Source organism: Niallia sp. FSL W8-1348 (assembly GCF_038006745.1).
In the GTDB taxonomy this organism is placed as follows: domain Bacteria; phylum Bacillota; class Bacilli; order Bacillales; family Cytobacillaceae; genus Niallia; species Niallia alba.
This window is the reverse complement of sequence record NZ_JBBOVV010000003.1, coordinates 230,687-346,029: the sequence shown is the minus strand read 5'-3', so window position 1 is coordinate 346,029 and position 115,343 is coordinate 230,687. Positions and strand designations below refer to the sequence as shown.

The 115,343-nt window shown below is 35.5% G+C and carries 103 protein-coding genes, 2 tRNA genes, 2 pseudogenes, 1 riboswitch and 4 other annotated features (2 of these 112 running past the window's edge); of the genes and pseudogenes, 93 read left to right on the top strand and 14 right to left on the bottom strand.

Going from position 1 to position 115,343, the window contains the following annotated elements; translation table 11 throughout:
* From coaE to NST60_RS24380, 11 genes are all read left to right on the top strand, one after another.
* A protein-coding gene (coaE, locus tag NST60_RS24430; RefSeq protein WP_016201811.1) for a dephospho-CoA kinase crosses the window boundary here: on the top strand, positions 1-248 show its end. Its footprint begins 358 nt before the window's first position; the window shows 248 of its 606 coding nt (coding positions 359-606); its start codon lies off the left edge, out of view; its stop codon occupies positions 246-248.
* A gap of 262 nt (positions 249-510) precedes the next feature.
* Entirely contained in the window at positions 511-966 is a 456-nt protein-coding gene (nrdR, locus tag NST60_RS24425; RefSeq protein WP_016201810.1) for a transcriptional regulator NrdR, read from the top strand.
* 105 nt (positions 967-1,071) lie between these two features.
* Positions 1,072-2,478: a replication initiation and membrane attachment family protein gene (locus NST60_RS24420; RefSeq protein ID WP_016201809.1), complete on the top strand. Its 1,407-nt coding sequence runs from the start codon at positions 1,072-1,074 to the stop codon at positions 2,476-2,478.
* Positions 2,479-2,499: 21 nt separating this feature from the next.
* On the top strand, positions 2,500-3,429 hold the full coding sequence (gene dnaI, locus NST60_RS24415; protein ID WP_101730659.1) for a primosomal protein DnaI: 930 nt from the start codon (positions 2,500-2,502) through the stop codon (positions 3,427-3,429).
* An 885-nt stretch (positions 3,430-4,314) separates the two neighbouring features.
* A complete protein-coding gene (locus tag NST60_RS24410) occupies positions 4,315-5,157 on the top strand; it encodes a putative sporulation protein YtxC (RefSeq protein WP_016201806.1) in 843 nt (280 codons plus the stop codon).
* Between the two features lie 387 nt (positions 5,158-5,544).
* Positions 5,545-7,482, top strand: a complete 1,938-nt coding sequence (thrS, locus tag NST60_RS24405) for a threonine--tRNA ligase (RefSeq protein WP_224427496.1) — start codon at positions 5,545-5,547, stop codon at positions 7,480-7,482.
* A 389-nt stretch (positions 7,483-7,871) separates the two neighbouring features.
* Positions 7,872-8,009 (top strand) — a sequence feature (ribosomal protein L20 leader region).
* A 150-nt stretch (positions 8,010-8,159) separates the two neighbouring features.
* Positions 8,160-8,663: a translation initiation factor IF-3 gene (infC, locus tag NST60_RS24400; protein ID WP_016201804.1), complete on the top strand. Its 504-nt coding sequence runs from the start codon at positions 8,160-8,162 to the stop codon at positions 8,661-8,663.
* 15 nt (positions 8,664-8,678) lie between these two features.
* Positions 8,679-8,879: a 50S ribosomal protein L35 gene (gene rpmI, locus NST60_RS24395; protein WP_016201803.1), complete on the top strand. Its 201-nt coding sequence runs from the start codon at positions 8,679-8,681 to the stop codon at positions 8,877-8,879.
* Between the two features lie 26 nt (positions 8,880-8,905).
* Complete coding sequence (rplT, locus tag NST60_RS24390; RefSeq protein WP_016201802.1) at positions 8,906-9,262, top strand: 50S ribosomal protein L20; 357 nt, start codon at positions 8,906-8,908, stop codon at positions 9,260-9,262.
* A gap of 67 nt (positions 9,263-9,329) precedes the next feature.
* Positions 9,330-9,596 (top strand): DUF1294 domain-containing protein, encoded by a 267-nt coding sequence (locus tag NST60_RS24385; RefSeq protein WP_016201801.1) that lies wholly within the window; start codon positions 9,330-9,332, stop codon positions 9,594-9,596.
* 68 nt (positions 9,597-9,664) lie between these two features.
* Positions 9,665-10,240 carry a TVP38/TMEM64 family protein gene (locus NST60_RS24380; protein WP_101730662.1) on the top strand — a complete coding sequence of 192 codons (576 nt, stop codon included), beginning with the start codon at positions 9,665-9,667 and terminating at the stop codon, positions 10,238-10,240.
* 64 nt (positions 10,241-10,304) lie between these two features.
* On the opposite strand, the gene NST60_RS24375 is transcribed toward NST60_RS24380, so the two are convergent.
* A complete protein-coding gene (locus NST60_RS24375; protein ID WP_169188949.1) occupies positions 10,305-10,658 on the bottom strand; it encodes a sigma-w pathway protein ysdB in 354 nt (117 codons plus the stop codon).
* 272 nt (positions 10,659-10,930) lie between these two features.
* Between NST60_RS24375 and NST60_RS24370 the strand changes: the two genes are divergently transcribed.
* The gene (locus NST60_RS24370) at positions 10,931-12,016 is read left to right on the top strand and encodes a M42 family metallopeptidase (RefSeq protein ID WP_169188948.1); all 1,086 of its coding nucleotides are present in this window, start codon (positions 10,931-10,933) and stop codon (positions 12,014-12,016) included.
* Between the two features lie 399 nt (positions 12,017-12,415).
* On the opposite strand, the gene NST60_RS24365 is transcribed toward NST60_RS24370, so the two are convergent.
* Complete coding sequence (locus NST60_RS24365) at positions 12,416-13,540, bottom strand: AI-2E family transporter (protein WP_016201795.1); 1,125 nt, start codon at positions 13,538-13,540, stop codon at positions 12,416-12,418.
* Positions 13,541-13,999: 459 nt separating this feature from the next.
* Positions 14,000-15,160 (bottom strand): ROK family protein, encoded by a 1,161-nt coding sequence (locus NST60_RS24360; protein ID WP_169188947.1) that lies wholly within the window; start codon positions 15,158-15,160, stop codon positions 14,000-14,002.
* 281 nt (positions 15,161-15,441) lie between these two features.
* Between NST60_RS24360 and xylA the strand changes: the two genes are divergently transcribed.
* On the top strand, positions 15,442-16,749 hold the full coding sequence (xylA, locus tag NST60_RS24355) for a xylose isomerase (RefSeq protein ID WP_101730666.1): 1,308 nt from the start codon (positions 15,442-15,444) through the stop codon (positions 16,747-16,749).
* Between the two features lie 220 nt (positions 16,750-16,969).
* Positions 16,970-18,469, top strand: coding sequence for a xylulokinase (gene xylB, locus NST60_RS24350; protein ID WP_169188946.1), 1,500 nt, complete (start codon positions 16,970-16,972; stop codon positions 18,467-18,469).
* 38 nt (positions 18,470-18,507) lie between these two features.
* On the opposite strand, the gene sspI is transcribed toward xylB, so the two are convergent.
* A complete protein-coding gene (sspI, locus tag NST60_RS24345; RefSeq protein WP_101730668.1) occupies positions 18,508-18,714 on the bottom strand; it encodes a small acid-soluble spore protein SspI in 207 nt (68 codons plus the stop codon).
* Between the two features lie 259 nt (positions 18,715-18,973).
* Here sspI and NST60_RS24340 point away from each other — a divergent pair, with 259 nt between their 5' ends.
* From NST60_RS24340 to NST60_RS24265, 16 genes are all read left to right on the top strand, one after another.
* Positions 18,974-19,720, top strand: coding sequence for a TrmH family RNA methyltransferase (locus tag NST60_RS24340; protein WP_169188945.1), 747 nt, complete (start codon positions 18,974-18,976; stop codon positions 19,718-19,720).
* Positions 19,721-19,899: 179 nt separating this feature from the next.
* Positions 19,900-20,146, top strand: a binding site (T-box leader).
* A 63-nt stretch (positions 20,147-20,209) separates the two neighbouring features.
* A complete protein-coding gene (gene pheS / locus NST60_RS24335; protein WP_341100619.1) occupies positions 20,210-21,250 on the top strand; it encodes a phenylalanine--tRNA ligase subunit alpha in 1,041 nt (346 codons plus the stop codon).
* Positions 21,251-21,269: 19 nt separating this feature from the next.
* The gene (gene pheT, locus NST60_RS24330; RefSeq protein WP_101730671.1) at positions 21,270-23,684 is read left to right on the top strand and encodes a phenylalanine--tRNA ligase subunit beta; all 2,415 of its coding nucleotides are present in this window, start codon (positions 21,270-21,272) and stop codon (positions 23,682-23,684) included.
* Between the two features lie 504 nt (positions 23,685-24,188).
* Complete coding sequence (locus tag NST60_RS24325; RefSeq protein ID WP_341097941.1) at positions 24,189-25,526, top strand: ISLre2 family transposase; 1,338 nt, start codon at positions 24,189-24,191, stop codon at positions 25,524-25,526.
* A 198-nt stretch (positions 25,527-25,724) separates the two neighbouring features.
* Positions 25,725-25,988 carry a cell division protein ZapA gene (gene zapA / locus NST60_RS24320; RefSeq protein ID WP_016201787.1) on the top strand — a complete coding sequence of 88 codons (264 nt, stop codon included), beginning with the start codon at positions 25,725-25,727 and terminating at the stop codon, positions 25,986-25,988.
* 8 nt (positions 25,989-25,996) lie between these two features.
* Positions 25,997-26,539 carry a CvpA family protein gene (locus NST60_RS24315; RefSeq protein ID WP_016201786.1) on the top strand — a complete coding sequence of 181 codons (543 nt, stop codon included), beginning with the start codon at positions 25,997-25,999 and terminating at the stop codon, positions 26,537-26,539.
* A 158-nt stretch (positions 26,540-26,697) separates the two neighbouring features.
* Positions 26,698-28,410, top strand: coding sequence for a DNA polymerase/3'-5' exonuclease PolX (polX, locus tag NST60_RS24310; protein WP_212119204.1), 1,713 nt, complete (start codon positions 26,698-26,700; stop codon positions 28,408-28,410).
* Between the two features lie 61 nt (positions 28,411-28,471).
* Complete coding sequence (locus NST60_RS24305; RefSeq protein ID WP_341100617.1) at positions 28,472-30,823, top strand: endonuclease MutS2; 2,352 nt, start codon at positions 28,472-28,474, stop codon at positions 30,821-30,823.
* A 34-nt stretch (positions 30,824-30,857) separates the two neighbouring features.
* Positions 30,858-31,265: a DUF350 domain-containing protein gene (locus NST60_RS24300; RefSeq protein ID WP_016201782.1), complete on the top strand. Its 408-nt coding sequence runs from the start codon at positions 30,858-30,860 to the stop codon at positions 31,263-31,265.
* 180 nt (positions 31,266-31,445) lie between these two features.
* Complete coding sequence (locus NST60_RS24295) at positions 31,446-33,128, top strand: long-chain-fatty-acid--CoA ligase (protein WP_254415499.1); 1,683 nt, start codon at positions 31,446-31,448, stop codon at positions 33,126-33,128.
* A complete protein-coding gene (locus NST60_RS24290; RefSeq protein WP_169188940.1) occupies positions 33,121-33,873 on the top strand; it encodes an electron transfer flavoprotein subunit beta/FixA family protein in 753 nt (250 codons plus the stop codon). Before NST60_RS24295 ends, NST60_RS24290 begins: the two co-directional genes overlap by 8 nt.
* 21 nt (positions 33,874-33,894) lie before the next feature.
* Positions 33,895-34,872: an electron transfer flavoprotein subunit alpha/FixB family protein gene (locus tag NST60_RS24285; protein ID WP_169188939.1), complete on the top strand. Its 978-nt coding sequence runs from the start codon at positions 33,895-33,897 to the stop codon at positions 34,870-34,872.
* 125 nt (positions 34,873-34,997) lie between these two features.
* The gene (trxA, locus tag NST60_RS24280) at positions 34,998-35,312 is read left to right on the top strand and encodes a thioredoxin (RefSeq protein ID WP_016201778.1); all 315 of its coding nucleotides are present in this window, start codon (positions 34,998-35,000) and stop codon (positions 35,310-35,312) included.
* Positions 35,313-35,680: 368 nt separating this feature from the next.
* A complete protein-coding gene (gene uvrC / locus NST60_RS24275; protein ID WP_101730678.1) occupies positions 35,681-37,453 on the top strand; it encodes an excinuclease ABC subunit UvrC in 1,773 nt (590 codons plus the stop codon).
* A 61-nt stretch (positions 37,454-37,514) separates the two neighbouring features.
* Positions 37,515-37,697, top strand: a riboswitch (Lysine riboswitch).
* A gap of 183 nt (positions 37,698-37,880) precedes the next feature.
* On the top strand, positions 37,881-39,110 hold the full coding sequence (locus NST60_RS24270) for an aspartate kinase (RefSeq protein WP_016201776.1): 1,230 nt from the start codon (positions 37,881-37,883) through the stop codon (positions 39,108-39,110).
* A 209-nt stretch (positions 39,111-39,319) separates the two neighbouring features.
* Positions 39,320-41,335 carry a methyl-accepting chemotaxis protein gene (locus NST60_RS24265; protein WP_341100612.1) on the top strand — a complete coding sequence of 672 codons (2,016 nt, stop codon included), beginning with the start codon at positions 39,320-39,322 and terminating at the stop codon, positions 41,333-41,335.
* 63 nt (positions 41,336-41,398) lie between these two features.
* On the opposite strand, the gene NST60_RS24260 is transcribed toward NST60_RS24265, so the two are convergent.
* Positions 41,399-41,860, bottom strand: a complete 462-nt coding sequence (locus tag NST60_RS24260; protein WP_169188937.1) for a YslB family protein — start codon at positions 41,858-41,860, stop codon at positions 41,399-41,401.
* A 567-nt stretch (positions 41,861-42,427) separates the two neighbouring features.
* Here NST60_RS24260 and NST60_RS24255 point away from each other — a divergent pair.
* The 3 genes from NST60_RS24255 to sdhB are packed head-to-tail and all read left to right on the top strand — an operon-like array spanning position 42,428 to position 45,607.
* A complete protein-coding gene (locus tag NST60_RS24255; RefSeq protein WP_016201772.1) occupies positions 42,428-43,036 on the top strand; it encodes a succinate dehydrogenase cytochrome b558 subunit in 609 nt (202 codons plus the stop codon).
* Positions 43,037-43,083: 47 nt separating this feature from the next.
* Positions 43,084-44,847 (top strand): succinate dehydrogenase flavoprotein subunit, encoded by a 1,764-nt coding sequence (gene sdhA / locus NST60_RS24250; protein ID WP_016201771.1) that lies wholly within the window; start codon positions 43,084-43,086, stop codon positions 44,845-44,847.
* Between the two features lies 1 nt (position 44,848).
* Positions 44,849-45,607 carry a succinate dehydrogenase iron-sulfur subunit gene (gene sdhB / locus NST60_RS24245; RefSeq protein WP_016201770.1) on the top strand — a complete coding sequence of 253 codons (759 nt, stop codon included), beginning with the start codon at positions 44,849-44,851 and terminating at the stop codon, positions 45,605-45,607.
* A gap of 35 nt (positions 45,608-45,642) precedes the next feature.
* Here the strand turns inward: sdhB and NST60_RS24240 are convergent, their stop codons facing one another.
* The gene (locus NST60_RS24240; RefSeq protein ID WP_101730682.1) at positions 45,643-46,791 is read right to left on the bottom strand and encodes a hypothetical protein; all 1,149 of its coding nucleotides are present in this window, start codon (positions 46,789-46,791) and stop codon (positions 45,643-45,645) included.
* Between the two features lie 355 nt (positions 46,792-47,146).
* Between NST60_RS24240 and gerE (NST60_RS24235) the strand changes: the two genes are divergently transcribed.
* The 8 genes from gerE (NST60_RS24235) to NST60_RS24200 all read left to right on the top strand — a co-directional run bounded on the left by gerE (NST60_RS24235) (position 47,147) and on the right by NST60_RS24200 (position 51,675).
* Positions 47,147-47,371: a spore germination transcription factor GerE gene (gene gerE / locus NST60_RS24235; RefSeq protein WP_016201768.1), complete on the top strand. Its 225-nt coding sequence runs from the start codon at positions 47,147-47,149 to the stop codon at positions 47,369-47,371.
* A gap of 285 nt (positions 47,372-47,656) precedes the next feature.
* The gene (locus tag NST60_RS24230; RefSeq protein ID WP_224427767.1) at positions 47,657-47,797 is read left to right on the top strand and encodes a hypothetical protein; all 141 of its coding nucleotides are present in this window, start codon (positions 47,657-47,659) and stop codon (positions 47,795-47,797) included.
* A 16-nt stretch (positions 47,798-47,813) separates the two neighbouring features.
* Complete coding sequence (locus tag NST60_RS24225) at positions 47,814-47,975, top strand: PTS ascorbate transporter subunit IIC (protein ID WP_101730683.1); 162 nt, start codon at positions 47,814-47,816, stop codon at positions 47,973-47,975.
* Positions 47,976-47,979: 4 nt separating this feature from the next.
* Positions 47,980-48,192 carry a hypothetical protein gene (locus NST60_RS24220; RefSeq protein ID WP_101730684.1) on the top strand — a complete coding sequence of 71 codons (213 nt, stop codon included), beginning with the start codon at positions 47,980-47,982 and terminating at the stop codon, positions 48,190-48,192.
* 60 nt (positions 48,193-48,252) lie between these two features.
* Positions 48,253-48,435, top strand: a complete 183-nt coding sequence (locus tag NST60_RS24215; protein WP_101730685.1) for a hypothetical protein — start codon at positions 48,253-48,255, stop codon at positions 48,433-48,435.
* A 72-nt stretch (positions 48,436-48,507) separates the two neighbouring features.
* A complete protein-coding gene (locus tag NST60_RS24210) occupies positions 48,508-49,725 on the top strand; it encodes a hypothetical protein (RefSeq protein ID WP_224427765.1) in 1,218 nt (405 codons plus the stop codon).
* Positions 49,726-49,751: 26 nt separating this feature from the next.
* Positions 49,752-51,542 (top strand): hypothetical protein, encoded by a 1,791-nt coding sequence (locus NST60_RS24205; protein ID WP_101730687.1) that lies wholly within the window; start codon positions 49,752-49,754, stop codon positions 51,540-51,542.
* 4 nt (positions 51,543-51,546) lie between these two features.
* Complete coding sequence (locus NST60_RS24200) at positions 51,547-51,675, top strand: hypothetical protein (RefSeq protein WP_341100606.1); 129 nt, start codon at positions 51,547-51,549, stop codon at positions 51,673-51,675.
* A gap of 124 nt (positions 51,676-51,799) precedes the next feature.
* On the opposite strand, the gene NST60_RS24195 is transcribed toward NST60_RS24200, so the two are convergent.
* On the bottom strand, positions 51,800-53,137 hold the full coding sequence (locus tag NST60_RS24195; protein ID WP_169187606.1) for an ISLre2 family transposase: 1,338 nt from the start codon (positions 53,135-53,137) through the stop codon (positions 51,800-51,802).
* A gap of 238 nt (positions 53,138-53,375) precedes the next feature.
* On the opposite strand from NST60_RS24195, the gene NST60_RS24190 reads away from it, so the two are divergent.
* The 12 genes and pseudogenes from NST60_RS24190 (at position 53,376) to NST60_RS26890 (ending at position 58,195) form a co-directional block, all read left to right on the top strand.
* Complete coding sequence (locus NST60_RS24190; protein WP_101730688.1) at positions 53,376-53,825, top strand: hypothetical protein; 450 nt, start codon at positions 53,376-53,378, stop codon at positions 53,823-53,825.
* Complete coding sequence (locus tag NST60_RS24185) at positions 53,826-54,107, top strand: hypothetical protein (protein WP_101730689.1); 282 nt, start codon at positions 53,826-53,828, stop codon at positions 54,105-54,107.
* Positions 54,101-54,241, top strand: coding sequence for a hypothetical protein (locus tag NST60_RS24180; protein ID WP_224427769.1), 141 nt, complete (start codon positions 54,101-54,103; stop codon positions 54,239-54,241). The genes NST60_RS24185 and NST60_RS24180 overlap by 7 nt, the downstream gene beginning before the upstream one ends.
* On the top strand, positions 54,238-54,621 hold the full coding sequence (locus NST60_RS24175; protein WP_101730690.1) for a hypothetical protein: 384 nt from the start codon (positions 54,238-54,240) through the stop codon (positions 54,619-54,621). The genes NST60_RS24180 and NST60_RS24175 overlap by 4 nt, the downstream gene beginning before the upstream one ends.
* Positions 54,622-54,632: 11 nt before the next feature.
* On the top strand, positions 54,633-54,806 hold the full coding sequence (locus NST60_RS24170; protein WP_224427763.1) for a hypothetical protein: 174 nt from the start codon (positions 54,633-54,635) through the stop codon (positions 54,804-54,806).
* A 40-nt stretch (positions 54,807-54,846) separates the two neighbouring features.
* Entirely contained in the window at positions 54,847-55,188 is a 342-nt protein-coding gene (locus NST60_RS24165; RefSeq protein ID WP_101730691.1) for a hypothetical protein, read from the top strand.
* Positions 55,188-55,817 carry a zonular occludens toxin domain-containing protein gene (locus NST60_RS24160; protein ID WP_101730692.1) on the top strand — a complete coding sequence of 210 codons (630 nt, stop codon included), beginning with the start codon at positions 55,188-55,190 and terminating at the stop codon, positions 55,815-55,817. The genes NST60_RS24165 and NST60_RS24160 overlap by 1 nt, the downstream gene beginning before the upstream one ends.
* Entirely contained in the window at positions 55,814-56,170 is a 357-nt protein-coding gene (locus NST60_RS24155) for a hypothetical protein (protein ID WP_101730693.1), read from the top strand. Before NST60_RS24160 ends, NST60_RS24155 begins: the two co-directional genes overlap by 4 nt.
* Positions 56,167-56,826: a lytic transglycosylase domain-containing protein gene (locus tag NST60_RS24150; protein ID WP_224427762.1), complete on the top strand. Its 660-nt coding sequence runs from the start codon at positions 56,167-56,169 to the stop codon at positions 56,824-56,826. The genes NST60_RS24155 and NST60_RS24150 overlap by 4 nt, the downstream gene beginning before the upstream one ends.
* Before the next feature lie 10 nt (positions 56,827-56,836).
* The gene (locus tag NST60_RS24145) at positions 56,837-57,244 is read left to right on the top strand and encodes a hypothetical protein (protein WP_101730694.1); all 408 of its coding nucleotides are present in this window, start codon (positions 56,837-56,839) and stop codon (positions 57,242-57,244) included.
* Positions 57,234-57,485, top strand: coding sequence for a hypothetical protein (locus NST60_RS24140; protein ID WP_101730695.1), 252 nt, complete (start codon positions 57,234-57,236; stop codon positions 57,483-57,485). The genes NST60_RS24145 and NST60_RS24140 overlap by 11 nt, the downstream gene beginning before the upstream one ends.
* A 149-nt stretch (positions 57,486-57,634) precedes the next feature.
* A pseudogene (locus NST60_RS26890) lies at positions 57,635-58,195 on the top strand (recombinase family protein).
* A gap of 64 nt (positions 58,196-58,259) precedes the next feature.
* On the opposite strand, the gene NST60_RS24130 reads toward NST60_RS26890, so the two are convergent.
* The gene (locus NST60_RS24130) at positions 58,260-59,243 is read right to left on the bottom strand and encodes a hypothetical protein (protein ID WP_101730696.1); all 984 of its coding nucleotides are present in this window, start codon (positions 59,241-59,243) and stop codon (positions 58,260-58,262) included.
* Between the two features lie 148 nt (positions 59,244-59,391).
* On the opposite strand from NST60_RS24130, the gene NST60_RS24125 reads away from it, so the two are divergent.
* The 11 genes and pseudogenes from NST60_RS24125 (at position 59,392) to NST60_RS24075 (ending at position 66,557) form a co-directional block, all read left to right on the top strand.
* Positions 59,392-59,700, top strand: a complete 309-nt coding sequence (locus tag NST60_RS24125; protein ID WP_101730697.1) for a hypothetical protein — start codon at positions 59,392-59,394, stop codon at positions 59,698-59,700.
* Between the two features lie 30 nt (positions 59,701-59,730).
* On the top strand, positions 59,731-60,342 hold the full coding sequence (locus NST60_RS24120) for a recombinase family protein (RefSeq protein ID WP_328823029.1): 612 nt from the start codon (positions 59,731-59,733) through the stop codon (positions 60,340-60,342).
* Complete coding sequence (locus NST60_RS24115) at positions 60,312-61,211, top strand: recombinase family protein (RefSeq protein WP_318010491.1); 900 nt, start codon at positions 60,312-60,314, stop codon at positions 61,209-61,211. The genes NST60_RS24120 and NST60_RS24115 overlap by 31 nt, the downstream gene beginning before the upstream one ends.
* Before the next feature lie 27 nt (positions 61,212-61,238).
* Positions 61,239-61,325, top strand: a pseudogene (gene gerE, locus NST60_RS24110) (spore germination transcription factor GerE); the annotation flags it as partial.
* A 283-nt stretch (positions 61,326-61,608) separates the two neighbouring features.
* Complete coding sequence (locus tag NST60_RS24105; protein ID WP_016201767.1) at positions 61,609-62,067, top strand: MarR family winged helix-turn-helix transcriptional regulator; 459 nt, start codon at positions 61,609-61,611, stop codon at positions 62,065-62,067.
* Between the two features lie 9 nt (positions 62,068-62,076).
* The gene (gene racE, locus NST60_RS24100; protein ID WP_101730699.1) at positions 62,077-62,874 is read left to right on the top strand and encodes a glutamate racemase; all 798 of its coding nucleotides are present in this window, start codon (positions 62,077-62,079) and stop codon (positions 62,872-62,874) included.
* Between the two features lie 392 nt (positions 62,875-63,266).
* The gene (locus NST60_RS24095; protein ID WP_101730700.1) at positions 63,267-64,334 is read left to right on the top strand and encodes a GerMN domain-containing protein; all 1,068 of its coding nucleotides are present in this window, start codon (positions 63,267-63,269) and stop codon (positions 64,332-64,334) included.
* Between the two features lie 656 nt (positions 64,335-64,990).
* Positions 64,991-65,596 carry an XTP/dITP diphosphatase gene (locus NST60_RS24090; protein ID WP_016201764.1) on the top strand — a complete coding sequence of 202 codons (606 nt, stop codon included), beginning with the start codon at positions 64,991-64,993 and terminating at the stop codon, positions 65,594-65,596.
* 6 nt (positions 65,597-65,602) lie between these two features.
* Positions 65,603-66,112, top strand: coding sequence for a metallophosphoesterase family protein (locus NST60_RS24085; protein WP_169188934.1), 510 nt, complete (start codon positions 65,603-65,605; stop codon positions 66,110-66,112).
* Positions 66,113-66,243: 131 nt separating this feature from the next.
* Positions 66,244-66,317 (top strand) — tRNA-Arg (locus tag NST60_RS24080).
* Positions 66,318-66,483: 166 nt separating this feature from the next.
* Positions 66,484-66,557, top strand: a tRNA-Arg gene (locus NST60_RS24075).
* A gap of 41 nt (positions 66,558-66,598) precedes the next feature.
* Here the strand turns inward: NST60_RS24075 and NST60_RS24070 are convergent.
* Positions 66,599-66,997, bottom strand: coding sequence for a general stress protein (locus NST60_RS24070; protein ID WP_224427553.1), 399 nt, complete (start codon positions 66,995-66,997; stop codon positions 66,599-66,601).
* Positions 66,998-67,501: 504 nt separating this feature from the next.
* On the opposite strand from NST60_RS24070, the gene NST60_RS24065 reads away from it, so the two are divergent.
* The 15 genes from NST60_RS24065 (at position 67,502) to yihA (ending at position 88,759) form a co-directional block, all read left to right on the top strand.
* Entirely contained in the window at positions 67,502-67,693 is a 192-nt protein-coding gene (locus NST60_RS24065) for a YolD-like family protein (protein WP_016201761.1), read from the top strand.
* Positions 67,694-68,250: 557 nt separating this feature from the next.
* Positions 68,251-68,502 (top strand) — a binding site (T-box leader).
* 116 nt (positions 68,503-68,618) lie between these two features.
* Positions 68,619-70,334, top strand: coding sequence for an acetolactate synthase large subunit (gene ilvB / locus NST60_RS24060; RefSeq protein WP_016201760.1), 1,716 nt, complete (start codon positions 68,619-68,621; stop codon positions 70,332-70,334).
* Positions 70,331-70,849, top strand: coding sequence for an acetolactate synthase small subunit (ilvN, locus tag NST60_RS24055; RefSeq protein WP_016201759.1), 519 nt, complete (start codon positions 70,331-70,333; stop codon positions 70,847-70,849). The genes ilvB and ilvN overlap by 4 nt, the downstream gene beginning before the upstream one ends.
* 230 nt (positions 70,850-71,079) lie before the next feature.
* Positions 71,080-72,102, top strand: coding sequence for a ketol-acid reductoisomerase (gene ilvC, locus NST60_RS24050; protein ID WP_016201758.1), 1,023 nt, complete (start codon positions 71,080-71,082; stop codon positions 72,100-72,102).
* On the top strand, positions 72,089-73,624 hold the full coding sequence (locus NST60_RS24045) for a 2-isopropylmalate synthase (RefSeq protein ID WP_169188932.1): 1,536 nt from the start codon (positions 72,089-72,091) through the stop codon (positions 73,622-73,624). Before ilvC ends, NST60_RS24045 begins: the two co-directional genes overlap by 14 nt.
* Positions 73,625-73,668: 44 nt before the next feature.
* Entirely contained in the window at positions 73,669-74,766 is a 1,098-nt protein-coding gene (leuB, locus tag NST60_RS24040) for a 3-isopropylmalate dehydrogenase (protein WP_016201756.1), read from the top strand.
* A gap of 389 nt (positions 74,767-75,155) precedes the next feature.
* Positions 75,156-76,568, top strand: coding sequence for a 3-isopropylmalate dehydratase large subunit (gene leuC / locus NST60_RS24035; protein WP_016201755.1), 1,413 nt, complete (start codon positions 75,156-75,158; stop codon positions 76,566-76,568).
* 14 nt (positions 76,569-76,582) lie between these two features.
* Positions 76,583-77,173 carry a 3-isopropylmalate dehydratase small subunit gene (gene leuD, locus NST60_RS24030; protein WP_016201754.1) on the top strand — a complete coding sequence of 197 codons (591 nt, stop codon included), beginning with the start codon at positions 76,583-76,585 and terminating at the stop codon, positions 77,171-77,173.
* A 158-nt stretch (positions 77,174-77,331) separates the two neighbouring features.
* A complete protein-coding gene (locus NST60_RS24025; protein WP_101730706.1) occupies positions 77,332-78,354 on the top strand; it encodes a tetratricopeptide repeat protein in 1,023 nt (340 codons plus the stop codon).
* A 215-nt stretch (positions 78,355-78,569) separates the two neighbouring features.
* A complete protein-coding gene (tig, locus tag NST60_RS24020) occupies positions 78,570-79,856 on the top strand; it encodes a trigger factor (RefSeq protein WP_341100586.1) in 1,287 nt (428 codons plus the stop codon).
* A 366-nt stretch (positions 79,857-80,222) separates the two neighbouring features.
* Positions 80,223-81,488, top strand: coding sequence for an ATP-dependent protease ATP-binding subunit ClpX (gene clpX / locus NST60_RS24015; protein WP_016201751.1), 1,266 nt, complete (start codon positions 80,223-80,225; stop codon positions 81,486-81,488).
* Between the two features lie 456 nt (positions 81,489-81,944).
* A complete protein-coding gene (gene lonB / locus NST60_RS24010) occupies positions 81,945-83,618 on the top strand; it encodes an ATP-dependent protease LonB (protein ID WP_101730708.1) in 1,674 nt (557 codons plus the stop codon).
* 386 nt (positions 83,619-84,004) lie between these two features.
* Positions 84,005-85,342 carry an ISLre2 family transposase gene (locus tag NST60_RS24005; protein WP_100525934.1) on the top strand — a complete coding sequence of 446 codons (1,338 nt, stop codon included), beginning with the start codon at positions 84,005-84,007 and terminating at the stop codon, positions 85,340-85,342.
* A gap of 505 nt (positions 85,343-85,847) precedes the next feature.
* Positions 85,848-88,175 (top strand): endopeptidase La, encoded by a 2,328-nt coding sequence (lon, locus tag NST60_RS24000; protein ID WP_101730709.1) that lies wholly within the window; start codon positions 85,848-85,850, stop codon positions 88,173-88,175.
* Positions 88,172-88,759: a ribosome biogenesis GTP-binding protein YihA/YsxC gene (yihA, locus tag NST60_RS23995; RefSeq protein WP_016201748.1), complete on the top strand. Its 588-nt coding sequence runs from the start codon at positions 88,172-88,174 to the stop codon at positions 88,757-88,759. Before lon ends, yihA begins: the two co-directional genes overlap by 4 nt.
* Positions 88,760-88,901: 142 nt before the next feature.
* On the opposite strand, the gene NST60_RS23990 is transcribed toward yihA, so the two are convergent.
* Positions 88,902-89,390: a LiaI-LiaF-like domain-containing protein gene (locus tag NST60_RS23990; RefSeq protein ID WP_016201747.1), complete on the bottom strand. Its 489-nt coding sequence runs from the start codon at positions 89,388-89,390 to the stop codon at positions 88,902-88,904.
* A gap of 366 nt (positions 89,391-89,756) precedes the next feature.
* On the opposite strand from NST60_RS23990, the gene hemA reads away from it, so the two are divergent.
* From hemA to NST60_RS23950, 8 genes are all read left to right on the top strand, one after another.
* Positions 89,757-91,106 carry a glutamyl-tRNA reductase gene (gene hemA, locus NST60_RS23985; protein ID WP_341100582.1) on the top strand — a complete coding sequence of 450 codons (1,350 nt, stop codon included), beginning with the start codon at positions 89,757-89,759 and terminating at the stop codon, positions 91,104-91,106.
* A gap of 207 nt (positions 91,107-91,313) precedes the next feature.
* Positions 91,314-92,138, top strand: a complete 825-nt coding sequence (locus NST60_RS23980; protein ID WP_101730710.1) for a cytochrome C assembly family protein — start codon at positions 91,314-91,316, stop codon at positions 92,136-92,138.
* A gap of 37 nt (positions 92,139-92,175) precedes the next feature.
* A complete protein-coding gene (gene hemC / locus NST60_RS23975) occupies positions 92,176-93,111 on the top strand; it encodes a hydroxymethylbilane synthase (RefSeq protein WP_016201743.1) in 936 nt (311 codons plus the stop codon).
* Positions 93,104-93,877: a uroporphyrinogen-III synthase gene (locus NST60_RS23970; protein WP_101730711.1), complete on the top strand. Its 774-nt coding sequence runs from the start codon at positions 93,104-93,106 to the stop codon at positions 93,875-93,877. Before hemC ends, NST60_RS23970 begins: the two co-directional genes overlap by 8 nt.
* A gap of 171 nt (positions 93,878-94,048) precedes the next feature.
* On the top strand, positions 94,049-95,023 hold the full coding sequence (hemB, locus tag NST60_RS23965; RefSeq protein WP_016201741.1) for a porphobilinogen synthase: 975 nt from the start codon (positions 94,049-94,051) through the stop codon (positions 95,021-95,023).
* 14 nt (positions 95,024-95,037) lie between these two features.
* A complete protein-coding gene (gene hemL / locus NST60_RS23960; RefSeq protein WP_101730713.1) occupies positions 95,038-96,327 on the top strand; it encodes a glutamate-1-semialdehyde 2,1-aminomutase in 1,290 nt (429 codons plus the stop codon).
* 272 nt (positions 96,328-96,599) lie between these two features.
* Complete coding sequence (locus NST60_RS23955; protein ID WP_341100578.1) at positions 96,600-97,343, top strand: ABC transporter ATP-binding protein; 744 nt, start codon at positions 96,600-96,602, stop codon at positions 97,341-97,343.
* Positions 97,340-98,080, top strand: coding sequence for an ABC transporter permease subunit (locus NST60_RS23950; RefSeq protein WP_101730715.1), 741 nt, complete (start codon positions 97,340-97,342; stop codon positions 98,078-98,080). The genes NST60_RS23955 and NST60_RS23950 overlap by 4 nt, the downstream gene beginning before the upstream one ends.
* A gap of 548 nt (positions 98,081-98,628) precedes the next feature.
* Here the strand turns inward: NST60_RS23950 and NST60_RS23945 are convergent.
* Positions 98,629-99,591 (bottom strand): ABC transporter substrate-binding protein, encoded by a 963-nt coding sequence (locus NST60_RS23945; RefSeq protein ID WP_016201737.1) that lies wholly within the window; start codon positions 99,589-99,591, stop codon positions 98,629-98,631.
* Positions 99,592-99,602: 11 nt separating this feature from the next.
* The gene (locus NST60_RS23940; protein ID WP_328019630.1) at positions 99,603-100,352 is read right to left on the bottom strand and encodes a polysaccharide deacetylase family protein; all 750 of its coding nucleotides are present in this window, start codon (positions 100,350-100,352) and stop codon (positions 99,603-99,605) included.
* A 420-nt stretch (positions 100,353-100,772) separates the two neighbouring features.
* Here NST60_RS23940 and spoVID point away from each other — a divergent pair, with 420 nt between their 5' ends.
* From spoVID to NST60_RS23910, 6 genes are all read left to right on the top strand, one after another.
* A complete protein-coding gene (spoVID, locus tag NST60_RS23935) occupies positions 100,773-101,963 on the top strand; it encodes a stage VI sporulation protein D (protein WP_341100575.1) in 1,191 nt (396 codons plus the stop codon).
* A gap of 203 nt (positions 101,964-102,166) precedes the next feature.
* A complete protein-coding gene (gene ysxE / locus NST60_RS23930) occupies positions 102,167-103,255 on the top strand; it encodes a spore coat protein YsxE (RefSeq protein WP_016201734.1) in 1,089 nt (362 codons plus the stop codon).
* A 165-nt stretch (positions 103,256-103,420) separates the two neighbouring features.
* Positions 103,421-103,652, top strand: a binding site (T-box leader).
* 64 nt (positions 103,653-103,716) lie between these two features.
* On the top strand, positions 103,717-106,362 hold the full coding sequence (locus tag NST60_RS23925) for a valine--tRNA ligase (RefSeq protein WP_328019628.1): 2,646 nt from the start codon (positions 103,717-103,719) through the stop codon (positions 106,360-106,362).
* Positions 106,363-106,618: 256 nt separating this feature from the next.
* A complete protein-coding gene (locus NST60_RS23920; protein ID WP_341100570.1) occupies positions 106,619-107,920 on the top strand; it encodes a bifunctional folylpolyglutamate synthase/dihydrofolate synthase in 1,302 nt (433 codons plus the stop codon).
* Positions 107,921-108,113: 193 nt separating this feature from the next.
* Positions 108,114-109,829 (top strand): sensor domain-containing diguanylate cyclase, encoded by a 1,716-nt coding sequence (locus tag NST60_RS23915; protein ID WP_101730720.1) that lies wholly within the window; start codon positions 108,114-108,116, stop codon positions 109,827-109,829.
* Between the two features lie 184 nt (positions 109,830-110,013).
* The gene (locus tag NST60_RS23910) at positions 110,014-112,866 is read left to right on the top strand and encodes a vWA domain-containing protein (RefSeq protein ID WP_341100568.1); all 2,853 of its coding nucleotides are present in this window, start codon (positions 110,014-110,016) and stop codon (positions 112,864-112,866) included.
* Positions 112,867-112,969: 103 nt separating this feature from the next.
* On the opposite strand, the gene NST60_RS23905 is transcribed toward NST60_RS23910, so the two are convergent.
* A complete protein-coding gene (locus NST60_RS23905) occupies positions 112,970-115,018 on the bottom strand; it encodes a hypothetical protein (RefSeq protein WP_016201727.1) in 2,049 nt (682 codons plus the stop codon).
* Between the two features lie 14 nt (positions 115,019-115,032).
* Positions 115,033-115,343 carry the 3' portion of a PilW family protein gene (locus NST60_RS23900; RefSeq protein WP_016201726.1) on the bottom strand. Its footprint extends 271 nt past the window's final position, so the window shows 311 of its 582 coding nt (coding positions 272-582); its start codon lies beyond the right edge, outside the window — the gene reads right to left on this strand; its stop codon occupies positions 115,033-115,035.

The window sequence follows — 115,343 nt, the reverse complement described above, 5'->3', positions numbered from 1 at the left end:
AAAATAAATTAAATCAAACGGTGGATCGAACGATTTTAGTATATGTAGATCAAAATGTTCAAATTAATCGATTAATGAAAAGAAATGATTTAAGCTATGAGCAGGCTGTTAAACGAATAAACGCGCAAATGCCATTACGAGAGAAACTTCTTCTTGCTGATGAAGTAATTAATAATAATGGATCTATGGAAGATTCTATCAACCAAGCGAAGAGGATTTTGGAAAAATGGCAGGTTTTCCCTACCTGAAAATAAGGTTTGTCCCACACTTAACGGACAGTATGGCTTGGGTCTCAAGCATATGAGAATTCGAGGAAGAAAGGTGGGAGATCAACTGTTCGTAAAGATCCGAATGGTTCAACTAACCATCAGGGGGATGAAGGTAGCTCCCACTGATGGAAGTTTCACTTTATAGAAGAGAATTTGATATAATTACTTGTACAAGCCTTTATTTTTATATAATATGAAGATAAGTATATACATGGAACAATGAATTCGGAGCTGATATGAAATGAGATGTCCTACCTGTCAACATAATAACACCCGCGTTCTTGATTCACGACCAGTTGATGAGTATAAATCGATTCGCAGAAGAAGAGAATGTGAAGCTTGCGGTAATCGATTTACCACTTTTGAAAAAGTAGAAGAGATTCCTTTAATTGTAGTGAAGAAAGAAGGGACGCGTGAAGAATTTAGCAGGGATAAAATATTGCGTGGTTTAATAAGAGCGTGTGAGAAGAGACCAGTTGCTTTGAAACAATTGGAAGAAATAACCGCTGAAGTAGAAAAAGAACTTCGAAGTAACGTTGCTTCAGAAATAAAGAGTGAAATTATTGGAGAAATGGTAATGGATCGCTTGGCGAAAATTGATGAAGTAGCATATGTGCGTTTTGCATCCGTTTATCGTCAGTTTAAAGATATAAATGTATTTATTGACGAATTAAAGGAATTAATAAAAAAAGACTAAAAGACACATGGAAATGATAACTAAGGGAGCTAAAGATTTCTTTGGCTCTTTTTTGCCTTTTATCTCCTTTTGATGGAAATAGAATGTATGAAAGGAAGAATTAATATGTCTCAGCATTGGCAAGACCTACTTCCGGTCGACAGATATCGAGTAACGGTGAATGGGCTGTTAAGCGATTATGATCGAAAGACAATCACCTTCTTATATCAACCTTTAATTGGGACAAAATGTTTAGCTTTATATATGACCTTATGGGCTGAAGTCGAAGAAAATCGTTTATGGTCCATGACAAATACACATCATAGTTTAATGAATTTCATGAGTTGCGGTTTAAATGATATATATGAAGCAAGACTAAAGCTTGAAGGAATTGGTCTATTAAAAACTTATTTAAAGAAAGAGGATGGAAATAGAGCTTTTATCTATGAATTGCAGCCTCCTTTATCACCAGCACAGTATTTTCTAGATGGGATGTTAAATGTTTATTTATATAGAAAAGTTGGAAAAGCTCAGTATAGCAGATTGAAAAGATTCTTTTCCGATGAAAAAATTTCTGATTCTAGTTATCAACCAATAACAAAAGCTTTTCAAGATGTTTTTATGTCTGATCATGGAAGTGCAGTTCGGGCGATGCATGAATTAGATGAAGAAGATACTATTGATCAAACTTATATTGGAAAAGAAGAGCAAACTGGTATTCAAATTACTAAAGATGATTTTGACTTTGAGCTGCTGTATGCAGGGATTCATGATTCCTTATTATCGAAAAAGGCTTTTACGAAAAAAGTAAAGGAAGCGATACTAAATCTCTCTTTTATCTATGGAATTGATCCAATTCAAATGAAGAATATCGTAATTAGTGCGATTAATCATCAGGACGAAATTGATGTGGAAGAATTGAGAATAGCTGCACGCGATTGGTATCAATTTCAACATAATGACTTGCTGCCAATGTTAGTTGATCGAAAACAACCGCAAAAGGATCATTCATCAACAGATGCTCCAAAATCGAAAGAAGAAGAATTGATATATTATTTGGATCACACTTCTCCCCGCGAAGTATTGAAAGATATATCTGGGGGAGCGGAACCTTCTAAGACAGACTTGCAAATTATAGAGGAAATTATGTTTTCGCAAAAACTGTTGCCTGGCGTCATTAATGTTCTGATTCAATATGTTATGCTGAAAACAGATATGAAATTGACAAAAGGCTATATCGAAAAAATCGCTGGTCAATGGGTTAGAAAAAATATCCGTACTGTTAAAGATGCAATGGACCTTGCGAAAAAAGAGCATAAGCAATATATGGAATGGGCTCAAGGTAAAAAAAATCCACAGCCAAAGGCAAACCGCAAAGCAATTCGGACGGAAAAGATTCCAGAATGGTTTGGACAAGATCAGGATAACGAAGAAAAGATAAAAACAACTGATAAGACTTCTGCAAAGAATACGAGCGATAAAGAGTTGGAGCAAAAAAAGAAAGAGCTGGAAGAGCGTATAAAAAAATTATAAAATCAGGTGGTGAATGAAACGGTGGAAAGAATTAATGATACATTAAAGAAATTTGGTGCAGGTAATAATTTTCAGGAAAGGTACCGTGCTATGAAACAAGAAGTACTTGCCCATCCTGATGTAAGAGCTTTTTTAAGAGAGCATGAGGATGAGCTTACTTCTAATGCTGTTGATGTGGGAATGATGAAGCTGTATGAATATGCCAATCAAAGCAAGGGTTGTGATAAGTGCTCCAGTCTTCAGGGCTGTGTGAATATGATGCAAGGATACCATCCTAACCTTGTTATAATAAGAGGGAATATTGAGATTCAATATGAACGATGCCCGCGCAAGGTTTCGGAGGACAATCAGAAGAAAAAGGAAAAGCTAATTAAAAGCTTATATGTACCGAAGGATATTCTTGAAGCTTCCTTCAATACAATTGATCTTGATGGAGAGAGAATGGAAGCGGTAGAAGCGGCTATTCGATTTGTAGAGGAATATAAACCAGGCCAAAGGCATAAAGGGATATATTTTTATGGGGAATTTGGTGTAGGAAAATCGTATATTTTAGGAGCAATTGCTAATAAACTTTCTCAAAAGCAAATTTCTTCCATGATTGTATATGTTCCTGAATTATTTAGAGAAATGAAGAGTTCGATTGCTGATAGTACGTTAAATGATAAAATTGAAAGCATAAAAAGAGAACCTATTTTAATGTTAGATGATATTGGTGCAGAAACAATGTCTAGCTGGATTCGTGATGAGGTCCTTGGACCAATATTGCAGTTTAGAATGCTAGAGAATTTACCTACTTTATTTACATCCAATTTTGATTTTAGCGGCTTAGAGCATCATCTCACCTATTCTCAAAGAGGAGAAGAGGAAAAGATGAAGGCGATGAGAGTGATGGAAAGAATTCGCTATTTATCTACACCAATTCGTGTAAAAGGAAAAAATAAACGACTATGACGATTTCATTTTTAGTAAGGAGAAGGGCAAGTTGACGGAAATTTCGAATGCTGAAAAATTATTAGTAAAACGATATAATCAATTTCTTTTGTTTGTATCTATAACCATATTATTGTTGTTAATCCCCTTTTTTCTATCCTTTTATAGCCCAGGGATTTATAAAATAATCCTGGCATTATTGGTATTTGGACTGACTTATACCTATATTACAAAAAATAGAAGATTACTTGCATATGTAAGAAGCCGATGTGAAAAACGATCTATCTCGTTTCAGACATTGTATACCTGGTACATTATTTTGTATGCCTTTGTATTAGGTGTCCTCTTATTCTTTCTATAATTTAAATTTGATATAGTGATTTGAGGTTGGGACATAACTAAATTGATATTCTGTAAAGACGAACAATTTCTCATTTAGCTAGTAGATAGCGGCTGCTTTCACACACTTTTTACAAGAGGAAATATAATTAGTTGGGAAAACAGAGCAGCCGGAATATACGAAGACGCCACGGGGATTAGCGAGACAGTCTGAGACCCTGCAGGCTGTAAGCAGACCGCGGCTCAGCGCGAGCCCCACGGAAAGCGAAGTGTATTCCGGCTGCGGGGAAACGCACTAACCTTCATGGAGACTTCCTTTAAAAAACAAATAAAAAACCGAACAATTATACGAACTTTCATTAGCATCTTCGTATAATTGTTCAGATTATGTTGGCTGGAATACTTTTGTCCCAGCCTTATTTGTAATTCTCAAAATTTGACCTAATTCTTTTCTACTGTATTTTTTAATAAACATAATCCAAAGCACTTTACATTTTTCATAGTCTATTTTCTACCTATCCCCCATATATATGAAATCGAGGACTTCTTTATAAAGGGGGGATACGGTTGATTGAAATTCAATTTCACGATCAAAAAGATGCTATGAGATTTTTGCGCATTTTAAATAAACAGGTGAAATTTGTTGAGTCGGTTGAGAAAATGGACGACGTCAATAATTGGATAGTTGTTAAAACCGATGGAAGCAGTACAGCAGTAAAGAAATGCTTAACCGCTTTTATCTTGCATATAAAAACAGATGATTGGGCAAGAGAAATACTACAAAATCGTTATTTCTATTTGGATGAACTAGAACAGCGGAGCATATTAGAAATACTTCACAGTTTAATAGAAGAAGAACGGGAAGGACTTACAAGCTTAACAAAAGATATCAATATAAAAACATGTCTTCTAGAGAGTTTGGATAACTTTATGGTGGAAATGCATAAAGAATTTTCGTTTGATTCCTTTGTAACCTTTCGATTAAAGGCTTTTTTTGAAAAGCTAATAAAATACATAGAATTATCGATTGATGAGTACAAAATGGAACAAGAATATCAGGTTTTTATTCATACATTGCGAAATTCCCTTTCCAAAAAGGCTGCAAAAGTGAATCATATCCATGTAGTAATCGACTTAGAAATACAATTTTTTGATACAGAATATCGAGAAATACCTCAGCAAGAGCTTATGATGTTGTATGACCAAAGAAATTTAGCTTCTTCCCATTATATCGACCCATATTCCCTTGGCCCATTGCTTGCGCTTGCTCCGAAAACAATTTTTCTATATACAGAGGATAGAGAATTGCCGATTGTACGAACGATTTTAAATATATTTGAAGAGCGAGTACAACTTCTTGATAAGGAACACTTTTTTCTAAGGATAAATAAACAGACAGAAATGAAATAAGATTCCCATTAATCCCCTTGATTTTATGCGGAGAAAAGCATATAATAACGTACATAAATTAACTATAACTTATACATGTAATGATAAGGACAATGGTTTTCTTGTACGGTTCAAAGAGAGGGAAGGATGCTGGGAACTTCCTAACACGATAAGATTACTTACCACCTTTAAACTTCAGTCAGGAACAGGAAATACTAAGTAATGACTGGCGGTATCAGCAGCCGTTATCTGTTTAAACTAAAGCTAGACAAATGAATTGTTTGGGAATTAGGGTGGAACCACGTGTTTTTAATTTAAAACTCGTCCCTTCGTATAGGGACGGGTTTTTTTGCGTTTTTTAATCGGTTCTTATCTTACATGCATGGCAAAAATAAAGGAGGAAGTTTCATGTCAGAATTAATTAACATTACATTTCCAGACGGAGCGGTAAAGGAGTTTCCGGGAGGAACTACAACAGAAGATATTGCAGGTTCTATTAGCCCAGGTCTAAGAAAAAAAGCACTAGCAGGGAAAATTAATGGTTCTTTATATGATTTGAAAAGACCTATTTTAGAAGATGCATCTTTTGAAATCATTACACCAGATAGTCCAGAGGCATTAGAAATTTTGCGTCATAGCTCTGCTCACTTAATGGCACAAGCAATTAAAAGAATTTATGGAAACGTAAAGCTAGGTGTAGGTCCAGTTATTGAAAATGGGTTTTACTATGATATTGACTTAGAGCAATCATTAACACCAGAAGATTTACCAGCTATTGAAAAAGAAATGAAAAAAATCATCAATGAAAATCTTGAGATTGTCCGTAAAGAAGTAAGCCGCGCGGAAGCGATTGAGCTCTTTAAAGAAATGGATGATGAATACAAACTGGAGTTAATTGATGCAATCCCTGAAGAGGAAACAGTAACATTATATCAACAAGGGGAATTCATTGATCTTTGCCGTGGAGTTCACGTACCATCTACTGGAAAACTAAAAGAGTTTAAATTGCTAAACATTGCTGGTGCATACTGGAGAGGGAATAGCGATAATAAAATGCTTCAGCGTATATACGGAACAGCATTCTTTAAGAAAAATGAGCTAGAAGAGCATTTACGCTTTTTAGAAGAGGCGAAAGAAAGAGATCATCGTAAGATTGGTAAAGAATTAGATTTATTTATGACTTCTCAAAAAGTGGGACAAGGTTTGCCTCTATGGCTTCCAAAAGGTGCAACAATTAGACGTATCGTGGAACGGTATATTGTAGATAAAGAAGAAAGATTAGGCTATAACCATGTTTATACACCAATCATGGGAAGCGTGGATTTATACAAAACATCTGGTCACTGGGATCACTATCAAGAGGATATGTTTCCTGTTATGGAAATGGATAATGAACAATTAGTTCTTCGTCCGATGAACTGTCCACACCATATGGTTGTTTATAAAAACGACATTCATAGCTATCGTGAACTGCCAATTCGTATCGCTGAGCTAGGCACAATGCATCGTTATGAAATGTCTGGTGCATTATCAGGATTACAGCGTGTGCGTGGAATGACTCTAAATGACGCGCATATCTTTGTAAGACCTGATCAAATCAAAGATGAATTCAAGCGTGTTGTAAACTTAGTATTAGAAGTATATAAAGATTTTAACATTACAGATTACTCGTTCCGTTTATCTTATCGTGATCCAGCGGATACAGAGAAATATTTTGATGATGATGAAATGTGGAATAAAGCACAAAGCATGCTGAAAGAGGCAATGGATGATCTAGGACTAGATTACTTTGAAGCAGAAGGAGAAGCGGCATTCTACGGTCCGAAATTGGATGTACAAGTAAAAACAGCTTTAGGCAAAGATGAAACACTGTCTACAGTTCAATTAGACTTCCTTCTTCCTGAACGCTTTGACTTAACATATGTAGGAGAAGATGGGAAACAACATCGTCCAGTAGTTATTCATAGAGGTGTGGTTTCAACAATGGAACGCTTCATTGCATTCCTGATTGAAGAATACAAAGGCGCATTTCCAACTTGGTTATCACCAGTTCAAGTACAAGTGATCCCGGTATCACCTTCCGTTCACTTTGACTATGCCAAAGAAGTGCAAGAAAACTTACAAAGACACGGTTTCCGCGTAGAACTTGATGAACGTGACGAAAAAATAGGCTACAAAATCCGTGAGGCACAAATGAAAAAAATCCCTTACATGTTAGTAGTGGGAGACAAAGAAGTAGAAGATAAAGCCGTAAACGTCCGCAAATACGGAGAACAAAAATCAGAAACAGTCTCTTATGTCGACTTCTTAGAGAAACTAACACAAGAAGTAAAAAAAACGAACTAAGTTAGAAATTAATTTTTATGACATAAATTGAAATTAAGGATTTTGAGTTGATTGGAGCGGATATTCTGTACTTTTGTGGGAAGTAGAGGAGAACAGGCTTCCTTCCCGCGTAAAGCAAGTGTCTGAAGTGGGAATTAACGAGTTTCATAAATAGGCGAACCATTTTTTAGAACACAATGTATTAAAAGAAAAATGATCAAAGTACTGTCGTTTTTAAGGATTGGAAGCCTACTTTTCGTTCTATATTCCTAGCTTTTCAGAAATTATGCACAAAAGGTATTGCATTGAATCAATTATTTTGATAAAATTTTTCTCGTTGTGATATTTCTTTCGTTGACTTACAGATATCATTTGTGATATAGTTACTAAGGTAAATTGAATACGAGTTTGAGGAAAAGAAGAAGCACCCGCTTCTCACCTGATTGACACAGATTCCAAGTAGTTAACAGGTATTACGTAAAACATTTTAGGTCTTACTATGTTATCGTAAGTGTGGGTGAATTGTTCATCCACACTTTTTTATTTGGATGATAAAGATTACAAAGCCTACGATGTCAACTTGGGAGTCAAGTGTCAATTAGTATCTAAACTAGATAAGGTGACCTAGGTTAGATTATTCTTGACCCGAACGTTGTATTCGTCATTAACCTTGGAGGTGTTTAACTATTAGCAAAGATATGATTTTAAATGAAGGCATTCGTGCTAGAGAAGTTCGTCTTATTGACCAAAATGGAGAACAGCTTGGGATTAAAACGAAATTTGAAGCTCTTGAAATTGCAACACGTGTAAATCTTGATGTCGTTCTTGTTGCTCCAAACGCAAAACCACCAGTAGCTCGTATTATGGACTACGGTAAATACAAGTTTGAACAACAAAAGAAAGAAAAAGAAGCACGTAAAAATCAAAAAATCATTAATATTAAAGAGGTTCGCCTTAGTCCAACTATAGATGAGCATGACTTTAATACAAAGCTTCGTAATGCTATTAAGTTCCTAGAAAAAGGCGATAAAGTAAAAGCATCCATTCGTTTTAAAGGACGTGCTATTACACATAAGGAAATCGGTCAACGCGTACTTGTTCGTTTTGCAGAAGCTTGTGCCGAAGTTGCCACTGTGGAATCACATCCAAAAATGGACGGTCGAAGCATGTTCATGACCTTAGCGCCTAAAAACGACAAGTAAGAGGAGGAATACCAAATGCCAAAAATGAAAACTCACCGCGGAGCTGCTAAACGTTTCAAAAAGACAGGCTCTGGTAAATTAAAACGCTCAAAAGCTTATACTAGTCACTTATTTGCTAACAAATCTACTAAACAAAAACGTAAACTTCGCAAAGCTGGATTAGTATCTAAAGGCGATTTCAAACGCATTCGTCATTTATTAGACAACATTAAGTAATTTTTTCAATATAGGAGGGAAATAATATGCCACGTGTTAAAGGCGGTACAGTTACACGCAAACGTCGTAAAAAAGTTCTTAAATTAGCTAAAGGTTATTATGGTTCAAAACATACATTATACAAAGTTGCAAACCAACAAGTAATGAAATCATTAATGTATGCTTACAGAGATCGTCGTCAAAAGAAACGTGATTTCCGTAAATTATGGATTACTCGTATCAACGCAGCTGCTCGTATCAACGGTCTTTCTTATAGCCGTTTAATGCACGGATTAAAAGTTGCTGGTATCGAAGTAAACCGCAAAATGCTTGCTGAACTTGCTGTAAGTGATGAAAAAGCATTTGCTGAATTAGCAACAGTTGCAAAACAAAACTTAAAATAATTATTTTAAAAAAGAAGGTAGCCGATACCTTCTTTTTTTCTATATTTTTGCGAAAAGGGGAGAAAGTGTGATTACATACCTATTAATCTATTTAGTAGTAATTAATATACTCGGCTATTCATTAATGATGATCGATAAAAAAAGGGCGATAAAACATCAGTATCGGATAAGCGAACGTACACTGTGGATTACAGCGATTCTTTTTGGTGCCCTTGGTTTATTCATTGGCATGAAAAACTTCCGTCATAAAACTAAGCATGCTTTATTTAAGTATGGTTTACCTATCTTATCAGTACTAGAATTAGGGATTGTACTTTATGTACTAAATGTTTAGGCATATTCTCTTGTCTTTTCTTATACACTTTAATAACAGCATGATTCTTTAGGGCAGAAGGTGATAAGATGGAAGAGCAGTTATCAGTCCTGTTTGTTATGGTAGAAGTTGGTGGTATTTTAGCACCGATTATATTTATTCTATTCCATACACTACGGCAATTTTTATTTATTCCTCCCATACTAGTCTGTATTGCGGGAGGGGTTCTATTTGGAGTGACGCTAGGTACCATCTATTCTGTTATTGGCTTAACAATCAATTGTCTCTTATTCTATGCAGTTATTCACCGTTTGCCAAAAACACATCGGAAACTATCTACTCTAAAAAAAAGATGGTTTGGGGAATATCGTAATTTGACTCTGGGGCAAATTACTGTATTACGGTTAATTCCAGTATTTCATTATCATTTATTAAATTTTTGCTTGTTGGAAAAAAGGAAAAGTTTAAAAGAATTTGGAAAAAGTTCGTTTATAAGCAATATCCCATTAGCGTTTTTTTATACTATTTTTGGTCAGTTCATTAGCCAGTTTTCGATGACGATGGTAGTTATAATTATGTTTGCTTTGGCCGTACTCGTTTATATTTTACGGGAAAAAATAACAGTAATAAAATGGAGAGAATTTTTTAAAGAAGCCCCGGAGTAAAATAATGGAATAGTGGTAGAAAATAAACATAGAGTCTTGCTCAAAAGCAAGACTCTACGTGTTTTTATACCTCTTTAAATCGTGTCCATTCAATTCTAGCCTTTGGATATATAGACAATAGTGACTGTTCTATATAGGTTTTGTCTTGTTTTGACAACTTTGTATTATATGGATTAGCGGGGAATAGTAAGATGTGATCAACCTCTTTTGCTGTAGCGTATTTTTCCCCTTCCAGCAAATGTCCTTTATAGGTTAGTAAGAGGTTCATTCTAATATTATCCTTATTATCAAACAAATAAAATGTTCCACGCTTTTGCGCGAATGCTAGTCTTCGCTGTGGATTTGTTAGGAATGAAGCGAATCGAAACAACCCGTAAAAAAGAAAAGCGAGTAGAACAAATAACAAAAGCCATTTCATAAAAGAGCCTCCAGTAACTTAATTTTTCAGGATTAACTAATAGAATACGATGGAGTTGAAAAAAGGTTTCACTTTTTGAGAAAAAATATTTAAATAAATAGAAACAAAGAATTGATACATAATATAAGTAAGGGATTCTTTACTATACCCGTATGCATAGGAAGTTAGCCTACTTTGGTGAAAGATACACTTTGGTAGTATCTAATACTTTGTACTATAATTATTTTCTAGTATAATAATGAAGAAGTTATTTTATTAAGGGAGTCGAAGTAATGGTAAAATTAGATGAAACATTAACGATGCTGAAAGATCTTACTGATGCAAAAGGCATACCAGGAAATGAAAAAGAACCAAGAGAAGTAATGAAAAAGTACATAGCAGAATATGCAGATGAAGTAACTACAGATAATTTAGGAAGTTTAATTGCCAAGAAAGTTGGGCAAGAAAATGGGCCGAAAATAATGGTTGCAGGTCATCTTGATGAAGTTGGATTTATGATAACTCGTATTGATGATAAAGGCTTTTTATATTTTCAAACAGTTGGTGGCTGGTGGTCTCAAGTGATGCTTGCTCAACGAGTAACGATTGTTACAAGTAAAGGCGAAATTACTGGGATTACAGGTTCAAAACCGCCACATGTATTAAGTCCTGAAGCAAGAAAGAAACCAATAGACATTAAAGATATTTTTATTGATATCGGTGCATCTTCTAAAGAAGAAGCAATGGAATGGGGTGTAAAACCAGGCGATATGGTTGTTCCATACTTCGAATTCACAGTGATGAATAATGAGAAAATGCTTCTTGCGAAGGCTTGGGATAACCGTATTGGCTGTGCCATCGCAATTGATATATTAAAGAATTTACAAGGCAGCAATCATCCTAATATTGTTTATGGTGTTGGAACTGTTCAAGAAGAGGTTGGTCTTCGCGGCGCAAAAACAGCGGCGAACTACATTGAGCCGGATATTGGTTTCGGAGTAGACGTTGGTATTGCAGGAGATACACCAGGAGTGACAGAAAAAGAAGCGCTAAGTAAGATGGGCAAAGGTCCACAAATTATCTTATATGATGCTTCTATGGTTGCTCATAAAGGATTGCGTGATCTTGTTACAGATACTGCGGACGAGTTAAACATTCCTTATCAATTTGATAGCGTGCCAGGAGGGGGAACAGACTCCGGTTCGATTCATTTAACACATAAAGGTGTTCCATCGTTATCAATTACCATTGCAACACGTTATATTCACTCACACGCTGCAATGCTTCATCGTGACGACTATGAAAATGCGGTAAAATTAATTGTAGAAGTTATTAAGAAATTAGATCGTGAAACAGTAGATGGATTAACATTTTCATAGGATTATTTTAAGGGGAGTTTGATTTTTTAATCGAACTCCCTTTTTACTCTTAATTGGCATTAATAGGACACAAGAAAAAGCCCAAATACACTGATTTGGGCTTCCAGACTGTAGACAAATCCCTAAATTTTAGAAATAGAGGTGTGTATATAGTATATTTATTAGTCTCTTTGAATAGGATGTTGCTTTCCGCTTCAGGGGTTCGCTTTCCGTGGGGCTCGCGCTGAGCCGCTTCGGCCTTTGGCCTGCAGGGTCTCAGCTTCCTCGCTAATCCCACAGGAGTCTCCCCCCTTCCACTCCAAGCAACGCATGAAAATTCCATTTAAGTTTCTAAAAATCTTTTTGTCGACAAACTGAAAACCCAAATACACTGATTTGGGCTTCTGTAATATTGCTATATTAAATTTTAGAATCATTTATAGGAGGAATTTGTGTATTTAAAATGGCCGCTTTCCGTGCTTTAAGTAAGCGATTTATATTAATGACAATCGTTTTGATAGCAGCGTATGTTGGTACAGCAAGAATCATTCCTAAAATGCCTGCTAAATTTCCTGCCACTAATAAAAGGATAATGATTGTTGCTGGATGAGTATCCAATCTTTTTCCAAGAATTAATGGTGATAAAATATTCCCTTCAATTTGTTGAGCGATGGTAATAACGATAATAACAAGCAACGCTTGTGTTGGTGAGGTGAAAAGGGCAATGATAACAGCCGGCGCTCCACCAATTAATGGCCCAACATATGGAATGATATTTGTAACAGCAACAACTAAAGCCATTACAAGTGCATAATCAAGGCCGATAATCCAATAACCAATTAAAGATAAGGTTCCCACAAACAGTGCCACAATAACTTGTCCTTGAATATAGGCAGCGATTGTTTCGCTTGTATCTTTAATGATTTTTAAGCCTTCTTTTCGATAAGAAGATGGAAAGAATTTCGATAAGGCCTCTGGAAATTTACTACCATCTTTAAAGCAATAGAAAAGCAAAAATGGTACTGTCACAATCGTTATCGTGATATTTGTCATGGTACTAATGATTGAGCCAATTCCATTTGTTATATTGCTTGGAATCGTTTGAGCATATGCTTTTAAGTTTTCCGTAATATCCTCTATTTTTACATATTCTTGGTTCATAATCCATTTGTACTGTTTTGTATCATTTAAGTATTGGAAATATTTAACTGCATCATCTGCATATTTGGGAATATTGCTGAACAATTCACTGACCTGCTTACTAATCATCGGCACAATACTACCAATAGCTAAAATAATAATTCCGATCACGCCAACATAAAGAATAATAATGGCGAGTGTTTTAGGAATTTTATTTTTTTGCAAAAATTTAACGATTGGATTAAGCAAAAAGTATAAGAAACCAGTAATGATAATTGGCACAAAAAGGGTGGAGAACAATACGGCAACTGGCTTAAATAAGAATGAAATTTTGGTGCATAGATAAATAATCGCAGCAATGATGAGAATCTGCAGTAACCAATAATGAAATTTCTTCTTTGTCAAAATTTTTCACCTTTTTCATATTTTGTATAGCAAGTATAGCATACTCATTCTATTTCCTGTAAAGATTGTGATCATTATTCATAAACATTATACCATTCTTTAAATTTATCCCACTCTTAACGGACAGTAAGACTCCCCCCACTGATGGAAGTTTCACTTAATACTCCTATTAACGAGATGAGAGAGAGAAAAGTTTCATTAAATTTAAAAATAGCGAAGAGAAAAAAGAATGATGCAATCCCCATCTTTTTTATAAGGACTGTGCCATTCTTTTTATTTGGCTATTTTCGTAAAGTTTGTTGCGATTACCCGCAGCAGGAATACACTTCGCTTTCCGTGGGGCCCACGCTAATCTCGTCGCGTCTTCGTGTATTCCGGCTGCTCCATTTTTCCAACTAATTTTTTTCCTATTTAAAAAACAACAATCCTTTAGAAAACAACCTTTTATTTAAACAAAAGTTATTCCGCATTCATAATTTTTAAATGGGAAATATTTAAGAAATTACGAATGTTTAGCGCGGTAGCACCGAATAAAGATGCTTTAGAACCAAGACTTGAATTTTCAATGATAATATCTTTATTAAAGGAACTTTCCAAGTTATCACTAATTAATGAAAGTATTTCAGGAATTCTCCGAATGACAGAACTATTCATAAATATAACCTTGGGTGCAAAAAAGGTCATAATATTGTTTATTCCCTTTGAGAGGTTGTAGCAATGTTGTTGAACAATCTCTAGTACGATCGAATCATGAGCGTAATAGAGTTCAGCCAATAAATCTGGAGTAACATCGGATAACTGTTTTCTGTCTTTAAGTTGTTCAAGGAGTACTTTATCGGAACAATATTGTTCTAGACAGCCTTTATTTCCACAGGGACAACTTTTGCCGTTTGGATACAGAATGGAATGTCCAACTTCACCAGCTCTACCGTCTAAACCTGTGAACAATTGACCATCAATAATAATTCCTGCGCCAATCCCGCTGTGAATACTTAAACTAATTAGGTTATTAAATTCCGTTGAAAAAGTAGACTCTCCTATTGCTGTTAAATTTGCTTCGTTTTCAATATGAATAGGATAAGGATACAGTTTCGTCAATTCTTCATAAAGTTCTATTTTGTCTAAATCATAATAGGGTGTAAATAAGATATTGTTGTCGTTGACAATACCATGAATGGCAATGCCAATTCCGATAATACCATACGTTGTCAGATTGCTTATTTTCTCATATTTATCAATAATACTAGCAATATGGGAAAGGACATTCTCTTTTGTGATAAATGTACCTCTTTCTTTATTATAGAAAACCACTTCTCCGTCTAAATAAGTAACCATTGTTGAAATGAAGTCATAGCCAAGCTCGATGGCAATCGACAGACCTGCTTTATTATTTAATTGTAGAAGAATAGGTTTTCTTCCACCAGAATGGCTACTTGCTCCGATTCCGATTTCTTCAATAAGTTTATCCTCGAGTAACTTCTTTGTTATATCAGAAACGGTTGCTTTATTTAAACCAATATTGGATGAGAGGCTCGCTCGAGAAATCGGGGCATGTTGAACAATTTGCTCCATTACAAGAGAAGCATTTTGTTCTCTAATTACATATTTATCTGTGACCATTATTTTCCTCCAAACTGATTAATCACCTTTTAACGATGTTCATATTGTTAGGTTACCATACTAATTAAAATACTTCTATCTAATTTCCAAATAAAATTGTAAAAAAGCTATTGTAAGCGCTTGACAAAAAACTCTGTTGGATTTATGATTAATTCAGTTAGTATGTTGAACTAACAAATTAAATGTGGTTTAATAGATTAGTAGAGAAATGGAATTGCTACTTAGAAAAAAGTAAGTTAAAAATGAAAAATATCTTTTATAACAATTAGGAGGGAATTAGAATGGAATTTTTTCCAATGATTAAAAAAGTAAAATATGAAGGAACAAAAACAGAAAATATTTTTGCGTATCGTCACTACAATCCAGAGGAAGTAGTATTAGGAAAAACAATGAAAGAACATTTACGATTCAGCATGGCATGGTGGCATACATTAACACAAGATGGATCCGATCCATTCGGGGCAGCTACAAATGTTCGTAACTGGTTTGGCGAAACGCCAATGGAAACAGCAAAAAATCGAGTAGAAGCTGGCTTTGAATTAATGGAAAAAATGGGCTTTGAATTCTTTTGCTTCCATGATGTAGATATTGCTCCAGAAGGTGAAACTCTTCAAGAGTTCTTAAACAACTTAGATGTAATTACAGATTTAATTAAAGAAAAAATGGATCAAACAGGCATTAAATTACTATGGAATACAGCAAATATGTTTACAAACCCTCGTTTTGTACATGGTGCAGCTTCTTCATCTAATGCAGAAGTGTTCGCATATGCTGCAGCACAAGTGAAAAAAGGATTGGAAATTAGCAAAAAGCTTGGCGGCAAAAATTATGTATTCTGGGGTGGCCGTGAAGGATATGAGTCTCTACTAAATACGGACTTACAATTAGAACAAGATAATATGGCTCGTCTTTTCCATATGGCTGTTGAATATGCAAAAGAATTAAATCATGAAGTTCAATTCTTAATTGAGCCAAAACCAATGGAACCATCAAAACACCAATATGATTTTGATGCAGCTACTACAATGGCATTCTTACAAAAATACGATCTTGATAAATACTTTAAGTTAAACTTAGAAGCAAACCACGCTACATTGGCAGGACATACTTTTGAACATGAAATGGCAGTAGCAAGAAGCTATAATGCACTTGGATCTCTAGATGCAAACCAGGGGGATATAATGCTTGGATGGGATACAGATGAGTTCCCAACTAACATCTATGATACAACTCTAGCAATGTATCAAGTGCTAGAAAATGATGGAATTGCTCCTGGTGGTATCAACTTTGATGCAAAAGTACGCCGTTCTTCATTCTCAATGGAAGATTTAATTCTTGCACATATCGCTGGTATGGATACTTTTGCACGCGGTTTAAAATCAGCGGCAAAATTAAAAGAAGATGGATTCTTCGATAAAGAGATTGAACGCAGATATAAAAGCTATACAACTGGTATCGGTAAATCAATTGTAGAAGGAAAAGAAAACTTAAAAACATTAGCAGAGTATGCATTACAGCATGATCAAATTGAAAACGAACCAAATCATCTAGAATTCTTAAAATCTCGTTTAAACGATTATTTAGTTTAATAGAATATAAAAAATGGCAGTTTTCTAAAACAATAAAAAAATAAAAAGGTAACACCAATAAAGGGGTGTCTCAGGTAGAAGGAGCTGGCATCACAAGTATATTCATTAGTAGTAGCTTATTAAGACAAATCTACTAGATATACATGTTGAAGTCTGAATCTCTAAGTGAGACATCCCTTTGTTCCTTGTTTTCACTCTACTTATGAAAGGAGCAATTAACATGTCATATGTAATTGGAATTGATTTAGGGACTAGTTCATTAAAAGGCTTACTAGTGGATAAAGAAGGAAATGTGCTTATAACAAAAAGCTCTGAATACGAGCTTTTAACTCCACAGCCAAAGTTTAGTGAGCAAAATCCTAATGTTTGGATTGAAGCATTAGATATTGTGCTAAAAGAAATTATTGAAGCGTTTCCAGAAGCAGCGTCCAAGACGGAAGGGATTAGCTTTTCTGGACAGATGCATAGCTTAGTTTTATTAGATGAAAATGGAGCACCGCTAAGAAACGCCATTTTGTGGAATGATGTAAGAACAAGTAAGCAATGTCAAAATATAATGGATAAAGCAGGACAGGAAGTTATTCACATCACGAAGAATAAAGCGTTAGAAGGTTTTACTTTGCCTAAACTGCTATGGGTAAAAGAAAATGAACCGACTATATGGGAACATGCTAAGCACTTCCTATTACCTAAAGATTATTTAGGTTTCTATTTAACCGGCAATAAGCAAATGGAGTATTCAGATGCTGCAGGAACATTATTACTAAATGTAGAAGAAAAGGTTTGGAGCGAATCAATTGCTGAATTATTTGAGCTACCGCTATCCATTTTCCCTAAGCTTGTAGAGTCCTCTGAGCAGATAGGCATAATCAAAAAAGAGCTTGCAGAGAAGTTTGGGTTTACAACCGACATTGCTGTTTTTTCAGGTGGTGCTGATAACGCCTGTGCAGCAGTAGGCGCAGGGATCGTAGAAGAAGGGATGGGATTAGCTAGTATCGGGACATCTGGTGTATTCCTTTCTTATGAACCAGATGGACAACAAGATTACGAAGGAAAAGTTCATTATTTCAATCATGCGATAAAGAACAGTTTTTATTCTATGGGTGTAACATTATCTGCTGGATATAGTTTAAACTGGTTTAAAAATACATTTGCCGCAGATAAAAGCTATGACCAGCTTCTTTCTAATATGGATAATGTAGCAATTGGTTCGGATGGTTTATTGTTTACTCCTTATATTATGGGAGAAAGAACACCATATACAGATAGCCAAATTAGAGGAAGCTTTATCGGAATGGATACAAGACATACATTAGATAATTTTGCCCGCGCTGTTGTAGAAGGAATCACTTTTTCGTTGAATGATAGTAAGATTCTTATGGAGGAAAATGCGAATAAGCAGTTTACTCGTATTGTCTCTGTAGGGGGAGGAGCGAAAAATAGTGATTGGCTCCAAATACAAGCTGACGTTTTTAATGCACCAGTGGTTAATTTGACAGTGGAACAAGGACCAGGATTAGGAGCAGCTATGATTGCAGCAGTTGGATTAAGCTGGTTTCCAACGATGAATGAATGTGTAGATAAATTTGTCCACTATAAAGAAGAGTTTTTACCAAATCCTGAAAATGTAAAGAAATATAAAAAGGTATATGAGATTTATAAAGGAGTATATGCTGCAACAAAAGAAACTACCCATAAACTCCATGCACTAAATGACTAATTTAACCTAAAAAGAAGGAGATCTCTCCTTCTTTTTAATCATTTTAAACCATTTTCTAATGTTTGCAGCATTTCTGTTTTATCCTCTTCCGATGAATTCTTCCAAATTACTTCAAATAAAACGCCTAAGCCAGGCAACATTTTTTCTTCCCCATTTTGGATAGCATCCACGATTGTATCCTTTAATTCATCCTGAGAATTGCCAGCTACATTATGGATGATCGCATTTCGTAAATTTAAATTCATAAAATAAGCACCCTTCTTTCCATTATTATCTCTCAACGTCAGCTCTAAGAATTTGTAAATGATATAGATAGACGTTTTTGAAGAACATATCTATTTTTTATCATTTCACCAATGACGTTTATTATGTATTTTATTTACGATATAATAAAGGAATATGAAAAAAATTTAAACTTAGGCTGCTAAAATTAGTAACAAACTATACAAACATCCTAAATGAAAGAATATGAGAACAGATAGTGATTATGAAGGAGAATAGTAAGTGAAGCACATACTTTCAGTGAAAAATCCACAAGTTAAAGAATGGAAGAAAAGGTTAACGAAAAAAGAAAGAGAGAAGACAGGAACGTTCTTGGTAGAAGGTTTCCACTTAGTGGAAGAGGCTTTTAAAGCAGAGGCTATTATCGATTTAATTATTTCAGAAGAAATTGATGTTCCTTCTTGGGATTATGGAGATATACCAATAACGATTGTAACGAAAGAAATTATTAAGGAATTATCGGATACGGAAACGCCACAAGGAATTTTTGCTTTATGCAGACAACTTGATTATCCAGAAATCCTGTCTACAGCCCAAACCTTTATTGCGATTGATCAAGTACAAGACCCTGGTAACATGGGAACCATTATCCGAACAGCAGATGCAGCAGGGGTGGATGCTGTTATAATTGGAGAAGGGACAGTAGATATTTACAACCCGAAAGTAGTCCGATCAGGGCAAGGCAGCCATTTTCACCTGCCTATTGTAAAAACAAATTTGTCTGCCTTTATTGATGCTTTAAAAGAAAGACATATTCCTGTTTATGGAACAGCCCTTGAAAATGGTAGAAACTATCGAGAAATAGAAAAGACAGATACTTTTTGTTTAATCTTGGGCAATGAGGGTAGTGGTGTAAGCAAACAAGTATTAAGCAAGACAGATACTAATTTGTATATACCAATCCATGGAAAAAGCGAATCCCTAAACGTCGCTGTTGCAGCAGGAATTTTAATGTATTATTTTAAATAGACTGATTTCTAACGGTACGCATTTATTGAGTTGGAAGCAGCATTTGAAAATAAAATAATGTGGGGCGGAAGAGGCACTCGTTCGACTCTTATGGGAAATGCGAGAAAGTCTGAGTTCAAACTAAAAAGGCATTTGAAAACTGAATAGATATATATTATAATTAAAACCAAATTACATGAATAAAGACATTGATGGAGAAAAGTAATAGATGATTTTTAATGTAGGAAGAAAATGCCGTAGACTGAAAGCATTTTTATTAAAAGCATTTATGAAGTTCACCTCCTGAGTCGGCATCGGGACCATTTTTCTTTTAGAAAGGTGTAAAGATGTACCGGTATAGACTACCGTTATCCAAATGAAGTGAACTTGTTTTATATACATACAAGTTAATTAGGGTGGTACCGCGACAATAACCTCGTCCCTTTTTTGGGGATGGGGTTTTTTTATGCCAATTTTCATGCGAAAACAATATATTAAGGAGGAAATGTAATGGAAGATAAATTAAAAGAACTGCAAGCTGAAGCGCTAACACGCATTGAAAACAGTAATGATATGAAAGAATTAAATGAAATTCGTATTGCATACTTAGGTAAAAAAGGTCCGATCACAGAAGTGTTAAAAGGGATGGGCAAACTATCTGCAGAAGAAAGACCAAAAATGGGTGCGTTAGTGAATGTAATTCGTGATGAAATTACTCATCACATTGAAGCAAAACAAAAAGCATTAGAAGAAGCAATTGTCCATGAAAAAATTGCTTCTGAGACAATTGATATTACATTACCTGGACGTCCAGTCGCTGTGGGGAATCACCATCCACTTACAAGAGTAGTGGAAGAAATTGAAGATCTCTTTATTGGTATGGGTTATACCATTGAAGAAGGACCAGAGGTAGAAAATGATTACTATAATTTTGAAGCCTTGAATCTTCCTAAAGATCACCCAGCTAGGGATATGCAGGATTCATTTTATATTACAGAAGAAACATTGCTTAGAACACAAACTTCCCCAATGCAAGCAAGAACGTTAGAGAAGCATAAAGGGAAAGGTCCAGTCAAAATTATTTGTCCTGGTAAAGTATATCGTCGTGATAATGATGATGCGACTCATTCCCACCAATTTATGCAGATTGAAGGGCTTGTAGTAGACGAAAACATTCGTATGAGCGATTTAATTGGGACACTTGAAGTTTTTGCGAAGAAAATGTTTGGAGAAGAAAGAGAAATCCGCTTACGTCCAAGCTTTTTCCCATTTACTGAGCCTTCCGTTGAGGTAGATATTTCTTGTTTCATCTGTAAAGGTGCAGGATGTAGTGTGTGTAAAAAAACAGGGTGGATCGAAATCTTAGGAGCCGGAATGGTTCATCCAAATGTATTGGAAATGTCCGGATTTGACTCGAAAAAATATTCTGGGTTTGCTTTTGGAATGGGTCCTGAGCGAATTGCTATGTTGAAATATGGAATTGATGATATCCGTCATTTCTATACAAATGATGTGCGTTTCTTAAAACAATTTTCAGTACCGGAATATTAATAGGGGTGGAGGAGAAAAAATGTTAGTATCCTATAATTGGTTAAATGAATATGTAGATTTAAATGGCATTAGTCCTGATGAATTAGCAGAAAAAATTACAAAGAGCGGTATCGAAGTAGAAGGTGTCGAGATTCTCGATGAAGGTATTAAAAATGTAGTCATTGGTTATGTTGTGGAGCGTGAGCAACATCCAAATGCAGACAAATTGAATAAATGTTTAGTAGATGTTGGAGAGGGCGATCCAATACAAATTATCTGTGGTGCTCCCAATGTAGATAAGGGCCAAAAAGTTGCTGTTGCAAAAGTAGGAGCAGTTCTTCCAGGCAACTTCAAAATAAAAAAAGCAAAGCTTCGTGGAGAAGAATCAAACGGAATGATTTGTTCCTTGCAAGAGCTTGGCATCGAAGGCAAGATGGTTGCCAAAGATTATGCACAAGGTATTTTTGTCTTCCCTAATGATGTTGAAGTTGGAAAGAATGCGTTAGAATATTTACAACGAAATGATGCAGTTTTAGAACTTGGCCTAACACCTAACCGTGCAGATTGCTTAAGCATGCTTGGTGTAGCTTATGAAGTAGCGGCAATTTTAGAAAAAGAAGTAAAATTACCTGATACGAAATATCCAACTATTAATGAGAAAGCATCTGATTATATTAAAGTTTCTGTTGAAGAGAATGCAGCTACGCCATTATATACAGCAAGAGTAATTAAAAAGGTTAAAATCGCTCCATCTCCATTATGGATGCAAGGAAAATTAATGGCAGCAGGAATTCGTCCACATAACAATGTGGTAGATATTACGAACTATATTTTATTAGAATATGGTCAACCGTTGCATGCTTTTGATTATGATAAAATTGGTTCAAAAGAAATTCTAGTAAGAAGAGCACAAAGTGGAGAAAAGATTACGACGCTTGACGAAACAGAAAGAACATTATCAGTGGATAATCTACTTATTACGAATGGAAAAGAAGGAATTGCAGTTGCGGGAGTAATGGGTGGCGCAAATTCTGAAGTACAGTCTGATACGACAACTGTTTTATTAGAATCTGCTTATTTTGACAGTAAAGTAATTCGCAGATCATCAAAAGTAATTGGTTTAAGAAGTGAAGCAAGTGCAAGATATGAAAAAGGTATTGATCCAAATCGAGTACGACAAGCGGCAGATAGAGCTTGCCAATTATTACATTTATATGCAGGCGGAGAAGTGCTTGAAGGGGAAGTAGCAGTTGATACATTAACTGCTGAACCAAAAGTAGTTTCGATTACGCTAGAAAAAATTAATCAAACATTAGGAACCTCTTTAGAGACGAATGGAGTAACAGCTATTTTTGATAGTCTTCAATTTACAACACAAGTGGAAGGCGATACATTCACAATAACTGTTCCGACAAGAAGAAATGATATTGTTATCGAGGCAGATCTAATAGAAGAGGTTGCACGTCTTTTTGGTTATGATAACTTACCGAAAACATTGCCAATTGGCGCAGCTACACCAGGTGCTTTAACTGCTTATCAGAAAAAGCGTCGTATGGCACGTAGATATTTAGAATCCGCTGGGTTATATCAAGCAATTACGTATTCTTTAACAAATGAAGCAAAAGTGCATAGTTTTGCTTTAGAGAAAAGAAATCCAATTAAACTTGCGATGCCTATGAGTGAAGAACGTGCGTTATTACGTCAAAGTATTGTACCACAGCTATTAGAAGTGCTTAAATATAATGCAGCAAGACAAAATGAAAATATAGCTGTTTATGAAACAGGTGTTGTTTTCTTAGCGAATGGAGAACAAGAGCTTCCAGAGGAAAGAGAACATTTAGCTGGTGCTGTTACAGGTATTTGGAGCACTCACCAATGGCAAGGAGAAAAGAAAACAGTTGATTTCTTCGTTGTAAAAGGTGTATTGGAAGGTTTGTTCCAAAAATTAGGCATTCTTGAGCAAATTACGTTCACTAGAGCGGAATTGGAAGGTATGCATCCAGGAAGAACAGCCGAAATAGTCCTTAATGGAGAGGCAATTGGGTTTGTCGGTCAAGTTCATCCACAAATGCAAAAGGATTTAGATTTAAAAGAAACATATTGTTTTGAACTAGACTTGATTAAATTATTCGCTGTAGAAGTAGAAGCATTACATTATACTTCTATTCCTCGTTTCCCATATGTAACAAGAGATATCGCACTCGTTGTTGATAAACAAATTTTAGCGGGCAACCTTCAAGACATTATTATTGAAGCTGGTGGGAAATTGTTGAAAGATGTGCAAGTGTTTGATTTATATGAGGGAGAAAAAATGGAAGAAGGGAAAAAGTCAATTGCTTTCTCTTTGACGTATTTTGACCCAGAACAAACATTAACTGATGAAATGATCAGTAAAGCCCATGAAAAAGTGCTTGAAGCAGTGAAAGAAAAAGCTGGTGCTTCGTTAAGAGGCTAATGAATAGGAAAAACATCTCGGAGTGATACGCTGAGATGTTTTTTTATTGGCTGTTTTCTAAAGGATTGTTGTTTATTCAATGGGAAAAAAGAATTAGTTGGAAAAATGGAGCAGCCGGAATACACGAAGACTCCTGTGGGATTAGCGAGATTGTCTGAGACCCCGGAGGCGAAGCTGAGGAGGCTCAGCGCGAGCCCACGGAAAGCGAAGTGTATTCCGGCTGCGGGTAATCGCAACAAACTTTACGAAAACAGCCTTTTTATTTGATGATATCAGTAAATATTTCCCGTTATCGCAAGTCTTACAAGAGAATCTATTCGTATGAGTAAAATGTTTGTGGGAGAATAAATATCCTTTTTGTCTAGTTGGGGGACTCGTCCCCCAACTAGACAAAAAGGCCACCAAGCGAAAGCGCGGTAGCTGGAAAAAATTAAGTATTAAAAAAGAGAGCTTCCTTTTGTAAAGTAGAGTTTGACTAGAAAACTACGAAAAGGAGAGGCTCTCATGAATCAATGTAACATAAAAATGCCATCATTAAAAGAATTGGAAAAAACTTTATTTCGAACACTACAAATGACGTTTCAAGAAATCCTTGTTCAAACGTTAGAAAATTGGGATCAAGAGATTGCCAAGCAACGAGACAAAAGAAGATTTGCTTTACGTGATAAACGAGAAATACGATTAGATACAGCGTTTGGAGCTGTGGAGCTGAAGCGTAATTATTATTTTGATCGTGTGACTAAAAAATATATTTGTCTATTAGATCACTATATACAGTTTCAGGGGAATAAGGGATTTAGTCCGCTACTAGAAGAATGGGGGCTAGAACTAGCGACAAATGGCTCCTCCTATCGAAAGGCGGTGGAAACGTTCGAACAATTTTTAGGCTATTCGGCGATGAGCCACGAAGCATTACGGCAACATCTTCTTCAAACAAGCGTACTTCCCGCTAAGGAAAAACGCCCTTTTCAAAAGGTATTGTTTGTAGAAGTAGATGGATTATATGTGAAGAGTCAAGAAAAGAAAAAGCGTGGATGGGAGTTGAAATTCGCCGCTGTACACGAGGGATGGAAAGAAAACGGAAAGCGAATCAGGCTCCGAAATAAAAGGCATTTTCTTTATGAAGGAAAAGAACCCTTTTGGGAAGCCTTTGAAACGTTCTTACAGAATCATTATGCGTATGATCCTACCCAAACCTTGCTTATTATTAATGGTGATGGAGCAGGCTGGATAACGGCATGTCGGGAGTATTTTCGGGAACGCGCCTTTTTCACCATGGACCGTTTTCATGTCGCTCGTTCGATGAAGCAACTAATGAAGAGCCATCCTCGATACCGCTACATGAAAAGAGCGTTAAGAAACTACCAGGTAGAAACATTACTTCTAGAGTTGAATAGCGCAGTAGGAACAATGGATACACCAGAAAAAGAAGAAAAACTAGAGCATTTCCTTGCCTTTTTAACGCATCATCAGGAAACCATAAAAGATTACCGTAGTTGGTTACAGGAAAAAGGTGTGGACACGACAGCGTATCGTCCAATGGGAAGTGCAGAGGCGATGATGAATCAATTAGCCAAACGATTAAAGAATGGAAGAGCATGGAGCAAAAAAGGGGTCATGAGCATGGCGCGCTTGTGGATTGGATTGAAGGATGACCTATCCATCCAAACGATATATGGGAAATGGGAAAAAGCCACGGAAAAATCAAAGAAAGAGCATCGAGCGAAAAGAAAAATACCCACAAAATTAGTAACAGAAACCGTGCGTCAGAACATGCCATACTTAAATCAAGCGATTGGAAAACCCGTTCACTTTGCCTTACAGGGATTAAAAGGTTTTTAAAAAATGAGAGAATCAACAGTTGGAAGAACAAAACCAATTGGAAAGCGGATACAAACTTAGAGGTTTTACTTTATAAAAAAGGGAGCTAAAAAAACTCCCACAAAAACTTGACTCAATCAATCTATTCGAATGACTTCCCTAGCAAGAATAGTTCATGATATGATAGAAACTAGGATTCTTTAGAATGGAGGCATGGGCGTGTCAAATACCCCTAAAAATCGAACAAATGTTGATATATACGGAACACCATATACAATAATAGGGAAAGAACCTTCTAGCCATGTTAGATTGGTTGCCTCCATAGTTGATGAAAAAATGCGTGAAATTCATGTTAAGAATCCCTCACTTGATTTGAATAAACTTGCCGTCCTTACTGCGGTTAATATAGTAAACGACTATATAAATCTAGAGGATCGTGTGAAAGAATTGGAAGAAGAATTAAAAAGAAGAGAAAAGGACTGACCATGTTCATGTTAGACATTATTTTAGTTATATTGCTGCTTTTTGGTCTTCTTAGAGGACTGAAAAGAGGATTTATTATGCAAGTCATACACTTAACAGGTTTTATAGTTGCGTTTATAGTTGCTAATAAATACTATATTCCCTTATCGCAAAAATTAACACTGTGGATTCCGTATCCAAATGCAGGAGAAAGTAGTTTTCTACATTCCCTTATTCAAACAGCAAATATAGAAGAAGTTTTTTATAGAGGCTTCTCCTTTATTGTGATATTTTTTGTTGTGAAAATTATTTGGCAAATTCTTGGTAGTATGATAGACTTTGTTGCTAGTATACCAATCTTAAAGCAGTTAAATACATGGGCTGGTGCTGTATTAGGATTTGTTGAAACATATTTGCTATTATTCCTTCTATTATATATTTCTATTTTAATCCCGGTTGGTTTTATGCAAACTCAATTAAATGAATCCTCTGTTGCAGCATGGATGATAGAAAATACTCCATATTTTTCTGAGAAAATAAAAGATTTATGGTTTGATTATATGGCTTCATAGAAAAGAGGGAACTCTTCTAGCTTTATATGTAGCTAGAAGAGTTTTTTAGTATGCTTTTCACAATACTACTTGATTATAGAATTCTTACAGTTCATGGTATGATAAGTAGGTAGGATTAAAAGAGGAATGTTTATTTTACGTATGTGGGTGATGAAACGATGATTACAAATAAAGAGATTATTCGACTATTAGAACAAATAGCGATATATATGGAGCTTAAGGGAGAAAATCCTTTTAAAATTTCTGCCTTTCGAAAAGCTGCTAATACAATTGAAACAAGTGAAGAGAGTTTAACCGAACTAGAAGATTTAACGGAGCTGCCTGGAATAGGTAAAGGGACAGCGGCAGTTATCGAGGAATACATAAAAGAAGGAAAATCCACGGTTTTACAAGAGTTAAAAGACGAAGTTCCAAAAGGGTTAATACCTTTGCTGCAGCTGCCAGGTCTCGGTGGGAAAAAGATAGCAAGATTATATAAAGAGTTATCTGTTGAAAATGCCGATGATTTAAAAAATGCATGTTTAAAAGGGGAAGTACAAGCATTAAAAGGATTTGGAAAAAAGACAGAAGAAAAAATTATGGAGGCACTCCAAAATGTTGGAACGAGACCGGAGCGATTACCAATTGCATTTATGATTCCGATAGCAGTCTCGATTGAGGAACATCTCGCAAAAATGGAAGGCGTTGTCCAATATTCTAGAGCTGGAAGCTTAAGAAGAGTGCGGGAAACTATTAAAGATTTAGATTTTATTATAGCAACAGACAAGCCTAATCGGGTGAAAGAGCAGTTGCTTCAGCTTCCGTCCATTAAAGAAGTTATTGGGGCAGGCTCAACAAAAGTAAGTGTCATTCTAGGATTGGATTATGATGTCTCCATTGACTTTCGATTAGTGAAGCCAAAGGAATTTGCAACAACACTGCATCATTTCACAGGATCAAAGGAACATAATGTGCGAATGAGACAACTAGCAAAGGAACGTGGAGAAAAAATAAGTGAGTACGGTGTCGAGAATAATGAAACAGGCGAAGTAGAAACGTTTGAGACAGAGGAAGCGTTCTATCATTATTTCGGACTGCCATTTATTCCCCCTGAGATTAGAGAAGATGGCAAAGAAGTAGAAAGCTATTCAGAAGATAGCAAGCTTATTTCCTTGGAAGATATTAAAGGGGATTTGCATATGCATACGACAGCAAGTGATGGTGCCCATACATTAGAGGAAATGATAGAAGCCAATCGTAAATTAGGCTATCAATATATGGCCATTACAGATCATTCTCAATATTTAAAGGTTGCAAACGGATTAACCCCAGACAGAGTAAGAAAGCAAATAAAAGAAATTAAAAGGTTGAACGCTAAATATGAGGATATAACTATTTTAGCTGGTGCTGAAATGGATATTTTGCCAGATGGCACTTTAGATTATGATGAGGACTTATTGAAAGAACTAGACATCGTAATTGCATCTATTCATTCTGCTTTTTCACAATCCAAAGATAAGATTATGAATCGATTAAAAGCTGCAATGGAAAACAAGTATGTTGATATTATTGCTCATCCAACGGGAAGAAAAATTGGAAAAAGAGATGGTTATGATGTCGATATGGAAATGCTCATTCAATTAGCGAAAGAAACGAATACAGTTCTAGAACTGAATAGTAATCCTAACCGCTTAGATTTAAATGCAACATATGTCAAAATGGCACAAGATGCTGGAGTGAAGATTGTTATTAATACAGATGCACATTATAAACATGAGCTTCACAATATGGCAATGGGCGTATCTACAGCAAAAAAAGGTTGGATAAAAAAATCAACCGTATTAAATGCAATGTCAAAAGAAGAATTATTAGCCTTCTTATATAAAGGCTAATCAGTTTGTCGACAAAAATATTATTAAATCCGTAAAATGGGATAGCAAAGGAGATTACTCCATGCAGGATAGAGTATTAAAAACATTAGAATTTGATAAAATTAAAGCTCGATTAATTGAGCATGTGTCCTCTTCATTAGGAAGGGATAAAGTTGAGGGGTTAGTCCCATCTACTGATTATAGCGAAGTAGTAAGATGGCAAGATGAAACAGATGAAGCAGCTAAGGTGTATCGTATGCGTGGATCGATTCCTCTTGATGGAATCTATGATATCCGTGCCCATGTGAAAAGATCCTCTATTGGCGGTATGCTTAGTCCATCAGAATTAACGCAAATTTCCAGCACAGTCCATGCAAGTAGACAAATGAAACGTTTTACTGAAGAATTTCATGAAGAAGAGGCTGTCCCGATTCTTTTCACTTTAACAGATAGTATCATCGTACTTGCTGAATTAGAAGAAGAAATAAAGATGGCTATTGATGAACAAGGTGCTGTAATGGATAGTGCAAGTGATGCACTTAGAACATTAAGAAATCAGCTGCGCAGAAATGAAGCAAAGGTGCGAGAGAAATTAGAAAGCATGATTCGTTCCTCCAATGCTCAAAAAATGCTTTCTGATAGCATTATTACGATAAGAAATGATCGCTATGTAATCCCTGTTAAACAAGAATATCGAGGCAACTATGGTGGGATTGTTCATGATCAAAGTGCTTCTGGGCAAACTTTATTTATTGAACCGCAATCTGTTGTTACATTAAATAATGAACTGCAAGCGATTCGTGTCAAAGAACAACAAGAGATTGATCGTATTTTAACACAGTTGACTGCACTTGTTGCTCAATATGAAGAAGAATTATTGCATATTGTCAACGTATTAGCAGATATCGATTTTATGTTTGCAAAAGCAAAATATGCGCATCGTTTAAAAGCGTCAAAGCCGAAAATTAATAATGAAGGCAAGATTGTTCTTCTTAAAGCAAAACATCCATTAATCCCGCCTGAAGTAGTAGTGGCAAATGATATTGTTCTAGGGGATACGTATACATCTATTGTTATCACAGGACCAAATACAGGTGGTAAAACAGTAACGCTAAAAACAGTAGGACTTTGTACGCTAATGGCACAAGCCGGTCTGCAGATTCCAGTATTAGACGGTTCGGAAATGGGTGTATTTAAATCCGTCTATGCAGATATTGGAGACGAGCAGTCGATTGAACAATCTTTGAGTACTTTTTCCTCTCACATGGTTAATATCGTAAGTATTCTCGAAAAAGTGGATCATGAGAGTCTTGTTTTATTTGATGAATTAGGGGCGGGTACAGACCCTCAAGAAGGAGCTGCACTTGCTATCTCCATTCTGGATGAAGTAAATAATAGAGGGGCAAGAGTCATCGCAACTACTCATTATCCAGAGTTAAAAGCATATGGGTACAATCGACATGGAGTAGTAAATGCAAGTGTCGAATTTGATATTGAAACATTAAGTCCAACCTATCGATTACTTATTGGAGTACCTGGCAGAAGTAATGCCTTTGAAATTAGTAAACGACTAGGTTTAAAAGAAGACGTCATTAACGCTGCTCGTTCTCATGTAAGTGAAGACAGCAATAAGATTGAGAATATGATTGCCTCCCTAGAGGAAAGCCGTAAGCAGGCAGAACGGGAGCATGAAGATGCGAAAGATCTGTTAAAACAAGCTGAAATGCTTCATCGTGATTTACAGAAGCAAGTAATGGAGTATTACGAGAAGAAAGAAACACTACAAGAGAAAGCCAAAAGGGAAGCAAAAGAAATTATCGAAAATGCTAAAAAAGAAGCAGAAGTTGTTATTGGCGATTTACGAAAAATGCAGCTGGAAAAACGCGTGGAAATAAAAGAGCATGAACTAATTGATGCAAGAAAACGATTAGAGGATGCAACACCAGAAATAGAAATGAAAAAACAACAAGTAGTATCCAATAGGAACCATGTATATCAACCTGGTGATGAAGTGAAGGTTCTAACCTTTAATCAAAAGGGACAATTATTAGAAAAGGTTTCCAATAAAGAATGGCAAGTACAAATTGGTATTATGAAAATGAAGGTAAAAGAAAAGGATCTTGAGTTCATTAAAGCACCTAAAGTAGTTGAAACCAAACCTTTAACGACGATAAAGGGAAAAGACTATCATGTTAGTTTGGAATTAGATTTACGTGGCGAAAGATTTGAAAATGCACTTTCGAGAGTTGAAAAATATATCGATGACAGCCTGCTTGCTGGCTACCCTCGTGTATCAATTATTCATGGAAAAGGAACAGGAGCACTTCGTTCAGGAGTTCAGGAATATTTGAAAAATCACAGGGCAGTAAAGAATATCCGTTTTGGGGAAGCTGGAGAAGGCGGAAGCGGTGTAACAGTTGTAGAATTTAAATAATGTTTTTTTAGAAATCTAGCAGAGGAGAAACCATATGAATCAATTTTGGGGAAATGAGTATGTAAAAACAGCAGGGGATTATAGTGTCGTAATTTTAAGTCTTGTTGTATTTTTGGCTATTTTTGAACTTGTAACCAAATATAATAATTGGGATGAAATAAAAAATGGCAATCTAGCAGTTGCGATGGCTACAGGGGGCAAAATGTTTGGAATCATGAATGTATTTAGGCATTCAATTATGCATAATGATTCTTTATTGACAATGATTATCTGGGGTGTATATGGTTTTGGATTATTGTTAATCGGCTATTTCATCTTTGAATTTTTAACACCAAAATTTAAAATTGATGAAGAAATTAAAAATGATAATCGCGCTGTAGGGTTTATCTCGATGATTATTTCTGTTGGTTTATCTTTTGTAGTTGGCGCAGGTATTTCTTAATAGCAATAAGTATATTAGAAAGGGCTATCACTTAGTGATGGTTCTTTTTTGGCTTATCATTAGATTGGCATAACGCATATTTTTTCAATTATGCTGAAAGTAGGCTTATACATAATCCAATGAATAGATTCCTCCATATAATAAGCTAGTACAACAATAGAATTAAATGGAGGAATTGTGTTGGAAACTGAGAAAAGATGGTTAAAACTTTATCCTGACCAAATTGCCAAAAATGTCTACTATCGAGCAGATACTCTCCCACAATTATTAAAATACGCAGCAAGTGAGTATCCGAAACATAAAGCTATTCATTTTATGGGAAAAGAAATTACTTTTAAAACCCTTTATAAACAAATATTGCAATTAGCAGTATTTTTACAAAGCTTAGGTGTGAAAAAAGGGGACAGGGTAGCTGTGATGCTTCCGAATATTCCTCAAACTGTCATTAGCTTTTATGCAATTTTGCAGGCTGGAGGAATTGTTGTTCCGGTAAATCCTCTGTATCAAGAACGAGAAATAGAATTTATCATGAAAGATTCAGGCGCAAAAGCAATCATAACATTAGATATGCTTTATAACAGAGTGGAGAAAGTGAAGGAACAAACAAATCTCGAGCATATTATCATTACATCCATTAAAGAATATTTACCATTTCCTAAAAATATCGTCTATCCATTCATCCAAGCAAAAGAGCTAGGAAAACCCCTAATCATTCCATCATCGAAAGCCATTCATCTTTTTACCAAAGCAATAAAAACAAAAGCAACAGATCTTCAGGAAGTACCGATTAGTTTTGAAGAGGATATCGCGATTCTACAATATACTGGAGGAACGACTGGATTTCCAAAGGGTGTTATTTTAACCCATCAAAATTTAGTTGCCAATACCTCCATGTGCAGACAATGGCTGTATAAGATGGAAAAAGGAAAAGAAAAAATGCTTGCAGTAATGCCGTTATTTCATGTTTATGGGCTTATGACAGTCCTTGTTTTATCCGTAATGGAAGTGTATAAAATGATTCTTGTTCCAAAATTTGATGTAACTGGTCTATTAAAAACGATCGATAAACAAAAACCGACCGTATTCCCAGGAGCGCCGACCATTTACATTGGCTTAATGAATCACCCAGATATTAGCAAATATGATCTTTCCTCCATTAAAGGCGCGATTAGTGGCTCTGCGCCATTACCAGTAGATGTAATTGAGAAATTTGAGGAAAAGACAGGCGGGAAAATTGTAGAGGGCTATGGATTAACGGAAACGTCCCCTGTTACCCATGTGAATTTTCTTTGGGACAATGAAATTGTAAAAGGAAGCATTGGTGTACCATGGCCAGGAACGGATGCAGCTATTTTTTCATTAGAAACAGGCGAAATATTACCGGTAGGTGAAATTGGAGAGCTTGCAATAAAGGGACCACAAGTGATGAAAGGGTATTGGAATAACGAAGAAGAAACAAACAAAGTTTTAAAGGATGAATGGTTATTAACAGGCGATATCGCATATATGGATGAAAATGGCTATTTTTATATCGTTGATCGGAAAAAGGATATTATCATTGCCAGTGGCTTTAATATTTACCCTCGTGAAGTGGAAGAAGTTCTGTATGAGCATCCTGCTATTATGGAAGCATCCGTCGTTGGAGTAAAAGATTCTTATAGAGGAGAAACAGTCAAGGCATTTATTGTAATGCGCAAGGGAATGACGGTTACAGAAGAAGAATTGGATCAGTTTATGCGAAAAAGATTGGCTTCCTTCAAAGTCCCTCGTATTTACGAATTCAGGGAAGAACTTCCAAAAACAGCGGTTGGGAAAATATTGCGAAGACAATTGAAGAAAGAAAGTGAAGAAGGAAATGAGTAAAAAAAGATTGCATATGGTTGTATTATTATCGAGAACCATTTCTCCTGATGCTACTTTCGTACTTGAATCTGGACAAGTTTTTGCAGAGGAAAAGGATTTCATCATTAATCCCCCAGATGCAATAAGTCTAGAAGAGGCTTTACAATTAAAGGAGAGATATGGTGGTCACATCACGGTGGTAATGGTAAGCAAAAAAGAAGGCGAAAAGCAATTAAGAGTAGCTTTGGCTATGGGAGCGGATGAAGCGGTCTTAATAGAATGTAATCCAAACGAACAGGCACCAACTAATATAGCTAAAAAGATTAAGGAGTATATACAGGATGTTGACTATGATTTAATTCTTGCAGGAGATTTTTCTACAGATGGAGCCTCCAGTCAAGTAGGACCTCGTCTTGCAGCTTCATTAGATATCCCATTCTTTACCAAAACAATACGGATCGAAGAAGAAGAAGGAAATGCACTAATTAGAAGAAATACTGATGGGGACATAGAGTCATTTCGTGTTCCTTTTCCTTTCTTAATTACCATCCCACAAGGTTTACATGTTCCTCGTCTACCATCCCTTGCCGGAATTATGAAAGCAAAAAAGAAGCCCCTATTATTCAAACAATCACAAGAAAGTCTATCACATAATACTTTAAGCGAATATTCATATCCACAGTTAAAACGTAAACAGACGATGATTCAAGGGGAAACATGGGATAAGGCAGTTACATTAAACAAATTATTAAAATCATTGCAATGAAAAGTTATGGAGGGGTTCATAGTGAAAGATAAAATTGTTATTTTAGGAGAATATCAACAAGATAAGCTTGCCTCCATTACGCTTGAGTGTATTTCAGCAGCAAAGCAATTACAAAGAGAGGCAGACATTATCCTTTTAATAATGGGAGACGACATAAAAAAGGATGAATCTGAATGGCACCAATATGATGTCGATCAAATAGTGATCGTGGAACATCCTTTGCTTTCTAGATTTTTAAATGAAACGTATGCGAAGGCACTATTATCTGTTTGGGACCAACTCAAGCCTACCATCCTTCTGTGTGGACACACAGATATTGGAAGATCCCTCTCTCCCTATCTAAGTGAAAAATGGGACCTACCGTTATATTCGAATATAGAGAGCTTTGACTTTCATGATGGCAAGCTGTCCTTTAATCGCCCTGTTTATTCTGGCAAATTAATCGAAAAAATAGAAGTTAATAATGATTCTGCTTTTCTTGTTACCATTAAGCCAAAAAAATGGTCAGCATCACAAAGAAAAGAGAAATCAAACCCAAGCATTTATAATTTGAAAGTAACAATTGATCAGCCAATCACAGCTTTAATTGGCCTAGAACAAAAAAAGGCTGATGTAATAGGGCTAGTGGATGCGAAAATTATTGTTGGTGCTGGAAGAGGAATACAGAATGAAGAAGGATTTGCTTTAATAAATAAATTAGCAGAAATACTTGGCGGAACGGTTGGTGTATCAAGAGGGGCTGTAGAATTAGGAATATGCGATGCTTCTATTCAACTTGGACAAACAGGAAAAACCGTCGCTCCAGATGTTTATATCGCTTGTGGTATTTCAGGTGCTATTCAGCACCTTGTTGGCGTCACATCCGCTAAAACAATTATTGCTATCAATAAAGACCCAAATGCTCCTATTTTTGAAGTAGCTGATTACGGGATTGTAGGGGATTTATTTGACATAATTCCTGCTTTAATTAAAGAATGGGACAAAACCGGAACGTTCTAATAATGGTGAATGTATTAAGTACTAGTGGGGGAAAATGATACTTGAAACATATTATTAGTATCATTACTGAAAGCATGGTATACTTTCGATATTGTTAGTTTATCAAATAAGGAGGCAAATAATAAATGGCCATTACACATGCAACAGATCAAACATTCCAAGAAGAAACAGGTTCAGGTGTAGTACTAGTAGACTTCTGGGCACCATGGTGTGGACCTTGTAAAATGATCGCTCCAGTTCTTGAAGAGCTTGATGGAGAAATTGGAGATAGCGTAAAAATCGTTAAAGTCGATGTAGATGAAAACCAAGGATCAGCATCTAAATTTGGCGTAATGAGTATCCCAACTTTACTAGTTCTTAAAGACGGTGAAGTAGTAGATAAAGTAGTTGGATTCCAACCAAAAGAAGCTCTTTCTGAATTATTAGCAAAACATGTTTAATTAATAACTTTCTTCGTTGAAGAGAAAGAAACTGTAAACACACTCAAAATATGAGATAGTGTTTGCAGTTTTTTTATTAAAGGTGGTGACCAGCGTTGTGTGTAGACTGGACCGACCGAAAAGATTGTATATCAAGGGAAGGAAAGTATAAAAAGGAAAGAGTACAAGAGAAAAAAGGCGTTCTTCAAAACAATGGATAGCGCGAAAATACTTTCATCCTCCTCATCTCCCCATTCAAAAATAAACCGTTCTCATCAAATTATTTCCATTCTAGACTTTTTTCTTGATGAATCGACGAAATTCTCTATAATTAGAGAAGATAGTATATATGTTCGTTTGTTTATTGTTTTTAGCTGGGAGGGAAAAACTTGAACGACATCATTAAAAATAAATTAATGATCTTACCTGATCAGCCTGGTTGTTATTTAATGAAGGATCGCCAAGGCACTATTATTTATGTAGGAAAAGCAAAGGTGTTAAAAAACCGAGTCCGTTCCTATTTTACAGGCTCTCATGATGGAAAGACATTAAGACTTGTCAATGAAATAGAAGATTTTGAATATATCATAACCTCTTCCAATATCGAAGCGCTTATTTTAGAAATAAATCTGATAAAAAAGCATGATCCAAAATATAATATTATGCTGAAGGATGATAAAAGCTATCCGTTTATAAAATTGACGGCTGAAAGACATCCACGGCTTATAACCACTCGAAATGTAAAGAAAGATAAAGGGAAATACTTTGGTCCCTATCCTAATGTCCAAGCAGCAAACGAAACCAAAAAGCTTCTTGACCGAATCTATCCTTTGCGCAAATGTAATGTATTACCAGATAGAGTATGCTTATATTATCATTTAGGACAATGTCTTGCACCTTGTGTAAACGAGGTTCCAGAGCAAGAATACAAGATGATGACAGATGATATTACGAAATTTCTAAATGGTGGATATAAAGAGATAAAAAAAGAGCTGTCTGAAAAGATGATGGCAGCATCGGAAGAATTAGATTTTGAACGTGCGAAAGAATATCGCGACCAAATTGCTCATATTGAAGCAACGATGGAAAAGCAAAAGATGATGATGACCGATTTAGTAGATAGAGATATTTTTGGTTATTCCTATGATAAAGGTTGGATGTGTGTTCAAGTGTTTTTTGTCCGCCAAGGAAAGCTAATTGAACGAGATGTTAGCACGTTTCCTATTTATCAAGAGCCAGAGGAGGAAATGTTAACATATCTAGGACAATTTTATGAGAAAGCCAATCATTTTAAACCGAAGGAAATTTATCTTCCAGACGATATCCAAAGCGATATTGTCGAGGAATTATTAAAAGTGAAAGTGATAAAACCGCAAAGAGGGCAAAAAAAGGAACTTGTATTATTGGCTAATAAAAATGCAAAAAACGCTTTGAAGGAGAAGTTTTCCTTAATTGAAAGAGACGAAGAGCGAACAATAAAGGCAGTTGAAAATCTAGGGAAACAAATGGGTATCTATACTCCGCTCCGCATTGAGGCATTTGATAACAGTAATATTCAAGGGACTAACCCTGTGTCAGCAATGATCGTCTTTATTGATGGAAAACCGGCGAAACGAGAGTATCGTAAGTATAAAATCAAATCTGTTAAAGGCCCAGATGACTATGAATCAATGCGTGAAGTTATTCGTAGAAGGTATCAGCGTGTTCTAAAAGAAGGATTGCCGCTTCCCGATTTATTATTAATTGATGGAGGAAAAGGTCACTTGGAAACAGTAAGAGAGGTTTTGCTTGATGAATTAAGCTTAGATATTCCAGTAGCTGGTTTAGTGAAAGATGATAAGCACCGGACCTCTCAGCTTCTATTTGGAAATCCATTAGAGATTATTCCACTGGCGCGAAATAGTCAGGAGTTCTATTTATTACAAAGAATCCAAGATGAAGTTCACCGTTTTGCGATTACATTCCATCGTCAATTAAGAGGAAAAAATGCTTTTCAATCTTTATTAGATGAAATTCCTGGAATTGGGGAAAAACGTAGAAAGCTTCTTTTAAAAACGTTTGGTTCTGTAAAGAAAATGAAGGAAGCTTCAATCGAAGAGTTTTTAGAAATAGGAATTCCAGCAAATGTGGCAGAACAATTACTTGCTAAATTACAGGAATAAAAAATAATAATTGTCGTAATAAAAACACTGTGCTATAATGATGGCAACTTATAACTTAATAAGTGAAGGTAGAGGTGCGAACTTCAAGAGTAATAATTCGGAGAAAAATGAGCTTCAGAGAAGAATTATGAAAGGGATAGATCGCCGAAGTAAGGAAAGTTCTCATTGCTTTTTTTACTGGTTTTGCATTGAATAAATGTAAGACTGTCAAAACAAGGAACTGTTTTGGAGAGCTATCTCACTGTTTGTGCATATTAATACTGTTAATTGGACTGCACGGCAATGAGATATTCTCATTGCTTTTTTTATTGTCTTCATCTATTTTTTCGTTATTTCAGTTTGCCACAGAGAAAATAGTAATACATAAAAGAAAAGCAAGGGGAAATAAAAAGAAACCTCTAAGATTACAAGAAGGTAGGGAATGACTTTGGGATTAGTTGTACAAAAGTTTGGTGGAACTTCAGTAGGCAGCGCAGAAAGAATTCTACATGTAGCAGAAAGAGTAATCGAGGAAAAGAATCGTGGTAATGATGTAGTAGTGGTTGTGTCTGCTATGGGAAAAACAACAGATTCTCTTGTAACACTAGCGAATGAGATAAATCAAAAGCCATCTAAACGAGAAATGGATGTATTACTTTCCACTGGGGAGCAGATTACTATAAGTCTACTGTCTATGGCTTTACAGGCAAAAGGAGTAGAGGCTATTTCTTATACTGGCTGGCAAGCGGGAATAGAAACAGAGGATGTCCATGGCAATGCACGAATATTAAATATTCAAACGGAAAAAGTGCAAGGACAATTACAACAGGGAAAAGTAGTTGTAGTTGCTGGGTTTCAAGGAGTCACAGAAACAGGGGATATAACAACCCTTGGACGTGGTGGTTCAGATACTACGGCAGTTGCTATTGCAGCAGCGTTAAAAGCGGAAAAATGTGATATCTATACAGATGTAACAGGCGTTTTTACAACCGATCCTCGTTTTGTGAAGAATGCGCGAAAACTATTAGCGATTTCCTATGACGAAATGTTGGAACTAGCTAATTTAGGGGCAGGCGTTTTGCATCCAAGAGCAGTAGAATATGCAAAAAACTACCAAGTGCCATTAGTGGTTCGCTCAAGTATGGAACAAGAAGAAGGAACGATCATCGAGGAGGAAGTTTCAATGGAACAAAATTTAGTCGTACGTGGAGTTGCGTTTGAAGATAATATTACGAGTGTTACGGTATTTGGATTAAGAAATCCGCTAACAAGTCTTTCTACTATTTTTACAACACTTGCATCCCATCATATAAATGTAGATATCATTATTCAAAGTTTAACAAATGATCAGTTGACTAACCTATCTTTTTCAATTAAAGATAGTGATTTAGAAGAAACATTGAAAGTGTTAGAAGAAAATAAAGCCGAATTAGGATATGATAAAGTCACTTCAGAACAAGGATTAGCAAAAGTATCGATTGTAGGTTCTGGAATGATTTCTAATCCTGGCGTAGCAGCAGAAATGTTTAAAGTATTATCAACTGAAGAAATTGTTATTAAGATGGTAAGCACATCAGAAATTAAAGTATCTACTGTGATTGAAAAAGAGAATATGGTGAAAGCAGTAGAAACATTACACGATGCGTTTGAATTGGCTAAACTACCTGTGAATGCATAATTAAGACAAAAAGCCCCTTCCTTCTAAAAGTAAAAGCATAGAAGAAGGGGCTTTTTCTTTTAGAAATGCGTTTTAATTTCCATTCTATATTGATAGACGAGATTTAAGGGATTTTCAAAAATTAATAACAAAATAATTTTTATGAAAACGCTTAATTTATATGGTAAGATAGGAAAAGAGGAATATTTTACTATAAAGGAGGTCCTGATATGAAGATGAAGATTTGGGATAGAGTAAATAGAACCACAAAAAACAGTTCGAAAAGATTTAAGATTAAGTTGAAAACAAAAATGATTATTTCTTTTGCCCTAATTTTAATTATTCCAAGTTTAATTATAAGCACGTTTTCTTATATAAAAGCGAGAAATGAAATGGAAAATCAATTTTTAAACACTTCCCATGAAAATGTGAAAATTGTGGACAATATCATTAGAAATACATTAGGTACCAGTATTTATCAAACGGTTATTTATTCGGAGAAAATTAAATTTGATGAACAATCAGAAGAAAGCAACACGACGGTAAGGACAGAATTTGATAAATACATGGAATTGAACCCAGAAATTGATAGCGTTTTCTTTGGTTCGAAAGCAGGAACACTCATCCAATCTCCTAATAGCATTCTTGGTAAAGGCTATGATCCAAGGAAAGATGCATGGTATACAAACGGGATGGAAAAAGAAGGGGTTGTTTATGTTTCTAGTCCTTATACATCAATTGCCACAGGCAGTTTAGTTGTTGCAGTTTCAAAGCAGACGGAGGATAAAAAAGGTGTAGTAGGGATGGAAGTAAGCTTAGAGCGAATAAAAAGTTTAGTTTCAGATGTGAAAATAGGAGATAAAGGCTTTATCATTATTTTTAATCAAGATAAAAAATATATCGTTCATCCTAAAGAAGAAGCAGGTACAACTGCGAAACAGTCTGTGTTCAATCAAATGTTTGACAAAAACGAGGGAAGTATCGATCTAACTGACGGTGGAAATAAATATATTATGCAATATATAACCAATGAAACAGTGGGCTGGAAACTCGCTGGTGTTGTAGATAAATCAGAAATTAATGATATGACTTTTCCTATACTATATCAAACAGTTTTAGTAATAGTGGTCTCTCTATTAGTGAGCGGTTTCTTTATATTCATACTTATCAATTCTTTTATTAAACCATTAAACAAATTAAAGGAATCAGCAATAAAAATGAATGAAGGGAATTTAACAGAGAAAGTAGACATTCTTAGAGAAGATGAAATTGGCCAAGTAGCTCTAGCATTTAAGAATATGGCTGAAAATCTACATAATATTATAAAAGATGTAAATGAAAAATCGGAACATGTTGCAGCTTCTTCTGAGCAATTGCTTGCAAGCTCGGATCAAACAGCTTCAGCATCTGAATACGTTGCTGGGGCATTGGAAGAAGTAGCAAGTAAGGCTGAAATGCAAAAAGATAATTTAACAAAGAATACTAATGCATTAAAGGACATAGAGAATCATATTAACAAAGTTGCTGAAAGTGCAAAAATTGTTTCCACATTGACAAATGAGACGGTCATACAGGCGCAAGAAGGAGAGAATACAGTAAACAATACGCTGAGCCAGATGAATGAAATTTATCATTCGGTGGAATCATCGAACCAGCAAATACTGTCCTTACAAGAACGCTCGCAAGAAATAGAATCTATTGTAGAGACTATTAGTGGCATAGCTAACCAAACTAATTTGCTTGCCTTAAATGCTGCAATAGAAGCAGCAAGAGCAGGAGAGCATGGAAAAGGATTTGCCGTAGTTGCGACGGAAGTTGGAAAACTTGCCAAGCAGTCCGAACAATCTGCGCAAGAAATCGGTGATATTATTACAAACATTCTTATGAATACAAAAACGACCGTCGAAGGGATGGGGGCAGTTACGAAAAGTGTTCAAAATGGAATATTGGCATCAAAGCAAACGACAGAAGCTTTTAATGGTATTATTCAGCGCGTAAAAACTATCTCACCACAAATGACGGAAGTTGCTAACCTGTCTAATCAAATAGCAGAGCAGGTACAAGCTGTAAGTGTATCAGCCAATGAATTATTAACTATTTCAAGCGAGAATGCAGCTTACTCAGAGGAAATGGCAAGTTCAACAGAAGAACAATTAGCCGCAATGCAGGAAATAAAAGCAGCAGCCAGCTCATTATCAGATGTAGCTGTCGAACTTCAAGAAAAGATAAATACATTTACTATTTAAAAAAACTCCATATGGCAACAAGGAACTAATAAAAAATTCCTTTCGTCATATGGAGTCATCTCTTTATTCTACTACTGGATCTTTACTATCCCAACGAACCGTAATGGTTATTTTTTTATCTTTTCTTTTTGGGTCTTCAAAGGCCTCAGCAATAACTTTTTTCGTTTGTTCATATTGCTGTGCTAAATAACCAGCTTCAAGTTGAAATGTACATTTCCCTTTTTCTTTTAATCTTTTTTCGATAAGATCACTGGATAATTGATAAGTAATTTCATTTTTTGTTTGTTTAACTACTTCTAAATTTCCCCATCCGACTTTTTGAAAAAAGGTATAAGCTTCTTCTATTGCATGTAAAGGAAATAATCGAGCAATACGTTTACCTGCCCAATACAATAGGTCAGGAGTATCTCGACCTAATAATTCTGGGATAAGTATTTCTCGAATTAATTCGTATCCATATGCGGGAACAGTAAGTGGGTCAGTTTCCACTTGTGTTTTTTCTTCTACGGATGTTAAATCACTCAATATGCTCTCCTCTTTCTACCATTCTATTATATTCACTTAATTACAAGAATTATCTTCTAAAAAAAGTAACCATTTTAAGTATTCACGGTAATTCCATACCATTGTTTAGGAAGAAGAATGGATTCCAAATAAAATAGAATAAAATATATTGTCTAAATAGTATACTGTAAAAACGGAAAAAAATCATAAGAAAAACGAATGATATTTAAATTAGAAAGTTTAAAAAGTACTTACAAGGACAATGTAGTTTGTAATTACACAATATTCTAAGTTGTTTAAAACTTTAGGGATTTACAATGTTACCGTTAAGTATAAAAGCTTTTGGTGATAATTCTATTATTTGATTTGCGTGATAAATTTATGCGAATAATAGAAAGGAGGAAATTTTTACTTTTTTTCACATATAAATAGAAAAAAAGCGAAAGAAAATTTATTTAATGTATCCGTTTTCTTGACCGCATTTTTTTTTAAGAGTACAATTAAATTGTCACTAAATTGTAAGAATTTTTGGTTTTGTTATCGCTTTAGAGGCAAAGGGAGTATGTCATCAATTAGGGGGGGAATTTTATGGCAGCAAATCGAGAGTTTTTATTCAGAAGGCTTCACTCTTTATTAGGGGTGATTCCAGTGGGAGTATTTTTGATCCAACATTTAGTTGTCAATCACTTTGCAACTAGAGGCGCAGAAGCCTTTAACAAGGCAGCTGGCTTTATGGAGCATTTACCTTTTCGGTATTTTTTAGAAATTTTTGTAATATTTTTACCGATATTGTATCATGCAATATATGGAATTTATATTGCGATTACAGCCAAAAATAATACTAAAAACTACGGATTTTTCCGAAATTGGATGTTCTATATTCAAAGGGTGACAGGGATCATTACATTAATATTTATTGTTTGGCATGTATGGGAAACAAGGGTAGCCGCTCAATTAGGGCAAGAAGTGAACTATGAGATGATGAGCGAAAATTTGGCAAACCCTTGGATGCTTATTTTTTATTTAGTAGGAGTTATCTCAACCATTTTCCACTTCTCTAATGGATTGTGGTCATTCTGTGTAAGCTGGGGAATCACTGTTTCTCCTAAATCTCAACGAATTAATACATATGTAACGCTAGGAATATTTGTTGCATTAACAATAGTAGGTGTACGAGCAATATTCGCGTTTGTTTAATAAATAGTAGTTTAGTAGAGCAATAGATGAAGGAGTGAACGTTTGTTATGAAGAAAGGGAAAGTTATCATCGTTGGCGGTGGTTTAGCAGGACTAATGGCAGCAATCAAAGTAGCAGAGACAGGGACTCCTTTAGAATTATTTTCCCTTGTACCTGTAAAAAGATCACACTCCGTTTGTGCCCAAGGTGGAATAAATGGAGCGGTAAATACGAAGGGGGAAGGAGATTCTCCGTGGGAGCACTTTGACGATACAGTGTATGGCGGAGATTTCTTAGCAAACCAGCCACCTGTCAAGGCGATGGCTGAAGCAGCCCCTGGAATTATTCATTTGATGGATAGAATGGGTGTAATGTTTAACCGTACACCAGAAGGGTTACTTGATTTCCGCCGTTTTGGAGGAACACAGTATCACCGAACAGCTTTTGCTGGGGCAACGACAGGACAACAGCTTCTATATGCTTTAGATGAACAAGTTAGAAGATATGAAGTTGATGGGCTTGTAGTTAAGTATGAAGGCTGGGAATTCCTTGGTATTATCACAGATGAAGAAGGTGTATGTAGAGGGATTAAAGCACAGGACTTAAAAACAATGGAGATTAAATCCTTCCCTGCAGATGCTGTTATCATGGCAACTGGAGGCCCTGGAATTATCTTCGGAAAATCTACGAACTCTATTATAAACACTGGTTCAGCAGCATCTGTTGTGTATCAACAGGGAGCCTATTATGCTAATGGGGAATTTATCCAAATTCATCCAACTGCTATTCCTGGTGACGATAAACTGCGTTTAATGAGTGAATCAGCTCGTGGGGAAGGCGGACGTATCTGGACATATAAAGATGGGAAGCCGTGGTATTTCTTAGAAGAGAAATATCCAGCCTACGGAAACCTTGTGCCTAGGGACATTGCGACACGTGAGATTTTCCATGTTTGTGTTGACCAAAAGCTCGGCATCAATGGGGAAAATATGGTGTATCTAGACTTATCTCATAAAAATCCTAAAGAATTAGATATTAAATTAGGTGGCATTATTGAGATATACGAAAAATTCACTGGCGAAGATCCACGTAAACTTCCGATGAAAATTTTCCCTGCAGTTCATTACTCAATGGGGGGATTATGGGTGGATTATGATCAAATGACCAATATTCCAGGTCTATTTGCAGCAGGAGAATGTGATTACTCTCAGCATGGAGCAAACCGTTTAGGAGCAAACAGCTTACTTTCAGCGATTTATGGTGGAATGGTTGTAGGCCCGAATGCAGTTAAATATATAAGTGGATTAAGCAAAAGTGCAGAAGATTTATCTACTTCCTTATATGATTCCGCTATTAAAGAAGAAGAATCTAAATGGCAGGATATTATGAAAATGGATGGAACAGAAAATGCTTATGTTCTACATAAGGAATTAGGAGAATGGATGACCGATAATGTTACAGTTGTTCGTTACAACGATAAATTATTAGCAACAGACGATAAAATTCAAGAGCTGTTAGAGCGATATAAACATATTAATATTAATGATACAGCAAAATGGTCTAACCAAGGGGCAGTATTCACTCGTCAATTACAGAATATGCTTCATCTTGCACGTGTTATCACACTCGGTGCATACAATCGAAACGAAAGCCGTGGAGCGCACTATAAACCAGAATTCCCAGAAAGAAATGACGAGGATTTCTTAAAAACAACAATGGCTAAATTTGTTGGGGAAGATAAGGCTCCTGATCTCCATTATCAAGAAGTCGATACTTCATTAATCAAACCTAGAAAAAGAGATTATTCAAAGCAAAAAGAGGGAGTGAAATAAAATGGGGGAACAAAAAACAGTTACTTTTCAAATTGCAAGACAAGATGACCCTAATTCACCATCTTATGTAGAAGAATTCACTTTGCCATATCGACCTAATATGAATGTGATTTCTGCCCTAATGGAAATTCGCAGAAATCCTGTAACAACCAAGGGAGAAAAAACATCTCCAGTTTCTTGGGATATGAACTGTTTAGAAGAAGTATGTGGGGCATGTTCAATGGTCATAAATGGAAAGCCTAGACAATCCTGTACAGCTCTAATTGATCAATTAGAACAACCGATTCGTTTGGAACCAATGAGAACATTCCCTGTTGTCCGCGATCTCCAAGTAGATCGAAGCCGCATGTTTGATAGCTTAAAGAAAGTCAAAGCATGGATTCCAATCGATGGAACGTATGATTTAGGGCCTGGTCCAAGAATGCCAGAGAAAAAACGCCAATGGGCATACGAGTTATCTAAATGTATGACATGTGGAGTTTGCTTAGAAGCATGTCCAAATGTAAACAGTAAATCTAATTTCATGGGACCAGCACCGCTTTCTCAAGTTCGTCTATTCAATTCTCATCCAACAGGTGAAATGAATAAAGAGGAAAGACTACAAGAGATAATGGGAGATGGTGGACTAGCTAACTGTGGTAACTCTCAAAACTGTGTGCAGTCTTGTCCAAAAGGAATTCCATTGACAACATCTATTGCTGCCTTGAACCGTGAAACAACGTTCCAAGCATTTAAAAACTTCTTTGGAAGTGATCATTAATCAAAAAAGACCGCCATTTGGTGGTCTTTTTTCGGCTAATATTTTTCTTTGAATTGACGATAGGCGAAAATAAATTCAGTTGCTACTGATTTTTCCTCGCTAGCCAGTTCGCTTAAGTTATTCTCTAAATAAATTATAGTAGCTTCTAGATGCTGCAAAGTCTCTGTTAAGATTCGTTTATCTTCCTCTTTTTCCAGATTTGCAACCTTTTGACCATAATCATACTCATACAATGTATCATATACTTCATTATTACTTGCAGATAAAGTGATTTTTCTTTGCAAGCATGGCAAACAAATTCCACATGGTAAGGTAACAGCTGCTTTTCCTTTTCTTTTTATTCGCACACAGTCAATAGTATTTTTGATTTGTAGTTTATATTCTTTTGGTATTTCGTTTATGCCTATTTGTAAAGGTTTATGCAATACAGGAGTTTTGATAGTTAAATTAAGATCCAAGCTTGTATAGAGATCATTTAATAGTTTAAAAGTTTTCGGATGAGTAGATTTGTGCAATACATTCCAATCGATACAAACATTTCTATTGATTTTGCTATTTTGATAGACATATACAGTGCTTCCACCGTTAAAGTACGTTTTCACTGCAGCAATCGATACGAGTAAACAAGTGCTAACGGTTGATAATTTTTTAGAGATCTTCTTATAGATTGTTGAATCTAATGCAATAATCTCACCAGAAGCAGAGACGTTACTTCTTAGAAAAACAGCTAATTTTTCTTGCTTACCCCGCTCATTCTCTTTGTTTATAAGTCGAAGATAATCAGAGGCAATAGGTGAAGCTGAGCAATTATTTTTCGCAACACCGACTAATGATTCCATATCATCGAAAAATAATGTTACTTCATAATTATTAGGAAGATAAAAAGAAGGAGACATTAATTCCACATCAATTTGTTGGAACTGAAGATAAACAGGTTCTTCCATTAACCAATCAAGAAGCATTTCTAAGACATCCCTATTTTTTTCCCAGTGACTTACATGGAAAACGGGAATGATTAAGCAGTTATTCTTTCTTGCCTTTTTCGTTTGTTGTTCAAAGTAAAATAGCCCACCCATAATCGTTACGATATCAATATAGGGAGTGCCTATCCGATCATAATCAAAGTACATATCCTGAAGTAATTCTTTATGTAGGTTTGTTAGAAAATCTATGTTTAAGTCCATTTATATCACCAAAACTTCCTTTGATAACAGAAATTAAACTACTGCATAATTACTCGTTGCTTAAATTATAACATGGATTTTTAAGAAGTTAGGAAAAAGGAGGGAGAATATAGTGGATTTTTCACTCGACCATCTAAATATCAAATGTACACTATCTGTTAATGGGGAAGGTTAATAAATGCTTAATTGTTTTGTTAAATGATTGTAATGGAAAGAAATTTTAAAAACAGAAAAAACCTTCCCTAATTTCTATAAATCCAGTCACTCCAAGGTGTCATCTTACATAATATATTCAGACTATAACTATACCCATCCCAAAGTTCATAGCTGGCAAAGGCAAGGAGGGTTACACTACTTGAAGGAGAATGAATTTACTCACAAGCCATTATTAACCAAAAGAGAAAGAGAAGTATTTGAACTGTTAGTCCAAGATAAAACGACTAAGGAAATCGCGAGTGATTTATTCATAAGCGAAAAAACAGTTCGAAATCATATTTCTAATGCTATGCAGAAGCTGGGCGTGAAGGGGCGTTCACAGGCTGTTGTAGAACTCCTTAGAATGGGAGAACTAGAGCTATAATAAAGAAGATGATCTCGTATAAGCGGGGAGGAAATTCCACTCCTTTGCCGCTTATATGGGTCATCTTCTTTTAATGAGGATACATGGCTAAATGAGGGATGTGTAAATAATATTGTCAAAACTGCTCTTGTTCATAAATTTTACATCTAAATTAATACTCCATTAACTTTTTGCTTTTACACCTAAAGAAATAGTCATTATGTATATCGTTTTTATGGGTGCATGTGTACTTACTTACCCTATTGTTAATTTACTTGTTCATGCAGTGACAAGGGGTGCTAGTAGATGGAAATAGGCGGTCTAATGGCATTTGCATTTAAAGTCTTCTTAGGAAACCCAGACATTATGATTAGCCTGATCACATGGACTGTATTAACTACTTTATTTCTCACGATCTTAGAGATCAATAAGAAGTTGAAACAGTAGAAGGGGGAGAGAAGCTTTGAATCTTAGTGGTGTATGGAATTGGACATTCTTCTGGAACTCTTTCGGATACTTTCTTAAAACAGTTGCTTCGTTCTTAATGGTTATCGTCGCCATTATTGCAGTAGGTATGCTGTTGAATGTAGTTATTAACGCTATCCGTAACGGAAAACAGACTTAATCCCATGCCAGAAATTAATTTTTTTACAGAAGAAAGAATGGCAGAGTTTTGGGGGTATGTCCAAATGCTCCTTAAAACTTCTATGCCAAGCGTGATGATGGTTGTTGCTTTAATGGCAGTTGGTATGATTATCACAATAGTTATTGCAGCTTTTAAAAAGGCTGCTAGTGACAAAGAAGAAAAAGACGATGATGATTACGAAATACGGCATTATTAGGAATTACTAGCTTTGCTAGATTAATAAAAAAATTAAAAATATTTAAGGGGGAAATTTATTATGTCATTAGATTTCACAGGAGTTACATTACCATTTGACGTTAGCGATCTTGTTACAAGCGGTGCTGCATTACTAGGTTTAGTTGGGGGATTTGTATTATTAGGTTTAGCATTCAAGTTCGTACCAAAACTTATCACGCTTATTGTTAATGCTTTCCGTGGTGGTTCAAGCAGAGGGGCATAATAGCCTTAAACTAAGAAAGGGAGTAGTTAAGGCTACTTCCTTTTTTAATAGGTAGAGGGTGAGGTTTATTATATGTTTAAAAAACTTAGTGTATTAACCCTTCTTATATCGGTGTTTTCCCTTCCTTTAACCACTCTAGCAGCAAGTCTAGATTATGGCTATTTTGGAACAACAAGCGAAACTTCTTATCTGACACCAGATGGAACTAACCATGATGATTATTGGTTAGATGTAACTGTAGACGGAGCAGGAAGCGGAAGGGTGTTGTGGTATGGTGAAGGCTCTGACAATTTGATAGGGAGCAACGCTGTTCCTGGAAGTGTTACCGCACCAGACGGAGCAATCTTTATGAAATTGGTTAGTGATGATGGCGGAGAAATATATGCTGTTATCGCCCATTCCACTAACCCTGCTGCTGAAACAGTTAATTTTACCGCAGGAGATACAAGCAGCGGTGGCGGTGATGCAGGAGGAAGCAATGGAGGAAGCGACAATATATCTTGTACGATTACTAATTCGTGTGCTGTCTTTGATTGTCCAGAATGGGATACCTATATGAGCAAGATTAATCAAATTGCTAGTAATATGCCAGAAATGCCGAATTGGAATGTTGTTGCAGGACAATTTGCAGATGAAATTGCACCAAGAGTGAAAAACGATATGAAGAATCTTTTTGAGGACACAGTAGCGCCACGAATCAAGTCGGATATGAAAAACTTATTCGAGAACACAATGGCGCCGAGGTTAAAGTCAGATATGACAGACGTATTAACAGATACATTAGGAAGCGCTCCTGATCTACCGAGTGAGCCAGAAATGCCAACATTGATGGAGGATATAGACTTGTCGCCACCTACTGGAGAAGAAGCAGAAGGACTAGGGGATTCTACTTTTTCAGAAAATGATATTAAAAATGAATCAATTGAAATAGAAGAACGGAATGATCCGACAGGAGGATTTAATATAGACAATCCATTAGAAACGATAGAAGATCCACCAATTAACGTTCCGAATGAACTAGAGAATAACGCTCCAACACCAACTGAACAGGAGAATCAAGCGCCTACACCAACAGAAGATGGAGCAGAAGCACCAACACCTTCGGAGCAGGAATACAATGCTCCTACACTGACAGAACAAGAGAATAGCGCACCTGTTCCAACCGAGCAAGAAAACCAAGCGCCAACACCAAGCGAGGATAGTTGGGAAGTACCTATACCGAGTGATGATAATTCTTCTTTTCCGATACCTTCTATTGGTGATTCATCATTTCCGGTTCCAAGTAGTTAGTAAAGAAGTAAAGAGAAGGTGATCGTTTGATTAAAAAAATAGCTTTAATTTTTGGATTGGTTTTTATGTTAGTGCCAATTACTAATGTTTATGCAGCTAGTGGAGGTTTATTAGACGGTAAGAATATAAAAGTAGGTCCGAATATCAATTTAATTTTAGATACTACAAATGATGTGACTGATGGTAATAATTCCACTTTTTATACTCTATCTGGTGGTTCTAGTTTGGATTCTGTTAAAGACCATTTGTTTTTTGAGTTTGAAAATATCATGGATATTAACTCTTATTATGTTCGCGCTTCTGGCAATCAGTTAAGAATGCACTTTTTTGACTATCAAAAAAATTATCTAGGTTATATAAACGAACCTTTAACCTTAGATTCAAAGGTTACTATTACCGAATATAAAAAGGTTAAATATGTTGCGATAAGTAATTATTCATCAACGAATATAAACATTAATGAATTTGATGTTTTAGGAAAACTTTCCCCAGTTGTAAAGGAGGAAGTAACAAACTTAAATTTAGTTAATGAGAATGAAGGGGTGAAGATAACTTGGAAAAATCCTACTAACAACTTTCATTTTGCAGGGATAAAAATTTATCGTAATGGAACTTTATTAACTACCTTGAATAAAGAAACAGAAGTTTTTTTAGATAATAGTATTCAACTCAACTCCTCATACAATTACAAAATTACAGCTCTTTATAGTGGTGATATTGAGACAGAAGGAACGATCCAAAATATTAAAACACCAGAACCTTTAATATTAAAAGAAGTAACAGCAGAACCAGACGTTAAACGAGTTGATCTATCTTGGAAATTGCCAAACAACGAAAAATTAAAACACGTAAATATATACAGGGATACAGTTCAAGAACAAACAGCGCTACTAAGATTCTTTTTTGGTGAATCAGTAAAAGCAGCCGAAACAAAAATATTTGAAACAAATGGAACATATTTCAATGACTTAACAGTAGAGCCAGAAACAACCTACGAATATACGCTTTCCATAACAGACACGAGCGGACAGGAGACAGGTTATACCGATATTGAAGTCACTACACTAGAAGAACCGCCACCGGTTTTGACCGAAGGAAACTTGGAAGAAACGGAAACAGGTGATTATAAATTCACTTGGAATGAACCTACAGAAGGAACAGTAAGAATACTTGTAGGTGGACAAGAATATGCAACAGTTGACGCTACTAATAAAGAAATAATTATTCCGAAGGCAGATATGAAATATACAGCTATTGGTGATCCCGATGTATCAGCCATTCCTATTTCTGAAAGTGGAAAAGAAGGAAAGAAAACCAAGCCACCATCTACTATAGACAATGTACAGCTGCCATTTGATTATAAGGAATTGGTTAACGCAGGTTCACAATTACTTTGGATAATAGCACCATTTGTACTATTAGCATTATCTTTCTTGCTTGTACCTAAGTTAAGAAGATTGATAATAAATGCTTTTAAAGGAAAAAAAGGCAAGGAAAAGATAGAAACGGAAAGAAGGACACAATCCGATCGATCAGAAAGAAAAGATAGGTCGCTCTTAAAAAGAGAACGTATGGAAAAAGAAAAGCTTGAAAAAGATAAAAGTCGTATAGAACTAAAAGATACTACTGTAGATAGTAAAGATAGTAGAGAAATAAGGGTACGAGAACGTGCATTCAGACAGCCTAAAATTCGTAAAGAACGAACCATAAAAGAGCCGAGAATAAGTAGGGTTAGCAATGAGCCAAGACGAGAAAGAGAAATAAGGCAAACTGTAAGAGAACCTAGAATGCCAAGAGAAATAAGAAAAGGGAGGTAGTTAGATGTCAATTGAACTTATGCAGGGGATTATCGAAATAGTCTTTAAAGGGAATTTACTCTATTTATCTCCTATTCTTTTTATTCTAATGGTTGTGATTTTTTCCGACCATCTAATAGAGTTGATTGATTGAGTCAAGTTTTTGTGGGAGTTTTTTTTGGATAGAAAAACTCCCCTCTTATTTAGTTATATTTCCCACCTAAATGAAAGCGTTATCTAAACAATTTAGTTTTGTTTTTGTTCATTTCCTTCATTTTTTAAAAACCTCGTAAGGCTTGTAAAGCATGGTATATCGGCTTTCCTTTTTGCCGATTTAAATATGATAAATTATTTCTTGTTAGCTCTCCGACTGAACTCTTTAACTTTTCCACATAATATTTTGGCTGAGAAACAGAAGCGGTTTGATCGTTAGGGTTAATTCGTCCTAAAATCGTCTTGATTTCTAATTCATCCTTCATACCAACCATAAAGTCAATAAATGCTTGTATTCCTTTATCGCACCAGCTGCGGCCGTTTTTAAGCCGTTTAGCGAATACACTCATCGTTCCTTCCGCACTTCCCATTGGACGATAGTGGCTTGTGTCTATGTCTTTTTCCTTCAACCATTCGCGATAATCTCCAAGGGCCTGAGGATATTTTGACAGCTGTTGTATGAACTCTTCTAACCGTTCTTCTTTCTTTTCGTTTTCAAGAGTACCAACTGCACTATTAAGTTCCACTAGGAATCCTTTCGCATCATATTGAGCCAGTTTCTTACGAATGACTCTATATCTCTTATGGCCTTTGAAAAGCGTTTTAACCTCACGAGCTACATGGAATCGGTCGATGACAAAGAATGCATTCTTATAGTGATCCTGACAAGCCGTAATCCACTGGGCTCCATCCCCATTAATTACGAGGTGATGTTCACTCGGATTGTAGTTGTAATTATCTATTAAGAACTGCTCAAATCCTTCCCAGAACGCTTCTTTACCTTTGTGGACATAGTGACGTTTTGCGATTAAGGATGTTCGTTTCCCGTTGACTATCCAGCCCTCATGTACGGAAGCAATCTTTTCTTCCCGCCCACGTCGTTTTCCACGTTGCCTTTTCACATATAGTCCGTCTACTTCTACAAAGAGCACTTTCCTCAATTGGTCGGTCGGCTTGACGAAAGTAACTTCTGTTTGTAGAAGGTGTTGACGAATAGTCTCATGGCTGATTACTTTGTAACCTAGTAGTTTCTCAATCATGGAGGAAGCATGACGATAGGATGTACCTTGAACTGCCATTTCCATTGCCATCGTTTCAACTAGGGGACTGAAACCTTTTGACCCCTCAAACTCTAAATAGTGATCAAGGAGATAAACGTATCCACCCTTTTCCCTGTCCCTATAGTAATTCCGATTGATGATAATAGAACCGAATGAAGTATCCATCTCTACGGCTCGCTTATCCTGAAGGTAAAATCTCTTTTTATCTCTATTTTCTGCAATCTGTTGATCCATTTCTTCGAGTTGCTTCGTGAGAACTTCACCAAATGTCTTTTGAAGCATAACAAATAAATCTTTTTCCAGTTCTTTTAATGTGGGTAATTGTATGGTATCTTTTTTCATAGGACTCCTCTTCCTTGTATTTGTGGTTTTCGCAGACTTTACTATACAAGAAGAGAGTCCTTTTTTCATTTGATTTTATTTTCCATCTACCGCACTTCCGTTTGGTGACCTGTTTCTCAATGGATGGATCTACGCCCCATCCATTGAGAAACAGGGTACAACATCTCCCACAAACATTTTACTCATACGAGTTGATTAATCGTGCCTTAACCACCAACGAGGGAAGGCGTAGGTATTAATGGGGATCATAGGCGATGCTTTTGGGAAATTGTTTGATCTAATCTGGAGCGTAATTTTATGGTTAGCGGAATTTATTACTCAAGTATTTGAAAATGTTGTAGAAATACTGACTACTATATTTGAATTTATTTATGCATTAATAGACGCTTTTATTTACTTGCTCTATATGGTGGGAGTATTAGCGGTCAAGTTGTTCTTAGTAATATTTAATGCAGCTAAATTACTTTGGTCTTTAGTTGTTGGATTTGGAAGAACATTAGCAAGTTTAAACTATACACCAAGATCAGGCAGCGGAAATGGATATAGTGTAATATTAGGAAGGTTATTCAATGGTTTAAATGCTTTGCAGTTAGATTCTATTGCTTATATTATTCTGTTTTGTTTATGGTTTATCACAGCCATTTCAGCTATTAAACTAATTAGTTCCATAAGGGTAGGTGGCGATTAAATGGAAATGAAAGAATTATTTAGAAGTTTCCTAGACAAGATATTTCAGCCACCTATTACCTTCTTAGATTTAGCAATCGAAAGGCTAGATAGTATTAATTTAGTAACAGCACAAGGAATTAATATAGGTCAATATTTTGCAGTGTTTGGAGATTTGCCGACTTCTTGGCAATTAGTTATTTCATCTATTTTAATCTCTACTGTTTTTCTAGGGGGATTATTAATTTTTAGATCAGTTATGAGAATGTACTATTCGGTTAAAGAGGGGGTTAAGTGGTGGTAGAAGCTTTCATGTATATGTATTTTGTTGGAGCAGGAACAGCGTTAGGAGTTGCGACAGTTGCCTTTATGGGTTGGAAAGTAGTGAAACGTTCAAACAATAAACAAGGAAGAAGAAAAGGAGTAGCAGCCAGATGAGTTTATTTAATAAAAAGAAAGACGATGATGAATATTTATTTGAAACAAGAGATATTTTAATTGTTTTTGATGATGAACAGAAAACGTCAGATATTAGCACAGTTACTCACATTGATCATGAAAGTGTGATTGTAGCAGGGAAATATAAAATACCGTTGTTGGATTGTGTGGTAACAACAGGGTTAGACGGAAGAAACTATTTCTATAACGCTCCTACTCAATCTATTTTAGAAACCAAAAGATTAGCAGATTTAGAGCGCAGCATGGTTCTGGAACAGATCACAGCGTACCGCCCACCTTTACCACCATCTAGCATGGATTGGACAAAAGGTCTTTTGTTTGGAGCGTTAGTGTTATCGATCATCGGGTTAATGTTTTAGGGGGTATGAAAATGAGTGAAGAAATTATTCGGAAAATTTATGAGTTAAAAGGAATAGTACATGCTGCCAATGAGTTAGTAAATCATGACTTTGTGTTTGATCATCCATTAGTAGAAAATATTTCAGCTATTCTAAATGACGTTATCCAATTGATAGAAAAAAAGAGTGTCGGAGAAACGCTCTAGAACGAAATGAAATTTATTTTTATGGGGAGTTGGTCACTAAATGCAACAGAGCAACGCAGAGAAATTGCAATCAGCTATATCGGATGATTTATTTCCACAAGTGCAACACATTTCAGACGTAAAACAAGTTTTAGAAGAAATGAAAAGTACAGCACAAAATTTACGAGAGCCACAAATAAAAGCACTACTACTTTTAAAATCGATGGGAGAAAACAAGTTTCTTCATCCAGAAGGAAATCCATATAAAAAGGTCATAGAATTTATCATGGAAGGAAAAATACATGTTGCTTCTCCAGACTACTATTTAGATGCAATAGAAGCATTAATACCGAAACCACCAAAACCAATTATCATGGCAGAGAAAGGAGCGATTAAGAAGTAATGGCACATCATTTTGTGATACAAGGACCATTAGGATCAGGGAAAACATTTTTAGCTTCTACTCTAGCTCATTGGTGGAAGTTAAAAACAGAAAGAAACGGTGGTCATGTGGAGTTATTCTCCAATTATGATCTATTTGATAGCAGACCAATGACACACTTTACTGACTGGTATGAAGTGGCTAAAGCGCAAGGTAGCATTTGTGTATGGGATGAAGCCTATCTTGTCTTTTCTAATCGAAAATGGACAAAGTATGGGCAAGGAATTTTAACAGATGTACTCATGTTAACTAGGAAAATGAAGTCAGTTCAATTTTACTGCACTCCTTCCATTAACTTTGTGGATTCAAGGGTTAGACAGATTGCAGAAGTTTTAATAACTGCTAGAAAAATAGGAGATAAAGGCTTTTCTTATCACTTTCAAGACTTTCAAACAGGTGAATTTATGATGAAGCAATTTCTTCCTATGTGGAAGGCGAAAAAGATTATGGCATGTCGATTGTATGATACAGAGAATATGGTTCAATACTTTCCGGTTCCCCAGAATGAAAGGGAAGGAGAAAAATTCTTTGCAGAGTTAGAAGATATTCATGATAAAGCTCGAGGGAAAGAAAGGAAGCTGATTATATGAAAATTCAATTTGACACCTTTTCATTAATTCCACCAGATTATAAAAAAGAAGATCCACGAGGATTGTTATATCTGTACCCAAATTCTTTAAATATAGTTGCTTACGCACGTAAAATGCAGCAGTTCTCTTTTTATCAATCGTTGCAAGTAGCAGAGACTCTAGCGAAAAGACAAGGATATATCCTGTTGCCGTGGTCATGTATTCATTGGAAAAGAGCGAAAACCCTAGGTCATGATAGAAAAATAAAGATTGGAAGAAAATCTTATTTCCTTGTAAAAGTGGATGAATTAACCTCAAAAGAAGAAACAAAGCTAAACACTTATTTAGAAGAAATGAATGAGAGTACAGGATGAGAAAACTATTTGTTTTTATCATGAGTATTTTGTTATTTTCTTTTAATAGCTTGGGAGAAGTAAAAGCAGCAAGTCTTCCAGAATTACAGAACAAACTACAGCAAACTGAATCAGAAAGACAGCAACTAAAAACAGAATGGAATAAGGATCAAACTAATCAGCAGCTTTCACAAAAATATAGCAAACTAATAGTAAAGGAAAATGCTTATAAAAAAGCTATTGACCATATAACTAGAGATAGGGAAATTTTAAATTCCGAAAATTCAAAAATATTGAGTGTGAAAGACATTCCAGAAAACTATGTGCCAATATATCAAGCAGCCGCCAATAGATATGGAATTGATTGGACAGTAATAGCAGCGATTCATTATATTGAGACAAGCTTTTCTACTCATGTGACCATGACAAGTAGTGCTGGAGCAATTGGTCATATGCAGTTCATTCAATCAACATTTGAAGCATATGGAGTGGATGGAAACGGAGACGGTAAAAAAGATCCTTGGAATCTACAAGATGCTATTTTTTCAGCAGCCAATTATCTAGCTGCAAATAACTTTAGTGTTAATCAAAGAAAAGCCATATGGCATTATAATCATGCGGAATGGTATGTAAATGAAGTCCTTGCAACAGCAGCATATATTCAAAAAAATAATTGAGGTGAAATAGATGAAACTTACATTAACAGGTCCAGAAACAGAAGTATTAACCGTTCATTTGCACGTAATGAGAAAGAGTATAAAAAGTGTCTTGAAACGAAATTACGGTTATTTAGAAGGTAAAAGACTTATGAAAGTATATGACGAAGTTAAAACTACATTGAAAGATCAACTAGAATATCTAGATGAAAATACAGAATATCCTTTTCTGCTTAATGAGGAAGAAATTGACTTGCTTTACTCCTTCTTACAAGCTTTTTGTCAAAAAGTAGAAGCTGAAATGACAAATAAAATAGAAAACGACCGTGAGAGAAACAAAGCAAAAGATAATTTGAAATTCGATGTGCTAAATGGTGTTAAGGAGAAAGTAACAAATTTATATGTACACATAAATGCAGGTGAAACAGTTGGAGTATAATAGCAGCGCCTTATTAGCAGGGAGATTAATAGATGATACTAGATCGTTAAATTCTTATAATGACCAGATACTTAGAAAGTTAAAGAGTCTTTATTTGAAAAGAAAAATTGATGTATATGAATATAGCCATTTAGTAAATATCCTTACATGTGTCAGTTTGAAATTGGATGATGTGAAAGGGAAATTAAATGCATTAATTGATGTTGAGGTAAGTTCATCTTCTATCGACATAAGAATTTAAAAGTAATATTTATCAAAAACGAACGTTTATGAAAAGAATATATTTTTATGAAAAATCGGTTTGAAAAACCGATTTTCTTTTATCAAAACTATTCTCAAATTCAAATAATCTAAATACAAACAATTAACCGTTTTCGAAAGGAGTATATGATGAATATTGGATATTCAAGGGTTCAACAATAGATCAAAATTTGAATATGCAGATAGATGCTTTATAGAAGTATGCTTGTGAGCGAATATATCAAGAGAAGAAGATTACTGGAACTAAAAAGAATCGACTAGAGTTGACAGAGCTAATGACTATATTAAAATCGAGATAAAATTGTTATTTGTAAATTAGATAAGATAAACAGAAGTACAAAGCATTTGATTGAGCTTAATGAGTTTTTTGAGAAGAAAGGAGTGGAGTTTGTTTCCATCCAGGATTCGATTGACACATCCATACCTATGGGGTGGTTTCTCTTTCGGAAATTGGCTAGTATGCTGAGTTAATGTGTTGGAAAGGGAAATTATTAGTGAACAGAAAAAGGCAGGATTGGTAATAGCTTGTTCTAGGGGGAAAAAGAAGGCAGACTAAAAGTTTTTGAAAGGCATCATAGATAAGCTTCAAAGATGTATTATTCAAGTTAATATTCAATAATTGAAATAGTTGGGGAAACAGGAATATCTCAGGCCACATTGTATAGAAATATTAACAGAGAAGAAGGTTAGAAAATAATATTACAATCCTCCTATAAAAAGAGGATTGTAACGCAATTAGAATCGATTCAACTAATCAATCATATTGTTTGTATTTAGAAAACTTATATAAAAATTCCCAATATTCATCTGCAAAACCACTTTCTGCCCATAATTCTCCATAAGCATCAATATGAGCTTGTATTATTTGAGTTTTAGTTTTAAAAGGTGCTTCATACCACGGGATTTTTTTACTCATCCTTTGTGTTATTTGGTAATGATAATTGTACTTTGGTATAAAGATAGCTAACATTTTTCCGGAAGTAGTACCTAGTTTACTAGCAAAACGCTTTTCGAAAATATGATGTCTTTCCCATCCTGATCCTTTGTAATTACTTGGGGCAGATATATTTTGTAGGGCACTATATTTTCTTACACCTTTTGCAAGACTAGGCTTAAGCACAGAGGTGCTACCTTCTATCATTCTTTTTACACCACTTACTGCAGGTACACCTGGAAATACAACTGCTGCACCATCTGCTACAACCCAAAATCCATTCCAAAAGGTTTTATTCTTATTATATTCGCTAAGAGAAAGAGAGAAACTTGCAATATCAAATATTGTGTCTATAGCTAAAGGGCTAATAATCGGTTCTGTTGATGTTTTAGAAGTAGATGTAGATAGATAGTATTTTTTGTATTCAAGTTCTCCGACATCATTTGAGTAACTTAAAGTAACTACATAATTGGGTTTAAAAGTTGAATCATAATTTGATAAATTAATAAGATCGTTATCCTCAACTTCTTCTAAAGTGTAAGAAGCATTGGAGTCATTACTATACTTAATTAAATTATCTAGATATCCGTTTAGTGATAGGCTTGTGATTTCTTCCCCAATAATCAATTTCGAGGTTTCTTCATCGATTGATGCAATTTTAATTTGCAATTGAGTAGTATTTACAGATATGTTTTCTTGGATGAGGGACTTTTCTTCTGCAAAAGTATTGATTGGAAGTAAACTAAAACATAATAAAATTGTAGATATTATTACTAAAAAGATTTGCTGAATTTTTTTATTCATAATAACCTCCATTAATGTTAATATTATACAGAGAGCTCTCTAGATAATATTAACATTAAATTAGTAGATTAGTAAATGATATTTCTATAAATTTACAATTAATGATAAAATATAGTGAATTAAGTGATTTCTAGTTAGGAGGAATATTATGAGAGTTGGTTATAGTATTTTAAGAGAGATAAATAGAGGGGAATTTTTACCTACAGAAAAAGATTATGGTTTAAGAACCAGAGAATTTGAGAATTTTATAAAATTTTTAGAAAATGAAGGATATTTAGAAAGAGTATTAAGGTTGGACGATTATTTTTCAATTAAGCCAGCACGGTTAACAAATAAAGGACATGAATTACTAAATAATAATAAAAAATACGAAGAATCTTACCCAGAAAGAAAGGATTTAATCAAATGGGTACAAGTAGAGAAAGATTTATATTCTAATGGTGCAGTTGATGAATAATTTTATATTCAATAAAGGATGGTACAACTTATGCAACCCAAATCTAAATACGCAGTCTACGTCCGTGTATCCACCGACCGAGACGAACAAGTCTCATCGGTCGAAAACCAAATCGATATATGCCGTAACTGGCTAGAAAGAAATGGCTACGAATGGAACGAAGAATCTGTTTTTAAAGACGAAGGAATATCTGGAACAGTCTTCTTAGATCGCCCAGCAATCCAATTATTATTAGATAAAACGAAAAAAGGCGAAATAGAAATGATTATCTTTAAATCCATTTCACGTTTAGCCAGGGATCTAAAAGATAGCTTAGAAATTAGAGAAACACTGCTAGCACATAATGTTCGTGTAATATCGATTGAAGAAGGTTTTGACAGTTTTAAAGTTGGTAAGAACGACATGGTTTTTGAATTATGGAGCTTGTTTGCTGCTCAATACTCTAGAACTCTATCAAGCTCGATTTCTGCTGCTCTTGCAGCTAAAGTGCGACGTGGCGAACATATCGGTAAGATTCCTTTTGGATATGATCGTCCAAACCAAAAACTTGTTATCAATGAAGAAGAAGCTAAAGTAGTAAGACAAATATTCCATTGGTATAACTTCGATAAATGGGTTTTAAGCGCATTACAAAAGAGTTAAATGATTTAGGCTTAAAACCGAAACAAAAGGATAAATGGCAGGTTACATCCGTTCAGAGAATACTTCAAAATCCTATCTATCATGGAAACTTCATACTTAATCAGTACACAACTGTAAAAGTTGGTGGAAGAAAGAAGCAAATCCGTAATCCTCAAGAAAAATGGTTGATCTTTAAAGATCATCATCCAGCAATCATAACTTCTACTCAATTTGAAAAAGCTAATAACAGAGACTATAAAAGTAAAAAAACAAAAATTACTCCATGGAATGAATTCAGAGATATATTAAAATGCGCTCATTGTGGCTCTAATATGGTGATTATGCAAAGTTATAAACGAAAAAAAGATGGTTCCAGAATTGAATGGAAATACTTAAAATGCAGCAAGTACAGAAGATATGGTGAACATGGCTGCTTAAATCATGAACCGATTCGTTACGAACAATTTAGGGAGTTTATGTTAAGACTTTTAACAGAAAAGGGAGAAAGCATTCGGTTAAACTTTGATACAGAATATAAAAAGAAGCAGCTGGAGGACAGCCGCGGCATTAGAAATAAAATAGACCGGTTAGAAGAACAGAAAAAAGATGTTCTGGATCTTTATTTAAATGATCGACTGATATCTAAAGCGGAATTTAAAGTGAAAAGAGATGAACTGGAAAAGCAGATTGGTAAATTAAATGATAAGCTTTTTCTATTGTCGCAAGAAGATAATACAAGTATTAATATAGAGACCATTAAACAGGCTTTTAAGCAGCTGGAAAATGAAGAAAGTGACTTACATTATGCTTTCCAGCAGTTATTAGATTCAATGGAAGTTAGCCAAGATGGAACACTAGATATTAAATACACTTTTGAACAAATACAGTAGTGTGTTTTTAGCATGCAAAAGGTATGCATTTCAAATGCTATGCAGAAGCTGGGCGTGAAGGGGCGTTCACAGGCTGTTGTAGAACTCCTTAGAATGGGAGAACTAGAGCTATAATAAAGAAGATGATCTCGTATAAGCGGGGAGGAAATTCCACTCCTTTGCCGCTTATATGGGTCATCTTCTTTTAATGAGGATACATGGCTAAATGAGGGATGTGTAAATAATATTGTCAAAACTGCTCTTGTTCATAAATTTTACATCTAAATTAATACTCCATTAACTTTTCGCCTTATACATTTACGAGGGAAGAATTGTAGATTATAATTAAAGGTACTGATTCGTAGAAAATTGTCGGAAATTAATTATATTTGTATATTTATATATGGGAGTTGTAATCATGATGACTGAAGAGAAAAATGCAAAGGAATATTTGGAGAATATAGCTACGATAGAAAAGGATATGCGATACATATCGGGGATCATTAAACAAAAAGGGAGAGAGATATTAAGCGATTATACAATGACTCCTCCTCAATTCGTTGCCTTGCAATGGCTATTTGAAGAGGGCGATATGACAATAGGGGAATTATCAAATAAAATGTTCCTTGCCTTTAGTACAACGACCGACTTAGTTGATCGGATGGAAAAGAATCATTTAGTTCAAAGAGTGAAGGATCCGAATGATCGACGTGTGGTTCGTATTCATATGCTAGAAGAAGGAAAAAGATTAATTGACGAAGTAATTAAAAAACGTCAAAACTATCTTCAAGAAGTATTAAATGAGTATACAACCGGAGATATCGAGGAATTAAAGAAAAATTTCATGCGTTTACATCAAGTAATGCGAGAAAAATGAGGCGGTTTTTTGGAAAGAGCAATAGGGGTTATAGATTCTGGAGTTGGTGGATTAACGGTCGCGAAGGAGATTATGCGCCAGCTTCCTTTTGAAAATATCGTATACTTAGGGGATACGGCAAGATGTCCATATGGACCAAGAACGGGAGAAGAAGTGAAGAAATTCACTTGGGAAATGACTAGATTCTTGTTGAAGAAAAATATTAAAATGCTTGTGATTGCCTGTAATACTGCTACTGCAGTGGCATTAGAGGAAATTCGCGGGCAGCTATCTATTCCTGTAATTGGAGTAATTATTCCGGGGGCACGAACAGCAATTAAGGTAACAAAAAATAATTATATAGGCATGATTGGAACAATTGGTACTGTTCGAAGTCGAGCGTATGAAAAAGCATTAAAAAAGATTAATAATCGAGTAAGAACAGTTAGTTTAGCATGCCCGAAATTTGTTCCTTTAGTGGAGAGCGGCGAATATGATGGACCAGTCGCAAGGAAAATTGTGAAAGAAACGCTTTGGCCATTAAAGAATAAAGAGATAGATACTCTAATACTTGGTTGTACCCATTACCCTTTGTTGGCAAAAGTAATACAAGAAGAGATAGGGGAAAAGGTAAAAGTGATTAGTTCTGGTGCAGAAACGGCAAGAGAAGTTAGTACCATTCTAAACCATCATGACCAACTTGCTTCAGAAGAGAATCAAGTAGAACATCATTTTTATACAACTGGATCGAAAGAAATTTTTGCTAGAATAGCATCAAACTGGCTAAATCAAGAAATACATTCTGTTGAAACAATTAAATTGTCATAAGTAATAAGACTGTCTTATGTTCCATTAACAAAAATATCTAGATCAGTTCTAATCGAGACATTTTTGTGGATGAAATAGTGAGACAGTCTTTTTTGTGGGTTGTTTTCTAAAGGATTGTTGTTTTTCTATCGAAAAAAAGAATTAGTTGGAAAAATGGAGCAGCCGGAATACACGTAGACTCCTGTGGGATTAGCGAGACAGTCTGAGACCCCGGAGGCGAGGTGAGGAGGCTCAGCGCGAGCCCCACGGAAAGCGAAGTGAATTCCGGCTGCGGGTAATCGCAAAAAACTTTACGAAAACAGCCTTTTTGAAAAAAAATCTTCTAAAGACGGTCTAAAAAAAAGATAGGCTCGTATATATATTAGTACAAACTGTCTTAGGAGTGATGAAGAATGTCTAAGAATAACAAATTGACCATAGTTTCTGCGGTTTTAATATCATCTGTGTTGATCTCTGGTTGTAGCTTATTGGGAGATAAAGAAAAAGTAGATCCACCCCAAACTACATCCTATGAAGATGATGCAGTGAAAGAAAATGCGGACAAAGAAACAGCGGGAGAAGTTGCTACAGAGGATGCAATGCCTATTGAATTATATTTAATGGATAAATATGGGTATGTCGTTCCTCAAACATTAAATCTGCCAAAAACAAATTCGATTGCAAAAGAAAGCTTAGAATATTTAGTTAAAGGTGGAAAAGTTTCTGAAATGCTGCCAAATGATTTTCAGGCAGTAATTCCGCAAGATACGAAAATTAGTATTAATGTAGATGAGGATAAAGTGGCTACAGTCGATTTTTCAAATGAATTCAAAGAGTACGAGGCTAAAGATGAAGAGAAAATTTTACAATCTATTACGTGGACATTGACACAATTTGATTCAATTGATGCTGTTAAGCTCTCTTTAAATGGTCATGAGCTGACAGAAATGCCAGTTAATAAAACCCCGATCCAAGGTGCTTTAACAAGAGCAGATGGCATTAACGTTAATACGGATGATGTTACAGATATTACAAACACTAAACCGTTAACCGTTTATTATATTGGCGGAGATTTAGATTCATACTATTATGTACCAGTAACAAAGCGTGTTAGCAATGCAGAAGAAAATAATGTGGCAGCCGCAGTAGGTGAATTAATAGAAGGCCCAGGTATGGGAGGCGCAACAGCATTAACAAGTTTATTACCTAACGATGTGAAGCTGTTAGATAAACCAGTAGTAGAAGATGGTAAAGTTACGTTAAACTTTAACGAAAACATATATTCTAGTGGGCTAAACGGAGAAGAAAAAGTACTAGCCGATGAAGTATTAAATTCATTAGTACTGTCATTGACAGAGCAAGAAGGCATTGAAAGTGTTTCTGTTACTGTTAATGGAGAAGCTGATTTAGTGAATGCAGAAGGAGAAAGTTTAACTAAACCAGTTACTCGTCCGGAAAATGTGAATACAGGTAGTTTCTAATAAGTTAATTGATAAAGAGGATGGGACATAACTAAATAGATACTCTGTAAAGACGAACAATTTCTAATATAGCTAGTAAATAGCGGCTGCTTTCGCATACTTTTTACAAGAGGAAATATAATTAGTTGGAAAAACAGAGCAGCCGGAATACACGAAGACTCCTATGGGATTAGCGAGACAGTCTGAGACCCTGCAGGCCACAGGCCGAAGCGGCTCAGCGCGAGCCCCATGGAAAGCGAAGTGTATTCCGGCTGCGGGGAATCGCACCAAACTTCATGGAAACATCCTTTGAAAAACAAATAAAAGCCCGAACAATTATACGGAACATTCATTAGCATCTTCGTATAATTGTTCGGAATTATCCTTGGCTGGAATACTTATGTCCCAGCCTCTTTATTTTTTTAGTCCAGAGTGTTGATGGTAATAATTTATCCATACCGATATTTATAGTGAATTATATAAGGATTTCCATAAAAACAGAAGAAACCGATGAAATGACGTTATAAACTTCACAAAACTGTCTTTGGAAATAAGGAAGAAAGGGTATATACTTTTATTAGACGCATTTTTTCAATCGTAGTAAACTAAAAGAAAGAATAGCAACTACATATGTTTCAGCGTAAAAAAATATTTTTAGCTAATTAAGGAGATTTATGATGAAAGAGATTATTATTGCAACAAAGAATACAGGCAAGACAAAAGAATTTGTACAAATGTTTTCACCACTTGGCTATGAAGTAAAAACACTATTAGATTTTCCAGATGTACCAGATGTAGAGGAGACAGGGACAACATTTGAAGAAAATGCTCTCCTAAAAGCAGAAACGATTTCTAAGCTACTAAATCGTGTTGTTATCTCAGATGATTCTGGTCTTGTTATAGATGCATTGAACGGTAGACCTGGAGTGTATTCTGCACGTTATGCAGGTGAACAAAAGAATGATCAAGATAATATGGACAAGGTTTTGGATGAATTAAAGGGAGTTCCAACAGAAAAAAGAACAGCTCGCTTTTGTTGTACATTAGCAGTTGCAATTCCTAATGAATCCTCCTTAACATTTACCGGTACTTGTGAAGGGATTATTTTAACGGAAAGAAGAGGAGATTACGGCTTTGGTTATGATCCGATTTTTTATGTAGAGGTAGAACAAAAGGCAATGGCTGAATTGCCGCCAGAGAAGAAAAATAAAATTAGTCACCGTGCAAATGCATTAAAAAAACTAAAAGAACAGTTACCAACTGTTTTTAAGGAAAGGAACTAGACCTGGATGAAAATTTTGATTGTAAGTGACAGTCATGGATTGGTATCCGAGTTAGGTGTTTTAAAAAAAAGGCATGAAGAGGATGTAGATTTGTTTCTGCATTGTGGAGATTCAGAGCTTTCAGCAAGTGAAGAAGTGATGGCGGGATATATTACGGTTCAAGGGAACTGTGATTATGAGGACAGATATCCAACGGAAACAATTCAAGAAATTGCGGGAAAAAAGATTTTTTTAACACATGGGCATTTATATGGGGTGAAATCCTCTCTTAATAATTTATTGTACAAAGCAAAGGAGATAGGGGCTAATATTGCCTGTTTCGGGCATTCTCATTTCTTAGGGATGGAAGTGGTTGATGATGTTCTTTTCATTAATCCGGGTAGTTTACGATTGCCTAGAGGTAGAAAAGAACAAACATATGTCATTTTAACCATTGAAAGTAATCGATTTGTAACAGAAGTTTATGATTTTCATAATGGGTTACTTCCAGAATTAAAAAGTGAATTTCCCTTCTAGTAGGCTTTTTCCTAATGAGGAAGAAAAAAATTCCTCATTAGGAAAAAAAACTTCAATAAACTATTGACTTTATGTCCCTATAATCATATAATAACTATTGTCCTCATAAAGAGTAAAGAAATACATAACATGTCCCAGTAGCTCAGCTGGATAGAGCAACGGCCTTCTAAGCCGTCGGTCGGGAGTTCGAATCTCTCCTGGGACGTATTTTATTTGTTTTTATGATTACTTAGTATTTTTTCAGGTTATATGAATTGCCTATATTATTATAATAAAATAGTCTATTAGTTGGAATAGAAAAACTATGCATATCCTATAGGGTATGATATAATATTTTTTGGTAAACATTTCTGAAATAATTAATACATTATGTCCCAGTAGCTCAGCTGGATAGAGCAACGGCCTTCTAAGCCGTCGGTCGGGAGTTCGAATCTCTCCTGGGACGTCTACAAAAAAGCTTAAACCACAATGGTTTAAGCTTTTTTCTTACTCTACTTTTTTTCGTTCTACTGTTGTATTCATCGTTTGGGATGGTATGACATCTACTTCACTATTATCAAAACTTAATTTGTTCAACTTTTCTTCTTCCGTTTCCGCATCATTATCTAAAAGAACAATGTATTTTCCTGCTTGCAGTTCTTCCTCATATGGTTCTAAGTCCGTACCAGCGAAGAAATTCTTTAATCGATCTAAAAATGATACTGGCTCAACCTCGTTAATTGCTGAGGTTGTATTCACTTCTGTTTCTTGTTCGATTAAAGCAACTTGTTCATTTCTAGTGATGACGGAAATATGATCTGGAGAATACCCTTTAGAGAGTAATTCCTCAATAGCATCTACTGTTGCTTCAGGAGAATCATATATACCTACTACACTGTTTGTCATATACCTATTCCTCCTTTAAACAATTGATTGTTGCATATTGTATATATTCCCATTATTGAAAGGGAATAAACAGGGCAATTTCCTTTTTAGCTATTTGGAATTTTATTCTAATAGCAAGAGGTAATAGTGGCTTCTTATATTGAAATAACGATGGGTAGAAAAGTTTAATGAAATGCACGGTTTGGCACAGGCTTAAAGCGAAAGTAGTTATTTTTTGTTACAAAGAATGTAAGACTAAGAAAAAAATAAAATAGTGTACTGCTACCTTGTCATGAGAGAAACCTATAATTAAAAGTTTCTCTCATATATTTTCCTATAAAGGTATAATAAGGTACGATTTAGGTAATAATTTCATTAAGAAAAAATAATGTTCAGAAAATCACTTGCATTACTTGAAAACGCTTACTGTTATTGTGTATAATAGATTTAAGTAAAAAACAAACAAGAAATGAAGTAATGTGAATAGATGAACATAACAAAAATATGTAGAAGGAGATATGCACCATGATTCTCAAAGAATTAGGAAGAAGTAGGCTTATTGTTATTAATTATTATAAGAATGGTTTGTTAGAAACAATTAAGGGGCAGGTTCAGAAGCTCAATCTGATCGATCAAACGATTGATCTAAAAGATGACAACGAAAATACGTATCAAATTCGTTTGTCATGGATACAAGATATATGTGCTGTACATTAATTTAATTTCTAAAAAATGCAATCGCTTTCTTTTGTAGTGATTGTATTTTTTTATAAAATAAAAAAACAATGTTAGATTTTTTGACATTTTAGTTTAATAGAAAGAATTATTTTATTATAATGAAGTCTATAAGAAGATCCACCATGTATTTTTATCACAATCATAACGGGCAGTAAGACCCTCACCTCAAGCTGAGAAAAATCGAGGAAGCTAGAGCTAGGTGTTGGAACTCTCCCGTAAAGGTCCGATAAGCGCAACCTATCAGAAATGGGGATGAGAAAATCTTCACTCCTAGAAGTTTTCTTTATAGATTATTTTCAGTAAAAAAAGAATTTTTTAAATTTTTTTGAAGGTTTAAAAAGTACATGCATTCTTTATATGACAATAATGTAAGCGTTTCCTAAAGTTGCCCTCGTTGTTTAAATAATCAAATAATTCTCAAAAATACTGTTGACTCTTGTTTAAATTCAGCGTAAGATAACCTCAACAAATGAAAAACACAACATGTTACTTGCTAAAACTAGTAACATAACAACATGACAAACTGAATAAATATAAGTAATTCGATGATGAGGATAAGTAGTTTTCTATTTGGATTCCAAAGAGAGCTGGTGGTTGGTGTGAACCAGTGAACCAATAGTTAATGAACTCACCTCAGAGTGTTAGCTTGAAAGGTAAGCAAGTAGAGCTAACCGAGTGTTTCCACTCGTTATCAAAAGAGAACGAACCGTTCATAAAGCGCATACATTTATTTACAGTGTATGAATGAGGGTGGTACCGTGGAAAGGAAATGCCTTTTCACCCCTTTGTTTACTAAAAAACATTAGTAACCATTGGAGGTGGAAAGGCTTTTTTTATGGATATAGCCTTTCTTGGTAACATCCAGTGAATAAGTAAAAGGAAAGAATTTAGGGAGGTTATACAAATGTTACAGGAGACTGCCTTTGAAAATACAAAGGCCCAAGTAAAACCGTTAACTGGTGCTGATCTCTTACTGCAAGCTTTGGAAAAAGAAAATGTTGAATTTATTTTCGGATATCCAGGTGGAGCTGTGTTACCAATTTATGATAAGATTTACGATTCGAAAATTTTTCATGTATTGCCAAGACATGAACAAGGCGGTATTCATGCAGCAGAAGGATATGCGAGAATCTCTGGAAAACCAGGTGTAGTCATTGCAACATCAGGTCCCGGTGCTACAAATATTGTAACAGGGCTTGCTGATGCTATGATGGATTCTCTGCCACTAGTTGTTTTTACAGGTCAAGTAGCAACAGGTGTGATTGGAACAGATGCTTTTCAAGAAGCAGACATTTTAGGGATTACTACACCGATAACAAAATATAATTGTCAGGTTCGAAGCCTTGAAGATATTCCTAGAATCATTAAAGAGGCGTTCTATATTGCTACAAGTGGAAGACCAGGACCAGTATTAATTGATTTTCCAAAAGATATTGCTGCAACTATTTCAGATGTTCCAGCTGAGAAGGAAGTAGACCTTCCAGGTTATCAACCGACAACACAACCGAATTATTTGCAGATTCGCAAATTGACAGAAGCTGTAAGTGCTGCAAAAAAACCAGTAATTTTAGCAGGAGCAGGTGTCAATTTTGCAAAAGCGAGTACCGAGTTACTTCAATATGTAGAACAGCAACAAATCCCAGTCGTACATACACTTCTTGGTTTAGGAGGTTTTCCAGCTGATAACAAGTTGTTTGTTGGTATGGGAGGAATGCACGGTTGTTATGCCGCTAATATGGCTTTATATGAAGCAGACTTATTAATTAATGTTGGGGCAAGATTTGATGATCGTTTAACAGGAAACTTAGCCCATTTTGCACCAAATGCCATTAAAGCACATATTGATATCGATCCTGCAGAAATTGGTAAGATTATTCCAACGAAAATACCGATTGTTGCAGATGCTAAAGAAGCACTTACAATGTTGATAAAGCAAAAAGGCTTACAGTCAGACCATAATGCATGGTTAGAAAAGATTGAAAATTGGAAAAATGAATATCCGTATTATTATGAAGAATCCAATCTTCTGAAACCACAGCAAGTATTGGAGATGTTATACGAAAAGACGCAAGGTGAAGCAATTGTAACTACAGATGTTGGACAGCACCAAATGTGGACTGCCCAATACTATCAATTTAAAGAGTCCAATCGCTGGGTAACATCTGGAGGACTAGGTACAATGGGATTTGGACTTCCATCAAGTATTGGAGCTCAATTAGCTGATCCAAAAGCAACAGTACTTGCTATTAGCGGTGATGGGGGCTTTCAAATGTGCAGCCAGGAGCTTGCGCTAATAAGAGAATTGAATTTACCGATTAAGATTATTATTTTTAATAATCAAGCATTAGGGATGGTAAGACAATGGCAAGAGTTTTTCTATGAATCTCGCTTTTCTCATAGTAAGGAATCTTACCAACCATCGTTTGTTGCATTAGCAGAAGCGTATGGAATAAAAGGCTATCAAATATCTTCCGCAGTAGAAGCTGCAAGCATTCTGGACGAAGTGTTAGCGGTAAGAGAACCTGTATTATTGGATTTCCGCATTGATCCTGGTGAGAATGTATATCCAATGATTGCTCCAGGTAAAGGATTGCATGAAATGGTAGGGATGAAGCCATGAAGAAAATAATTAGCTTAACTGTTATGAATAAATCTGGTGTATTAAATCGGATCACTAATCTCTTTTCAAAACGAAACTACAACATTGAAAGCATATCAGTGGGACATACGGAGCATGAAGGAGTCTCTCGAATTACATGTGTTGTGCATGTAGAAAGTGATGGCGTCATAGAACAAATCACGAAACAGTTAAATAAGCAAATTGATATTTTGAAAGTAGTAGACATCACTGATCAGGCTATAGTTGCAAGAGAGCTTGCCTTAATAAAAGTACTTGCTACACCGCAGACTAGGCACGAGCTATACTCAGTTATTGAACCATTTAGAGCTTCTGTAATCGATGTAAGTAAAGAAAGTCTCGTTATCCAAATTACAGGAGAATCAACAAAAATTGAAGCTTTTATAGAACTGCTAAGACCTTATGGAATTAAAGAATTGGCTAGAACTGGTACAACAGCATTCCCTCGTGGATCTCAAAAAACAGCAGCTCATAAAAGTAACTATTCTATCGTCTAAACATCAATATTAAATAGGCTATTTTCATAGATTTATTGAGCAGTCTGAATACGTGAAGACGTCTATTGGATAAGCGAGAAAGGTGAGACCCCCACAAGGTATTACTAAGAAGAATCCACCGCTCGCCCTATAGAAAGTGAAATGTATTTAGGTTGCGGTTGACTAATAGCAAACCTTATGAAAATAGCCATTAAATAAATCTAATTTTACAAACGAAAGGGAGAAGAATAATGGCAAAAATGTATTATAACGGAGACGCAAATTTAGGATATTTTGAAGGGAAAACAGTTGCAGTAATTGGTTATGGATCTCAAGGACATGCACATGCTTTAAACATGAAAGATAGTGGTGTTCATGTCATTATTGGATTAAGAAAAGGTAATTCATGGAATAAAGCAGTGGAAGATGGATTTAATGTTTATTCAGTTGGCGAAGCAACAGCTCAAGCGGATATTGTAATGATTTTACTTCCAGATGAATTACAAACAAAAGTATATAATGAAGAAATTAAACCAAATTTAACAAATCAAGCATTAATGTTTGCTCATGGATTCAATATTCATTTTAATCAAATTGTCCCTCCAAGTGAGAGTGATGTACTATTAGTTGCTCCAAAAGGACCAGGTCATCTTGTAAGAAGAACATTTGAACAAGAAGCAGGTGTTCCAGCATTGTTTGCAATTTATCAAGATGTAACTGGTGAAGCGAGAGAGCTTGCACTTGCTTATGCAAAAGCGATTGGGGCTTTACGTGCAGGAGCTTTAGAGACAACATTTAAAGAAGAAACAGAAACAGATCTTTTCGGTGAACAAGCGGTTCTGTGTGGTGGTCTAACTGCACTTGTAAAAGCGGGCTTTGAAACATTGGTTGAAGCAGGATATCAACCGGAATTAGCATATTTTGAGTGTTTACATGAGCTGAAATTGATTGTTGACTTGATGTATGAAGATGGAATGGCAGGAATGAGATATTCTATTTCAGATACAGCACAGTGGGGAGATTTTGTAACAGGACCACGTATTGTCACAGATGATGTGAAGAAAGAAATGAAAGCTGTACTTACAGATATTCAAGAAGGAAAATTTGCTAAAGGATGGATTTTAGAAAATCAGGCAAATAGACCAGTGTTTAACGCGATTAATGCGAGAGAAAGTGAACATCTAATCGAAAAGGTTGGAAAAGAATTACGTGCAATGATGCCATTCGTTAAAAGCTCGAGAAAGAAAGAAGTGGTTGGTAGTGGCAAAAATTAAGATATTTGATACAACATTGAGAGATGGGGAGCAATCTCCTGGCGTAAATTTAAATTTGGCAGAGAAGTTGGTCATTGCTGAACAGTTAGAAAAATTGAATGTAGATATTATAGAGGCAGGCTTTCCTGCTGCCTCTAAAGGTGATTTTGTCTCTGTGCAACAAATAGCGAAAACAATAAAAAATAGCTCTGTTACAGGTTTAGCAAGAGCGGTAACATCTGATATTGATGCAGCTTGGGATGCTTTAAAAGACGGTGCAGAACCGAGAATTCATGTGTTTCTAGCAACGAGTCCAATTCATCGAGAATACAAATTAAAACTGTCGAAAGAACAAGTTGTGGAAAGAGCTGTAGCGGCCGTTAAATACGCTGCTAAAAGATTTCCAGTTATCCAATGGAGTGCAGAGGATGCATGTCGTACAGAACTTCCATTTTTAGCAGAAATAATAGAAGAAGTTATTCAAGCAGGAGCGCGTATCATTAATATTCCAGATACTGTAGGCTATATAACGCCAAATGAGTATGGTGAAGTTTTTCAATATTTAAAAAATAATGTCCCGTCCATTGATAAAGTTTCCTTATCAACCCATTGTCATGATGATTTAGGGATGGCAACAGCAAATTCACTAGCCGCTATCGAAAATGGAGCAACTCAAGTAGAGTGCACTATTAATGGCATAGGAGAGAGAGCTGGTAATGCTTCAATGGAAGAAATTGTGGTAGCGCTTCATATTAGAAATGATCATTATCAAGAAAGAACAAGAATTAATCTGAAAGAGATTAGCAGATCAAGCAGCCTTGTTAGTGAATTAACTGGCATGGTGGTCCCAGGGAATAAAGCAATTGTTGGTCGCAATGCCTTTGCTCATGAATCTGGCATTCACCAAGACGGAGTTCTTAAGGAGAAAACTACCTATGAAATTATTTCTCCTGAACTTGTAGGCTATGTAAACAACAATAATATGGTTCTAGGGAAGCATTCAGGTAGTCATGCCTTTAAAACAAAGCTGAAAGATTTAGGGCTTCAAGTGAAAGATGAGGATGTTAAAGATCTCTTTATTGCATTTAAGGATTTAGCAGACCACAAAAAAGAAATTTCCGATGAAGATATTATTGCCATTTTTCTAGAAAACAAGCTTGCTAAAGAAGAGAAATACTATGAATTAGTTGATGTTAAGGTCCAACATAAAAATGACAACGAAGCTGATGCAATTGTTAAGCTTTCTGGTCCGAAAAATGAATTAATTATTCAAAATGGTACTGGATCAGGAAGTGTTGAAGCATTATATAACACACTAGAAATGTCCATATCTGGTCAAGTGAAATTAGAAGATTATCGAATTCAGTCATTGGGTGCTGGCAGAGATGCGTTAGCTCAAGTATTTGTTAGAGTGCAATATGACGAAAAAGAAAGTACTGGAAGAGGCTTAGATCAAGATGTATTAATAGCATCTGCCAAAGCCTATATAAATGCTATTAATAGAGGGATTCTGGCAAGAGAACAATTTCTTGAAAAAGTGTAAGCTTTAAGATCCACATCAAGCTTTGATATAGGGAGCGAATAGAAATGAAGAAAAGAATCGCCGTATTGCCAGGTGATGGAATTGGACCTGAAATAGTAGCAGGAGCAATGAAGATTTTGCAAACAATTGAAACATTATATAGACATCAGTTCGAAATCACATATGCTGATATTGGCGGTTGTGCAACAGATAAAACAGGGACTCCTTTACCTAATGAAACGATTACGATTTGTAAAAATAGTGATGCGATTCTTTTAGGAGCAGTTGGAGGACCGAAATGGGATTCCCTTCCCGTGGAAAAACGCCCAGAGCAAGGACTATTGAAAATAAGAAAAGAATTGAACTTGTTCGCGAACATCAGGCCAACAACCTGTTATGAAAGTTTAGCAGCCTCGTCTCCACTTAAAGAGGATATTATCGCAGGAGTAGATTTAATTGTGGTCCGTGAATTGACAGGAGGCATCTATTTTGGAAAGCCGAGCGAACGTAGGTTAATAGATGGAAAACCAGGTGCTGTCGATACACTTCAATATGAGAATGAAGAAATAGAACGTGTAGTCGAAAAAGCATTTGAAATCGCAAAAACACGATCGAAAAAGGTTACTTCCGTAGATAAAGCCAATGTTTTAGAGACTAGTAGAGTATGGAGGGAGATTGCAAGTCAAGTAGCAGAAAAATATCCAGATGTTATTCTAGAGCACATGCTTGTTGATAATGCAGCGATGCAGCTGGTTAGAAACCCAAAACAATTTGATGTGATTGTTACAGAAAATATGTTTGGCGATATCTTAAGTGATGAAGCATCAGTGTTAACCGGTTCGTTAGGAATGTTGGCATCAAGCAGTTTATCAGCTGGTGGACCTTACCTTTACGAACCAATCCATGGTTCTGCACCAGATATTGCAGGGGAAAACATCGCCAATCCACTTGCAACCATCTTATCTGTAAGTATGATGCTGCGTTTATCTTTTCAAATGGAGAACGAAGCAACGATTATTGAAGAGGCTGTTAATAATGTCTTGAATAAAGGCTTTCGAACAAGGGATATTCTTGCACCAAACTGCACGATCGTTTCGACGACTGAAATGGTAGAAGAAGTAGAGAAAGAAATTCGACAGCTTGTTAAAGTGGCACATGTTTAATAAAAAAGGACTGCTTCGAAAGCTTGGCTGATATATGGTCGGGTTTGGCTGAAAAGATGAAAGTTTGGCTGATATCTGGTCGGGTTTGGCTGAAAAGATGAAAGTTTGGCTGATATCTGGTCTGATTTGGCTGAAAAGATGAAAGTTTGGCTGATATCTGGTCTAATTTGGCTGAAAAGTCGAAAGTTTGGCTGATAACCGGTTCAAGTTTATATAAACACTTTACAAAACAGCTTTTAGAATAAAAATAGCTTGTCAAAAGCGGCAGTGATTGGATATAGAGGACTATTAATAGAGAGAAATATACCGTTAAAGGGCTTGTCAAAAGAATACTTTGACAGCCCTTTAACTACAACAGGGAAAAAGAATATGGATTGGAGGGCAAAGTAATGGGGAAATCCATTATCGATAAAATTTGGGAAAAACATGTAGTACATAGAGAAGAGGGGAAGCCGGATTTATTATATATTGATTTACATCTCGTTCATGAAGTTACCTCTCCTCAGGCATTTTCCGGATTGAGAATGAAAAATCGGAAAGTGAGAAGACCAGATCGGACGTTTGCAACGATGGATCATAATGTACCAACTATTAACCGCTTTAAAATAGATGATGAAATTGCCTTAAATCAGATGACTACCTTAGAAAAGAACTGCTTAGAGTTTAATATTCCATTGGCTGGTTTACAAAGTCCTGAACAAGGGATTGTTCATGTAATTGGGCCAGAACTTGGATTAACACAGCCTGGAAAAACAATTGTTTGTGGTGATAGCCATACATCGACTCATGGAGCTTTTGGAGCATTGGCATTTGGGATAGGCACAAGCGAAGTAGAACACGTCCTTGCAACGCAAACACTATGGCAAACTAGACCAAAAACGTTAAAAGTAGAGGTCAATGGGAAATTGGAAAATGGTGTAAATGCAAAAGATGTCATTCTTTATATACTTTCTAAATACGGTGTGAATTTTGGAACTGGTCATGTTATTGAATACACAGGAGATGTGATTCGTAATCTTTCAATGGAAGAAAGAATGACGATTTGTAATATGTCTATTGAAGGCGGAGCACGTGCAGGGTTAATTTGTCCAGATGAAATAACTTTTGCTTATTTAAAAGGAAGAAAATACGCACCGGAAAATTGGGAAAGCGCCGTTCAAGAATGGAGCCAGTTAGCTTCTGATGAGAATGCATATTACGATAAAGTCATTACAATTGATGGATACGATATTGCCCCAATGGTAAGCTGGGGGACCAATCCATCAATGACAGCTAAAGTGGATGAAACAATTCCAACAGCAGATTATTATCAAGAGGAAACAGACCGTCGAGCTTTATATAGTGCTCTTCAGTATATGGATCTTAAAGAGGGAATGGCAATTACTGATATTGCCATTCAGCATGTATTTATCGGTTCTTGTACGAATTCTAGAATAGAAGATTTAAGACAAGCCGCAAATGTAATCAAAGGACAGAAAGTATATCCAGGAGTAAGAGCACTAGTTGTTCCTGGGTCGCAAAAAGTAAAAAAACAGGCAGAGGAAGAAGGATTAGATAAACTTTTTGTAGAAGCGGGCTTTGAATGGCGAGATGCAGGCTGCAGTATGTGTTTAAGTATGAACAATGATGTGGTACCAAGTGGTGAGCATTGTGCATCTACCTCCAATCGTAATTTTGAAGGTAGACAAGGAGCTGGTGCTAGAACGCACTTAGTCAGCCCAGCAATGGCAGCTGCTGCGGCGTTAAATGGACGATTTGTTGATATTCGAAAAATGAATGCAGAATTACAAGCAACAACGTAAAGGAGGAATTTGCAATGAGTGGTTTTAAAAAGCTTTACGAAAAAGCAGTAGCGATGGATCGAGTAAATGTGGATACAGATCAGATTATCCCGAAGCAATTTTTGAAGCGTATTGAAAAGACTGGATTCGGCAGATTTGCTTTTTTCGATTGGCGCTATTTGAAAAATGGAGAACCGAATCCTAAATTTGAACTAAACTTACCTGAAAATCAAGGGGCATCTATTTTGATCGCCAATAAAAACTTTGGCTGCGGATCGTCAAGAGAGCATGCTCCATGGGCTCTCCAGGACTTTGGATTTTCTGTTGTCATCGCCCCCTCTTTTGCAGATATTTTTTATCAAAATTGTTTAAAAAATGGGATGCTTCCAATTCAATTACAGACAGATGAAGTGGAATACCTTTTGAAAGCTGCACAAAATCAACCCTATTTCCTTCATATTAATCTTGAAGAAGAAAAAGTAGAGGATGACTTAGGCTTTTCCGCAACTTTTTCTATCCATCCTTATTGGAAAAAGATGCTGATAAATGGCTGGGATGAGATCGAAATCACACTTCAATACAGTGATAAAATAGCAGAATACGAAAATATAGCTGTTCCAAAATAGTTTATAAAATGTTAAAAGACCCTTTCTAGTCTTAAGGGTCTTTTCTTTTGCGCTTGGTTCGGTCATTTATATTTAACGTATAAATGAAAATGCAGGTTGCATCCAATAAGAAAAAAAGCTACACTAGCAACAAAAAGAATGTATAGGCGGTTAATAGGATGAAGAAACGGGAGCAGGAAAAAAAGGATAACGTTATTTTTTTCCCCGATTTAGATAAACGTTTATTGCAAAAAGGATTAGACGCTATTCAAGAAAAGCGCTTTAAAGAGGCTGTTTCATTTTTAGAAGAAGCAAAAGAGAGAAATCCAGTCCATAGTGATATAAACATTGGCCTTATTCTCTCTTACTATGAATTAGGTTTATTGGATCAGGCAAAACAGATAGCGAAAGAAATGCTTAAAGAGGATCAGGGCGACTATATCCAAGTCCTAGATTTGTATATCATGATTCTCGTACAGCTACATGAATATGAAGAGATAGTTACTACTATTGAAGTGCTGCTAGAAGAACACCAAATTCCGGCAAATAAAATCGAACACTTTTCTAAAATGCTTATATTTAGCAGGAAGATGGCTGATTCTTCTTCCCCGGTGGATAAGGACGATTATAGCGAAGAAGAACCATTAGATGCTCATACGAATTTAATGGAATTAGAAAATCCGCAGGAACAGATGCTTCTTATAGCTAAAATGTCCACTCAAAACATTCGAGCATATATAGAAGAAGTAGAACTATACCTTCGAGATGAGGAAAAAAATCCATTTTTAAAAACGATGTTAATCAATATTTTACAAGAGCAAGAATATGAGAAAGAAGTAGTGATTCAGAAGTTTAATCGAACAATTGTGATTAAACCAACTGCACTAAAGGATATGAAAGAACAGGAGCAATACCAAAAAATAACTAGTATTCTTATCGATTATGTGGAAAGCAATGACCCTATTTTGTTCGAAAATATTAAAATGTTAATAGATCGACAAATTTTTTTGCTTTACCCATTCACGCTAGACGATTACAGTGAAGAAACATGGGCAGCGGCTTATCATTCGGTTGTAAATCAGTATTTTGGACAAGAAGAGGGAGAAGAAATCCTTGTATTATATGGAGTCAAAGAGGATGATTTAGAACAAGCAAAAACGTTTATTAATCAACTGGAGCAAATTTCTTATCCTAATATTTAGGCAAGGATGTTGAAACAACTGGAACGTATGATATAATGTAATGGTTGCATTTAGAAAATGCGAAGATGTATATTTCTTACTAGATAACTTTTTTCCCATTAGGAGGTTCTTTCTGTTTCATTAAAAACAGTAGCCAAACAATAATAAAGAAGTTAATCTATACATTAGTAGAAGTAATGAAAAAGTAGAATAGATTGTTGGAGGGAATTTATAGTATGTCAGTTAAATGGGAAGTTTTAGAAGGGAACCGCGGCGTTCTTACAATTGAATTAGATGCAGAAAAACTAAACGAAGGTTTAGATCTTGCATTTAAAAAAGTAGTTAAGCAAGTAAATATTCCAGGATTCCGTAAAGGTAGAATTCCACGTGGAATGTTCGAACAACGTTTTGGTGTTGAATCTTTATACCAAGATGCAATTGATATTCTTTTACCAGAAGCTTATGCAAATGCAATTGAAGAAGCTGGAATTGAGCCAGTTGATCGTCCTGAAATCGATGTAGAACAAATCGAAAAAGGAAAAGCATTAATCTTCAAAGCGACTGTTACAGTTAAGCCTGAAGTAACATTAGGCGAATACAAAGGTTTAGAAGTACCTGCTGTAGAAACAACTGTTACAGATGAAGAAGTAGAAGCTGAAATTAAAGCATTGCAAGAAAAACAAGCTGAATTAGTAGTAAAAGAAGACGGTACTGCTGAATTAGGAGATACAGTTGTTATGGACTTCGAAGGATTCCAAGATGGAGTTGCTTTTGAAGGCGGAACTGCTGAAAACTTCTCATTAGAACTTGGTTCAGGTCAATTTATTCCTGGTTTTGAAGAAAAATTAGTAGGCGTTGCTACTGGCGAATCAAAAGAAGTTGAAGTTACATTCCCAGAAGAATACCATGCTGAAGATTTAGCTGGAAAACCTGCTACATTTAAAGTAACAGTTCATGAAATCAAAGGAAAAGAACTTCCTGAATTAGATGATGAGTTTGCTAAAGATGTAGACGAAGAAGCTGAAACATTGGCTGATTTAAAAGAAAAAATTAAAACTCGTTTAGAAAACGATAAAAAACATCAAGCAGAGCATTCAGTTCGTGATACAGTTGTAGAAAAAGCTTCTGAAAATGCAACAATTGATATTCCATCTGCTATGGTTGATACAGAAATTGATCGCATGATGAGCGAATTCGAACAACGTTTACAAATGCAAGGTATGAATCTTGAGTTATACTTCCAGTTCTCAGGGCAAGATGAAGCAGCTCTTAAAGATCAAATGAAAGAAGATGCTGAAAAACGTGTTCGTTCTAACTTAACTCTTGAAGCAATCGTTGCTGCAGAAAACATCGAAGTGACAGAAGAAGAAGTTAATGCTGAACTTGAAAACATGTCTCAAATGTACAATATGCCAGTAGATGCTATTAAACAAGCACTTGGTGGCGTAGAAAACTTACAAATGGACATAAAAATGAGAAAAGCAATCGATTTCCTTGTAGAAAACAGCAAAACTGTTGCATAATAGAAGTAAGTAAAAAAACTAAGGCGCGACTATTTCGTGCCTTAGTTTTATATTAGTGTTAAATAACATATAATATGGGTAACTATAATATAAGTTACTCTAACCGTACAGGAATATACAACTAACGAAAGAGATAATATTTCCAGATTTAAAGAAGCAAAATCTGGTTATGCTTAAGGAAGTACATACATTTTACCGTTATTGGATGATAGAGGACTGATTACCCGAGTTGTATTATTTCCTGTACATTACTATCATGTGATACAATTCAATACATAACTGTTGAAAAAAGTAAAATTTGTTTCTGAACAAATAATAATCCGTAACGGTAAAAATATACAAAAAGAAGTTTTAAGGGGTGAAGGCATGTTTAAATTTAATGACGAAAAAGGCCAGTTAAAGTGTTCATTCTGCGGAAAGACACAGGATCAAGTTCGTAAATTAGTTGCTGGTCCTGGTGTATACATTTGTGATGAATGTATAGAACTATGTACAGAAATCGTAGAAGAAGAATTAGGTACAGAAGAAGAAGTAGAATTTAAAGATGTACCGAAACCAGCAGAAATTCGCGATATCCTTAACGAATATGTAATTGGTCAGGATCAAGCGAAGAAAGCACTTTCTGTTGCCGTGTATAACCATTACAAGCGCATTAATTCAAATAGCAAAATTGATGATGTGGAATTATCTAAAAGTAATATTGCGTTAATTGGGCCAACTGGTAGTGGTAAAACACTTCTTGCACAAACACTAGCAAGAATTTTAAATGTACCGTTTGCTATTGCAGATGCAACTAGTTTAACAGAAGCTGGATATGTCGGGGAAGATGTAGAAAATATTCTCTTAAAATTAATCCAATCTGCAGATTATGATGTAGAGAAAGCTGAAAAAGGTATTATTTATATTGATGAAATTGATAAAGTAGCACGTAAATCAGAGAATCCTTCTATTACGAGAGATGTTTCTGGTGAAGGGGTTCAACAAGCATTATTAAAAATTCTAGAGGGTACAGTAGCAAGTGTTCCGCCTCAGGGTGGCAGAAAACATCCTCATCAAGAATTTATTCAAATTGACACAACGAATATTCTATTTATTTGTGGTGGTGCATTTGATGGTATTGAACCAATCATTAAAAGACGTCTAGGCCAAAAAGTAATTGGGTTTGGTTCTGATGGTAAAAAGGCTGAAGTAGAAGATAAAGATCTATTAGCTAAAGTACTTCCAGAAGATTTATTACGCTTCGGGTTAATTCCTGAATTTATTGGTCGTCTTCCTGTTATTGCTAGTCTGGGTCAATTAGACGAAGAAGCATTGATGGAAATTTTAACAAAACCAAAAAATGCGTTAGTTAAACAATTTAAGAAAATGCTTGAATTGGACAATGTCGAATTAGAATTTGAACAAGAGGCACTTAATGAAATTGCGAAAAAAGCAATTGAAAGAAAAACAGGTGCACGTGGATTACGTTCTATTATTGAGGGAATTATGTTAGACGTGATGTTTGAACTGCCTTCAAGAGATGATATTGTTAAATGTATCATTACAAAAGAAACAGTAACAGATAATGCTTCTCCTAAGCTTGTTCTAGAAGACGGAACAGTAGTGGATAAAGAAACAAAAACTTCTGCTTAACAACAGTTATGTGAAAGAATCAATCGATATATCATTTATCGTTGGTTCTTTTTTTTTGTGACAAAGTAGGATGAAAAACGATATTAGATGATTCTCCGCTTCATTTCTTTCCACCTCCATTACTTCTCCTTATTTTTTTCCATGAAATCTTGTTTATTCCAACAAAGGGAAGGAGATACTATTTTTTAAAGACAAGGCACCATTATGTATAGAGTCTTTAGTTAAAGGGCTATTTGTGTATTTTCTCAAATAGTCACCTAGCTTCTCTATCTTCAAGCTGGACGTGGGTGGGATTGAGAATGATTCCTTCTTGTTCAACAGCAATAGGATAGATACATAATCGCTAACCATTGAAGGAAACGCTCCAAGTTATTAGCAAGCTTTCTAAGTGGATTGTGAAGGAAGCTAATACTTGTAAGCTGTTTTAAACAACATGATTTCAGGAGGTAAATTTTTATGAGTTGGGCGGAGGTCGCTTTATTTGTACAATTATTCTTTGGGATTATTATCGGACTTTATTTCTGGAACTTATTAAAGAGTCAGAGAACACAGAAGGTTTCGATAGACAGGGAATCAAAAAAAGAAATGGATCAATTAAGAAAAATGCGTGCGATTTCATTAACAGAACCACTTTCTGAAAAAGTACGTCCAACAAGCTTTTCGGATATTGTGGGACAAGAGGATGGAATTAAATCATTAAGAGCCGCGTTATGTGGTCCAAATCCACAGCATGTTATTATTTACGGACCGCCAGGGGTTGGGAAAACAGCAGCAGCTAGACTTGTATTAGAAGAAGCGAAGAAGAATCAGAAATCCCCATTTAAGCCGAATTCTGTATTTGTGGAATTAGATGCGACGACAGCTAGGTTTGATGAAAGAGGTATAGCAGATCCATTAATCGGCTCGGTTCACGATCCAATTTATCAAGGAGCTGGAGCAATGGGACAAGCTGGTATTCCACAACCAAAACAAGGAGCAGTTACAAATGCACATGGTGGGGTACTGTTTATTGATGAAATTGGAGAATTACATCCAACTCAAATGAATAAGTTATTAAAAGTATTAGAAGACCGAAAAGTTTTTCTAGAAAGTGCCTACTATAATGAAGAGAATACGCAGATTCCATCCCATATCCATGATATTTTTAAAAATGGATTACCAGCCGATTTCCGATTAATAGGGGCGACGACTCGTACACCAAATGAAATACCTCCAGCCATTCGTTCTAGATGTATGGAAGTGTTTTTCCGAGAATTAACAAAAGAAGAAGTTATCCAAATTGGCAAAAAAGCTGCTGATAAAGTGAAGATGAAAATAAGTGAGAAAGCCCTTGATACACTTTCTGAATATGCCAGAAACGGGAGAGAAGCAGTTAATATGGTACAGATTTCTGCTGGACTTGCAATTGGAGAAGATCGTGACTTTATTAAAGATGATGAAGTAGAATGGGTCATTCACTCCAGTCAGCTCTCACCAAGGATGGAAAGAAAAATTAACGATCATTCCGCAATTGGATTCGTTAATGGCTTAGCTGTGTACGGTGCGAATATAGGGGCTTTACTGGAAATCGAAGTGACGGTTATTCCCGCAAAGGATGGAAAAGGAAGCATTAATATAACCGGAATTGTAGAAGAAGAAAGCATTGGTGGACAAGGGAAATCCATTAGAAGAAAAAGCATGGCGAAGGGCTCCATCGAAAATGTTATCACTGTTTTACGATCAATGGATGTTCCTGCCGACCAATTTGATATTCATGTTAATTTTCCAGGTGGTATTCCAATTGACGGACCTTCTGCAGGCATTTCAATGGCTACAGGTATTTATTCTGCCATCTACAAGCAACCTGTGGATCGGAAAGTGGCGATGACAGGAGAAATAAGTATTCATGGCAAAGTAAAGCCTATCGGAGGGGTAATCGCGAAAGTGAAAGCCGCAAAGGCTGCTGGTGTGCAAAAAGTTATCATTCCACAAGAGAATATGCAAGCTATTTTAGAGGAAATAAAGGATATTACAATTATTCCTGTCGAATCTTTAACTGAAGTGCTAGAGCATGCATTGCTTAAGGAAGAATGGGGAGAAGAAGCAATTCCAGCTTCCACGATTGCATTAACAAAGAAAGAGAGCATTTAATTTCATAAAAGAAAACTTCCTTCAGAGGGGTTTTCCTCAACTCTAGCCCGTAAAGAGTGGGATAAATTTTAAACAATGCTGTCATTAAAGCATTGTCACTGTCGACTAATTCTGTTAAGTGAAAGTTAGTCGGCAGTTTTTTTGTGAATATAATTTGAATAAGAGGCATGATTCTGGAATACAATTTACCCTTAAAAGAATGTATGAGTAAAATGTTTGTGGGAGAATAAATATCCTTTTTGTCTAGTTGGGGGACGAGTCCCCCAACTAGACAAAAAGGCCACCAAGCGAAAGCGCGGTAGCTGGAAAAAATTAAGTATTAAAAAAGAGAGCTTCCTTTTGTAAAGTAGAGTTTGACTAGAATACTACGAAAAGGAGAGGCTCTCATGAATCAATGTAACACAAAAATGCCATCATTAAAAGAATTGGAAAAAACTTTATTTCGAACACTACAAATGACCTTTCAAGAAATCCTTGTTCAAACATTAGAAAATTGGGATCTAGAGATTGCTCAGCAACGAGACAAAAGAAGATTTGCTTTACGAGATAAACGAGAAATACGAGTAGATACAGCGTTTGGAGCAGTGGAGCTGAAGCGTAATTATTATTTCGATCGTGTAACCAAAAAATATATTTGTCTGTTAGATCATTATTTACAGTTTCAAGGGAATAAAGGGTTTAGTCCACTATTAGAAGAATGGGGGCTAGAATTAGCGACAAATGGTTCCTCCTATCGAAAGGCGGTGGAAACGTTCGAACAATTTTTAGGCTATTCGGCGATGAGCCACGAAGCATTACGGCAACATCTTCTTCATACAAGCGTACTTCCCGCTAAGGAAAAACGTCCTTTTCAAAAGGTGTTGTTTGTCGAAGTAGATGGATTATATGTGAAGAGTCAAGAAAAGAAAAAGCGTGGATGGGAGTTGAAATTCGCCGCTGTACATGAGGGATGGAAAGAAAACGGAAAGCGAGTCAGGCTCCGAAATAAAAGGCATTTTCTCTATGAAGAAAAAGAACCCTTTTGGGAAGCTTTTGAAACATTCTTACAGAATCATTATGCGTATGATCCAACCCAAACCTTGCTTATTATTAATGGCGATGGAGCAGGCTGGATAACGGCATGTCGGGAGTATTTTCGGGAACGCGCCTTTTTCACCATGGACCGTTTTCATGTCGCTCGTTCGATGAAGCAACTAATGAAGAGCCATCCTCGATACCGCTACATGAAAAGAGCGTTAAAAAACTACCAGGTAGAAACATTACTTCTAGAGTTGAATAGCGCAGTAGGAACAATGGATACACCAGAAGAAGAAGAAAAACTAGCACATTTCCTCGGCTTTTTAACGCATCATCAGGAAACCATAAAAGATTACCGTAGTTGGTTACAGGAGAAAGGCGTGGACACGACAGCGTATCGTCCAATGGGAAGTGCAGAAGCAATGATGAATCAATTAGCCAAACGATTAAAAAATGGAAGAGCATGGAGCAAAAAAGGCGTCATGAGCATGGCACGTTTGTGGATTGGGTTGAAGGATGATCTATCTATCCAAACGATATATGGAAAATGGGAAAAAGCCACGGAAAAATCAAAGAAAGAGCATCGACCGAAAAGAAAAATACCCACAAAATTAGTAACAGAAACCGTGCGTCAGAACATGCCATACTTAAATCAAGCGATTGGAAAACCCGTTCACTTTGCCTTACAGGGATTAAAAGGTTTTTAAAAAATGAGAGAATCAACAGTTGGAAGAACAAAACCAATTGGAAAGCGGATACAAACTTAGAGGTTTTACTTTATAAAAAAGGGAGCTAAAAAAACTCCCACAAAAACTTGACTCAATCTAAAAGAATGCTACATTTTATTAAATACAAATATTATTATATAATTGAGTAAATAAGAATAGGCATTGATCTTTTTCTTTTTTGAATGGAAATCGCCTAAATAAGCCATTTTATTAAGGAAGGTTTGTTTTTGAGTGTAACCTTTCATTTTTCTCTTCTCGTGTTTTTCTTTAAGTAGACATGATGCATTAGAATGAGTAAAAAATGGAAGTTAGGAAGTAGTTCTATTTTTACTGCTTGTCTAATAACTCTAGTTAATAGACACATTTTCATAAATAAGATAGAATTGTACAAAGCATTAGAATGCAAAGGTTGCCTATATCGCAAAAACTATTTTAAATAGGCGATAAATGGAAAGGAATTTTTTAAAGCTGGAGGTGCAACGTCATGGAGGAAAATAAAAAAACAATAGTCCCCCTCCTGCCGCTTCGAGGTTTACTGGTTTACCCGACGATGGTGCTTCATTTAGATGTTGGTCGTGATAAGTCAGTGCAGGCTCTCGAAAAAGCAATGGTAGAAGACCATTTAATTTTTCTTACAATGCAAAAGGATATGGATATAGACGAACCTGAAGAAGAAGATCTATATAAAATGGGAACTTTGACAAAAGTGAAACAAATGCTAAAGTTACCAAATGGAACAATTAGAGTCCTGGTTGAAGGAATACAAAGAGCAGAGCTGGAAGAATTGATTGAGGAAGAAAGTTATTTTGCGGCAAGACTACGTATGTATGAAGAAGAGAATACTAAAGATGTAGAAGATGAGGCATTAATGAGAACAATGCTTCAGTATTTTGAGCAATACATAAAAATTTCTAAAAAAATATCGCAAGAAACATATGCAACAGTTTCCGATATGGAAGAGCCAGGCAGAATGGCTGATATTATTGCTTCCCATCTGCCTATAAAATTAAAAGAAAAACAGCAGATTTTAGAAACATTAAATAATAAACAAAGAATGAACTATGTTATTGATATCATTCAAAATGAAAAAGAGGTTTTAAACCTCGAGAAAAAAATTGGTCAGCGCGTAAAAAAATCAATGGAAAGAACACAAAAGGAATACTATTTACGCGAACAAATGAAAGCCATCCAAAAAGAATTAGGCGACAAAGATGGCAAAACTGGTGAAGTAAGTACACTGCTTGAAAAGATTGAAGAGTCCGGTATGCCTGACCATGTAAAAGTAACCGCATTAAAGGAATTAGACCGTTACGAAAAAATCCCCTCTACTTCAGCAGAAAGCTCCGTCATTCGTAATTATATTGATTGGCTCTTAGCTTTACCATGGACAAATGCAACAGAAGATGACTTGGATCTTATTAAAGCGGAAAAAATCTTAAATGACGACCATCATGGCTTAGAAAAGGTTAAAGAAAGAGTATTAGAGTATCTTGCTGTACAAAAGCTTACAAACTCTTTAAAAGGTCCTATTCTTTGTCTGGCTGGCCCTCCTGGAGTAGGAAAAACAAGTCTGGCACGTTCGATAGCTCGCTCCTTGAACCGGAATTTTGTCCGCATCTCATTAGGGGGAGTGCGCGATGAATCAGAAATTAGAGGACATAGACGAACATATGTAGGAGCAATGCCAGGTAGAATTATTCAAGGAATGAAAAAAGCAGAGACGATAAATCCTGTATTTTTGTTAGATGAAATCGATAAAATGTCCAATGATTTTCGTGGAGATCCATCTTCTGCAATGCTAGAGGTATTGGATCCAGAACAAAACCATAATTTTAGCGATCATTATATTGAAGAAACTTATGATTTATCGAAGGTTATGTTTATTGCAACAGCCAATAATTTGTCGACCATTCCTGGACCATTACGTGATAGAATGGAAATTATCTCAATTGCTGGATATACAGAAATCGAGAAAATTCATATTGCGAAAGATCATCTATTGCCTAAACAAATTAAAGAGCATGGATTATCTAAATCTCAGCTGCAGATTAGAGAAGATGGTATCCAAAGAATTGTCCGATTATATACAAGAGAAGCAGGAGTACGTACTTTAGAAAGACAATTAGCAACCATTTGCCGCAAAACAGCTAGAATGATTGTAACTGCTGAAAAGAAAAAAGTCGTTATAACTGCTAAAAATGTAGAGGACTTCCTTGGTAAACCAATTTTTCATTACGGTCAGGCCGAAGAAGAGGATCAAGTTGGCGTTGCAACTGGTCTTGCCTACACTACAGTTGGCGGCGATACTTTACAAATTGAAGTATCCTTGGCTCCTGGGAAAGGCAAATTAGTCTTAACTGGAAAATTAGGTGACGTGATGAAGGAATCTGCTCAAGCAGCATTCAGCTATATACGTTCCAAATCAGAAGAGTTAGGCATCGATGCGAATTTCCATGAGAAATATGACATTCACATTCATGTCCCAGAAGGTGCAGTACCGAAGGATGGTCCATCTGCAGGGATTACAATGGTAACCGCGCTTGTGTCTGCTCTTTCTGGAAAACCAATTAAGAAAGAGGTTGGAATGACAGGAGAGGTAACATTGAGAGGGAGAGTTCTCCCAATTGGAGGATTAAAGGAAAAATCTCTTGGTGCTCACCGTGCCGGTTTAAAAACCATCATCATTCCAAAAGATAATGCAAAGGATATCGATGATGTTCCTGAAAGTGTAAGAGAAGAGCTAGACTTTATTTTAGTTTCACATGTAGATGAAGTATTAAAACACGCGTTGAACGGAAGTGTAAATCTTTGAAAGTTAATCAAGCAGAAATAGTAATTAGTGCCGTAAAGCCAAGTCAATATCCAGAAGGGAATCTACCGGAATTTGCTTTAGCAGGTAGATCGAATGTTGGTAAATCCTCCTTCATTAATCGGATGCTCGGACGAAAAGCGTTAGCTCGCATTTCGTCCAAACCAGGGAAAACACAAACATTAAATTTTTATTTAATTAATGAAATCATGCATTTTGTAGATGTACCTGGCTATGGATATGCAAAAGTTTCTAAGAAGGAACGAGAAGCATGGGGGAAAATGCTTGAAACGTATTTTACCTCAAGAGAACAATTAAAAGCAGTTGTATTGATAACAGATCTGCGTCATCCGCCAACTACAGATGATATTTTAATGTATGACTTTTTGAAGCATTATGGAATACCTTGTGTAGTAATTGCTACAAAAGCAGATAAAATATCAAAATCTCAATGGCAAAAACACTTAAAAGTAACAAAAGAGACATTAGGATTAAGCCAAGAAGATTACCTAATCCTATTCTCATCCGAAACAGGAGAAGGAAAAGACAAAGTCTGGTCCTTGCTAGAACATTTAGCAAATAAATAAAAAAAAGACTCACTGCCTCTAACTAACGTTAAAGGAAAGTGAGTCTTTTTTGTTGGAGTTTAATAAGGTGAGGAATCCTTATTGTTTCAAATATTCCCACTGAAGGTTATGTTCCAAAACCCCATATACTATGTATAAACTTTCATTTCCTCTTCTTCGAAACTAAATAATACCCGCCAACAATAATAAATAGAATAGGGATCAAGTTATTTAAAGTATGGGGACTAATTTTTAAGAATGTTAGTGAGCCAAGAATTTCTTGATAGAAAAGCAATAAAACTGCTAGCAATAAAAATAAAAGCCCATTTAACAAGCCTTGTCCCGTTTTCTGATTTTGAAGAATAAAGCCAAGTGCAATAATTAAGATAAAAGTTCCCGTGTGATCCGGCCAAATAGCAAGCTTATTCACTAAATGAAAATGTAAACCAAATCCAGTTAAAATTACGCCTGGCAAAATTACACCATAATCCTTTCCACCATAGCCCTGAAAAAGAAAAGCAATCCCAATGATGATTAATAGGGTTGGCCAAGTATATAGATTGGGTAGAATGGTAATATTAAATTCCTTTAAGATGAAATAAAATCCAAAACCAATTAATACGATACCAGAGAACCATTTTTGTGTTTTCATTATTTCCTCCACTTCCAAAAAACTTAGCTTGAATACATAGAAGATTTTTGTTACTGTACAATGAGTAAAGTACATTTTTTGTACAAAAACTAGCATTTAAAAATAATTTTGCAAAAGAAGTATAAACTATTACTAGTAAATAACGTAAGTATAATTCTTTTACTGTTATTAATACTATATCTTACCATATGAATTCACAATTTGTTCACATTTATAGGGCAAATTGTTTCCCATTTTTGAAATGAATTTGTTATAATAACTACATGTTAATAATTATTATAATTTAATCTATTTATATAAATGGTTTATAAATGATCTTTATGAATATATAGGTAAGAACTTACTTTGGGGGTGTCATTAGGTAAAATGCATATTATAGTTGTCGGATTAAACTTTAAAACGGCCCCAGTTGAAATTCGTGAACGTTTAACATTTGATTCAAAGCAAATAGGGGAAGCTATGAATCAATTACAAACTAAAAAAAGTATATTAGAAAATGTTATTATCTCAACGTGCAATCGTACGGAAATATATGCAGTCGTAGATCAGCTTCATACTGGTCGCTATTATATTAAACAATTTTTAGCAGAATGGTTTCAGTTGGAACAAGATGAATTTGTTCCTTATTTATTTGTGTATGAACAAGATGGAGCTTTGAATCATTTATTCCAAGTTACTTGTGGTTTAAATTCTATGGTTGTTGGGGAAACACAAATTCTCGGACAGATACGTTCGAGCTTTTTAACGGCACAAGCGATTAAATCTACCGGTTCGGTATTTAATCAGTTATTTAAGCAAGCTATTACGCTGGCAAAAAAAGCACACACAGAAACAGATATTGGTGCAAACGCTGTGTCTGTAAGCTACGCAGCCGTAGAATTGGCAAAAAAAATATTTGGTACTTTGCAAAATAAAAATGTACTAATATTAGGTGCAGGGAAAATGGGCGAGCTTGCCATTCAGAATTTGTATAGCAATGGTGCGAAAAACGTAACTGTGATAAATCGCACATTTGAGAAAGCTGAAACACTTGCTCATCGTTTTGAAGGCCAAGCAAAACCGATGAATGAGTTGCAGTGTGCATTACTTGATGCGGATATTGTTATTAGCTCCACTGGTTCTAATACATTTGTTATAACAAAGGCAATGATGAAAGCAGTCGATAAAATCCGCAAAGGTAATCCACTATTTATGGTTGATATTGCGGTACCACGAGATTTAGAACCTGAAATGGCTGAACTAGATAGTGTGTTTCTTTACGATATCGACGATTTGGAAGGGATTGTGGAAGCAAATCTTCAGGAGCGTCAAAAAGAAGCCGAAAAAATCATGATTATGATCGAGGCAGAAATTAGTGAGTTCAATCAATGGCTTCATTTATTAGGCGTCGTGCCAGTCATTTCTGCCCTTCGTGAAAAGGCACTTGCTATTCAAAGTGAAACAATGAAAAGTCTAGAAAGAAAACTTCCTAATCTAAGTGAAAGAGAAAGAAAGATTTTAAATAAACATACGAAAAGCATTGTAAATCAAATGTTGAAAGATCCAATTCTTCAAGCGAAGGAATTAGCTGCACTTCCTGATGCAGACCAATCGATGCAATTATTTATGAAAATCTTCAATTTAGAATCCGATGCAAAAAAAGAATCCAATGATGGGGCAAAGGAAGAAGAAAAAGAAGCGTTTTCTCCAATTGTACGGCCATCCATTCAAGTGTGATTAGTCTAACTACTTAAATGCTTTTGTTTCTTTTGACAGGAAAGTATGATTCGTTATGAACTGTTTGAGAATAAAAACTCTTCAAATGGTAGTTTCACTTTCTTTTTCATAGGTTAAAATATAGTTGGGGATTACGAATTAAAAGCTATGTTAAGTTTTGTAAAAGACTTCATATTAGGATCTTTTTTGTTCGAAGGGGACGCGTTGATGCAGGATATATTTATGACTAGACTTCATGAATTCACGATTATTCTTTATGCGTTATCTGTGCTATTTTATTTTTTTGATTTTATGCATAATAACCAGAGAGCAAATCGAGTAGCTTTCTGGTTACTTTTATTTGTCTGGGTTTTGCAATCATCTTTTTTATTTATCTATATTGTAGAGATGAAACGGTTCCCAATTCTCACAATCATGGAAGGGCTTTACTTTTACTCATGGGTATTGGTTACCTTTTCTCTGATAATAAATAAGTGGTTGAAAATTGATTTTATTGTATTTTTTACCAATGTTTTTGGCTTTGTTATTATGGCAATACATACATTTGCACCTGCACGTGATTCTGCCCAAGTTCATGCAGCGCAGGTTGTATCTGAGTTATTGTTTATTCACGTGACAGCAGCTCTTTTGGCCTATGGAATGTTTACTATTTCTTTTATTTTTTCTGTCCTCTATTGCCTACAGTATGATTTATTAAAACAGAAAAAATGGGGAAAGCGAGTTATGCGGATTGCGGATTTAGCCAAATTAGAACATATATCTTACCTATTATGCGTGATTGGTGTACCATTGTTATTGATTGGGTTAATTCTTGGTGTTCAATGGGCAGTTATTCAAAGACAAGACTTTCTTTGGTATGATCCGAAAATTATTAGCTCCTTTATTGTATTGTTTGTATACAGCAGTTTTTTGTATTTACGAGTTTTAAAAAAATTAAGAGGGAAAAATGGTGCCCTCTTAAATATTGCTAGTTTTTTAATTATGCTAATTAATTTCTTTTTAGTAGGTAATTTTTCAAACTTTCATTATTGAATGAAGACTTACCGGAATTAGGTTGGAGGTACTTTTTATGCGTAAAATAATTGTTGGTTCAAGGAAAAGTAAGCTAGCAATTACTCAAACGAACTGGGTAATTAATCAGCTCAAGAAATTAGATTCTTCTTTTGAATTTGAAGTAAAAGAAGTTGTTACAAAGGGAGATGTTGTCTTAGATGTCACTTTATCCAAGGTTGGAGGAAAGGGGCTATTTGTTAAAGAGATAGAACAAAGCATGCTTGATAAGGAGATAGATATTGCTGTCCACAGTATGAAGGACATGCCAGCCGAGCTTCCAAAAGGGTTAACAATTGGCTGTATTCCTGAGCGTGAAGATTATCGAGATGCCTTAATTAGTAAAAATCATATTTCTTTAAAAGATTTACGAGAAGGTGCAATAATTGGGACAAGTAGTTTGCGTCGAGGGGCGCAATTACTGGCGGTTAGACCTGATCTTGAAATCAAATGGATTCGCGGAAATATTGATACCCGTCTTAATAAGTTAGAAACAGAAGAATATGATGCTATTATCTTAGCTGCTGCTGGATTAGCAAGAATGGGATGGACAAGCGACGTTGTTACAGAATTTTTAGATCCAGAAATATGCTTGCCGGCAGTTGGCCAAGGCGCCCTTGCTATTGAGTGTCGAGAAGATGATAAAGAAGTATTAGAACTTTTAAGTAAGTTGTCTAATCAAGATACTACTCGTACCGTTTATGCGGAAAGAGCATTTTTGCAGCGCATGGAAGGCGGTTGCCAAGTGCCAATCGCAGGTTTTGCACAAGTAAAAGATGATGAAGTAGCACTAACTGCCTTAGTCATTTCTCCAGATGGGAAACTTATTTTTAAAGAAGAAGTAACAGGCAAAAACCCTGTAGAAGTAGGGGAACAAGCAGCAACAATTTTAACGGAAAAGGGTGCGAAAGCATTAATTGATCAGTTAAAAGAGGAGAACATTATTGATGGCTAATTTGCTTCTCGGAAAGAAAATTCTCGTTCCCCGCGCAAAGAAACAAGCGAGTGTCTTATCAAAGCGAATTTTTGATTTAGGCGGATTTCCTGTTGAAGTGCCTTTAATCGCGTTTCGAGAAAAACAACTTCCAGATGAAGTAATGACTTCTTTAAAAGAAAAAGCATATGATTGGCTTGTCTTTACGAGCCGTAATGGAGTAGAGGCTTTTTTTAAAGAAATAGAAAAAATGCATGTCCCAATTACTGCTAAAATTGCAGTAATTGGTGAAAAAACGACAGCTGCTGTTTCCCATTATGGGTTCCAGGCTAATTTTATTCCAAGTGAATTTGTTGCCGAGCAGTTTATCGAAGAATTTATTCCAGAGCTTGAAAGAGGTCAGCAAATTCTGCTTATAAAAGGAAATAGATCAAGGGACTATATAGCGGAGGAATTAAAAGAAGCTGGCCTTCTAGTTGATGAAGCGGTATTATATGAAACATACTTTCCGACAGAAAGTGAAGAACTGCTTGTAAAAGAAGTAAGGAAGAAAGATTTAGATGTATTGATCTTTACAAGTTCTTCCACAGCTCATCATTTCATGCAGGTAATGAAAAAACATCACTTAATAGAGAAACTGGAAAGCTGTATTGTTGTTAGTATTGGACCAGTTACGACTGATACATTGCATAGCTACGGCTTACATGTAACAATTACGGCAAAACCGTATACAACTGACAGTATCCTGAAACATTTAGTGCACTATTTAACAAAGACTGTTTTCTAAAAGACTGTTGTTTTTTCAATAGGAAAAATGGAGCAGCCGGAATACGCGAATACTTCTGTGAAAATAGCGAGACAGTCTTGAGACCTTGCAAGCGATAGCAGACCGCAGCTACGGGTAATAACACCAACGATACGAAAACAGTCGTAACAAATAAAGATGGAGGTAAAGAAGATGGCTGAATTTAAGCGTCACCGCAGATTAAGACAATCTGCAAATATGAGAGCATTAGTAAGAGAGACATATGTACATATTGATGATTTAATCTACCCATTGTTTATTACAGAAGAGGAAAATGTCAAAACGGAGATTTCCTCTATGCCGGGAATTTATCAATTTTCCATTGATCGTTTGCAAGAGGAACTGGATGAGGTTCAAGCATTAGGAATTAAATCAGTGTTATTATTCGGAATTCCAAAAGAAAAAGATGAATGTGGGACACAAGCATTTCATGACCATGGGATTGTCCAAGAAGGAATTAAGTATATCAAAGCAAACTATCCAGAAATGGTTGTTATTGCTGATACATGTTTATGTGAGTATACAAGCCATGGACATTGTGGGGTAATTGAAGCAGGAAGAGTATTAAATGACGAATCACTAGAATTGCTTGTAAAAGCAGCTGTAAGTCAAGCTGCTGCAGGAGCAGATATTATTGCCCCCTCTAATATGATGGATGGATTTGTTGCTGCAATTAGAAAAGGATTAGATGAAGCAGGTTTTCTTGATGTTCCAATCATGAGCTATGGCGTGAAATACGCATCTGCTTTTTACGGTCCATTCCGAGAAGCGGCTGATAGTACACCGCAATTTGGGGATCGTAAAGCTTATCAAATGGATCCTGCAAATCGCCTGGAGGCATTCCGAGAAGCAGAAAGTGATGTAGTAGAAGGAGCAGATTTCCTAATTGTTAAGCCGGGTCTCCCTTATTTAGATATTGTTCGAGACATGAAGAATGAATGGAATTTGCCGATTGTTACTTATAATGTTAGTGGAGAATACAGCATGGTCAAAGCGGCAGCAAAAAATGGCTGGATTGATGAAGATAGAATTATTATGGAAACAATGATTAGTATGAAACGTGCAGGAGCAGATTTAATCATAACTTATTTTGCTAAAGATGTTGCACGTATGTTAAAAGAACAATAAGGGAGGAAACTCATATGCGTTCCTATCAAAAATCTGAAGCTGCATATAAAGAAGCAGTAGAATTAATGCCAGGAGGGGTAAATAGCCCTGTACGTGCATTTAAATCAGTTAAAAGAAACCCTGTCTTTATGGATGCGGGTAAAGGATCTAAAATTTATGATATTGATGGCAATGAATATATTGATTATGTCTTATCATGGGGTCCACTTATTTTAGGACATGCGGATGATCAAGTAGTCGAAGCTATCAAAAAAGTTGCAGAAAAAGGGACTAGCTTTGGTGCTCCTACCCTAATTGAAAATCAACTTGCTGCTCTTGTACAAGAGAGGGTACCAAGCATTGAAATTATTCGCATGGTTTCATCTGGTACAGAGGCTACAATGAGTGCGATCCGTTTAGCGCGTGGCTATACAGGTAGAAATAAAATTATTAAATTTGAAGGTTGTTACCATGGTCATGGCGATTCCTTGCTTATTAAGGCTGGTTCTGGTGTAGCAACACTTGGTTTACCAGATAGCCCTGGAGTTCCCGAAAGCGTGGCTGCAAATACAATTACGGTTGCTTATAATGATTTAGAAAGTGTTAAATATGCATTCTCTATGTATGGAGAAGACATTGCGGCAATTATTGCTGAGCCAGTTGCAGGAAATATGGGGGTAGTTCCTCCGAAGCCAGGATTTTTGCAAGGTCTGCGTGATGTTACGACAGAATATGGGGCTTTGCTTATTTTTGATGAAGTAATGACCGGTTTCCGTGTGGACTACGGTTGTGCCCAAGGCTATTTTGGTATTAGCCCTGATATTACTTGTTTAGGTAAAGTAATTGGTGGAGGCTTACCTGTTGGTGCATATGGAGGAAAAGCAGAAATTATGAATCAAATTGCACCAAGTGGACCAATTTATCAAGCAGGTACATTATCAGGTAATCCACTTGCCATGACAGCTGGATTTGAGACATTATCTCAATTAACACCAGATACGTATAAAATATTTATTGAAAAAGCAGATCGTTTGGAAGAAGGCTTGAAAGAAGCTGCTGGAAAATATGATATTCCGTTCACAGTAAATCGCGCTGGTTCTATGATTGGTTTCTTCTTTACCAATGAAGATGTAAAAGATTATGAAAGTGCTAAAACGTCTAATCTTGATTACTTTTCTGCCTTTTATAATAGCATGTTAGAACAAGGAGTATTTCTGCCTCCTTCTCAATTTGAAGGAATGTTCTTGTCCACAGCATTAACAGATGAGGATATTGAACACACAATTCGTGCTGCAGAACAAGCTTTTTCTACGTTGAAAGCTTAAATAATAGGCAATTTTCTAGGAGATTATTGTTTTCAATAGAAAATTCATTATTTAGAAATACTGAGCAGCCTAAATCCTGGGACGTCTACTTGGATTTAGGCTGCTTTCATTTATTACACTGATGGAAGTTTTCTTTAGGTTGAGCAATTTTAACTAAAGATATTTTCTTATTTCCAATGAATCATTCAGAACTGTCGATTTTTTGCCACTTTATGAAAATATGGTTATTATGATATGATGCAACTAGTAATAAGGACAAGAAGGGATATTTCATGGATTCATTTGTAAAGATGGAGCAAGTTACTTTTACTTATGATAATAATACAATTTTAAATAAGATAAATCTGACGCTAAAAAAGAGTAAATCATATGCATTAATCGGTAAGTCTGGAGTTGGTAAAAGTACATTCCTCCACCTTCTCGCTGGTTTACTGATACCAACTGAAGGAGAAGTGCTAATCGAAGGGAACCGAATTCAGCATCCAAGCAAGGATATTGGATTCATGTTTCAAGACTTAGGTCTTTTTCCTTGGCTAAAAGTTTGTGATGCTATTTCGATGCCAATAAAATTAGATAAACGGAAGTCGAAACAGGAAATAAAGGAAAAAGTAACAGCGTTAATAAGAGAAGTTGGATTAAGTGGAATGGAGCATAAATATCCGGCAGAGTTAAGTGGAGGACAAAAGCAAAGGGTGGCATTAGCAAGAACATTAATTACTGAACCTGATTTGTTGTTAATGGATGAGCCGACTTCTACATTAGATGAGATGACAAAAGAACAAATTCAACAGTTAATATCCGAGCAGGTTGAAAAAAGGCAAACCACGTTACTTTTTGTTACTCATAATATAGAAGAAGCAGTACTTCTTGGGGAGTATATTTTATTGCTACGGGATAATGGAGACATCGAGACTATCGCTAATCCGCTATTTGGAGTCGATAGAGCGAAAGAAAATTTGTCCTTTTATAAAGCATGTATTGATGTTCGAAAAAGATTAGCGGTGGTACAGGAATGAAGAGAATCATTAGAAATCAATTGATCATAGGTTTTATAAGTGTCAGTTTATTTTGGTATATTGTCTATTTTTTGTTACAGTCCCATACCATCCCATCACCATTTTTAACAGTTATTTATATGTGGAACGAAAAATATATGTTGCTTCTGCATGCAGGAGCTAGTTTATTGAGAATTATCATTGCCCTTTTTATTTCTTTGTTAATAGGAGTCCCATTGGGAATTATTTTAGGGAAAAACAAGAGGATCAATACCTTGTTATCACCTTTTTTATATTATATATATCCAATACCCAAAGTAGCGTTTCTACCGATATTTATGATTTTATATGGGCTGGGAAACCAGTCTAAAATAACGCTAATAATTTGGATTATTGTTTTCCAGATCATTTTATCGGTTAGAGATGGGGTATTACAAATACCATCAAGTTATTACAAGGTGATGCAAGGTTTTCAGGCCCCCATATATCAGCAACTAATCTATTTAATTTTCCCAAGTGTGCTTCCAGCGATATTTACGGGAATAAGAATTAGTATAGGGATTAGTTTAGCGACATTATTTTTTGCAGAAAACTATGCAACAACTTATGGGATTGGCTACTATATAATCAGTGCATGGACGAAAATGAATTATGAAGAAATGTTTGCAGGGATTGTGACCTTAGGATGTATTGGTTTATTATTATTTATCTTATTAGATAAATTAGAATTAAAAGTTACACCTTGGAATCATAAGTAAAGAGGCTGGGAAAAAAATATATAATAGATAAAGACGAATAATCTCTCAGTTAGTAGCGAAACCAACTCGTTCCATTACGCTACAGCCACTCTATGCGCCAGGGAGCAATCTTTAGACCTCCCTCGGCTAAAGCGTGTGAGGTCTAAAGATTGCTCTACTTCTCGCAGGAGCCCGAGTGTCCTTCGCTCCATTTCACTCCGTTTTTAAAGGTTATTTCGTTCCATCATTTTTTTAAAAGAAAATATAATTAGTGGGAAATACGAAGCAGACGGAATACACGTAGACTCCTATGGGAGCTGCGAGAAAGTCCAAGACCCCGCAGGAACGAGGAGGCTTGGCGCTCGCCCCATGGAAAGCGAAGTGTATTCAGGCTGCGGGTGATCACCACAAACCTTTTTTCTTAAAAATAATAAAACCCCAAACTTTGCATGTAGTATAATCGTTCGGGGTTATTTAGTTGAAAATACTTATGTCCCAGCTTCTTTTTTGATTTAAACGGTAAAGGCTGTTTTTCGAAATGTTGTCGCCTGTCTCGCTAGTTCCTGAGTCTATGGTAACAAAGTGAAGTCTGTTAATTCTTCATAAGAATAGTTTTTCTTAATTTGCCCTTTAGCTTTTGTCCATTGAACAATCGAATCAAAGGAGTCCTTTGGAACTGCACCTGCATATGGAAAGTTTTCCTTTGTAGATAAATAGTTGCTCATAGCATCAGGGAATTGATATTTAGTTAGTATATCGCCGTATTCTTCAGCCTTCGTATTATTCATATAGTCAATGGCTTCATTATAAGCTTTATAGAAAGCTTTGATATCTGCTGACTTGGAAGAAACCATTTCTTCTGAAAAAAGAATCGTTCCTCCTTTAATTCCTGCATCTGCTGAGCTTCCTAAAAGGTGGGCTCCTTGGCTAACTAGCATACTAGCCTGTGGTTCTGTAAAGACAACTCCATCTACTTTATCTGCAATCAGTGCCTCTGCACGACCAGAAAAAGAAGGAATTTCAACGATATTATAAGTGAAGTCTTCTTTAGCTGCGAAATCATCCATAATATATTCCAAGATAAAGTTCGGCACTAATGAAACATTTTTTCCATTTAAATCTTTCATCTCTGTAATTCCTGAATTGGGAGAGGAGAGAATTTTGAAATCTTCACTTATATCGGAAGTAATCTTCATCTTAATACCATTTTCCATAAATGCTGCTGCTGTCATTACATCAGCGATTGTACCATCTAATTCACTCGCTTGGATTGCAACATTTCGATCTGTTGGAGCGGAGAAGGACTTTATTGATACGTTTATTCCTTCTTTGGCAAAGTAGCCATTTTCCTTTGCTAAAATAATAGGTATCGCAGATTCTGCCGGTAATATTCCGATGGTTAGCTCTTCACCAGATGGTTTTTCTGTGTTATTGCTTTCTTTATTATCTGTTTTGGTTGTAGTGGTATTTCCACAAGCAGCAGTAAATAAAACAAATACTAATAATAAGGTTAGCGTCATTATTTTTTTCATCTTTTTTTCTCCTAGTTTGTTACAATTTTTTTGAATGTCTCTATGTCCATTAAAAAGGGAATAGCATTTCTTTTTAATAAAAGTGGATCAGTTTGCTTATCATTGTGACCATTTTCACAAGTGAAGGCAAGTTTAAACTCTTTTTCTTTTAAAGTAGAAACATTGGATTCGTTAAATAAACCAAATGGATAGGCGAATACATTTTTATGTTTGATTAGCGAATGGTTATTACATACATCTAGGTCTTTAGCAAAGTCTTCTTTTCTGGATGTCATTAATAGACTTTCTGACTCACTTGTTCGGACATGCATATAATGAGTGTGGTTGGCATATTCAAAAACATCCGTCATTTCACTTAGATCGTTTATAGATAAACAGACAGATTTTTCTTTTTCAAACTTGCTTTTACTATCATGCAACCAGCCTGTTACAACAAATGCTGTTGCATGAAATTGATATTTTTTTAGAATCGGATACGCATATTCTTTTATAGATTGAAAGCAGTCATCAAAAGTAAGTAATACTGATTTTTTTGGTAAAGGACCTCCTTCGTAATATGCCTTTACTTCATCTAAAGTTAAAGGGTGAAAATCATTGTTAAATAAATACTCCATTTGCTGTTCAAATTTTTCTAATGTAATGAAAAGGGGGGAAGGCAAGAAATCATTATAATCTTGCTTTACATCGATTGGATGCTGCTCGGATGCTTGAAAATCTTCCTCTTTTCTTATTTCGTGATACATTAGCACGGAAAAAGCCATTTTAGAACCTCCTTTTTAGATAAAGGCTGTTTTGTAAAGTTTGTTGCAATGATCTACAGCCAGAATAAACTTCGCTTAATTTATTTTTCCTATTGAAAAAGCAACAATCTTGTAGAAACCAGCCTAGATAAAAATTATAAATTGGTCTACATTTCCAATTTATTTAATTTTGTTAACTTGGAAATCTGCTTTTATTATTATATAAGACATTTATTAAAAAAAGCGGTAGAAAATGCAATTAGTTTTAACAATTTGGTGTATGAATTCAGAAAAATAAGTTTATTTGAATGGTGATTCTTTAAATTCCTTTCTTGTTGAGACAAACAAATGAAAGAAATATTCATAAAGTGTTACAGACAATCATAAGTTTTTAAAGACAATAGTGATATATACGTGAAAGGAATGAGAGGAGGAGTCGCTTTGTCTCAAGAAAATTCGTCTATCTTACGGTTTTCGTTGGAAGAGTCAGTCTGGTTTCAAAAAGGACAGGAAGTAGCAGATCTGCTTTCCATTTCACTTGATCCCAATATAACAATCCAAGAGAACGATCAGTATATTATCATTCAGGGCTCTTTAGAGCTAAGTGGTGAATACAAGCGCTATAATGAGGGAGAACAAGAAGAAGAGGAGGCCTTTAAGGCACCTAAATTAATTCATTCTGTAATGGAGAGAGAGGAAGGGGTATGTGAATTTTTACATCATTTCCCTGTAGATATTACGATTCCCCTTACAAGAGTCACAAGTATCAATGATGTAGAAATAGAGATTGATACGTTTGATTATGTCTTTCCAGAAAGAAGTTGTTTAAATTTAACAGCCGATTTAACTATTTCAGGTCTCGCTTCTGAAGAGGCGGAAGTAGAAGAAGATGTAGCAGCAGAGGAAGTAGAAGAGGAATTGGAACTAGTTTGGCGCAGTCCAGTGGCAGAGGAGGCTGAAGCAGATTCACTAGAAGAACCTGTTGAAATTGCTGTTAGTCCATTCCAAAATGTTAGCCCATTATTGGAAGAACAGCGTGCAGAAAAGGAAGCGGAGGATGATTTATATACTCCATTTGAATTGGAAGTTAGAAAGACACCAGAAGAAGACGACGAATGGAGCACAAACGAAAACGCAAATGTGCCTTATTTTTCTGAGATTTCTAGAGAAGAGGAGCTTACTTCTATAGAGCCTGCACTAAAAGAAGAATCTACTTCTACAGCTCCAGAGATGAAAATTTCTTTATTCAGAAGTGAGGAAAGTGTATATTCTGCAGAAGAAGTTTTTCAAAAGCCGCAACAAGAATCTTCCTCTTTAGCCAAGCAAGAGGAGGTAGCTCTGGAAGAAGAACTAGAATCATCATCTTCTCCTAATGAAGAGCCTAAAAAGAAAAAAGGACTATTTAGCAAAAAGAAATCACTCACCTTTACAGAATTCTTTGCTAGAAAAGAAGAAGAAAAGCATGCGAAAGTGAAGGTTTGCATTGTTCAGCAAGGTGATACATTAGAAAAATTAAGCAATCGCTATAATGTAAATATTCATGCATTGTTGAAGGAAAATAGAATGGAAGCCAATCAAGATGTGTATGAGGGGCAAGTCTTATATATTCCGGGAGACTTTGTAGAGAAATAAAAAACAAACAGCAGGCAGGTGCTTTCCTGCTTGACTGTTTTCTTTTGGATTTTTTCAACTGTTTTAGAGGGGGAAAAACGAGTGTTTTACAGAGCAAATTGAAAATTGAATAGGAACTATTCCAGAGCTTATCAAATAAGCTATTTTCATGTTGTAAGTAAAGGCCCAATTTGTTCACCTAACCATCTAAAGAAAGGGATAAGATGGCTGTTTCACTTTATAAGAAAGTGTGGGCGGATATGAATGAAAAAAACATATTAAAGAAATATACACCTATTTTAAAACCATATGCAGTAGAGCCAAATTTCGTAGAAGAGTTTGGCAAAGTAGCCAAGATATACAGCAATAAAGGCACTTTTGCATTAAAACGGATTGATCCTCATAATGGTGCTGATTTCACACGTCATATACGAACACTTTATCAAAAAGGCTATAACAGGATTGTTCCGATTTATCCAGCTGTGGATGGCAGATATGCTATTCTTTATGACAACAAACTGTATTATTTAATGCCTTGGCTGCCAAATGAGGAAAGAGAAACATATTTCAAAAAACATCAACAAATGTTTCGTGAGCTTGCAAGACTTCATATTTTAACTTCTAAAGATGTGAAAATTGATAAGGAAGATCGACAAGAGCATTTCGAAAATACGCAATTAGATATTGAAAAAGAACAAGAGTTTTTAGATGGTTTTATTGAGCAATGTGAAAATAAGGAATATTTGTCTCCATTTGAATTGATGTTTTGCATGTATTATCATGACATTCGTCAGGCGTTGATATATTCGGAGACTAAATTAAAAGAATGGTATGAAGAAACAAAGGAAGATGAAAAAGCAAGAGTTTCCATCATTCATGGCAAACTATCCCCAGAGCATTTTCTATATGATGATAGAGGCTATGGCTACTTTACTAATTTTGAAAATGCCAAATATGGATCAGCGAGCCATGATTTACTACCATTTCTCTCCCGTTCATTAAAAACTGCTCCAAAGCAAAATGAGGAATGTATTGAGTGGCTTTATACGTATTTTAATCATAATCCATTAAAGTATGATGAAATGCTATTGTTCTTAAGTTATTTAGCCCATCCCGGACCTGCCATTCGGATTTGCGAGAAATATATGAAAGCAGATAAGAAAGACATTAATGAACGGAAATATGCTCAAAAGCTACTTAAACAGTATTGGCTATTAAAAAATACAGAATATGTCGTCATGCGAGTCGATGAAATAGAACGACAAAAAAAGGCGCAGCAAGAAGCTGCCGAACAAGCAGAGACCCAGGATTAAAAACTTGGGTCTATTATTTTGTGTCTAAATAGGCACGATTGTTTTTTCCTATACATATTGTAATGACAAACATAAAAATAGAAATGAATAAAATAAAAAAAATTAGGCAATCCTTATTGACGAGAATAAGATATTTTCGGTAGTATAGCATATATAAAATAAATTATTAAGGCAATGACAGGGAGTAGTACAATGTCCGTTGTTTCAAAGAGAGGAAATCAGTTGCTGAGAGATTTCCATTCAACCCATTGGAATGTAGCCCTCGAGCTTCTTTTGCGAACGGTTTGCTTATTAGTAAAAGACGGACAGTATCCGATATCATCTTTTAAAGAGCCAATACATTTTATTGTGTTTGGAAAAAAGGTGGTACCGCGAAAAAACTCCATTCGTCCTTTTAAGACGAGTGGAGTTTTTTTATTTGCTTTAAAAAGTACAAAGGACAGGATTAGGAGGAAATGAGGATGGATATGAAAGAAATCTCCATGCCGACAAAGTATGATCCAGCAAGTATTGAAAAGGGTCGCTATGATTGGTGGTTAGAAGGCAAGTTTTTTGAGGCTAATCAGGACGAAGGAAAACAACCATATACAATTGTAATCCCACCACCAAACGTAACAGGTAAATTGCATTTAGGTCATGCATGGGATACTACGTTACAAGATATTTTAACAAGAATGAAAAGAATGCAAGGCTATGATGTATTATGGCTGCCTGGTATGGACCATGCTGGTATTGCAACGCAAGCTAAGGTAGAAGAAAAACTTCGTGCCCAAAATATTAGTAGATATGATCTTGGTCGTGAAAAGTTTGTAGAAGAAACATGGAAATGGAAAGAGGAATATGCAAGCCATATTCGTGCCCAATGGTCGAAATTAGGTCTTGGCCTAGATTATTCTAGAGAAAGATTTACATTGGATGAAGGTCTTTCAAAAGCAGTTCGTGAAGTTTTCGTTTCTTTATATAATAAAGGGCTTATCTATCGCGGGGAATACATTATTAACTGGGATCCGGCAACAAAAACAGCACTTTCTGATATTGAGGTAATCTACAAAGATGTACAAGGTGCATTTTATCATATGAAATATCCTTTAGCAGATGGATCTGGTTATATTGAAGTAGCAACAACTCGTCCAGAAACGATGCTTGGTGATTCAGGTGTTGCTGTTCATCCGAAAGATGAAAGATATCAGCATTTAATTGGCAAGAAAGTCGTTCTGCCAATCGTAGGAAGAGAAATTCCGATTGTTGCTGATGATTATGTAGAAATGGACTTTGGTTCCGGTGCTGTTAAAATGACTCCTGCACATGATCCAAATGATTTCGAAGTAGGTAACCGTCATAATTTAGAAAGAATTCTTGTAATGAACGAAGACGGAACAATGAATGAGCGTGCTGGTAAATATGAGGGAATGGATCGCTTTGAGTGTCGTAAGCAAATCGTCAAAGATTTACAGGAATTGGGCGTTCTATTCAAAATGGAAGAGCATATGCATTCTGTTGGTCACTCTGAACGAAGCGGTGCAGTAGTGGAACCATATTTATCAACGCAATGGTTTGTTAAAATGCAACCATTAGCTGATGCAGCAATCGCGTTGCAAGATAAGGAAGCAGAAAAAGTTAACTTTGTACCAAATCGTTTTGAAAATACGTATATGCGTTGGATGGAAAATATTCGTGATTGGTGTATTTCTCGTCAGCTTTGGTGGGGACATCGAATTCCTGCTTGGTATCACAAGGAAACAGGCGAAATCTATGTGAACGATGAAGCGCCGACAGATATTGAAAATTGGACACAAGATACAGATGTATTAGATACATGGTTTAGTTCCGCACTATGGCCATTCTCTACATTAAATTGGCCAGACACAGAGGCGGAAGACTATAAGCGCTATTATCCTACTGCTGCGTTAGTAACTGGTTATGATATCATTTTCTTCTGGGTATCCCGTATGATTTTCCAAGGAATTGAGTTCACTGGAGAAAGACCGTTTAAAGATGTATTAATCCATGGGCTTGTTCGGGATGAGCAAGGTCGCAAAATGAGTAAATCTTTAGGAAATGGCGTAGATCCAATGGATGTTATTGCTAAATATGGAGCAGACTCCTTACGTTATTTCTTATCAACAGGAAGCTCACCAGGTCAAGATTTACGTTTCAGCATTGAAAAGGTAGAATCGACTTGGAACTTTGCTAATAAAATTTGGAATGCTTCCCGCTTTGCGTTAATGAATATGGATGGTTTAACATATGATCAAATTGATTTAACAGGCGAAAAATCAGTTGCAGATAAGTGGATTTTAACGAGATTAAATGAAACAATTGAAACAGTTACACGTCTTTCAGATCGTTATGAGTTTGGAGAAGTTGGAAGAGTTCTTTATAACTTTATCTGGGATGATTTTTGTGACTGGTATATTGAAATGGCGAAGCTTCCATTATATGGGGATGACGAAGCAGCAAAGCTAACAACTCGGTCTATTTTAGCTTATGTACTTGATAATACAATGCGCTTATTACATCCATTTATGCCATTCATCACAGAAGAAATCTGGCAAAACCTTCCGCATGCTGGGGAATCAATTACAGTTGCGAAGTGGCCAGAAGTTAATCCAGCCTTCACAGATGATAAGGCTGCAAATGATATGAAATTGCTTGTTGAGATCATCCGCTCTGTTCGTAATAGCCGTGCGGAAGTAAACACACCAATGAGTAAAAAAATCAGCATTTTATTAAAAGCTAAAGATGAAGAAATCAAAACAACTCTTATAGAGAATAAATCTTTTATTGAACGCTTCTGTAACCCAGAAACATTAAGCATTGATATAGATATTGCTGTACCGGATAAAGCAATGACTGCTGTTGTAACGGGTGTTGAAATTATTCTTCCATTAGAAGGATTAATTAATATGGAAGAAGAAATTGCTCGCTTAACAAAAGAGCTAGAGAAATGGAATAAAGAAGTAGAACGTGTTCAAAAGAAACTAAGCAATGAAGGCTTTGTGAAGAAAGCGCCAGAAAAGGTAATTAACGAAGAAAGAGCAAAAGAGCAAGACTATTTAGAAAAGCGTGCAGCAGTAGAAGCACGTATTAACGAACTAAAAGGTTAATTTCATAGTAGAACGAAGGGTGTCTCCACTATCAAAACCTTTGAGGCACCCTTCTTCTATTCAACAACGGATTACTTTTAAAGGCGCAGACTTGAATACCAGCGCTTACTGTCGGGCCTCGCCTGTCTCGTATTTCCAGTAGGATTTTTTGTGTATTTAGGCTGCTAAATAGTACTTTGTTATATACTCTTTATGTGTATTGTCTTAAAATAAATGCTGTTATAGATAAGAATTAAATTTAAAAGAGGGTGTAGGGATGTTTCATAGTTATGAAGAAGCATTAAATTGGATTCATTCTCGTTTGCGTTTTGGAATAAAGCCTGGGTTAACAAGAATGGAAATGATGATGGAGAAGTTAAACCATCCAGAAAAACAGATAAAAACAGTTCATATAGGTGGAACAAATGGAAAGGGATCTACTGTTACCTACTTAAGAAATATTCTTCAACAGGCAGGATTAACAGTTGGAACTTTTACATCTCCCTACATAGAACAATTCAATGAAAGAATCAGTGTGAACGGCAATCCAATTAGTGATGAAGAAATTCTAGCATTAGCGAGTAAACTATATCCGATTGTTGAAGAAATGGATAAAATGGAGATTGGTGGACCAACAGAATTTGAAATTATAACGGCAATGTCCTTCTACTATTTTGCTTATATGAATACAATGGATATCGTTATTTATGAGGTAGGATTAGGCGGTCGATATGATTCAACTAATATTATCACTCCTTTACTATCGATTATTACAAGTATTGGCTTAGACCATACAGCAATTTTGGGTGATACATATGCACAAATTGCATTTGAGAAAGCAGGAATTATTAAAAAGGAAGTACCGATAATTGCGGCTGTTAAACAAAAAGATGCACGAGATGTAATTGTCAAACAAGCATATGAAATGGGAGCTCCAATCTATTTATTAGATAAGAATTTTGCCATCGATGAATATTATACAGAATCCTCCGTTGAATGTTTCAGTTTAAAGTCTTCCTTTTCTACTTGGATAAATTTGCAGATTACTATGTTTGGTAGGCACCAAGTAGAAAATGCTACTTTGGCAGTTATAGGTGCTCAGCTATTACGAGAGACATATGTATCTATTAATGAAGATCATATTCGAAAGGGCTTATTGCTGTCCAAATGGCCAGGCCGTTTTGAGATTATTTCTGAAAATCCTTTAGTAGTAGTAGATGGTGCCCATAATGAAGAAGGGATAGAAGCATTAGTAGATGTGTTAGTCAATCGTTATAAAGATAAGAAGAAAAAGATTGTATTTGCAGCACTTTCTGATAAAAAAACAGATAAAATGATTCATAAACTAGATCAAGTTGCAACAGCGATAACCTTTGTAACATTTGATTTCCCAAGAGCGGCAGGCAGTAGTATGTTATATGAAGAAAGTAATCATCCGTTGAAGGAGCAAAGCAGCGATTGGAGAAAAACCATCCTATATCAATTAGAAAATAGTAAAGCGGATGAAATGTTACTTATAACAGGATCGTTGTATTTTATTTCCGAAGTAAAGACATTTTGGAATAATTTCAAGAAATAACTATTTCACAAAAAAATATATAGATTATTAGGAAAGAAAAGGGTAGTATATATTTATCAGGTTTGAAATTTGGGAATTTTAAGAATATGGTAAAATATTCTCTTTAAAGAAATAATAGAAGGATAGAATTTGTTATTAGTCGACTAAAATATAAAATAATAAGCCAATTTGTATAAATGAAAGGGGAGAGAGAATGGTTAAACCAAGCGATAAAAAATTAATATGGATAGTTTGGACACTTGTTCTCTCTTTCGGTTTGTGGTTCTCTTATCATATGTATTCACCGCAAATTCGCGGAAATGAATGGGAAATTCTTGCCTTTTTATTATTTATGACAGTTGTTGCAAGTATGCCAATGATGATAAATGGTACCCCCGTATTTTTCTTACAATGGGCTACCCTATCTGTTTTTTTAATATTTGGATTATTTATCGAAATCATCCTCGTACAAATCGCGTTATTAGCAGTCCTATATCAAGCGAAATTAGATAAAAAGACACTCTTTCGCATGCCAATGAATTCGACCATGTTTTTCCTTGTTTCCTTTTTTAGTGGCGTTATTTACTATACGCTTGGTGGTCAAAATGGATTTAATTTAGCCTTCGATCTAAAATCTTTTGGATTAATAAGTATTTATCTCATATCTTATTTATTACTTAACACTTTATGTATCTTTTTTATTGATCGGTTCATATATAAAAGAAAGCAACCTTTTCTTACAAAAGATTTGGTCTGGGAAATATTCACCACAATTATCACCTATCCAGTTGGGATAGCGTTATATATTATGTATCAATATATTGGACCTGCTGCTCTGATTTTAATTGGTGTGCCATTTATCTCCCTCTCTCTAATTTTAAAACTTTACCATTCCAGCCAGACGGCTAACGATTATTTAAAGAAAACGGCAGAAATTGGTCATCAACTTTCGCAAAATTTATATGTAAATGAAACGGTCGATTTTTTCATTGCTAAACTATATGAATTATTTAAAGTTGATTTTGTGTTTATTCATCAAGTAAATGCAAATAATCAATTAGAAATGATTTCTAGAGTAGAGCAACAAGAGAAGCTACCTGTGTTTACAGAGACGTTGCAAGAAAATGAAGGAATTAGCGGAACCGTTTTAGCCACAAAGAAAATATGCACCTACCATTCGGAGAAGGATTGGCAGAAAATAAATAAGGGGTATATGCCTGAAGGAATTCAAAGTGTATTATGTATGCCGCTTATTAAAAATAATAAAGTAATTGGTGTCCTATTACTTGGGAGCAAACAAAGGAAGGCATTTGCCGACATAAAATTAATGGTATTAGATTTATTATGTACCCAGTTTGCGATTGCTTTAGAAAATGCCAAATACTTTGAGCAGACGAAGGAAAATAGTGAAAGATGTGCTTTAACAAAGCTGTATAATTACCGCTATTTTGAAAAAATATTAAGTGAACAGTTTGTTGAATTGAATGAAAAGAAATTGGACAATCTTGCTCTAATCATGTTAGATATTGACCATTTTAAATCGGTAAATGATCAATATGGTCATCAGGCAGGAAATGAGATTTTAAAAGCTTTTGCCAAAAGGATTGAAAATCTCATTGGTGACCATGGAGTAGTTGCAAGATATGGCGGTGAAGAGTTTGTTATCTTATTAAGCAATATAGCGAAGAAAGAAGCGCTTGATTTTGCCGAATTTATCCGCAAGATGATTGCTTCTAGACCATTTGTTATTAAACAAACTATAGAAGATCGTAATCAAATAAAAAAGATAAGTATTACCGCATCACTCGGATTAGCCTGTGCTCCTGAAGATGCCGATGAACCGTTAGCTTTAATTAGACATGCAGATAGAGCGTTATATGTAGGGGCGAAAAGAGCTGGGCGAAACCGAGTTGCTAGTTATGTGAAGTAAATGTTTTGAACTTCCTTAGGAAGTTCTTTTTTTATGGTTAAATTTAATCTTAACGCCTATATTAATAGTGAGTCTATTTCCATAATAAATATCTATGCTAGTACAAAAGTACTTGTTATAATAGAGTATTATAAGCTGTATAATCCAAAAATAGTAAAAGAGTTATAGATTAGGGGTGCAATATATGAGGAGAACGAAATTAGCTAGTAAATTCTTAATAGTTCTATTTTTATTGATTTTACTTGTGCCGATACAAATAAAAGCTGCTACAGCAGCACCTGCAGTAAACTTTACCGTTACTCCATCTCAAAGTGTTATTGTAAAACCAAGTACAGGAGTAGCTCAAGGTAGCTTAGATGTACGTTTAACGCCTGTAGGAAAAGCAACGAATGCTAACCGTACTCCTGTTGATGTTGTTTTTGTTTTTGATAAGTCAGGATCAATGGATGAACTAGGGAAAAATCCAAGTAAGTTTCAAAGTGCAAAAGACGCTGTCGCAGAAGCAGTGAATATTTTTGGGACAAATCCTAATTATAATGATCGTTTTGCTCTTATTCCTTTTTCAAGCGATGTGGAAACAGATAAAATAGTTAACTTTCCAATAAAAGGGAGTAATGTTCTTAATAATGTTAATACAAATCTTAAAGAAATTCAAAATAAGGCAAATAGTTTAACTGCATATGGAGGAACTAATTATACTCAATCTATACAAAAAGCAAATGCTTTTCTTACATCAGGTAATAACAATGAAGGGAAATATGTAATATTTCTCACGGATGGTGAACCGACCTCATTGATACAGAAAGAGACTTTTGAGGATACGAAAAAAGTATGCATTAGATCCTTTTTTGGTATTTGCATTGAATATGAATCTAAAAAAGTTAGTGTAGAAGATAATGTAACTTATACTATTTATACAAATAATACTGCAACTGCCACAAGATCTGATGGTACTGTAATCTCTAGAGATTTAAACAATATCCAGAAAGCAATAAATGCTAGTATAAATAGTGAAGTCAATAAGTTAGCAGCAAATAATATTAAATTATATTCTATTGGTTTCGGAACAGATAAAGAAGTTGATATGAATTACTTGCGTAAATTATCTGAGATAACAGGTGTGACAGCCCAACAGGCATCTACAAATACGATTTCAAAAATTTTTGAGGATATCTCCCAAAAAGTTGCTACACCAACCATTTCCACAACGATTAAGATTAATGCTTCTAAGTATGGGAGTAAAGTAAAATTAGCGGACAATGCGAATGCCACAACTGATAGTGCAGGAGATATCCTTATTAAGAAAGATATTCTTTTTCCGATAAATCAGGAACCATCAGGGGCAATTGATATGTCTTTACCGCTAACGTTTAGTGAAGCAGGAACATATGTATTTGATAATATTGTCATGCAATATAAAGATCTGGATGGAAATACTCAAACGAAGTATACAAGTGCAACAATTCAAGTGAAGGCAGATGCACCAGCTAGTTTTTCTTCCACTATGACCTTAAAGAAAGAAGTTAACGAACTGAACGATTTAATTAAAACGAGTAATTCTGACGATAAAACGAATTATTTTAATGTAGAGTATATTTTAAATCCGATTGGTATTGTTAATAATTCAGTCAGTGGAAAGCTTACTCAGTTAGTGATTGAACAACCTTTATCAGACAGCGTATCTTTAGTTTCAGCAGATAATGTAAAAGAGATAAATAAAAATGGACTCAGATATGCAGTAATAACATTGCCTAATGAAGTTAATTATTCGGGTGGTAAATTTACGCCCTCTGTAATAACGAAGACCATTCAGTACAAAGTGAATTATGCTGTAAATAATTTAAGTATGCCAAGAGCAGATTTATATTTTAAAGATTCTCGTTTCACAAACACAAATGAAACAACAATATCTCCTTCCACGCAAACGATGAATATGAAGGTGCAATTAAAAGAGTCGACTGTTAATAATTATATTGGGGATGCAGCAGGGATTATCGAGAAGCGGGAACAAGAAACAAATAAGAAATTAGCTAATACGGAATTTCCAAATGACTACAATCTCGCGAATAAGCCAGTCAAAGATATGGTCTTTGAAAAGGGTTCTAACAATCAAACAATCGAAATTACTTATTCAGACAACAGTATAGCCTATTTGCACTTCTTACCTGATTTTGAATTAATCGGTCAAGATACATCAACTATCTATAAGAGTGGATCCACTTCAACGGAGTTTATCGATGCTGTCTTAACCAATAAAGTTCCAGGACATGATGTTGCTTATGCTTACAAAATCGATAATGCCTCTAATAGTACAGGTTGGAAAACTTTCAAGCCAGAAGCTAAAATTAGCATTGAAACAGCAGGCGAAAATACGATATCGATTAAAGCATCCGGTGGGTTTGCCAATAATACCGAGATAGTAAAAAAGATTAAGATTGCATGGTCAATAACTTCTATAACAATTGAGCCTAATCCTTTAGAAGTAAATGTTGGCGGTACAAAGAATTTTACGATAAAAGTGGAGCCAAGTAATGCTTCCAATATGAATTTGGATATAAGCATGGCCAATCCATCTATCTCCAGTTTAATTCCTGGCCAAAATACAATTACAGGAAACATAGCCGGAAATACAGAATTAATTGTGAAAACAACAGACGGTTCCAATATTGTGCAAAGAATTCCAGTACGTGTTATGGATCCATATGTGAAATTGGACGATATTTCATTTACAAAGCCAGTATACACGATTGAACGAAGCGATGGAACAAATCCCGATCTTATAGCAGTAGAAGATCTGTTACTCTTTCATCCATCTAATGCTACGGATAAAGATATAGAGGAAGTTTTGACTAACGCTTCTGATACAGTAGAAGTAATCAAGCAAGGTGATCAATACTATTTAAAAGCGAAAGATGTTGGATATGCAGAAATAACTGCAATCGCAGAAAAGCAAAAAGATGGTACCCAGCCAAAAGACTCTACCCTCTTTAAAGTAGTGAAAAAACGCAGTGAAGAAGGCGGCGATGGGCGCTGGTAAGCCTATAAATAGAAGGAGCTCTACCTCACAGGTAGAGCTCCATTTTAATAAGTAGAAATAGAAATGTTTGTTTAAAGCAATTTCAATTGAACGAACTATAAACTTATTCAATAACAAAGTCGTCAGGAATTATTTGTAGTCGATCCACTATAGGGAGGGCGTCTATTCCCCTCAATAACACATCCTGATCATAATCAACAATAAAGCGCGAAAGCATTCCTTCACTTGAATTTGGTATATCAGAAATCATAGAGAAAGTTCTATTGGCACGGATCGCATTTATTTCTAACGATTCTTTTGCAAAAACGCCACCTTTAATATAGAAAAGGGAGCCAACACCATATAATTCGGCACTTTGTTCCGTATAAAAGAAGGCTTTTAAAGGCTGAATGATAGTCTCTTCATCCGGTGTATAGGGAAAACCAGATTCTTTCATAGGGTTAAAATGATTAAACTCATTCATTCTTGTAATAGTTAGTTTTTCTTTAGCTAATAAAATAAGCTGTCCTATTTGAGTAGCACCTGTACGGTTATCTACATAAGGTAAGCCAAGAATATTAATGTTCGAAACAAAGGCGTCGTTTAATGTATAGACAACAGAATTAATTTTGATTATATCGTTCTCTCCTAATTCTTCATCTTTCTCATCTCCATTAATAGTAAATGAATCTAAACTGATCATATTGCTATTAAAAGAAATCGTAGTATTCAAAGGACGGATATTTATAGACTTTCCTGAGAGAATATCCCCGCTAAGGGTTATCCCATTATCGGGATTCACTTTATTGTTGGCAGCAGATTCAATATTTAAAGCACCAGCAACAAAGATATTTCCCTGCAAATTCATGTCTCCATTAAAATTGATTAAATGTAAATCGCCGGAAACGTAAATATTATCAGCTAACTTTAAATCACTGTTGCTTACCAAATATAAATCTCCATTAACAATTAACTTTTTTTCAAACGTAATCGGATAATTGCTGCTGTTAATAACGGTATCTCCATTAATATTAACTGTTTCCTGAAAGTCTAAGGGGCTATTCTCGCTTTCAATCTGAAAACTATTCGAAAGACGCTTGATAGCATCTCCTAATACAGAAGATGGTGCTTCTTGTTGAGGGACATTTTCGATTAAGTCAGCCCCACTTGAATGTCCATTAACAATCGAAGCTATTTTGTTCTTAAGAAGATCTGGCAAATTAGGTGCTTCATTTATATCTCCAATAGTAATACTGTTTAAATTATCATCTGTACTTAACATCGTATCGATTCGTTGGACAAAGGTGCGGTTGTAGTCAATATTAATAAACTGACTATCATGATTTAAAGAAGGAACTTCCCCTTTATAGAAATTATCTGCTTTGAGCTCTGTTAATAGATTGGCGGAACTACTATAAATATTACCAGTAACAGAAGGAGGGAGAGCTGCCTTTTCTTGTCTAGTCCCATTTTTCAGCTGGTATTTTGCCCGATCACTGATTTGGAGCTGATTTGCATAAATATTACCGTTAATATTGGGTGATCCATTAATAAGTAATCCTTCCTTATCATCCTCTGAAAAGGAGCCAACCGCATATTTCAAAAAGCTAGGCAAAGGAGATAGAATCACTCGTTTTTTTAACGTTCTTGTAATGCTTCCTTCTGTTTCGTTAGGATTATTCGTTACAAGAATAATTTCTAATACTCGGGTGAAATCTAAACCTCGATCAATAGAATAAGTGGTATCCTTTTCGTAAGTGTTCTTAGGGCAAGCTTTATTAGAAGGTATATCTACTGTAGTAGAATTGCTTAAATCCACGACACTTAGACAATTAATCGAATTATTATAAGTTTGATTTGTTAATATTTTATTTAAAGTTGGCATAATAACACTGGATGCAAGCTTTGTATCAAAAGTATCACTAACGACATATTGATTATCTATTTGCCTATAGTCTAAAGGTAAAGATTGTAAAGCATTGGCCATTTCATACGTTATTTCTTCGAGAACTTTTTTGCTTTCGTACGTAATGCTTATGTCCGTTTCTCTCGTTTCTACCCTTTTTGTACTGTTTATGCTAGATGCAACGATTGCGAGACCAATGGTGGTGAAAACCAATGAAATTAATAATACGGTAATAAGTGCGTTCCCTTTTTGATTCCATTTGAACATAAATTATATTCTCCTTAAAAGCCAAATTGGCTTTCTAAAGTTAAAGGTCGATTTAATCTTGCTTGATCGATAACAAAAGTGACATGGATTAAGCCACGAAGACATTGATTTTTATTTCCTTGAGCTGTTTTATTACACGTTAATCTTATTTTAGAACCAGAAAAATCACCGCTTCCTTCTAAAATTTGATTATTGATCGAAACAGAAGTAATGGTTTGGTCATTAAGTTGTTGGTCAACAAATTCGATGCTTCTCACTTTTGCGTTCTCTGGCTTTAATTCTTCTTTATTATATGTATAAAAAGAAGAGTTTTCTTTTGTATTCC

Coding starts and splice junctions, on each gene's coding strand:
- NST60_RS23980 (WP_101730710.1), top strand. CDS start 91,314: ATGCAGGATATATTTATGACTAGACTTCATGAATTCACGATTATTCTT.
- sdhA (WP_016201771.1), top strand. CDS start 43,084: ATGAAGAAAGGGAAAGTTATCATCGTTGGCGGTGGTTTAGCAGGACTA.
- NST60_RS24125 (WP_101730697.1), top strand. CDS start 59,392: ATGAGAGTTGGTTATAGTATTTTAAGAGAGATAAATAGAGGGGAATTT.
- xylA (WP_101730666.1), top strand. CDS start 15,442: ATGGAATTTTTTCCAATGATTAAAAAAGTAAAATATGAAGGAACAAAA.
- NST60_RS24210 (WP_224427765.1), top strand. CDS start 48,508: ATGTTTAAAAAACTTAGTGTATTAACCCTTCTTATATCGGTGTTTTCC.
- NST60_RS24305 (WP_341100617.1), top strand. CDS start 28,472: ATGCAGGATAGAGTATTAAAAACATTAGAATTTGATAAAATTAAAGCT.
- leuC (WP_016201755.1), top strand. CDS start 75,156: ATGGGGAAATCCATTATCGATAAAATTTGGGAAAAACATGTAGTACAT.
- NST60_RS24195 (WP_169187606.1), bottom strand. CDS start 53,137: ATGAAAAAAGATACCATACAATTACCCACATTAAAAGAACTGGAAAAA.
- tig (WP_341100586.1), top strand. CDS start 78,570: ATGTCAGTTAAATGGGAAGTTTTAGAAGGGAACCGCGGCGTTCTTACA.
- NST60_RS24170 (WP_224427763.1), top strand. CDS start 54,633: ATGAGTGAAGAAATTATTCGGAAAATTTATGAGTTAAAAGGAATAGTA.
- sspI (WP_101730668.1), bottom strand. CDS start 18,714: ATGAATTTAAATTTACGAAATGCGATCATCCATAATGTAGCTGGCAAT.
- sdhB (WP_016201770.1), top strand. CDS start 44,849: ATGGGGGAACAAAAAACAGTTACTTTTCAAATTGCAAGACAAGATGAC.
- rplT (WP_016201802.1), top strand. CDS start 8,906: ATGCCACGTGTTAAAGGCGGTACAGTTACACGCAAACGTCGTAAAAAA.
- trxA (WP_016201778.1), top strand. CDS start 34,998: ATGGCCATTACACATGCAACAGATCAAACATTCCAAGAAGAAACAGGT.
- NST60_RS24190 (WP_101730688.1), top strand. CDS start 53,376: ATGGGGATCATAGGCGATGCTTTTGGGAAATTGTTTGATCTAATCTGG.
- NST60_RS24175 (WP_101730690.1), top strand. CDS start 54,238: ATGAGTTTATTTAATAAAAAGAAAGACGATGATGAATATTTATTTGAA.
- NST60_RS24360 (WP_169188947.1), bottom strand. CDS start 15,160: ATGGTCACAGATAAATATGTAATTAGAGAACAAAATGCTTCTCTTGTA.
- hemB (WP_016201741.1), top strand. CDS start 94,049: ATGGCTGAATTTAAGCGTCACCGCAGATTAAGACAATCTGCAAATATG.
- NST60_RS23925 (WP_328019628.1), top strand. CDS start 103,717: ATGGATATGAAAGAAATCTCCATGCCGACAAAGTATGATCCAGCAAGT.
- NST60_RS24090 (WP_016201764.1), top strand. CDS start 64,991: ATGAAAGAGATTATTATTGCAACAAAGAATACAGGCAAGACAAAAGAA.
- NST60_RS24105 (WP_016201767.1), top strand. CDS start 61,609: ATGATGACTGAAGAGAAAAATGCAAAGGAATATTTGGAGAATATAGCT.
- NST60_RS24255 (WP_016201772.1), top strand. CDS start 42,428: ATGGCAGCAAATCGAGAGTTTTTATTCAGAAGGCTTCACTCTTTATTA.
- clpX (WP_016201751.1), top strand. CDS start 80,223: ATGTTTAAATTTAATGACGAAAAAGGCCAGTTAAAGTGTTCATTCTGC.
- NST60_RS24265 (WP_341100612.1), top strand. CDS start 39,320: ATGAAGATGAAGATTTGGGATAGAGTAAATAGAACCACAAAAAACAGT.
- lonB (WP_101730708.1), top strand. CDS start 81,945: ATGAGTTGGGCGGAGGTCGCTTTATTTGTACAATTATTCTTTGGGATT.
- rpmI (WP_016201803.1), top strand. CDS start 8,679: ATGCCAAAAATGAAAACTCACCGCGGAGCTGCTAAACGTTTCAAAAAG.
- NST60_RS23950 (WP_101730715.1), top strand. CDS start 97,340: ATGAAGAGAATCATTAGAAATCAATTGATCATAGGTTTTATAAGTGTC.
- NST60_RS23910 (WP_341100568.1), top strand. CDS start 110,014: ATGAGGAGAACGAAATTAGCTAGTAAATTCTTAATAGTTCTATTTTTA.
- NST60_RS24185 (WP_101730689.1), top strand. CDS start 53,826: ATGGAAATGAAAGAATTATTTAGAAGTTTCCTAGACAAGATATTTCAG.
- NST60_RS24315 (WP_016201786.1), top strand. CDS start 25,997: ATGTTAGACATTATTTTAGTTATATTGCTGCTTTTTGGTCTTCTTAGA.
- NST60_RS24165 (WP_101730691.1), top strand. CDS start 54,847: ATGCAACAGAGCAACGCAGAGAAATTGCAATCAGCTATATCGGATGAT.
- NST60_RS24150 (WP_224427762.1), top strand. CDS start 56,167: ATGAGAAAACTATTTGTTTTTATCATGAGTATTTTGTTATTTTCTTTT.
- lon (WP_101730709.1), top strand. CDS start 85,848: ATGGAGGAAAATAAAAAAACAATAGTCCCCCTCCTGCCGCTTCGAGGT.
- pheS (WP_341100619.1), top strand. CDS start 20,210: ATGGAAGATAAATTAAAAGAACTGCAAGCTGAAGCGCTAACACGCATT.
- NST60_RS24325 (WP_341097941.1), top strand. CDS start 24,189: ATGAATCAATGTAACATAAAAATGCCATCATTAAAAGAATTGGAAAAA.
- NST60_RS24145 (WP_101730694.1), top strand. CDS start 56,837: ATGAAACTTACATTAACAGGTCCAGAAACAGAAGTATTAACCGTTCAT.
- leuD (WP_016201754.1), top strand. CDS start 76,583: ATGAGTGGTTTTAAAAAGCTTTACGAAAAAGCAGTAGCGATGGATCGA.
- hemC (WP_016201743.1), top strand. CDS start 92,176: ATGCGTAAAATAATTGTTGGTTCAAGGAAAAGTAAGCTAGCAATTACT.
- NST60_RS24120 (WP_328823029.1), top strand. CDS start 59,731: ATGCAACCCAAATCTAAATACGCAGTCTACGTCCGTGTATCCACCGAC.
- NST60_RS24420 (WP_016201809.1), top strand. CDS start 1,072: ATGTCTCAGCATTGGCAAGACCTACTTCCGGTCGACAGATATCGAGTA.
- NST60_RS23915 (WP_101730720.1), top strand. CDS start 108,114: ATGGTTAAACCAAGCGATAAAAAATTAATATGGATAGTTTGGACACTT.
- NST60_RS24200 (WP_341100606.1), top strand. CDS start 51,547: ATGTCAATTGAACTTATGCAGGGGATTATCGAAATAGTCTTTAAAGGG.
- leuB (WP_016201756.1), top strand. CDS start 73,669: ATGAAGAAAAGAATCGCCGTATTGCCAGGTGATGGAATTGGACCTGAA.
- NST60_RS23990 (WP_016201747.1), bottom strand. CDS start 89,390: ATGAAAACACAAAAATGGTTCTCTGGTATCGTATTAATTGGTTTTGGA.
- NST60_RS24130 (WP_101730696.1), bottom strand. CDS start 59,243: ATGAATAAAAAAATTCAGCAAATCTTTTTAGTAATAATATCTACAATT.
- NST60_RS24095 (WP_101730700.1), top strand. CDS start 63,267: ATGTCTAAGAATAACAAATTGACCATAGTTTCTGCGGTTTTAATATCA.
- NST60_RS24115 (WP_318010491.1), top strand. CDS start 60,312: ATGGGTTTTAAGCGCATTACAAAAGAGTTAAATGATTTAGGCTTAAAA.
- NST60_RS24370 (WP_169188948.1), top strand. CDS start 10,931: ATGGTAAAATTAGATGAAACATTAACGATGCTGAAAGATCTTACTGAT.
- NST60_RS24215 (WP_101730685.1), top strand. CDS start 48,253: ATGTCATTAGATTTCACAGGAGTTACATTACCATTTGACGTTAGCGAT.
- NST60_RS24005 (WP_100525934.1), top strand. CDS start 84,005: ATGAATCAATGTAACACAAAAATGCCATCATTAAAAGAATTGGAAAAA.
- NST60_RS23920 (WP_341100570.1), top strand. CDS start 106,619: ATGTTTCATAGTTATGAAGAAGCATTAAATTGGATTCATTCTCGTTTG.
- NST60_RS23905 (WP_016201727.1), bottom strand. CDS start 115,018: ATGTTCAAATGGAATCAAAAAGGGAACGCACTTATTACCGTATTATTA.
- NST60_RS24290 (WP_169188940.1), top strand. CDS start 33,121: ATGAGTAAAAAAAGATTGCATATGGTTGTATTATTATCGAGAACCATT.
- NST60_RS24380 (WP_101730662.1), top strand. CDS start 9,665: ATGGAAGAGCAGTTATCAGTCCTGTTTGTTATGGTAGAAGTTGGTGGT.
- ysxE (WP_016201734.1), top strand. CDS start 102,167: ATGGCTGTTTCACTTTATAAGAAAGTGTGGGCGGATATGAATGAAAAA.
- NST60_RS24085 (WP_169188934.1), top strand. CDS start 65,603: ATGAAAATTTTGATTGTAAGTGACAGTCATGGATTGGTATCCGAGTTA.
- ilvB (WP_016201760.1), top strand. CDS start 68,619: ATGTTACAGGAGACTGCCTTTGAAAATACAAAGGCCCAAGTAAAACCG.
- polX (WP_212119204.1), top strand. CDS start 26,698: ATGATTACAAATAAAGAGATTATTCGACTATTAGAACAAATAGCGATA.
- pheT (WP_101730671.1), top strand. CDS start 21,270: ATGTTAGTATCCTATAATTGGTTAAATGAATATGTAGATTTAAATGGC.
- thrS (WP_224427496.1), top strand. CDS start 5,545: ATGTCAGAATTAATTAACATTACATTTCCAGACGGAGCGGTAAAGGAG.
- NST60_RS24375 (WP_169188949.1), bottom strand. CDS start 10,658: ATGAAATGGCTTTTGTTATTTGTTCTACTCGCTTTTCTTTTTTACGGG.
- NST60_RS24160 (WP_101730692.1), top strand. CDS start 55,188: ATGGCACATCATTTTGTGATACAAGGACCATTAGGATCAGGGAAAACA.
- NST60_RS23945 (WP_016201737.1), bottom strand. CDS start 99,591: ATGAAAAAAATAATGACGCTAACCTTATTATTAGTATTTGTTTTATTT.
- NST60_RS24070 (WP_224427553.1), bottom strand. CDS start 66,997: ATGACAAACAGTGTAGTAGGTATATATGATTCTCCTGAAGCAACAGTA.
- nrdR (WP_016201810.1), top strand. CDS start 511: ATGAGATGTCCTACCTGTCAACATAATAACACCCGCGTTCTTGATTCA.
- NST60_RS24240 (WP_101730682.1), bottom strand. CDS start 46,791: ATGGACTTAAACATAGATTTTCTAACAAACCTACATAAAGAATTACTT.
- NST60_RS24065 (WP_016201761.1), top strand. CDS start 67,502: ATGATTCTCAAAGAATTAGGAAGAAGTAGGCTTATTGTTATTAATTAT.
- NST60_RS23955 (WP_341100578.1), top strand. CDS start 96,600: ATGGATTCATTTGTAAAGATGGAGCAAGTTACTTTTACTTATGATAAT.
- ilvC (WP_016201758.1), top strand. CDS start 71,080: ATGGCAAAAATGTATTATAACGGAGACGCAAATTTAGGATATTTTGAA.
- NST60_RS23940 (WP_328019630.1), bottom strand. CDS start 100,352: ATGGCTTTTTCCGTGCTAATGTATCACGAAATAAGAAAAGAGGAAGAT.
- NST60_RS24155 (WP_101730693.1), top strand. CDS start 55,814: ATGAAAATTCAATTTGACACCTTTTCATTAATTCCACCAGATTATAAA.
- NST60_RS24230 (WP_224427767.1), top strand. CDS start 47,657: ATGGAAATAGGCGGTCTAATGGCATTTGCATTTAAAGTCTTCTTAGGA.
- NST60_RS24220 (WP_101730684.1), top strand. CDS start 47,980: ATGCCAGAAATTAATTTTTTTACAGAAGAAAGAATGGCAGAGTTTTGG.
- NST60_RS24300 (WP_016201782.1), top strand. CDS start 30,858: ATGAATCAATTTTGGGGAAATGAGTATGTAAAAACAGCAGGGGATTAT.
- infC (WP_016201804.1), top strand. CDS start 8,160: ATGATTTTAAATGAAGGCATTCGTGCTAGAGAAGTTCGTCTTATTGAC.
- hemL (WP_101730713.1), top strand. CDS start 95,038: ATGCGTTCCTATCAAAAATCTGAAGCTGCATATAAAGAAGCAGTAGAA.
- NST60_RS24025 (WP_101730706.1), top strand. CDS start 77,332: ATGAAGAAACGGGAGCAGGAAAAAAAGGATAACGTTATTTTTTTCCCC.
- xylB (WP_169188946.1), top strand. CDS start 16,970: ATGTCATATGTAATTGGAATTGATTTAGGGACTAGTTCATTAAAAGGC.
- NST60_RS23970 (WP_101730711.1), top strand. CDS start 93,104: ATGGCTAATTTGCTTCTCGGAAAGAAAATTCTCGTTCCCCGCGCAAAG.
- ilvN (WP_016201759.1), top strand. CDS start 70,331: ATGAAGAAAATAATTAGCTTAACTGTTATGAATAAATCTGGTGTATTA.
- hemA (WP_341100582.1), top strand. CDS start 89,757: ATGCATATTATAGTTGTCGGATTAAACTTTAAAACGGCCCCAGTTGAA.